Origin of the sequence: Psychrobacter sp. PSP (genome assembly GCF_024085615.1) — a bacterium.
GTDB lineage: Bacteria > Pseudomonadota > Gammaproteobacteria > Pseudomonadales > Moraxellaceae > Psychrobacter > Psychrobacter pacificensis.
Window position 1 is genome coordinate 1 of the sequence record NZ_JABLTF010000008.1, and the last position, 115,343, is coordinate 115,343.

At 42.8% G+C, this 115,343-nt stretch carries 104 protein-coding genes and 1 pseudogene (1 of these 105 running past the window's edge); 56 read left to right on the forward strand and 49 right to left on the reverse strand.

The genetic code is table 11. The features are described from left to right. Positions 1-318 precede the first annotated feature (318 nt). A complete protein-coding gene (locus HL061_RS02040; RefSeq protein WP_087813587.1) occupies positions 319-681 on the forward strand; it encodes a DUF3817 domain-containing protein in 363 nt (120 codons plus the stop codon). Between the two features lie 734 nt (positions 682-1,415). Here HL061_RS02040 and HL061_RS02045 read toward each other — a convergent pair. Continuing rightward, on the reverse strand, positions 1,416-2,003 hold the full coding sequence (locus HL061_RS02045; RefSeq protein WP_101204374.1) for a recombinase family protein: 588 nt from the start codon (positions 2,001-2,003) through the stop codon (positions 1,416-1,418). A 231-nt stretch (positions 2,004-2,234) separates the two neighbouring features. Between HL061_RS02045 and HL061_RS02050 the strand changes: the two genes are divergently transcribed. Then, a complete protein-coding gene (locus HL061_RS02050) occupies positions 2,235-2,699 on the forward strand; it encodes an NUDIX hydrolase (protein ID WP_007115209.1) in 465 nt (154 codons plus the stop codon). A gap of 253 nt (positions 2,700-2,952) precedes the next feature. On the opposite strand, the gene HL061_RS02055 is transcribed toward HL061_RS02050, so the two are convergent. Both HL061_RS02055 and HL061_RS13960 read right to left on the reverse strand, forming a co-directional pair. Continuing rightward, positions 2,953-3,282, reverse strand: a complete 330-nt coding sequence (locus tag HL061_RS02055; RefSeq protein ID WP_093071101.1) for a four-helix bundle copper-binding protein — start codon at positions 3,280-3,282, stop codon at positions 2,953-2,955. A gap of 112 nt (positions 3,283-3,394) precedes the next feature. Next, positions 3,395-3,526: a hypothetical protein gene (locus HL061_RS13960; RefSeq protein WP_264673014.1), complete on the reverse strand. Its 132-nt coding sequence runs from the start codon at positions 3,524-3,526 to the stop codon at positions 3,395-3,397. Between the two features lie 335 nt (positions 3,527-3,861). On the opposite strand from HL061_RS13960, the gene HL061_RS02060 reads away from it, so the two are divergent. From HL061_RS02060 to HL061_RS02080, 5 genes and pseudogenes are all read left to right on the forward strand, one after another. Then, complete coding sequence (locus tag HL061_RS02060; RefSeq protein ID WP_198013336.1) at positions 3,862-4,272, forward strand: cation efflux protein, CzcI-like; 411 nt, start codon at positions 3,862-3,864, stop codon at positions 4,270-4,272. A 48-nt stretch (positions 4,273-4,320) separates the two neighbouring features. Continuing rightward, positions 4,321-5,646: a TolC family protein gene (locus tag HL061_RS02065; protein ID WP_025644122.1), complete on the forward strand. Its 1,326-nt coding sequence runs from the start codon at positions 4,321-4,323 to the stop codon at positions 5,644-5,646. Position 5,647: 1 nt separating this feature from the next. Beyond that, positions 5,648-6,877 carry an efflux RND transporter periplasmic adaptor subunit gene (locus HL061_RS02070; RefSeq protein ID WP_252962455.1) on the forward strand — a complete coding sequence of 410 codons (1,230 nt, stop codon included), beginning with the start codon at positions 5,648-5,650 and terminating at the stop codon, positions 6,875-6,877. Further along, positions 6,867-10,007, forward strand: coding sequence for a CusA/CzcA family heavy metal efflux RND transporter (locus tag HL061_RS02075; RefSeq protein WP_212564575.1), 3,141 nt, complete (start codon positions 6,867-6,869; stop codon positions 10,005-10,007). The genes HL061_RS02070 and HL061_RS02075 overlap by 11 nt, the downstream gene beginning before the upstream one ends. An 86-nt stretch (positions 10,008-10,093) precedes the next feature. Then, positions 10,094-10,204: pseudogene (locus tag HL061_RS02080) on the forward strand (cation transporter); the annotation flags it as partial. A 211-nt stretch (positions 10,205-10,415) separates the two neighbouring features. On the opposite strand, the gene HL061_RS02085 reads toward HL061_RS02080, so the two are convergent. Then, positions 10,416-10,625 (reverse strand): plasmid partition protein ParG, encoded by a 210-nt coding sequence (locus HL061_RS02085; protein WP_025652656.1) that lies wholly within the window; start codon positions 10,623-10,625, stop codon positions 10,416-10,418. A gap of 3 nt (positions 10,626-10,628) precedes the next feature. After that, complete coding sequence (parA, locus tag HL061_RS02090) at positions 10,629-11,267, reverse strand: ParA family partition ATPase (protein WP_025652655.1); 639 nt, start codon at positions 11,265-11,267, stop codon at positions 10,629-10,631. Between the two features lie 348 nt (positions 11,268-11,615). Between parA and HL061_RS02095 the strand changes: the two genes are divergently transcribed. Both HL061_RS02095 and HL061_RS02100 read left to right on the forward strand, forming a co-directional pair. Beyond that, positions 11,616-11,840, forward strand: a complete 225-nt coding sequence (locus HL061_RS02095) for a helix-turn-helix transcriptional regulator (RefSeq protein WP_025652654.1) — start codon at positions 11,616-11,618, stop codon at positions 11,838-11,840. Between the two features lie 156 nt (positions 11,841-11,996). Continuing rightward, on the forward strand, positions 11,997-12,272 hold the full coding sequence (locus tag HL061_RS02100; RefSeq protein ID WP_025652653.1) for a hypothetical protein: 276 nt from the start codon (positions 11,997-11,999) through the stop codon (positions 12,270-12,272). Between the two features lie 188 nt (positions 12,273-12,460). On the opposite strand, the gene HL061_RS02105 is transcribed toward HL061_RS02100, so the two are convergent. Further along, the gene (locus HL061_RS02105) at positions 12,461-13,417 is read right to left on the reverse strand and encodes a hypothetical protein (RefSeq protein WP_025652652.1); all 957 of its coding nucleotides are present in this window, start codon (positions 13,415-13,417) and stop codon (positions 12,461-12,463) included. Positions 13,418-13,442: 25 nt separating this feature from the next. Continuing rightward, the gene (locus tag HL061_RS02110; protein ID WP_252962456.1) at positions 13,443-16,091 is read right to left on the reverse strand and encodes a MobA/MobL family protein; all 2,649 of its coding nucleotides are present in this window, start codon (positions 16,089-16,091) and stop codon (positions 13,443-13,445) included. A gap of 261 nt (positions 16,092-16,352) precedes the next feature. Between HL061_RS02110 and HL061_RS02115 the strand changes: the two genes are divergently transcribed. The 11 genes from HL061_RS02115 (at position 16,353) to HL061_RS02160 (ending at position 25,004) form a co-directional block, all read left to right on the forward strand. After that, positions 16,353-16,694, forward strand: a complete 342-nt coding sequence (locus HL061_RS02115; protein WP_093071114.1) for a hypothetical protein — start codon at positions 16,353-16,355, stop codon at positions 16,692-16,694. Positions 16,695-16,892: 198 nt separating this feature from the next. Next, complete coding sequence (locus tag HL061_RS02120) at positions 16,893-17,063, forward strand: hypothetical protein (protein WP_156410067.1); 171 nt, start codon at positions 16,893-16,895, stop codon at positions 17,061-17,063. A gap of 326 nt (positions 17,064-17,389) precedes the next feature. Beyond that, complete coding sequence (locus tag HL061_RS02125; RefSeq protein WP_025652649.1) at positions 17,390-18,346, forward strand: replication initiation protein; 957 nt, start codon at positions 17,390-17,392, stop codon at positions 18,344-18,346. A gap of 80 nt (positions 18,347-18,426) precedes the next feature. Further along, the gene (locus HL061_RS02130) at positions 18,427-18,660 is read left to right on the forward strand and encodes a type II toxin-antitoxin system RelB/DinJ family antitoxin (protein WP_025652648.1); all 234 of its coding nucleotides are present in this window, start codon (positions 18,427-18,429) and stop codon (positions 18,658-18,660) included. 93 nt (positions 18,661-18,753) lie between these two features. Continuing rightward, a complete protein-coding gene (locus tag HL061_RS02135) occupies positions 18,754-19,044 on the forward strand; it encodes a type II toxin-antitoxin system prevent-host-death family antitoxin (RefSeq protein WP_025652647.1) in 291 nt (96 codons plus the stop codon). Further along, entirely contained in the window at positions 19,041-19,295 is a 255-nt protein-coding gene (locus HL061_RS02140; RefSeq protein WP_025652646.1) for a Txe/YoeB family addiction module toxin, read from the forward strand. The genes HL061_RS02135 and HL061_RS02140 overlap by 4 nt, the downstream gene beginning before the upstream one ends. Before the next feature lie 536 nt (positions 19,296-19,831). Continuing rightward, the gene (locus tag HL061_RS02145; protein WP_181718483.1) at positions 19,832-21,082 is read left to right on the forward strand and encodes a replication initiation protein; all 1,251 of its coding nucleotides are present in this window, start codon (positions 19,832-19,834) and stop codon (positions 21,080-21,082) included. A gap of 274 nt (positions 21,083-21,356) precedes the next feature. Beyond that, complete coding sequence (locus HL061_RS13965; RefSeq protein ID WP_143007432.1) at positions 21,357-21,485, forward strand: BrnA antitoxin family protein; 129 nt, start codon at positions 21,357-21,359, stop codon at positions 21,483-21,485. 128 nt (positions 21,486-21,613) lie between these two features. Beyond that, positions 21,614-22,582: a DNA-binding protein gene (locus tag HL061_RS02150; RefSeq protein WP_058025952.1), complete on the forward strand. Its 969-nt coding sequence runs from the start codon at positions 21,614-21,616 to the stop codon at positions 22,580-22,582. 1,109 nt (positions 22,583-23,691) lie between these two features. Then, positions 23,692-23,832 (forward strand): hypothetical protein, encoded by a 141-nt coding sequence (locus HL061_RS02155; RefSeq protein ID WP_252962457.1) that lies wholly within the window; start codon positions 23,692-23,694, stop codon positions 23,830-23,832. A gap of 245 nt (positions 23,833-24,077) precedes the next feature. Beyond that, positions 24,078-25,004 carry a cation diffusion facilitator family transporter gene (locus HL061_RS02160; RefSeq protein ID WP_093071121.1) on the forward strand — a complete coding sequence of 309 codons (927 nt, stop codon included), beginning with the start codon at positions 24,078-24,080 and terminating at the stop codon, positions 25,002-25,004. Positions 25,005-25,190: 186 nt separating this feature from the next. On the opposite strand, the gene lnt is transcribed toward HL061_RS02160, so the two are convergent. After that, a complete protein-coding gene (gene lnt / locus HL061_RS02165; RefSeq protein WP_252962458.1) occupies positions 25,191-26,759 on the reverse strand; it encodes an apolipoprotein N-acyltransferase in 1,569 nt (522 codons plus the stop codon). 239 nt (positions 26,760-26,998) lie between these two features. Here lnt and HL061_RS02170 point away from each other — a divergent pair, with 239 nt between their 5' ends. Both HL061_RS02170 and HL061_RS02175 read left to right on the forward strand, forming a co-directional pair. Next, the gene (locus tag HL061_RS02170) at positions 26,999-27,643 is read left to right on the forward strand and encodes a DUF411 domain-containing protein (RefSeq protein WP_093071126.1); all 645 of its coding nucleotides are present in this window, start codon (positions 26,999-27,001) and stop codon (positions 27,641-27,643) included. Positions 27,644-28,439: 796 nt separating this feature from the next. Continuing rightward, positions 28,440-29,162, forward strand: coding sequence for a CHAP domain-containing protein (locus HL061_RS02175; RefSeq protein ID WP_068405068.1), 723 nt, complete (start codon positions 28,440-28,442; stop codon positions 29,160-29,162). 147 nt (positions 29,163-29,309) lie between these two features. Here the strand turns inward: HL061_RS02175 and cadR are convergent, their stop codons facing one another. Then, positions 29,310-29,720, reverse strand: a complete 411-nt coding sequence (gene cadR, locus HL061_RS02180; RefSeq protein WP_007394845.1) for a Cd(II)/Pb(II)-responsive transcriptional regulator — start codon at positions 29,718-29,720, stop codon at positions 29,310-29,312. A 142-nt stretch (positions 29,721-29,862) separates the two neighbouring features. On the opposite strand from cadR, the gene HL061_RS02185 reads away from it, so the two are divergent. The 6 genes from HL061_RS02185 to lspA all read left to right on the forward strand — a co-directional run bounded on the left by HL061_RS02185 (position 29,863) and on the right by lspA (position 37,604). After that, positions 29,863-32,079 carry a heavy metal translocating P-type ATPase gene (locus tag HL061_RS02185; RefSeq protein WP_058025811.1) on the forward strand — a complete coding sequence of 739 codons (2,217 nt, stop codon included), beginning with the start codon at positions 29,863-29,865 and terminating at the stop codon, positions 32,077-32,079. A gap of 121 nt (positions 32,080-32,200) precedes the next feature. Beyond that, positions 32,201-34,249 carry a heme lyase CcmF/NrfE family subunit gene (locus tag HL061_RS02190; protein ID WP_025643925.1) on the forward strand — a complete coding sequence of 683 codons (2,049 nt, stop codon included), beginning with the start codon at positions 32,201-32,203 and terminating at the stop codon, positions 34,247-34,249. 69 nt (positions 34,250-34,318) lie between these two features. Then, a complete protein-coding gene (locus HL061_RS02195) occupies positions 34,319-34,912 on the forward strand; it encodes a DsbE family thiol:disulfide interchange protein (RefSeq protein WP_025643927.1) in 594 nt (197 codons plus the stop codon). Then, complete coding sequence (locus tag HL061_RS02200; RefSeq protein ID WP_212564573.1) at positions 34,909-35,478, forward strand: cytochrome c-type biogenesis protein; 570 nt, start codon at positions 34,909-34,911, stop codon at positions 35,476-35,478. The genes HL061_RS02195 and HL061_RS02200 overlap by 4 nt, the downstream gene beginning before the upstream one ends. Further along, entirely contained in the window at positions 35,475-36,755 is a 1,281-nt protein-coding gene (ccmI, locus tag HL061_RS02205; RefSeq protein WP_025643930.1) for a c-type cytochrome biogenesis protein CcmI, read from the forward strand. The genes HL061_RS02200 and ccmI overlap by 4 nt, the downstream gene beginning before the upstream one ends. A 141-nt stretch (positions 36,756-36,896) precedes the next feature. Next, positions 36,897-37,604, forward strand: coding sequence for a signal peptidase II (lspA, locus tag HL061_RS02210; RefSeq protein ID WP_071001646.1), 708 nt, complete (start codon positions 36,897-36,899; stop codon positions 37,602-37,604). Positions 37,605-38,511: 907 nt separating this feature from the next. Here the strand turns inward: lspA and pdxA are convergent. Then, entirely contained in the window at positions 38,512-39,594 is a 1,083-nt protein-coding gene (gene pdxA / locus HL061_RS02215) for a 4-hydroxythreonine-4-phosphate dehydrogenase PdxA (protein ID WP_071001651.1), read from the reverse strand. Between the two features lie 298 nt (positions 39,595-39,892). Here pdxA and dnaB point away from each other — a divergent pair, with 298 nt between their 5' ends. The 3 genes from dnaB (at position 39,893) to argF (ending at position 43,707) form a co-directional block, all read left to right on the forward strand. After that, complete coding sequence (gene dnaB / locus HL061_RS02220) at positions 39,893-41,296, forward strand: replicative DNA helicase (protein ID WP_071001653.1); 1,404 nt, start codon at positions 39,893-39,895, stop codon at positions 41,294-41,296. A 164-nt stretch (positions 41,297-41,460) separates the two neighbouring features. Beyond that, positions 41,461-42,567, forward strand: coding sequence for an alanine racemase (alr, locus tag HL061_RS02225; protein WP_071001654.1), 1,107 nt, complete (start codon positions 41,461-41,463; stop codon positions 42,565-42,567). 216 nt (positions 42,568-42,783) lie between these two features. Next, positions 42,784-43,707: an ornithine carbamoyltransferase gene (gene argF, locus HL061_RS02230; protein WP_071001655.1), complete on the forward strand. Its 924-nt coding sequence runs from the start codon at positions 42,784-42,786 to the stop codon at positions 43,705-43,707. A 119-nt stretch (positions 43,708-43,826) separates the two neighbouring features. Here the strand turns inward: argF and rpiA are convergent, their stop codons facing one another. Then, the gene (gene rpiA, locus HL061_RS02235; protein ID WP_071001657.1) at positions 43,827-44,486 is read right to left on the reverse strand and encodes a ribose-5-phosphate isomerase RpiA; all 660 of its coding nucleotides are present in this window, start codon (positions 44,484-44,486) and stop codon (positions 43,827-43,829) included. Between the two features lie 288 nt (positions 44,487-44,774). On the opposite strand from rpiA, the gene ilvA reads away from it, so the two are divergent. The 7 genes from ilvA to HL061_RS02270 all read left to right on the forward strand — a co-directional run bounded on the left by ilvA (position 44,775) and on the right by HL061_RS02270 (position 51,119). Further along, positions 44,775-46,328: a threonine ammonia-lyase, biosynthetic gene (gene ilvA / locus HL061_RS02240; RefSeq protein ID WP_071001658.1), complete on the forward strand. Its 1,554-nt coding sequence runs from the start codon at positions 44,775-44,777 to the stop codon at positions 46,326-46,328. A 171-nt stretch (positions 46,329-46,499) separates the two neighbouring features. Further along, on the forward strand, positions 46,500-46,922 hold the full coding sequence (locus tag HL061_RS02245; protein ID WP_071001659.1) for a S4 domain-containing protein: 423 nt from the start codon (positions 46,500-46,502) through the stop codon (positions 46,920-46,922). Between the two features lie 206 nt (positions 46,923-47,128). Beyond that, positions 47,129-47,626 (forward strand): low molecular weight protein-tyrosine-phosphatase, encoded by a 498-nt coding sequence (locus HL061_RS02250; RefSeq protein WP_083328818.1) that lies wholly within the window; start codon positions 47,129-47,131, stop codon positions 47,624-47,626. Between the two features lie 237 nt (positions 47,627-47,863). Further along, on the forward strand, positions 47,864-48,973 hold the full coding sequence (gene murB / locus HL061_RS02255; RefSeq protein ID WP_071003614.1) for a UDP-N-acetylmuramate dehydrogenase: 1,110 nt from the start codon (positions 47,864-47,866) through the stop codon (positions 48,971-48,973). After that, positions 48,963-49,736, forward strand: a complete 774-nt coding sequence (locus tag HL061_RS02260; RefSeq protein WP_071001661.1) for a YdcF family protein — start codon at positions 48,963-48,965, stop codon at positions 49,734-49,736. Before murB ends, HL061_RS02260 begins: the two co-directional genes overlap by 11 nt. Positions 49,737-49,865: 129 nt before the next feature. Continuing rightward, positions 49,866-50,141 (forward strand): cbb3-type cytochrome oxidase assembly protein CcoS, encoded by a 276-nt coding sequence (gene ccoS, locus HL061_RS02265; protein ID WP_058024050.1) that lies wholly within the window; start codon positions 49,866-49,868, stop codon positions 50,139-50,141. Positions 50,142-50,240: 99 nt separating this feature from the next. Continuing rightward, entirely contained in the window at positions 50,241-51,119 is an 879-nt protein-coding gene (locus HL061_RS02270; protein ID WP_093070024.1) for a sulfite exporter TauE/SafE family protein, read from the forward strand. 113 nt (positions 51,120-51,232) lie between these two features. Here HL061_RS02270 and HL061_RS02275 read toward each other — a convergent pair whose 3' ends face one another. Together HL061_RS02275 and HL061_RS02280 are read right to left on the reverse strand one after the other, a co-directional pair. Then, on the reverse strand, positions 51,233-52,387 hold the full coding sequence (locus HL061_RS02275) for a DEAD/DEAH box helicase (RefSeq protein ID WP_093070021.1): 1,155 nt from the start codon (positions 52,385-52,387) through the stop codon (positions 51,233-51,235). Between the two features lie 278 nt (positions 52,388-52,665). Then, a complete protein-coding gene (locus HL061_RS02280; RefSeq protein WP_058024053.1) occupies positions 52,666-52,881 on the reverse strand; it encodes a cold-shock protein in 216 nt (71 codons plus the stop codon). A 417-nt stretch (positions 52,882-53,298) separates the two neighbouring features. On the opposite strand from HL061_RS02280, the gene aroQ reads away from it, so the two are divergent. Continuing rightward, positions 53,299-53,835, forward strand: coding sequence for a type II 3-dehydroquinate dehydratase (gene aroQ / locus HL061_RS02285; RefSeq protein ID WP_093070019.1), 537 nt, complete (start codon positions 53,299-53,301; stop codon positions 53,833-53,835). Positions 53,836-53,976: 141 nt separating this feature from the next. Beyond that, entirely contained in the window at positions 53,977-55,278 is a 1,302-nt protein-coding gene (locus HL061_RS02290; protein WP_093070016.1) for an AarF/ABC1/UbiB kinase family protein, read from the forward strand. A 36-nt stretch (positions 55,279-55,314) separates the two neighbouring features. Here HL061_RS02290 and HL061_RS02295 read toward each other — a convergent pair whose 3' ends face one another. Continuing rightward, positions 55,315-56,145: an ion transporter gene (locus tag HL061_RS02295; protein WP_093070013.1), complete on the reverse strand. Its 831-nt coding sequence runs from the start codon at positions 56,143-56,145 to the stop codon at positions 55,315-55,317. Between the two features lie 318 nt (positions 56,146-56,463). Here HL061_RS02295 and HL061_RS02300 point away from each other — a divergent pair, with 318 nt between their 5' ends. Continuing rightward, complete coding sequence (locus HL061_RS02300; RefSeq protein ID WP_093070005.1) at positions 56,464-57,213, forward strand: YebC/PmpR family DNA-binding transcriptional regulator; 750 nt, start codon at positions 56,464-56,466, stop codon at positions 57,211-57,213. A 114-nt stretch (positions 57,214-57,327) separates the two neighbouring features. Here HL061_RS02300 and HL061_RS02305 read toward each other — a convergent pair whose 3' ends face one another. Together HL061_RS02305 and ftsY are read right to left on the reverse strand one after the other, a co-directional pair. After that, a complete protein-coding gene (locus HL061_RS02305; protein WP_093069992.1) occupies positions 57,328-57,900 on the reverse strand; it encodes a methylated-DNA--[protein]-cysteine S-methyltransferase in 573 nt (190 codons plus the stop codon). 54 nt (positions 57,901-57,954) lie between these two features. Then, the gene (ftsY, locus tag HL061_RS02310; RefSeq protein WP_228724683.1) at positions 57,955-58,866 is read right to left on the reverse strand and encodes a signal recognition particle-docking protein FtsY; all 912 of its coding nucleotides are present in this window, start codon (positions 58,864-58,866) and stop codon (positions 57,955-57,957) included. A gap of 752 nt (positions 58,867-59,618) precedes the next feature. On the opposite strand from ftsY, the gene HL061_RS02315 reads away from it, so the two are divergent. The 3 genes from HL061_RS02315 to HL061_RS02325 all read left to right on the forward strand — a co-directional run bounded on the left by HL061_RS02315 (position 59,619) and on the right by HL061_RS02325 (position 62,978). Continuing rightward, entirely contained in the window at positions 59,619-59,771 is a 153-nt protein-coding gene (locus HL061_RS02315) for a hypothetical protein (protein WP_186474399.1), read from the forward strand. Between the two features lie 64 nt (positions 59,772-59,835). After that, entirely contained in the window at positions 59,836-61,335 is a 1,500-nt protein-coding gene (locus HL061_RS02320; protein ID WP_252962459.1) for a pitrilysin family protein, read from the forward strand. Between the two features lie 200 nt (positions 61,336-61,535). Beyond that, positions 61,536-62,978, forward strand: a complete 1,443-nt coding sequence (locus HL061_RS02325; RefSeq protein WP_252962460.1) for a pitrilysin family protein — start codon at positions 61,536-61,538, stop codon at positions 62,976-62,978. A gap of 132 nt (positions 62,979-63,110) precedes the next feature. On the opposite strand, the gene HL061_RS02330 is transcribed toward HL061_RS02325, so the two are convergent. Beyond that, positions 63,111-63,605: a hypothetical protein gene (locus tag HL061_RS02330; protein WP_252962461.1), complete on the reverse strand. Its 495-nt coding sequence runs from the start codon at positions 63,603-63,605 to the stop codon at positions 63,111-63,113. A gap of 353 nt (positions 63,606-63,958) precedes the next feature. Continuing rightward, the gene (locus tag HL061_RS02335) at positions 63,959-64,861 is read right to left on the reverse strand and encodes a D-Ala-D-Ala carboxypeptidase family metallohydrolase (RefSeq protein WP_252962462.1); all 903 of its coding nucleotides are present in this window, start codon (positions 64,859-64,861) and stop codon (positions 63,959-63,961) included. A gap of 348 nt (positions 64,862-65,209) precedes the next feature. Between HL061_RS02335 and rodA the strand changes: the two genes are divergently transcribed. Beyond that, positions 65,210-66,352: a rod shape-determining protein RodA gene (gene rodA, locus HL061_RS02340; RefSeq protein WP_252962463.1), complete on the forward strand. Its 1,143-nt coding sequence runs from the start codon at positions 65,210-65,212 to the stop codon at positions 66,350-66,352. A 909-nt stretch (positions 66,353-67,261) separates the two neighbouring features. Further along, the gene (locus HL061_RS02345) at positions 67,262-67,876 is read left to right on the forward strand and encodes a septal ring lytic transglycosylase RlpA family protein (RefSeq protein WP_071001681.1); all 615 of its coding nucleotides are present in this window, start codon (positions 67,262-67,264) and stop codon (positions 67,874-67,876) included. 79 nt (positions 67,877-67,955) lie between these two features. Here HL061_RS02345 and HL061_RS02350 read toward each other — a convergent pair whose 3' ends face one another. The 12 genes from HL061_RS02350 to HL061_RS02405 form a co-directional block, all read right to left on the reverse strand. Then, positions 67,956-68,138, reverse strand: a complete 183-nt coding sequence (locus HL061_RS02350) for a hypothetical protein (protein WP_252962464.1) — start codon at positions 68,136-68,138, stop codon at positions 67,956-67,958. A 79-nt stretch (positions 68,139-68,217) separates the two neighbouring features. After that, complete coding sequence (gene radA, locus HL061_RS02355; protein WP_240366385.1) at positions 68,218-69,654, reverse strand: DNA repair protein RadA; 1,437 nt, start codon at positions 69,652-69,654, stop codon at positions 68,218-68,220. 267 nt (positions 69,655-69,921) lie between these two features. After that, positions 69,922-70,701 carry an LPS export ABC transporter ATP-binding protein gene (lptB, locus tag HL061_RS02360; RefSeq protein WP_071001684.1) on the reverse strand — a complete coding sequence of 260 codons (780 nt, stop codon included), beginning with the start codon at positions 70,699-70,701 and terminating at the stop codon, positions 69,922-69,924. 66 nt (positions 70,702-70,767) lie between these two features. Then, entirely contained in the window at positions 70,768-71,250 is a 483-nt protein-coding gene (gene lptA / locus HL061_RS02365; RefSeq protein WP_223334273.1) for a lipopolysaccharide transport periplasmic protein LptA, read from the reverse strand. 153 nt (positions 71,251-71,403) lie between these two features. Next, positions 71,404-71,988, reverse strand: a complete 585-nt coding sequence (gene lptC / locus HL061_RS02370; RefSeq protein WP_058024069.1) for an LPS export ABC transporter periplasmic protein LptC — start codon at positions 71,986-71,988, stop codon at positions 71,404-71,406. After that, positions 71,985-72,551 (reverse strand): HAD hydrolase family protein, encoded by a 567-nt coding sequence (locus HL061_RS02375; protein WP_071001685.1) that lies wholly within the window; start codon positions 72,549-72,551, stop codon positions 71,985-71,987. Before HL061_RS02375 ends, lptC begins: the two co-directional genes overlap by 4 nt. Before the next feature lie 76 nt (positions 72,552-72,627). Further along, positions 72,628-73,620 (reverse strand): KpsF/GutQ family sugar-phosphate isomerase, encoded by a 993-nt coding sequence (locus HL061_RS02380; protein WP_071001686.1) that lies wholly within the window; start codon positions 73,618-73,620, stop codon positions 72,628-72,630. A gap of 220 nt (positions 73,621-73,840) precedes the next feature. Then, complete coding sequence (hfq, locus tag HL061_RS02385) at positions 73,841-74,371, reverse strand: RNA chaperone Hfq (protein WP_223334203.1); 531 nt, start codon at positions 74,369-74,371, stop codon at positions 73,841-73,843. Between the two features lie 404 nt (positions 74,372-74,775). Next, the gene (gene miaA / locus HL061_RS02390) at positions 74,776-75,924 is read right to left on the reverse strand and encodes a tRNA (adenosine(37)-N6)-dimethylallyltransferase MiaA (protein ID WP_252962465.1); all 1,149 of its coding nucleotides are present in this window, start codon (positions 75,922-75,924) and stop codon (positions 74,776-74,778) included. 52 nt (positions 75,925-75,976) lie between these two features. Next, on the reverse strand, positions 75,977-77,713 hold the full coding sequence (mutL, locus tag HL061_RS02395) for a DNA mismatch repair endonuclease MutL (protein ID WP_252962466.1): 1,737 nt from the start codon (positions 77,711-77,713) through the stop codon (positions 75,977-75,979). A 41-nt stretch (positions 77,714-77,754) separates the two neighbouring features. Then, a complete protein-coding gene (gene tsaE / locus HL061_RS02400) occupies positions 77,755-78,285 on the reverse strand; it encodes a tRNA (adenosine(37)-N6)-threonylcarbamoyltransferase complex ATPase subunit type 1 TsaE (RefSeq protein WP_252962467.1) in 531 nt (176 codons plus the stop codon). After that, positions 78,285-78,905 (reverse strand): 6-carboxytetrahydropterin synthase, encoded by a 621-nt coding sequence (locus HL061_RS02405; protein ID WP_240366381.1) that lies wholly within the window; start codon positions 78,903-78,905, stop codon positions 78,285-78,287. Before HL061_RS02405 ends, tsaE begins: the two co-directional genes overlap by 1 nt. Positions 78,906-79,246: 341 nt before the next feature. Between HL061_RS02405 and HL061_RS02410 the strand changes: the two genes are divergently transcribed. After that, a complete protein-coding gene (locus HL061_RS02410) occupies positions 79,247-79,393 on the forward strand; it encodes a hypothetical protein (protein ID WP_212564459.1) in 147 nt (48 codons plus the stop codon). A gap of 72 nt (positions 79,394-79,465) precedes the next feature. Here the strand turns inward: HL061_RS02410 and HL061_RS02415 are convergent, their stop codons facing one another. Continuing rightward, a complete protein-coding gene (locus HL061_RS02415; RefSeq protein WP_212564458.1) occupies positions 79,466-79,798 on the reverse strand; it encodes a YnfA family protein in 333 nt (110 codons plus the stop codon). 197 nt (positions 79,799-79,995) lie between these two features. After that, positions 79,996-80,517: a PhzF family phenazine biosynthesis isomerase gene (locus HL061_RS02420; protein ID WP_223334195.1), complete on the reverse strand. Its 522-nt coding sequence runs from the start codon at positions 80,515-80,517 to the stop codon at positions 79,996-79,998. A gap of 352 nt (positions 80,518-80,869) precedes the next feature. Between HL061_RS02420 and htpX the strand changes: the two genes are divergently transcribed. Beyond that, positions 80,870-81,784 carry a protease HtpX gene (htpX, locus tag HL061_RS02425; protein ID WP_212564457.1) on the forward strand — a complete coding sequence of 305 codons (915 nt, stop codon included), beginning with the start codon at positions 80,870-80,872 and terminating at the stop codon, positions 81,782-81,784. A 214-nt stretch (positions 81,785-81,998) separates the two neighbouring features. Here the strand turns inward: htpX and HL061_RS02430 are convergent, their stop codons facing one another. The 3 genes from HL061_RS02430 to HL061_RS02440 all read right to left on the reverse strand — a co-directional run bounded on the left by HL061_RS02430 (position 81,999) and on the right by HL061_RS02440 (position 85,957). Next, positions 81,999-82,940, reverse strand: a complete 942-nt coding sequence (locus tag HL061_RS02430) for an SEC-C metal-binding domain-containing protein (protein ID WP_252962468.1) — start codon at positions 82,938-82,940, stop codon at positions 81,999-82,001. 195 nt (positions 82,941-83,135) lie between these two features. Next, positions 83,136-84,410: a saccharopine dehydrogenase family protein gene (locus tag HL061_RS02435; RefSeq protein WP_252962469.1), complete on the reverse strand. Its 1,275-nt coding sequence runs from the start codon at positions 84,408-84,410 to the stop codon at positions 83,136-83,138. Between the two features lie 305 nt (positions 84,411-84,715). Next, the gene (locus HL061_RS02440) at positions 84,716-85,957 is read right to left on the reverse strand and encodes a carboxynorspermidine decarboxylase (protein WP_252962470.1); all 1,242 of its coding nucleotides are present in this window, start codon (positions 85,955-85,957) and stop codon (positions 84,716-84,718) included. Positions 85,958-86,056: 99 nt separating this feature from the next. Here HL061_RS02440 and HL061_RS02445 point away from each other — a divergent pair, with 99 nt between their 5' ends. Continuing rightward, positions 86,057-86,722, forward strand: coding sequence for a DUF924 family protein (locus HL061_RS02445; RefSeq protein WP_212564453.1), 666 nt, complete (start codon positions 86,057-86,059; stop codon positions 86,720-86,722). Positions 86,723-86,842: 120 nt separating this feature from the next. Here the strand turns inward: HL061_RS02445 and HL061_RS02450 are convergent, their stop codons facing one another. The 3 genes from HL061_RS02450 to lpxB form a co-directional block, all read right to left on the reverse strand. Next, a complete protein-coding gene (locus tag HL061_RS02450) occupies positions 86,843-88,024 on the reverse strand; it encodes a CAP domain-containing protein (RefSeq protein ID WP_252962471.1) in 1,182 nt (393 codons plus the stop codon). Between the two features lie 246 nt (positions 88,025-88,270). Then, complete coding sequence (locus tag HL061_RS02455; protein WP_240366375.1) at positions 88,271-89,143, reverse strand: ribonuclease HII; 873 nt, start codon at positions 89,141-89,143, stop codon at positions 88,271-88,273. Positions 89,144-89,165: 22 nt separating this feature from the next. Beyond that, a complete protein-coding gene (gene lpxB / locus HL061_RS02460; RefSeq protein ID WP_240366374.1) occupies positions 89,166-90,482 on the reverse strand; it encodes a lipid-A-disaccharide synthase in 1,317 nt (438 codons plus the stop codon). Positions 90,483-90,934: 452 nt separating this feature from the next. Between lpxB and HL061_RS02465 the strand changes: the two genes are divergently transcribed. After that, positions 90,935-92,017: a 3-deoxy-7-phosphoheptulonate synthase gene (locus tag HL061_RS02465; protein WP_058025756.1), complete on the forward strand. Its 1,083-nt coding sequence runs from the start codon at positions 90,935-90,937 to the stop codon at positions 92,015-92,017. 229 nt (positions 92,018-92,246) lie between these two features. Here HL061_RS02465 and pepN read toward each other — a convergent pair whose 3' ends face one another. Further along, positions 92,247-94,847: an aminopeptidase N gene (gene pepN / locus HL061_RS02470; protein WP_252962480.1), complete on the reverse strand. Its 2,601-nt coding sequence runs from the start codon at positions 94,845-94,847 to the stop codon at positions 92,247-92,249. 408 nt (positions 94,848-95,255) lie between these two features. Here pepN and HL061_RS02475 point away from each other — a divergent pair, with 408 nt between their 5' ends. From HL061_RS02475 to HL061_RS02485, 3 genes are all read left to right on the forward strand, one after another. Next, entirely contained in the window at positions 95,256-95,891 is a 636-nt protein-coding gene (locus HL061_RS02475; protein WP_093069943.1) for a DUF6231 family protein, read from the forward strand. A gap of 281 nt (positions 95,892-96,172) precedes the next feature. Further along, positions 96,173-96,691, forward strand: a complete 519-nt coding sequence (pal, locus tag HL061_RS02480; protein ID WP_093069940.1) for a peptidoglycan-associated lipoprotein Pal — start codon at positions 96,173-96,175, stop codon at positions 96,689-96,691. Positions 96,692-97,020: 329 nt separating this feature from the next. Further along, positions 97,021-97,824 (forward strand): 4'-phosphopantetheinyl transferase superfamily protein, encoded by an 804-nt coding sequence (locus HL061_RS02485; protein WP_252962472.1) that lies wholly within the window; start codon positions 97,021-97,023, stop codon positions 97,822-97,824. Between the two features lie 121 nt (positions 97,825-97,945). Here HL061_RS02485 and HL061_RS02490 read toward each other — a convergent pair whose 3' ends face one another. Continuing rightward, positions 97,946-98,833 carry a hypothetical protein gene (locus tag HL061_RS02490; protein ID WP_240366371.1) on the reverse strand — a complete coding sequence of 296 codons (888 nt, stop codon included), beginning with the start codon at positions 98,831-98,833 and terminating at the stop codon, positions 97,946-97,948. Positions 98,834-99,432: 599 nt separating this feature from the next. On the opposite strand from HL061_RS02490, the gene HL061_RS02495 reads away from it, so the two are divergent. Beyond that, positions 99,433-100,191: an IclR family transcriptional regulator gene (locus HL061_RS02495; RefSeq protein WP_093069935.1), complete on the forward strand. Its 759-nt coding sequence runs from the start codon at positions 99,433-99,435 to the stop codon at positions 100,189-100,191. A 161-nt stretch (positions 100,192-100,352) separates the two neighbouring features. Here the strand turns inward: HL061_RS02495 and mmsB are convergent, their stop codons facing one another. From mmsB to HL061_RS02535, 8 genes are all read right to left on the reverse strand, one after another. Beyond that, positions 100,353-101,294: a 3-hydroxyisobutyrate dehydrogenase gene (gene mmsB, locus HL061_RS02500; protein ID WP_071001711.1), complete on the reverse strand. Its 942-nt coding sequence runs from the start codon at positions 101,292-101,294 to the stop codon at positions 100,353-100,355. 71 nt (positions 101,295-101,365) lie between these two features. Beyond that, complete coding sequence (locus HL061_RS02505) at positions 101,366-102,625, reverse strand: enoyl-CoA hydratase/isomerase family protein (protein WP_240366370.1); 1,260 nt, start codon at positions 102,623-102,625, stop codon at positions 101,366-101,368. Between the two features lie 71 nt (positions 102,626-102,696). After that, positions 102,697-103,479, reverse strand: coding sequence for an enoyl-CoA hydratase (locus HL061_RS02510; protein ID WP_240366369.1), 783 nt, complete (start codon positions 103,477-103,479; stop codon positions 102,697-102,699). A gap of 32 nt (positions 103,480-103,511) precedes the next feature. Next, positions 103,512-104,672 (reverse strand): acyl-CoA dehydrogenase family protein, encoded by a 1,161-nt coding sequence (locus tag HL061_RS02515; protein WP_252962473.1) that lies wholly within the window; start codon positions 104,670-104,672, stop codon positions 103,512-103,514. Positions 104,673-104,858: 186 nt separating this feature from the next. Next, positions 104,859-106,343 (reverse strand): CoA-acylating methylmalonate-semialdehyde dehydrogenase, encoded by a 1,485-nt coding sequence (locus tag HL061_RS02520; protein ID WP_252962474.1) that lies wholly within the window; start codon positions 106,341-106,343, stop codon positions 104,859-104,861. 317 nt (positions 106,344-106,660) lie between these two features. Next, on the reverse strand, positions 106,661-108,682 hold the full coding sequence (locus HL061_RS02525) for a propionate--CoA ligase (protein ID WP_252962475.1): 2,022 nt from the start codon (positions 108,680-108,682) through the stop codon (positions 106,661-106,663). 314 nt (positions 108,683-108,996) lie between these two features. Further along, entirely contained in the window at positions 108,997-110,667 is a 1,671-nt protein-coding gene (locus HL061_RS02530; RefSeq protein ID WP_223334170.1) for a fatty acid--CoA ligase, read from the reverse strand. Between the two features lie 307 nt (positions 110,668-110,974). Next, positions 110,975-112,129: an MFS transporter gene (locus HL061_RS02535; RefSeq protein WP_257785224.1), complete on the reverse strand. Its 1,155-nt coding sequence runs from the start codon at positions 112,127-112,129 to the stop codon at positions 110,975-110,977. A 465-nt stretch (positions 112,130-112,594) separates the two neighbouring features. Here HL061_RS02535 and HL061_RS02540 point away from each other — a divergent pair, with 465 nt between their 5' ends. Then, positions 112,595-113,341 carry a hypothetical protein gene (locus tag HL061_RS02540; RefSeq protein WP_093069923.1) on the forward strand — a complete coding sequence of 249 codons (747 nt, stop codon included), beginning with the start codon at positions 112,595-112,597 and terminating at the stop codon, positions 113,339-113,341. Positions 113,342-113,429: 88 nt separating this feature from the next. Beyond that, positions 113,430-114,176 (forward strand): hypothetical protein, encoded by a 747-nt coding sequence (locus HL061_RS02545; protein ID WP_093069920.1) that lies wholly within the window; start codon positions 113,430-113,432, stop codon positions 114,174-114,176. A gap of 207 nt (positions 114,177-114,383) precedes the next feature. Here HL061_RS02545 and HL061_RS02550 read toward each other — a convergent pair whose 3' ends face one another. Then, positions 114,384-115,343 carry the 3' portion of a DASH family cryptochrome gene (locus HL061_RS02550; protein WP_093069918.1) on the reverse strand. The gene runs 414 nt beyond the window's last position, so only the last 960 of its 1,374 coding nucleotides appear in the window; its start codon lies beyond the right edge, outside the window — the gene reads right to left on this strand; the stop codon is at positions 114,384-114,386.

Below are 115,343 nucleotides of genomic sequence, written 5' to 3' on the forward strand. Positions count from 1 at the left end.
TATAGGTGTCTGTGTCGGTGTAGCGTTGATTATAATTGATATGATATTTTTGGAAAGTAAGCGTAATGAATAAACAAGTGAATATTGATCAGTACAAATAAAAAGAACTAGCGTCATAGTCACTCTATACGGAAAAATACTTTTTATACTTGAGTATGTTTATAAAATGTGAACTGGAAGGTAATGTATGACTGGTATAGGTACTCACTCATTTTAGGTCTTAAAACCCAATACTTAAAAGCTCTGCGTAGAGCCATTATTATAGAGACATTGAATAATCCATAAATTCTTTATTGATAATAACAAAAGGAAAATATAGTGTCACAGGCTCAGCCAACTATTGAAAAAATTCACAGCCTTAGAAAAAAACAAGAGACCGCGTTAAAAAGTCTTACCCTTATAGGCTACCTAGAAGGCACCTCTTTCTTATTATTGCTCTTCATCGCCATGCCACTAAAATATATGCTGGATATTCCAGAAGGTGTGAAATACATCGGTATGGCACACGGTATTTTGTTTATTACCTATATCATAATACTTATAGGCTCAGCTATCAAAATGAAAATGCCTCTTTGGGCAATACCTGCGGGCGTACTCGGCTCACTCTTACCTTTTGGCCCATTTATATTCGATCATTTACTAAAAAATAACTTACAGAAAAGTGTAAGTAAAGAAGCCTAGAACAAGCTCTGCTACAAATGATACAAATGATACAAACGTATATTATTACTCAAGATTATTTTTCCTAACTAAATTACAAGCCGCCATCACTCATCATGGCGACAAATGAATAATATTGAGCAGAAATTAATCACAATAAAACTTTGATTCAGACCCAGTATGAATAGTCTTACACTCTAGTTACTTTTCCAACTTATCTTACATACTATCGACAAACCCGTCTTGTTTAAAAGCTAAACAGGTTTTGTCATCCGCGATGGATTTCCTGTTATCGTAGGGTATGCCTCAAAGGTACTACCTAATTAGGTTCACTTATCAACTAATAGACCACTTAAAATAGACTGATATGATGGAACTACTTTTGACAGACTACTTTAGGTGATTGTGTTTACTAAACCATATCTGAAGGCTTTCACCGAAAAGTAAGACGATAAGCGTGCTGAAAAAGAGTCTATACAGCCCGCTTTAGATTATGGCCATTCTCACTAAATATGATCATAAATACTCAAATACTCAAAATACTCAAAATACTCAAAATACTCAAAATACTCAAAATACTCAAAATACTCAAAATACTCAAAATACTCAAAATACTCAAAATATTGTCAAAAATAGCTTGAACTCTTGTCAACTGAATCGTTTTTACATGTCTTTACTTAAAACATTTTAAATACTTAATTTCAATACTTAGTGTTGAATAAAAAAGCTATACCTAAGCTGCTACTGATGACTAACTACTTTTTTAATACGCGATAAACGGTAGCTACCCCAACACCAACTGCCTTAGCTACTTCCTCTTTTGTCATATTGTTTTGACTGTTTAATTCTATAATACGATTATGTTTCGTTGTATTAGGCTTTTTACCAGTGGGCTTATAGCCACTGTTAGCCAATCCCTGCTTGATACGCTCTCTACGCTTGTCGTTATCAAGCTTTGCCATTGTGGCTAATAAGTCGATTAACATATCGTTGATTACCCTGAGAATATCCCCGGTCATACCTTCACTGACCGTATGCGTGGTTGGTAGATCAGCTACCACCAATCGTAAGCCCTTGTCTTTAATGCGCTGCTTTAAGATTGCAAAATCATCTTGAGATAGCCTGCTTAATCTATCCACACTTTCAACCAGTAGAATATCTCCTTCTTCAGCGTCATTGAGTAACAGAGTGAGTGCGGGTCTATCGAGCTTCGTACCACTGAAATGCTCAATATATTCAGCATAGCTATCATCGTAGCTTTTGCTAAAGCTAATCAAGTCAGATAAGGCTCTCTTAGCGTCTTGATCCTTAGTGCTTGCTCTCACATAAATACGAACGCTCATAACACTACCTCTATTATTTAGACTCAATAAATAATGTTCATTGATAATATCAAGATATTACTATCATTTAATAATAGAAACAAGTCTAATGATAGCTAGGTTATCGTTTGGGGGTTTTACTGTTAAGGTATAGTCTAATGGTAGATTGTCAGGCGCTTTCACTGGTTCGGTTCCCTAGTGAGGACTTGAATATTAAGCTATCCTCTATGTCCTATTCTCAATTGAGTTTTTATGTCTAATATACTAAGTAATGAACCTATAATACAATACGAACCACAGAGCCTACGTCCAATAGTAGCTACTATTGGAGTACTTTTTAAAGATGGAAAGGTGCTTTTAGTACGCCGTGCTAACCCACCCGATGCAGGTCGATGGGGTTTTCCCGGTGGTAAAATTGAACGTGGGGAAACTGTTAAAGATGCTGCCGTTCGTGAACTTTATGAAGAGACAAGCATTGTATCAAAAGCCTTTAAGACATTTAACGCTGTAGACGCGTTTGACTTTGATAGTAGTGGTAAGCTGCGTCACCATTTTGTTCTTGTAGCCGTACTTTGTATTTGGGTTTCTGGTGATCCTCTAGCAGGTGATGACGCCCTAGAAGCTAGATTTTTCGATATTGAAGATTTGATCAATGCAGATTTAGCCCTTAGCTTAGATGTTAAAGAAATAGCATTACAAGCAGCTGAGTTACTCTAAAAAGTAAGAAAGTTCGATATTCTACACCCTCCCAGTAACAGCCGATGTAGCCTTACGTTTGCACGATGCTTTAGGTATTAGTGCTGATTTACTCATGCGCGTTCAATCAAAGTACTCTCTTTGGATCGAATCGCAAAAACAACGTCCACAAATTCAGCCATTTTTTGCGAGTTGTTAGTGGTTTGACCCACTAACAACTAACACGTTGGCTATTCATTGAGTAAATCCTAAACTCAACTAATTCTTTTATTTATCAGGCAACCATTTTTCGACATTCGACGGCACATTCACGGCAAGCATCAGCACATTGCTGGCAGTATTGATGCTCATGTTGGCTACATTCATCTGCACAGTATTCACAAACCTTGGCACAAAGCTCACAAATTTCTTTCATAAAAGGAGATTCTGTTTGCTGCATACGAGCACAGAGCTGACAAATATCTGCACAATCTAGACAACGCTGAATACATTCTCGCATCATCTCCAGATTTTCTTCTTTTAGACAGGCATTTGCACAACTGGCACAGGTAAGGTAACAGTTCATACATGCCTTTGCGCAATCTGAAAATTGGATATCGTTCATCATACTTCGCTAAAGTCAATTGATTTAGGAATAGGCTAATCAAAAAAAAAGATATACACTAGGACGATTATGTAAGGGAAAGTAAAATAGTCATAGATTTTGTTAAATGGTTTTAGGAGAGTGTAAATGCAGTGTCGATGAAGGACTGCATGAGCTGCTTTTGAAAGTCTTTGATGTCATCGAAGCTTTTCATGCTGCTGGCCATTTGCTCAGCCAGTTTCTTGATGTCAGATTGGTTAGTCATTGCTTATTCTCCTGTTAGTGGATTATAAGCAGTTACACAAAGTTTGGGAAACTCTCATGGAAATTGCCTTTTGAGTTTGAAGCAATGTACAATGATAAGATTAACCCGTTAGGTCAGGTGGCCTAACTTAAATAAAAAGTCTCCGACAAACCCGGTACGGTTCACTATCTATTGTTATTCTTACCTGAAATTGATGTGAGCTTATAGAGACAAGGTAAATTTGCAAAAGTGCCGGCTATTCAGTGTTCATTGAATGTTTAATTTAATTTATTAAGCTTGACCTTGGAGTGGCTCTAAGCCTTATACTTGGTACAAATTTTTCGGTTGTTATGATGATGCGTTCTACTACATGGATTACAGTCTTGGTTGGATTGTTCATGTTCCAAAGCTTTTGGAATGTGGCGGCGGCCTTTTGTGTCCATGAACAACAGCCTCAATCACAGCAGAGTTATCATTTTGGTCATCACCAAAATACCTTGTGTGCCAGCGATAGTCGTCAACACGATCATAATGGACAGTCAGAAAACATAAAAACATTCAGTAGCGATTTAGAAATCGGTGAAGATCATCAAGATCATCTACCATCGATGATGCATTTGATTGTACAAAATGAAAAAGTAGATGTGTTTCATCCAAGCTCTGAAGTTAAAGTGAATCCACAATTTCATTGGAAAAACAGCTATCAGGCTCCTGACCTGTTTCAACAAAGCCTACCTCCCGAATTTTCCCCGCTCATGGTGGGGTAGCCTAAAACATTCCCACCACTTTTATTATTTAAATAAGTGGGAAAAATCATGTCTTCACAATCAATTATACTCTTGCGTCATAGCTTGGTTGCTTGTATATGTGCAGCGGCTATGCAATATAGCTATGCTGAAAACGTTACCAGCTTTGAATCCGCTTTAGCAAAAGTACAAAGTTACCAGACTCAAGACAAGCCGTGGCAACAAGTTCAGCAAATATCTGAATTGAATATTCAGCAAAGTCGGTTATGGCAGAATCCAAGTATAAGTTTAGAACAGTCTGGCTTTGGCTCAGGTCAAGAACAGGAATTCAATGTTGGCGTTAGTCAACCTCTAGATCTATTTGGTCAGCGTAAGCTGAACCGGGTGATTGCCAATACCTCGAATCAACAAATCCAATTGCAACAGCAATTATGGAAGGCACAAAGCCAACTGATTGTTAAATTTGCATGGTCGCAATTTGCACTTGCTGAGGTTGAGCAGTCTGCTTATTCAGTACAGTTAAAAACAAGTAAAGTCAATCTGGACAGTGCCCAGAAACGCTATCAGGCAGGCAGTATTGCCCTGGTTGATTTTGAGCGTGCCCAAATTGAAGCGCTAGAAATCCAACGACTTTATGAGCAAGCGATGCTGAATAAACAAGCTGCCGGTCGTCAGCTGTCTAATTTGTGGGGGGGAGAAACATCTTCACATCTTCAATTGAATAAAACCGCTATCCCTTGGCCAGAGCAAAGTCTCCAAACTGTGCAACGGTATATTGCTGAAGGGTGGCTAGAAAAACTCTATGCCTTGAACATTCAGCAATCGGATCATCAAATTGAAAATTTAAGAATTCAGGCACGTCCCAATCCGACTTTAAATGTAGGCATGAAACGTAGCAAAACCCCTAATGAAAGCAACGATACGACTTTAGCAATCGGCGTGGCTATTCCACTGAATATTTTCAATCGCCAGCAATATGCGATCCCGATGGTCCAGCAACAGCAAATATTGCTGAACCAACAGCAGCAGCGTGAGCTGAAGCAACAAATACTCGATATTGCCAACAGCATGCATCAGCTCAAAGGTTTACGTAGCCAGTTCGATGCCACAACAGCACAAGTTACTTTGGCGACCAAAGTTCAGAGCCGTACTTTACTAGGGTTTCAGGCAGGGAAACTGTCCATTACCGACGTTCAGCAAGCAACCACCCAACTGCAGAATCTTCGATTGGGTCAATTACAAACTCTACGTCAAGCTTGGCAAACTGCCCTAGCAGCTGAGGCACTCAGTATTGGCACAAGTTATGAAGAAATTAGCCGTTCGGATGCCTATACACAACTGAATAAAAAGGCAGTCGAAGCATCGCAAAATTTAATCAATGGGGGAGCACGATAAAATGAACGCCAAGCAAAACGGAAAAATATCCCAGTCTCTCATGATTGTAGTTTTGATTCTGATTACGGTCTTGGTCAGTCTGGCTATTTGGTTAAGTTCAAAAAAAACTGAATCTGAGGGGCGTGGTTATGATGAGGGAAATGCCGAATATTCTGATGAAGATAGTTCTGAAGAAGGACATGCTGAAGAAGGCGAAATACAACTGACCAGCCAACAAATGGTTGAACAAGGTTTAAAAGTTGCTGTTGCATCCACAGGATTGGTTGAAAAGCTGACAACCCTGCCAGGTAAATTGGTGGTGAATACCGATCAACAAGCGCATATATCGCCTAATTTTAGTGGTTATGTCGAGCAGATCAATGTGGCTTTAGGACAGAGCGTGCAAAAAGGACAAACGCTGGCTGTACTAACCGTGCCTGAACTGATCGACCAACAGGCAAATCTGCGTATGGCACAGGTGAATCTGGATTTGGCCCGTAAAGATTACCAGCGCGAACAGCAACTCTGGTCACAGGGGGTTTCTGCCAAACAGGATTACCAGCGTGCCGAAAATGCCTACCGTCAAGCGCAGATTACTGTCCAGTCCTCACAAGCACGTTTAAATGCATTAGGTGCAAGTGGCAATAACAATGGGCGTTTTCTGATTAAAGCACCGATCTCTGGGGTGATCAGTCAAAAAGATATTGTGGTCGGTGAAAATGTGCAACTGGCTAATCAGCTCTTTGTCATTGAACAGCTGAAAGATTTATGGCTTGAGTTTAATTTGCCGAATCAATTCTCAGGTCAACTGCAAGCCGGGCAAAAAATTGACTTTAAAGTGAATGATTCAGATCAAAGCTATAAAGCTACTGTACAAAGCTTAACCTCTCAGGCAGATGTACAAACAGGGCGTCTGGTGGTGCGCGCAAAACTCGATGCGCAAGCTACTGAGTTGCGTTCTAATGTGTTAGTGAGAGTGTTGATTCCGGAAGCTACAGCAAAATCAGCCCTTCGGATTCAAAAGTCTGCGCTGCAAAGTATTGAAGGTGAAGACAGTATTTTCATCGTAGATTCAGAACAAAAAGGTCAAGTCCACTTAAAAGCACAGAAAGTGCAATTGGGGCAGGCTTCAAGTGATGGACAATGGCTTGAAGTGATTTCTGGGCTGACTGAAGGGCAGAAGTATATCGCTCAAGGCAGTTTCTTGTTGAAATCTGAATTAGAAAAAGACGAGGCAGGCCATGGACATTAATTCTGATCTACCAAAACCCGAAGGTTTATTCGAACGAATCATTCAGTTTTCCATACAAAATGCGATTTGGGTGTTGCTCTTTGTCTGTACCTGGATTGCGGTCGGGGTGTATAGCTATCAGAAACTCCCGATTGATGCTGTACCCGATATTACCAATACCCAAGTCCAGATTAATACTCAAGCCAAGGGTTTTACTGCGCTTGAAGTCGAACAGCTGATTACCTATCCCATTGAAAATGCCATGGCTGGCATTCCGGATCTGGAGCTTACCCGTTCCATATCCCGTTATGGACTCTCTCAAGTCACCATTATCTTTAAAGATGGGACTGATATTTATTGGGCCCGTCAGCAGATTAACCAACGGACACAGGAGGCGCAATCTGAGTTGCCTGCACAAATCGCACCGACGATGTCCCCCGTTTCTACGGGTCTCGGTGAGATTTATCAATGGGTACTGAAGGCAGATCCGAATGCGAAAAAGCCGGATGGAACTGCATACACGCCGATGGATTTGCGTGAGATTCAGGACTGGATTGTGCGTCCTCAACTGCAACGTGTTAAGGGAGTTGCAGAGGTCAACAGTATTGGTGGTTTTGAAAAAACCTATGTGGTCTCTCCCGATTTAAACCGGATGCAGCAACTGAATATCTCATTAGAACAACTGCAACAGGCTTTAGCGCAAAATAATGAGAACCGAGGTGCAGGTTATATTGAAGACAATGGTCAGCAACTGACGGTACGTGTACCGGGTGCATTCAATGGGCTTTCTGATATTGAGAACACCATGCTGGGTAGCCCAAATGGCAGCCCAATTCGGGTTGGTGATATTGCGCAAGTCTCTATTGGGCATGATTTAAGAACCGGTGGGGCAACCTATAACGGCAAAGAAACCGTTTTAGGGGTTGTCATGATGGCGATGGGTGGAAATAGCCAGACTGTTTCTAAAGCTGTGGATGCCAAGCTTCAAGATATTCAGAATAGTTTGCCTAAAGGGGTAGTGATTGAAACGGTGTACGACCGTACTATCTTGGTTGAGAAGGCGATTAAAACCGTTCAGAAAAACTTGGTAGAGGGAGCAATCCTGGTCATCATCATTCTGTTCCTGTTTTTAGGGAATATCCGTGCTGCCTTGATTACTGCCTGTGTCATTCCACTCTCTATGCTGTTTACCTTAACCGGGATGGCACAGCAAAATATCAGTGCCAATCTGATGAGTTTAGGTGCACTCGATTTCGGCATCATTGTCGATGGTGCTGTGGTGATTGTCGAAAACTGTATCCGGCGTTTAGCCCATACACAGCAACTGTTAAAACGACCTCTCACACAAAGTGAACGCTTTAAGGAAGTTTTTCTGGCTGCCCGCCAAGCACGTCGTCCTCTTATTTTTGGTCAGCTTATTATTTTGGTGGTGTATTTGCCGATTTTTGCTTTAAGTGGTGTGGAAGCAAAAATGTTCCATCCGATGGCATTGGCAGTGGTACTCGCCCTTGTTGCAGCCATTATTTTATCGATCACCTTTGTGCCTGCTGCTGTGGCATTGTGGGTCAAAGGCGATATTCAAGAAAAAGAAAGTCGTTGGATGTTATGGCTAAAAGCTAAATATCAGCAAACTCTTGATATTTCGTATCAATACAAAGCAGTTGTGCTGACTTTTGCACTGTGTTTATTAGTGATTACGGGATTTATCAGTACCAAACTCGGCAGTGAATTTGCACCACAGCTCAGTGAAGGAGACTTTGCGATACAACAGTTACGTTCACCAAGTACAGGCTTAGAAGAGTCTTTACGTATTCAGGAGAATACTGAAAAACTTCTTTTAAAGAGTTTCCCTGAAATTAAGGCAGTATTTGCCAGAACGGGTACAGCCGAGGTTGCAACAGATGTCATGCCACCCAATATTTCAGATGGCTATATCATGTTAAAGCCTCGTTCAGAATGGCCAAATCCTAAAGAAAGTTTAGATGAATTACGTGGCCGTATGGTGACGTATTTAGCCACGATTCCAGGCAATAATAGTGAATTTTCACAACCGATTGAACTCCGATTTAATGAATTGATCTCAGGTGTGCGTAGTGATGTTGGTGTGAAAATCTTCGGTGATGATATGAATGTCCTCAATACTGAGGCGACTAAAATCTCCAAAATCATTCAGCAAATATCGGGTAGCAGTGCCGTGAAAGTTGAGCAGACCTCAGGTTTGCCATTACTGAATGTCGAGGTAAATAAAACTTTGGCTGCACAATATGGTTTGAGTGTGCGTTCAATTCAAGACCTTGTGGCAACCAATATTGGTGGACAAAGCGTGGGAGAGATTTTAGAAGGCGATCGTCGTTTTGATTTTGTTATCCGTCTTGGAGAGCAAGACCGTAGTGTCGCATCTGTTTCCCAGTTACCTATTCAGCTTCCAAATGGTGGCAGTATTTTATTGTCGGATGTCGCGCAAGTCTCGACCATTGAAGGAATCAACCAAGTCAGTCGAGAAAATGGTAAACGCCGAGTTGTGGTTACAACGAATGTTGAAGGGCGTGATTTAGGGTCTTTTGTTTCTGATGTACAGACACAGCTCAAAGCATACACTTTGCCAAGTGGTTATTGGATAGAATATGGCGGTCAGTTTGAAAATTTGGCTTCAGCCAAAGCACGGATGCAAATCGTGATTCCACTGGCTTTAATCACTATCTTTATTTTACTGATGGCGGTCTTTCACAATGTCAAAGAAAGTCTATTGGTCTTTACCGGGATACCCTTTGCCTTGACCGGTGGTGTGCTGTTCCTTTGGCTAAGGGATATTCCATTATCGATGTCAGCTGGAATTGGCTTTATTGCCTTATCTGGTGTTGCAGTCCTCAATGGACTGGTAATGCTGACCTTTATTAAGGAATTAAGGGACAAATATCCAGTGCATAAAGCCGTGTGGCAAGGGGCTATTTTGCGCTTAAGACCAGTGTTGATGACAGCTTGTGTGGCTTCACTGGGTTTTGTACCAATGGCGCTGGCAACCGGAACAGGGGCTGAGGTTCAACGGCCACTGGCAACCGTAGTGATTGGCGGGATTATCTCTTCAACATTACTAACTTTGGTGCTGTTACCCGTGCTTTATCGTTGGATAAATGAAAAAAAAGTTTCTTAATCCAATAGATTAGTCGATTTACAGCAGAGATATTGGCTGTTATCCAATATCTCTGCTCATCATAAATAGAATAAGGAAAATATTTTATGTCAGAACATCATGATCATAGCCATGCGGTTGTTACTGAAGAAAATAGTAAGAAGTTAATGGTTGCCTTAGGTTTAACGACTACTTTTTTAATAGTAGAAGTTGTCGCTGCTTTTGAGACCATCCCGAATTCTGTGTAACTGCCGTTTAGATTAAATGCTTGCTGATACGGTCATCAAACATAATCATAAAACGATTCAGAGCAGACGTCCAGTTACGGATTGGCATCGACCACGAGCCCATCCTGGATTTTGTGTAACTTCTATTTGCTAATAGGGTATAAGAAGTTACACAAAGTTTAGGAAAGTCCCTTTTTTATACCTATCGCTCAACCAACTTTTCCTCAATCATTTCAGTCAACAACTCAGTCACCGTTTTTCGGCTTTCAAGCGCGTACCGCTTGAGCGCAATGTGTTTATCTTCATCTAAATTAAAATTCACGCGTACCGTCTTTTTGGGACTGTCCGTCACATCCGATAAAGCCAATTGATCCTTAACGTTCTTACTAGGACGACCTGCTGATAAACTCATGACTTACTCCTCACCAAAAAATATTTGAATCTCACTGACCAATGCGGTTATCTCTTGTATCGCATTGCTACTAGGCGATTCGGTATCAAATACTGTCTTACCAAGGGCAGCACTATTAGGATAAGCAACTCGCTGCATCACTCTGGTCTCTAATACCGGAATATTATAATCAAGCAGCGCGGTTGCAACCTCTTTACCAATATTGGTATTTTGAATGGCGCGTGAGACAACAAAGGCTGCCTTTAGTTGGCCATCCATCATCTCAATACGCTGCTGCACTAAATCAACCAAATCGCTGGTCGCCCAGATATCATAGGGGCTCGGCTGCACCGGAATCAATATAAAATCAGCCGCTTTTATAGCAGAAATAGCCAGACTAGTAGCTTGCGGCGATCCATCGATCACCACATAATCTTTATCAGAGACGTTTTTTAAATCTTTATCAAGTGTTGGTCTATCGAGCCCAATCACCGGTACCGGATTGTCTTCATCAACTGCTCTCCAGTCACGCGCACTGCCCTGCTGGTCACTATCCACCAACAAAACACTATGGCCTTTTAGCTGTAAGCCACGAGCCAAATGCGTTGCGATGGTAGTCTTACCGCTGCCACCCTTTTGATTTAATACCGCGATTACCTTCATAAATACAGATCCCTGTAGTATGTATTGAGTATATAAGTATATAAGTATATAAGTATATAAGTATATAAGTATATAAGTATATAAGTATATAAGTATAACTAAAAATGTACGTCACATTACTACTAATAGCAATACTTCATAGTAAAAATAGCATCACCTTTTCTAACTAGCGTATATCCATCATGATAGACGTCCTGTATCAAAGACAGCATAACGAACTGCCTACTACCAGGTAAATTACCGCTGTTGAATATCAATTTGAGCTACTAAAAGGAATACGTTAGCCACTCATATTCGTTATAATCTGCTCACCAATCAAAACCACCAATCGTTAATGAGGAAACCACTATGGTGAAGTGTCACTTATCGACCATCATGGGCGAAAGACGCCTTAAAATTGCCGATGTCGCAAGGGATACTGGCATCAATCGTGGCACCATTACTCGCATGTATCATGAAGAAGCCACCCGAGTTGATCTAGATGTCATCGAGTCTTTATGCACGTATCTTAGAATCAATGTTGGTGATTTATATGAAATCATAAATGAGGACAGCAGTGAGTCGCCTGAGTGAACACCTTCGCTCATAAGACATTATCACCTTTAAAAGTATAAAAAGACCTACAGAAGGTTATTTTCTCTTGCAATAGATTAAAATATAGGTATAATTTGACCTGTAGTAAGTCATTTTATCCATTATTTATACACAATAATCTGCAGGAGAATACTAATGAATAACAATCTATCGCGGCTCAACAGCTGCGCTTGGTTTAGTGAACAGACTAAAAATTTAGCCTCTAAGCTGTTATTCAGCTTACAAGTACAGCAAGGCGTACAACTGGCATCATTACTTGGTGTTGACGCTATTCTTTATAATGATGAAGCGATTTATGTCTGGGTGCAACGACAGCTGGATGATGGTCTTATCGTTGACGACTACACTTTAAGCATCCTTGAAACTGCTTTTATAGAGTTGGTCACAGCTTACACTGACCAAGCAGCCTAGTCACTTTAGCTTATATTTACAGACTTCTTGTTTAACAAGAAACAATAACCCTTAAAGCCAGATAAAGTGTCATTATCTGGCTTTTTAATATAGACAAAGATAACGACAATCAAACAAGCCTTTTTTCAGTCTTATATGTTTCAGAAGACGCACTTTTGGGCAATATAGCTCACTATTGCCATACGTCTTTACTCAGTCGGCTTTGCACGCGGCACCCCAGCTATTTTATAATAAACAAAGCCTCTCTCATCTCTCAAAACACTCTTACTGTCTGCTCTAACGCACCAGCTGATTGCATCAGGCTGCTCTTTATTAACATCACAAGCCAAAATAAACTGCGCACTTTGAGCATTATTAAAGGCCTGTTTCCAACCCGTTTCAAGCTCATCGATGCCGCGCTGTAGCTCTGCTTGCTGGTATTTCATCTCTGCAATCTCATCAAAGCTTGGCACATACCAAAATACCAGAGCCACCAAACTTATTATCACAGCCATCGTACCCGCTGCGACAGCGGCTGCAATCCTTTTAATACTCATAGTCTCAATGGACTTATGAATTTTGTCCAAGTCTTTACTAGCTCTACCCTCGACCTGCTCAATCCGCGTTTTGGTGGTGGTCTCAAAGGTCTCAATATCTTCAATAATCTGCTTATGACCAGCTTGGTACTGATTGGTAAATAGGGCTAGATTGTCAGCGCTTGCGCTAAGTTTATCAGCAACTCCTTGCATGGTACTGATTTGTACCTCTATGCTATCGTTTTTAGCAGTGACGACCGACTCTACAGCCGTATCAATCTGCTGTTTCATATCGGTGATGATGCCCGCTATTTTGTCATCATAACGACGCGGCATCTCATTGTCAGTGAAAGCCGTCACTGCTGCTTGAAGCTGCTTTAACACGAGTTCTTGATACTGGCTCAATGCCTGCGAAGTCGTGCTTGCGCTACTACCTAATTCTTCAATGGCAGAAGACACCTCATTCACCTTGCTATCAATACCGCTAAGCGAACGCTCAAGCCGCCTCGCTACCGCATCATCGGCTCGCTTAATCAGCTCACGCAAGGCCCCAATGACCGGAGTCAATGAAGTCACTAGGTTAACAAGTTGATCGTGTATGTCTTGCTCATTGCTATTGTCTTTATTCATGGGGTACTCATTATTATAATGCCGCCTAAAATGGGCGTGGTGAGGAGTAGCGGCGTCTTTGTGCTTGTTCATGCGCTTGGATGGCGTTCTTCGTTTTTTGCAGGTGATCTGTCACAGTTTGTGTGAGCGTTGCCCCATCTATGGTGATAGCAGGAACGTGCTCAAAGCGCTCATTGATCTGGGTTAATACCTCGACCTTATCTTGATTGTCAGGCAAGCGCTCAAGCTGTTGCCATAGCGTCGTTGCTGCCTTCTGCACCTGCGTTGCAATTTTTTTGGCATCGGTGTCTCGTAAACTTTTTTGTAGTGTCGTAAAGCTGTCAGTGTGTTTTAGAGTAGTGAATATAAATGCTTGTGCGGCAACCGCCTCAGCCGCGTTGATCACTTCGATCGGTGCATCAACGGCCTTAAAATCAAGGGCATCAACGCGGTCACGCACCCGTACCACTAAATTGTCAAATCGATCTCGATATGCTTTGGTCTCATTGATTCGCTGACGCTTAAGAGATGCCTGCTGCCGTCTCTGTTGTAAAGCTACTCGCCGCCTGGTTAAAGCCTCCTCTCGTGCGCGCTCAGCCTCTTCCTTAAGCTTTGCTTGCTCATGTGCTTTATTGAGCTGGTGGTGAAGCACCATCGTACGGTTGCGCCAGTCATCAAGCCGATCTGCGTTCAATTGAGTGGTCTTGGTACGGGTAATCTCATCGTATAGGTCATCATCTTGCACAATCACAGCTTCACTTTGATCCAGTAAGGCGATACGCTGCTCATAAAACGGCGACAGGCGCTGATAGGTTTTTTGACTGGTATTAATTTGCTGCTTTAACTGTTTGATGTCGTTATCATTGGCAGTCTTAAACGCTTTAACATCAGCGGTCAATGCCGTTAAACGAGTGTAAGCATCCGCGTCTACCTCTACTGCTTTTAACGTACTGAGCGCCTCACGCTCTTTTTGAAGATATTTAAAGCGCTCAACATCCAGATCTGCAAATGCGGCAAACTTATGATAAGTGTCCATGTTATTGGTGACGTCTATCTCTTGTAGATCCGCAAACGCTTGATCCCACTGTAAGGATAAGTCGGATTTTTCAATATCAATCTCATCAAGAGCTTTAAAGCCAGTCGCCAGTTTATTCAGCTTTGCGGCAAAGGGTTTTAGCGTGGCCTTCAACCCTTTGTAGTCCGCAATGACTTCATTATTAAGCGGGATCAGCTTTTTTAAAACCGTTTTATTGTTCAGCACCGTTTTATCAATCTGTGACAGCTGCTCTTCAAGACGGCTAACAGCGCGGCCTGTTTGTAGGGTATCATCTTGTCTAAACTCCTCAACCAACGCTAAAGCCGCCTTTAGTGCCTCACTTTGCTCTTTTGTGCTTATCTGCCTGGCAAGCTCAATCATTTTTTGGCGGGGGTCACTAAAATCCTGTCCCACCTCCTCGGTGAACCGCTGGGTACTCTTAATGTTTTTATCAATAGTAATAATCTGTTTAGACTGGTGCGCTAACTCTTCATGCAGCGCATCAATGGTTGAAAATAAGGCGCTGCGTACCATCTTTTTTTGACTCACAAAGTCGGCTGAGATTGCTAAAAGCTCATCAAGTGCGTGATCATTCGCCGCATCACTATGCGTCTGACTGTTACTTTTAGGGATAGCGGGTTCAAGTTCAACGGCAGGATCTACAAATCGGATATTACTGAGCTCAATTCGCGCAAAGGGTTTACGCTTTTTATAATGTATTGTGACGCCGTTAACCTCTTGTTCATTGCTTTCTAGGTCAATACGTCCCTTGTCGTCGTACTCAATTACTAAACCATTTTTTTCAATGTAAGCATTGATCTCATCAATCGTCTCGTTGTATTCGTGAATCACTGAACGATTGCCTTTGAGAATATCCTTATATAGTGATTTACCCAGTTTCATTTTTGGCAAACGATTGATGCCCAGCTCACGGTAGGATTTCTCACTAATGGTTTTATTCTTAGGCAGTAGCTCATTGGCCATATCCGCCCAAAGGGTGCGTTGATATTTAAGCTCATCGCCGCGTCCGTTTAACCCCTTAGATAACCGCTCCTCCGTTGACCACTGCAACCAATTCTTGCGTGCTGATAAAGCATAACCCTCAACATCCGCTACTATCTCACGGCTTGAGAGTAAAATATGGGCATGAAAGTTACGACTGGTCAGCTCAACCACTTCAACCTCCCCCACATGTTTCTCGTGACTGTGGGGCCGATGAATGGCCACATCGACAAGCACGTTATAGCGATCAGATAAGGTTTGAGCGTAGCGCTCGGCCAGAACTATACGCTGATCCGCGGTGATCCCATCAGGAAACATCACATCAATCTCAGTACCCAATTGCGCGTTTTTACGAGTCTCAATGCGTTCAATATCATTCCAGAAACCCTCACGTGTCACTGCTAGATCCCCAGCAATAGTTGGCGTTAACAACGCCGTATGCATCACATTTTTCTCAACAACTTGCGTGTATTTAGTACCATCACTGTCCACTAAATTTAAGATTTTGTCTTTAGCTTTACTGGTGTAATCGTGGACGACTCCTGACTGCTCATCAACCAGTTTTGAGCCAGAATTATAAGCCGACTTTGCCACCACGCTATGATTTTTCGCCTTACTAACGGCGCTAACCGACAGGTGAAACCCTTTATTATTCATAGCAAAAAATCCGGAATTGAAAAATGTTTTCTTGGGGGTTGTAGGGGGTTCGCCCCCTGCCGGACGACGGAGTTTATGTAAAAAAACAGTACCCCTTGTGGGTCTTTTTTACACAAACTCCTAAGTTCGCTCTTAACAGAGGGTTAAAATACTACTGCGCCCACGAAACGATGTGGTCTTGTGTATTTTACTACCTTGCATACCTATGTATGTACTGCTAGGATCAACTCTATCATAGTTGGCTAAAAAAAGGATGAGGTAATGTCAGTAATATCAGATGATTTATTCGCAAATAAGATTAAGCAATTACAGGCTCTTAAAAAAGAGATTGATCAGGACAGGCTTGAAGCACATAAAATATTGGGGGAGTGGTTGGCCAACGCATTAGACGATGATGATAATCATGAACTGCAAGCTATTTTTTTAGACGCACACGATAATGAAAAATATGCTCGTTTGAAAAAGCACCGTGAATTTTTGAAAGCAATTGCCAATAAAATACAAAGTAAAGCTGAGGTGGTACCAAGCAGCTTTACACCACCTAAAAACAGTCAGGACAGTGACCACGGTTCATTGCTTGATATTTATTCATCATCACATTAGCTACTCGAAATCGCCTAATTGAAGGTACAGCTGGATCGTCTACTAATTAGCGAAAGGTTAGGAGACGGTTATCGGCTGTTTTAAGCGTTTTAGAATAGCTTTAGCTACCATCGTATCGGACAGAGCGTAAAACGTATATAAGAGTGGTTTCTAGGCTTTTTAGCAACGGTTTGATAAGTGTTTACAGATGTGTCGATAATGGCTACTGAAAATGAAGACAAACTATCTACAAAAAATGAGACTGATATTGAGAATGTGAAAACAGGGTTGTCCAGAATGACAGATGAAGATATTCAAAATATCTTTGACCATGCTTTTGAAGATTTTCAAAGATCCAAGCTTGATCCGAACTATGTGAACGAGGATTAACATCAAGTAAATGGACAATTGCATTCTGAGCTACTGATAAGTTTTATAAGTGATTGGTCGATCAAATTATCATCTTAAATCCGTCGGTTTTTTGGTTTTTTTCCTATTATTTAATATAAAAACATATTTTTTACTTTTAAAGACTTTTAAAGACTTTTAGGACGCTCTCAGACCTTACCAATTAAGGGCTTCAAGATCTATAAAGCTACAATCAGCTAGGTTAATGCTACAATCAGCTAGGTTAATGCTACAATCAGCTAGGTTAAAAGCTACAATCAGCAGGTATTATGCTACAATTAGATAGATTTGAGCATTAAGGCGTAGATATGACTAACCAAGTTGGTTTATATGAGAAGAAATACCCTGCAAATTGGGTTGTTATGCAAAATCGTATTCTACAAGCGTTTTATGAAATGACACTTGATGAAAAACGGTTGCTGTTGCTTGCTAGTTCAGTAGTGCGTTTGATAGATGCCACTGAAAAAGACACTATAGAGATAACCGCGAAAGCATTTGCAGAGGCTTGCAACATTCAAGTGGATTCTGCTTATACTCAATTAAAAGATGCTAGTGAAACGATGATGAGGCGATTTTTTAGCTATAGAAATGAACGCGGTAGCCGTGTCAATGTACAGTGGGTCATCAGATCAATATATGAAGATGGCTATGTGTCTCTATGTTTTACAGATGAAGTGCTACTGATGTTGAAGGTTTTTGATGAAAATAATCCATTCACTAAATATAAAAAAGAAGATGTACTTAAACTGAAGGGTGAATATTCAATAGATATATACCATCTGGCCAAAAAACATGAGGCAATGAGCTCGTGGACAATGTCACTTGAAGAAATTAGAGAGGAGCTAGCTCTTTCTAAATCTTACGAACGTATTAACAACCTAAAAAGTCGAGTCATCAACCCAAGCGTTGAAGAAATAACAGAAAAGTCAGATATTAAAATCACCTATGAAAACGTTAAACGTGGTCGTACCGTCACAGGACTAAAATTTAATGTCAAAGCTAAGCCCACCAAGAAAAAAAGTCTGGAGGACTTAAATCAGAATAATGAGAATAGAGATATACCATCCTTAACCGTCAAACAGATCGACCGTTTTGCGCCTCTATTGGCTAACTATGCCCCATTTGGTAGCTATGCGCCTTCAGGAAAAAGTACCCAAGAAGTGATCAGCTGGTTACACACTCAATTAAGAGATGAAGCTTTTTTAAAGACCCACAAAAAGCACTTACTGGCGATAGGCTATACGTTCCCTAAGCAGAAATCATAATATGAAAAAAGCATGCTTAGTAGTTTTGGCATTACAAATGGTTTATATTGTACGTACATATATAAGCCATTTGTAATGCCATGACGACAACCAATTATAATATCAGGCTCGATCAAGAGCTCAAGGATAGCGCCTTTGCCGTGTTTGAAAGCTATGGATTAACGCCGTCTCAAGCAATCAAATTGTTCTTAACTCAAGTGGCGCAAACCAATACCGTGCCGTTATCCTTTGATTATCAAAAACCCTCTAATCTTAATACGCCGCCACAAACTTCTGCGGGTGATTACGGATTGAGCGGCCAGCGCCATAAATAAATCAGTGTAAAAATAACTGTACAGATATAAGTACAGCTATGGTATATAATATCAGTCATACAAATAAATATGACCAAACACGGAGTAATCGTTATGGATGTTGTGAACTACACTGATTTTAGAAAGGGCCTAGCCAAATATATCGATAAGGTAGATACCGACAAATCGCCGATCGTGATTACTAGACAAAACGCCAAACCTGCGGTACTCATGAGTTTAGAAGAGTTTAATTCATATGAGGAAACGCTTCATCTGCTAAAAAGCCCCACTAATGCCAAGCGCCTCAGACGCTCTATAGCCGATGCTAAGGCGGGTCGTTTAATCGAGCATGACATCAATACGGATGACGCATTATTGACTTGTGATGATGAGGTGGACGCTTGATCTTATCTTGGACACAGGATGCGTGGGAGGACTACGAATACTGGCAAAAAACCAGCAAAGAGAAGGTCAAGCAAATAAGTAAGCTGATTAAAGCCATCAAACGTGACCCATTTGAGGGTATTGGTAAACCTGAACCACTCAAACACGATCTGGCAGGCTATTGGTCGCGTCGCATTGATCAAGAGCATAGACTGGTTTATGAGGTTCAAGATGATGCCATTATCATCGTTCAGTGCCGATATCATTATTAAGTAAACAGTGTTAGTTCACAAAAGTGCTTGATCCTAAGAATCAGGCACTTTTTTATTTTCCATTCTGGCTATGTGTCCTAAAACGAACGAGAAAGCTCTGTAGAGACGTCTAAATATATTGGTTAGTATTTCGACCTAAACATTCGATAACAAACCTTATGTGGTCATACGACGCCATATAATTGCTAATGGTGACTATACCTCTGATCACGTTACCACAGAATAAAATAGTTGCTGTTTTATTCTTACCTAAAAATACACGTATATTATTTTGAATTTATATATACAGATTTAACAGATTTATACGTTTTTCGCCAATCCTCTGTAGCGCTTCATTTATAAGTATTACAGGGGATTTTTTTTATTTAAATGACGACGTTAACCTTGTTATAGGTAGACAAATACCTTGTTGTTTTAGTGTATAGGTAGACATTTAGCTTGTTTTAGGTAGACAAATACCTTGTATATGACGAAAAATTATAAAATTTTTCGTCATATATGTTATATTAGTTAAAACCAAACAAATAGGTTAGGATATGACACCTGAAGAAATGCAGGGTTTTCAAGACAAGCTTAGGCAAGACTTTGGCCATACAATCAGGGTACGCGTTGAAAAACCGCTGACACCAGAGGAGCGTGAGGCTTTAATCAATCATATTAGATACACAAGAAATGATTTCAACGCCTCTATTGAGATTATTGAGCCCATTCCTATTGACTTTGATTTTGAGGTATTGCCTTTTGAAGAAGAGATTCAAAAGCCTATACAATCCCCTCAAAATGCAAGCTCAGATGCCAGTAGTACAACATCCGATAAAAAAGACGATAGCAACTGGGTTTATGGACCGAATTGGATTGTGCTACAAAACAGATTATTAAACGCGATTACAGATTTGACGCATAACGAGAGACGACTGATCATGCTTTTATCGCCAAAGGTTCGAGCTGCCGTTGATAAAAATGCTAATCAGCGGACGTTTATGTTGACAGCTTCAGAGTTTGCCAAAGAATATGGGCTCGAAAAAGATGGTACATACCAGCTGCTAAGTGAGTTATCGGATAGTTTGCTACAAAAAGCGTTTTGGTTTTATGATTTCAAAGCAGATGAGGTCGTCAATAGAAAAGGTAGCAGTTGGGTTGCTGAGTGTGAGTATCTAAAGGGTCAAGGGCGAATAGCGGTGACGTTGACAGATACAGTGACTGAGATGTTAACTGTATTTGATAAGTCAAATACGTTCACGAAGTACGAGAGGCGCTATATCGTGGAGCTGGGCTCTTACGGTATTTTAATGTTCGAGCTTGTCAGTAGCTGTTTACACTTGCAGAGTGGTAAAAAAGCGTACTCAGTTGCGTATCTGCGCCAAAAATTCAACTGCACAGACAAGTATGGAAAAATCACAGACTTTAAAACTAAGGTCTTAGATAAAGCCATAGCAGAGGTTGAGAAGCACACACCGCTGAAGGTTAGCTATACAGAAAACAAAATCGGCCGAGAAATCAGTGAAATCGTGTTTTGTATTCGGGACACCAGCAGTACAAGCCTTGAAGATATTGTCAAAGTGTTTAGTCCAGCTGAGATTAAAAAATATGGTTGGAAACTTAAAGACAAGCATGAGGTAGTTAGTAATTTTCCTCAATCGATTAAAACGCCGGTTGAGACACAAAAAGAGATCGAGGCGCGTATGGCAAAACCTGAATACTACGCAGAGTATGTGCGCTACTTAAAAAAATTAACCGACTTTGATGAAAAGCTACATATAAAAAATATGCTCAAAAGAGCCAATTAACAGCGCTTTAACCTCACTTGTGACGCACACATCAAAGGGAGTCGATGATAGTGAACTCGTGCGGTCTCTTATGCAAGGCATATTATAGGATTTAGTAGGGAGTATTATGAGCAAGGTTAGCTATAAAATAGACGAATTACCGCCACTAACTGCTAAGTAGTAAGCAGATTCAGAGCATCTAGCCACGCTTAGCGATGACGACATTGATTTATCGGACATTCCAGAAGTCACCGACTGGTCAGGCGCGATCCGTGGCAGTATCAAATCTCAAGCGTTGTCTACGGAAACCAGTGTCATTAGCCCAAGTATCCTTGCCAAATTCAAGGACAGAGCTAAGCAAACAGGCGGTAACTATCAAGACATGATCAACGATGCCCTAGAAGAATACCTAACCGATCACTAGGCATTAAATAACAAGCACATGACCTCAAGACGACTTGGGGTTTTTTTACACCTTGCATTGTAGTATGTTGTATATTGTATTATACTATATACAACATACTACAATGCACTATCAAGGAATACAAAATCATGGCACTCACCACACAAGATATTCATGCAGCAGCTGACCGATTACAGGAGCAAGGGATAAAGCCGACACTGGCAGAGGTGCGTAAGGCGCTAGGCGGTGGCTCATTCACTACCATTAGTGATGCGATGCAGAGTTGGAAGCGAGAACAGCAGGAAGAGCAAGAGCTGCAACAAGTGGATTTACCTAGCGGTATCACTGAACGCTTGCACACGCTTGGCGCTGATATGTGGCAGACAGCTATTGATATGGCGAACGATAGGCTGTCTAAGGAGCGTGAAGCTCTAGAGGTGGTTAAGGTTAAGGCACAAGCAGAGACGGACGAAGCGCAAGAAGCAGTTAAAACCTTAGAGGGTGAACAAGCAGATCTACTACAGCAGCTGGACGAAGTGGCCACTACTGCGGAGACAGCAACTAAAGCGGCTCAGCAAGCCACAGCTGACCATGATGCTACCAAACAGACGCTATCAGATACTAAGCATCAATTAGAGCTTGAACGAACTAAAGCAGAAACAGCACAATCACAGCTTGTAGAGACACGTAGCGCATTAGATAAGCAATCTGTAGAGCTTACTAGTAGTCTTGGTGAGGTAGCCACGCTTAAAGCTACAGCTGATAGCGATAAAGCAGAGATTGCACGTTTAAAGGCGGAGCTTAAAGCCACTAAGTCAGAGCTAAAGACGGTCACAGCTGAACGCAATGAGATACAAACTGCTACCGCAGAGATCAAAGGAGAGCTAAAGGCGGTAACCTTTGAACGTGATAAGCTATCAGGACTTTATGAGCAGCTGACTCAAATACAGGCTAAACTTGAAGCTGAACATAGTATATTGAATAAGCAATATGGCGAGCTATCGAGCCGTCACCTATCAGAACAAGAACAAGTGACTGTGTTACAAAATAAACTCAAGAAAGCTCAAGATAATCTAATACTTATTCAAAACAAAGATAACGCCTTGGATGTTGATTAAATAAAAGTATTCAAGGTTCCAAGATAAAGAATAGTTATGAGCTAGGAAGAGACTTTACCTAAAGCGTAGATCTCGTTCTATTCACACTAAGCTTATGAATCAACTATGACAATATCGACTCACTGAATAAATGACTGTTGTATAAGAACTATTCTAAATTTTTCTCTGAAGTCTAATAGTATATAGCCTAGTGGGCTATATACTATTTAAATTAGCCTAAGTAAGTTCCGATGCTGATTTTGGAGCCTTGAGCAGATTTCAAGGAACACTCACCCTAAAGCATCTATGAGTATTTTCTAGCATACTCACAAACACTTTAGTGCATTCCTTGGATTTGATGTGATTAGTCATGCCGACTTCATCGCCCATCGCGTCATCAAGACCGTATCACTGTATCAAGCTACGGTTGTTAAGATTACGGCTGATAGCACCGCCTAGACACGCTCTTAACCGCTACTGTGCTGTCATACGCTAGCAAGGGCAATACACCCAATATACCGCTACGATATGCACAAATAACCACTCATTGCGTTGCTCAATATGTCTAGAACCCCCTGTCGAGAGCTTTACCCTTCTGTCAAACGCAGTCGTCGCCTTAGCCTGCCACCCATTTGACGGGTAACGGTTATAAAGAGAGCAGCACGAGGATGTAACGAGCGAACAAGCGGTTTTTAAAATGTATAGTGAATAAAGTTGATATGAAAGCAAATTTTGGATAAAATGCACCTACACGGGCATTTAATGCTGTTCAAATAACGCAGTTCAGGTGCTTATTTGTTCGTTACAGTGTGCGTCAACACGCTGTAACCGTTAGCTATATTTAAAACTAAATGCCTCTGGGAGTCAACTCCCAGAGGCATTTTTTTGTTTGTCATGTAGATTGGGTTTTTATTATCTACTTTTTCATTAGATTGCTTAGGCTTTTTTTGTCGTCATTTAGCGTAGGTATTTCAACCATTTTGAAGTTAGCACTTAGTACATCCTCACAAGACGTTAAGTTTCTGACAATACTGGGATAGTTTACTATGAAGACCGGCTTAGTCGTCAGATGCAAGGTTTTACACGCGCTGTTAAGAAGCGGTAAATCATCTTTCTGAGAGAATACGATAATGAAAAGACAAACTTACACTCCTGAGATTAAAGAACGCGCCGTTCGCATGCTGATTGAAGCATTAAACGATTACACCTTTATGTGGTCATGTCATAAAAAGCGCACTAATGAAACTATACTAACCAACATTCAAGACTAAGCTACACATACTAAAGAGCTTGAACATGAGAACAAGAAGCTTACGTAAGCCAGTTAGATTACAGTAAAATCCGCTTTTTTCGCCCAAGGAGAGATAGGACACACAATCAAGTTGTGGCTCAGTTTATTGATAAAAATAAGTGTGTCTACGGTATTAGAGCAATATTGACTGTGCAATATAGAAAATATGCAATAAACTTATTTTCTACCTTTAATAAAATGCAGCAACCTAAACAAGGGTAAATTATGAGTAATTCAGATAACCACAGTCATCAAGCTCCAGACCCTAAAAATATGAATAAAGCTTTTTATATTGGGATTGGTCTAAATTCTGCATTTACGCTCATCGAGTTTATAGTGGGCTATTCAACTAATTCATTAGCTTTAATCGCAGACGCTAGCCACAACTTAAGTGATGTTGCCAGTTTAATAATCTCGTTAATTGGAATGAAATTAGCACAGAAAGCATCTACTACGCTTTATACCTATGGCTACAAAAAAGCTTCTATAATGGCGTCTCTTATTAACGCCATATTGTTAGTTACAATCGTTATAGGTATTGCGTATGAGGCCTTGGGTCGATTTGATACGATACCGGAAGTTGCAGGAAAAGTTATTATTATTACAGCTCTAATAGGTGTATTTATAAATACTGTTTCTGCTTTTGCATTCTACAAAGGTCAAAAAGACGATATTAATATCAAAGGTGCTTTCTTGCATCTAATGGTAGATGCATTGGTCTCTTTAGGTGTCGTTATCTCGGGCATTATTATTTACTATACAAGTTGGAATATCGTTGATCCTCTAGTTAGCTTGATTATTTCAGTCGTTATACTGTTATCGACTTGGGGTCTACTAAAAGAGAGTATCAAGCTTGCTATCGACGGAGTACCTCAAAATGTTGATCTCAGTAAAATCACTGCTATCTTAGAGAGCTATAATTTTATTCAAAACTTTCATCATTTACATATCTGGGCTTTGAGTACCACTGAGAATGCTCTTACAGTTCATATTGTACCGAAGACCGATATAACGTTTGAAGAGACTATTACTATGAAAGAAAACATCAAGGAAGATTTGGCGCATCAGAATATACAACATGCAACTATTGAATTTGGTACTAAGGCAGATGACAATCAAAAATCGCGTGCATTAAATGAAAGTATCAACTAAAAGATGATAGACCGTATATAGCTATCTCTTTTTAAGTATGAGGCGCGTGCCTTATGTCAACATAATTTTTTCAATCAGTTCTTATGTGATCAATAGTTTAAAACTTTTATATTTACGTGCGTTAGGACGTTACCTAGAAAAAATAAAAAACTTACGCTGATTAAATTATTATGATTAAGTTTACTATTACCCTCGTCTTCTAAGTGTGGTTAGACCTTTGCCAAAATAGCTTATTAGTAATAACAGGGTTATTATTATCAAGATAGGATAATTTCCCATAAGCATAAAGGGCGTGTTACCAACCCGTGCCTGTATCTCACCACGTAGTACAGTACGCTCAAACTGCGGTGCGCGTTTTACAATACGACCTTTATGGTTAATGATAGCGGTAACACCAGTATTGGTCGCTCGAATAAACCAGCGCCCGTTCTCAAGCGCGCGCATTTGTACCATTTGCAAATGTTGCAATGGTCCTGCTGAAGTGCCAAACCAGGCATCGTTAGAGACGGTCAACAAAAAGTCAGTATCGATGGCATTTTTACGCGTGGTATCTGGATAAGCTACCTCATAACAGATAGCCGTCCCTATATTGTGTTCACGCACCTTTAGCGGTGACTGCTGATCACTACCACGACTATAGCTCTTAATATCCTGACTACCGGCCAAACTTGGGAAAATATCGAGCACGCCTTCAAATGGAATATACTCTCCAAAAGGCACTAGACGCTGCTTCTTGTATAGGCCTTCCGCTTCTACACCTCGAGCAATCACGCTATTGTAAAATGGGGGATACTTATCCGTACTGGCATTGAATGCCGCTTTATCCTTATAAGGGATACCAGTTATCCATGTCGTATTGGTCGCATTGGCCATTTCTATCATTTCACTAATAAAGCCCGCAGCCTCATCCTGAAACATAGGAATAGATGATTCAGGCCACACCACAACATCACGTCCCCACTCAGTGCGTGTTAACTTCGCATAAATCTTTAGCGTTTCTACTTGATACTTAGTCAGCCACTTTATATCTTGTGAAATATTACCTTGAATCAATGACACTGACAGATCAGGTGTGCCCTTAGGTTTTGTCCATTGCGGATTGACCAGCCATAATGATGTGCTAATGGCTAATAACAGTACAGAAACGATGGCATAACTACTGCGCCGAAGCAGTAGCTCTACTAAACTTGCAGCCAATAGTATGGCAACAAAAGAGACGGAAAAAACACCAGCAACGGGTGCTAAGGACGATAACCAATACTCTTCAGTAAATGCATAACCAACAAACAGCCACGGAAAGCCTGTGAATAACCAAGTTTTTAACCATTCTTGTAGCACCCAAAGAGCAGCAAATGAAAAGGGTTGTTTGCCTACCATACGGTTAAAGACTAGTGCTAACAATCCATGAAATAGTCCCATACCGAGACCCATCAATGCAATCATAATCAATGCGAGCCACGTTGGTGTATCGCTATAATCATGGATAGCAGTATAGAGCCAAAAGCCGCCGACGCACCATAGCCCCATACCGTAAGCTTCACCGATAATAAAAGCGCGACGACCACTCATACTTGTCACCAACAGCGCATATAAAATCGCTGGTGATACTATTGCTAGCGGCCAAAACCCATAAGGCGCTAGCGAAAATAAAAAAATAGCTCCTGCAAGCCATGCTGCTACTAGCGTAAGCGATAGCGGTAATTGATTTAAGTGAGTACTCAAACGCTTTTGTAGATTAATAGTAGACAGGCGCATCGCAAATTATCCAAAATTATGAGTTTTGAATTTTTAGTCAAAATCCAAAACTCGGATAGACCTGTTAATACTACAGGCAGCATTTCAAAATGAAAACTGCTTATGATACCAGTCCGCACTGCTCAATGGATAAATTTACGTACTCCGTTTGATGGGTTATTATGCTACATTACCAAACGATATGAAGTGTTACTTGACCTTCTATAGCTCACAATATCTACAGTACATGAGAGAGCACTATGACCCCCTTAAAAATAAAATCCAGTCTTATATTCAATCGTTATCTGTCTAAGGGGTTGCGTAGTACGTTAGTATTACTTGCCGCCTCATCACTATTTGCTTGTAGCCAACCGAGTAGTGGCGTATCTGATGCAAGCACAACATCGGCATCAACTGAAGATGTTTTGGCTGTTCCAAAGACAGCTGAACCAAACGTTATAAATACTCCTATGATGACATCAGTAAATAAACCAGACCTACTAAAAAACGTCTCAGCCACTGTCTATAAAGATGCCAATTGCGGCTGCTGTAAAGAATGGATAAGTCATGCAGAAGATAATGGTCTAAGTGCAACCGCGCAAGATGTTGCGGACTTAGCCGTATTTAAAGAGCGCTACAGCGTTCCAAATGAAATGCGTTCTTGCCATACTGTAGTCACTACTGATGGTTACGTCTTTGAAGGTCATGTACCCGCTAAATATATGGCGCAGTTTTTAGAAAATCCGCCAGTACAAGCTATGGGTCTTGCCGTACCTGGCATGCCTGTTGGTAGCCCAGGTATGGAGTATCAAAATAAATTCATGCCCTATCAGGTTATGCAGCTCAATAAAGACGGGACGACCCAAGTTTATGCTGATATTGAATCGGTAGAGCAGCAATTATAGTGTGTTAGCAGTTAAGAATACTTTGATTATAGTGTTAGCGTTAAAAGTAAATGAGGCAGGTATAAGACTGTTCTATTGCTTATAAAATGATTCTTCATCAAAAAAATCATTAGCTATTGCGACTTTAAAAGCAAAAATAACTTTGAATTTGTAACTTTTGATGACAATGTAAGCGGATTTATCGGTTATTAACCCTTAAAATAGATAAATAATTAAGGGTTAATACAAGAATATACAGGATGTATCGAAACAATTACGTAATATTACATAAGCCAGTAGGGAATTAACATCTATATTAATATTATAAATTATTATATTATCTTAATAATTAGTTAGACCCTATATAGGGTAATTACTTCATCCAATAGAAAAACGTCTGAGGGTTAAATCTAAATTATAGATTTAACCCTCAGACGTTTTTTTGCTTATAAAACAGTAGAAATTGTGGTCAATCTAGTCAGCTATATTCTGTACATGTTACACAAACTTACATTGTAAAATGTGGGATATTAGCAATTTTTTCGACATCAAAAAAGTATTTTTGGGGTTTTTAAGGGTGATGACAGGCTAAACAACCTATGCTAAAGTCGGCTTTGTGTTTTGGTCAGCAGCTTGATTTGTAACAGCTTCGTAAGACTTCAATGAGCTGTGATCGCCAATAATCATTTTTTATATGAATAATATGCAGCAGAAGTATCAGTCACTATGACATATATATACTTGAGTTATTGAGATTTAATTGACTGCGCTGTTGTTGATAACAGACGATTTTGAATTAACCGTAGGTATTAGATTTATGAAACAGGCTTTATTGATTTTGTCAGTACTGGGTATGGGCATAGCACAAACGAGTGGTGCTGCTATCACAATCTCTCAAACAAATAATACCATCACCAATACTTCTGTGGCATCAAACTACGGTTCATCAAAAAACATCTATAGCACCAAAAGTGGTGCTTATGTTTCTAATAATGATGAAATTAGTCAAGCAATTAGCAACCTAAGTGCGCAGGCCAAGCAAAAAGAGAATCAGCTTTCATCATTAAACAGCCGCTTATACGCTGAAAAACAACAGCAGCAAGTCAATAAGGTTCCTGACAGCAATTCAGCCCCCGCTATCGCTGCTGCTCGCGCCTCAAAAGTGGCTTTATCTGGCAGCTCTGGATATTGTGCCCGTTACGTACGTAAAGCACTACAATCAGCTGGTTATGAGTTCACTCCAAATCCTTCAGCCTATCAGTACGCTACTCGTGGCACACTTGAGAAAGCAGGTTTCAGCAAAATCAGCAATGATATGCCAACCCAAGTAGGTGATGTTATTGTCTATGATCGCTCATCAAAGCGTCCACATGGCCATATTCAAATTTTCGATGGTACAAATTGGATTTCTGACTTCCGTCAGAACAGTATCAGCCCATACAGTGGTGTCTATGCTTATACGACATGGCGCGATTCAAAATACGTGGATGACGCATCCGCATCAGATCGTAATATCTACCTTGCTATGAATGATAAATAAGACTTTCTAAGTCAGCACAACATAGTTGTTATTTCCTCCAACCCAGTAGTGATCTTAATATCATTGCTGGGTTTTTTTGTGCTTAACATCAGGGCGTATTTAACCTTTCATGATTTGATCCGTCAGAAATGAACACTACTGATATCATTACTCATGACAGGAGTTATCGACAAGCGCGTTTAAAATGCCACATGATGACGCTGGTGCACTACTTGCACATTTCTGGCGCAAAACGGTCAAGTGATGCTTTAAGTGCATCAGTTCTTCCATTCGTATTTCCACAGCATGAATGTGCTCATCTAGCAAGTTATTCACATCGCCGCAGTCCTTGTCAGGCGACTCCCAGTATTCAAGTAAGATTCGCACATCATCTAAAGCCATATCGAGCGTACGGCAATGTAGGATAAATTGTAGACGCTCAATGTGCTCTTCATTATATAAACGATAATTCCCTTCGCTACGAAAAGGCTCGGGTAATAAACGCTCTTTTTCATAATAGCGAATGGTTTCTACTGTGGCACCTGTGCGTTTAGCGAGCTCACCAATTTTGATTGTCATAACAACCTCTATGATTTAAATAATTAAAGTGGCTGTAAAGACTAGCGCTAGAGAAATTAAAATTACGAAACTGTAGATAAATAACCTTGACTCTAAAGCCACTATAGGGTTCATAATATCATTATTCAAAGGGTAAATTATTATGAAATATCATATTGAAGGTATGGACTGTGCCAGTTGCATCGGCAAGATTGAAACAGCTTTGAAACGTATGCCTGGGGTTTCTGATGTTCAGCTGAATTTCGCTACAGAAACGCTAGAGCTAAATTTAGCCCCTGGTGCGCCGACTCAGGCTAGTGATATCGAAAAAACAATCAAAAGCCTAGGGTTCGGTATATCTGCCAATACTGGTCAACAAACTGTATCGGCTATTGATATTGACAGCGACAATCAGATGGCTCCGCAGGATAAGCGGTGGTGGCAAACTCAAAAAGGCAAACAGGTTGTTGGTCTCGGTATTTTGATGGGCAGCGCTTATGCACTGTCACTACTGTTCCCCGCTTATGGGATATGGGTGTTTGCCATCGCTGTGATTGTAGGCGTTTTTCCATTTGCACGCAAAGCCTTAGCACTGGCTAAAACAGGTTCATTCTTTTCAATTGAAACGCTGATGTCCGTCGCCGTGCTTGGCGCACTTATCATTGGTGAAGCTGAAGAGGCCGCAGCGGTTGTCTTTTTGTTCTCAATCGGTGAACTGTTTGAGAGTATCGCTGCTGATCGCGCTCGCGCTGGCATCAGAGCCTTATCATCGCTGGTTCCGAAAAGTGCGATTTTACTTGATGCTCAAGGTGGGCAGCGTAACGTTCCAGCGACTTCACTACAAGTGAATGACCTTGTGCTGGTGCGTCCTGGAGATAGGGTATCTGCTGATGGTTCCATTGTTCAAGGTGCGTCCAGCCTTGATGATTCGCCCGTGACGGGAGAGTCTGTTCCTGTTGCCAAGACGATGGGTGACAATGTATTTGCAGGGTCAATTAACATCGATGGTGTGCTCCAAGTGCGCGTAGAAAAGACAGCCGCCGATAACACTATTTCGCGCATTATTGATTTGGTAGAGCAAGCGCAAGCTTCCAAAGCACCCACTGCCCGTTTTATTGAGAAATTCAGTCGTTACTATACACCGGCTGTGATGGCTATTGCCGCCCTAATTATCATCGTCCCACCGTTAACCATGGGCGGAGATTGGTCAACTTGGTTATATCGAGGTCTAGCCTTATTATTGATCGCTTGTCCTTGTGCTCTTGTGCTCTCAACACCAGCTGCTATCGCCTCTGGTCTAGCGGTCGGTGCGCGCCGCGGCTTGCTGATCAAGGGCGGTAGTGCTTTAGAAACCATCGGCCAAGTGAAGACAGTCGCTTTTGACAAGACAGGCACTTTAACTGAAGGCAAACCACGCGTGACCGATGTTGTTGACATTACACAAGAGTATTCAAGTGTTCAAGGTCAGGATTCTCAGGATCAGGGTTCTCAAGGTAAAGATAAGGTATTGGCGCTCTTTGCCAGTGTGGAGACAGGTTCTAGTCACCCGCTTGCTGAAGCTATTGTCAGTCATGCCAAAGCCGCCAAAGTTGTCATACCTGTGGCTTCTAAAGCTTCTGCTACTGCGGGTAAAGCGGTACACGCAACTATCGCTGGGCGCGCGCTAGCTATCGGTTCGCCTGTTTATGCCGCAGATGAGGCATCAATTTCAGCCGAGCAACAGGCACAAATCGAGGCGCTGCAAAATGAGGGCAAGACCGTCTCAGTTCTTTTCGATGAGCAAAGTCGAGAAGTGCTTGGATTGGTCGCACTAAGAGACGAGTTACGAGACGACGCTCATGAAGGTGTGGCTCAACTTAAAGCGATGGGTGTGCGCTCCGTCATGCTAACAGGCGACAACCGCTTAACCGCTCAAGCACTTGCCAGTAATTTAGACGTGGAATGGGAAGCTGAGCTGTTGCCTGAGGACAAACTGCGCTTGCTTAACGAGATGAAGAATAACAGCAAAATAGCGATGGTGGGTGATGGTATTAACGATGCGCCAGCACTAGCAACCGCTGATGTTGGCATCGCGATGGGTGGTGGTACCGATGTGGCCATTGAGACGGCCGATATCGCATTATTAAAAAGTCGTGTTACAGACATGGCCCATCTGATTGCACTTTCGCGTGCCACCATGCGCAACATTCATCAGAACGTCATTTTCGCTTTAGGTCTCAAAGGCGTCTTTCTGATCACGACCGTATTCGGCATTACTGGACTATGGATTGCGGTTCTAGCTGATGCTGGAGCAACAGTGCTCGTTACTCTCAATGCGTTACGTTTACTGCGCTTTAAAGGCGCGCCTCCACTGGTAACTCCGCCTAAAGTAGTTAAATAAAACCCTTCGAAATCAATTAAAAACTAGAGATAGCAGCAGATTTCGGGGGTGGGTTCTAATAATAAAAATTCCACCGCCACAGTAAACTGCAACCGCATTAGAGTAAATAAGGTTAGACCGTATGTTGATTACAGAATTGGGCTATTTTGCCTTGCTTACCGCTTTTGTACTGGCGTTATTGCAGGTAATTCTGCCAACTATTGGTGTTATTCGTAACCAAGTTGCTTGGCAACGACTAGCCCCTAGCCTAGCTTGGGCACAGTTTGCCGCCATGATAACGTCATTTGGCGCTTTGATAGCAGGTTTTTATTATAATGATTTTAGCCTCAGTTACGTCGCGCAGCATTCTAATACGCTGTTGCCTTGGTACTATAAGTTATCGGCGACATGGGGCGGACACGAGGGCTCTTTGCTGCTATGGATGACCATCATGGCCACATGGTGTGCACTGGTATCATACTTTAGTCGCGGCTTGCCGTTATCAATGCGTGCGCGGGTATTAGTTATTTTGGCCGGTGTACAGTTAATGATGCTAACGATGCTGATATTTACCTCGTCACCGTTTGAGCGTACCTTACCCAATCTAGCGGTCGATGGCGCTGATTTAAATCCTGTCCTACAAGATTTCGGTCTGATTATTCATCCGCCCATGTTATATATGGGCTATGTGGGTATGGTAGTACCTTTTGCATTTTGTATGGCGGCATTGTGGGAAGGGCGTTTAGATGCTGCTTGGACACGCTGGTCACGTCCATGGGCGCTCGCGGCTTGGGGATTTTTGACCATTGGTATTGCACTGGGCTCGTGGTGGGCCTACTACGAGCTTGGCTGGGGCGGTTGGTGGTTTTGGGATCCGGTAGAGAACGCCTCGTTTATGCCTTGGCTTGTCGGCTTAGCATTGCTGCATTCATTAGCAGTCACTGAAAAGCGCGGGGTGTTTAAAGCATGGACCATCATGCTGGCTATTTTCGCCTTTGCCTTAAGCTTGCTTGGCACGTTCCTGGTACGCTCTGGAGTCCTTACCTCAGTGCATTCGTTTGCCGCTGATCCGACGCGTGGTTTGGTCATCTTAGCTATTCTTGGCATTATCATCGGTAGTGGTCTATTAATGTTTGCCGTTCGCGGTTGGCGTTTAACCGTTGAAAGTCAATATCAGCTGATTTCACGTGAGTCCTTTTTAGTGATCAATAACGCCATCATTTTGATTGCAACCTTAGTGGTGCTGCTCGGCACCCTCTATCCTATTATCGCTGATGCCTTTAGTCTCGGTCAGGTATCTGTAGGGCCTCCATACTTCAATGCGCTGTTTGTGCCTTTGACATGGCTGTTGTTAATCGCTATGGGTATGGGCTCTAATATTCGCTGGAAACAAGATAAGCGTCCGTTACTAGGGGTGGGTATCGCCATTGCCGCTAGTAGTATCGTATTGGCTGCTATTATCGCCTACTTTACCAGTCCATCTGCTATGTTCAATATTGGCGTGACTTTAGCGGTGAGCTTTTGGGTACTGCTATGGATGATCGTTGACTTTAGAGACAAAACCAAGAACGCCCCTAATTTCTTTAAAGGTCTGCGTCAGCTGCGTCTTAGCTATTGGGGTCAACAGACTGCTCATATTGGCGTATTGGTTGCTGTCATTGGCATAGCCTTTACTAGTAGCCTGAGTATTGAGCGTGACGTAGCAATGGGTATTGGCGATACAGTCAATGTTCAAGGTTACGATTTTGAAGTAACTGAATTTTTTGAAATAAAGGGTAGTAACTTTGATGCAACGCAAGCGCAAGTGGTGGTATCCAAAGACGGTCGTGAAGTGGCGAAACTGACTCCAGAAAAGCGTACTTATATTATCAGCACGATGCCAACAACTGAAGCTGCTATTGACCCCAGTCTTATGCGCGATGTTTATGTCGCACTGGGCGAACCTATTGCCGATGGTAGTAACCAATGGGCATTAAGGATTTATGTAAAACCATTAATTCGCTGGATTTGGTTAGGGGCAATTATCATGGCTCTAGGTGGATTAATTAGTATGCTTGATAAACGATACCGCATCAAAAAAATTAAAGCTCCGTTGCTAGTTACTGGTAGTTTGGCTACTTATGGAGTCAATGAGGTAGCTATTGAGCAGGCAATCTCAGTATCGACGATGTCGACACTAAAGGAGAAATAAATGACTATGTCGAATAATACTCCTGAGCAAAAAGATAGCCAAAACAGTAAGCAGCGTAACCCAAAGACAATGAAAAAAAAGCAGACGAAGCTATGGTTCTTAATTCCGCTTATCCTCTTTTTTGGTTTGGTAGTTATATTGTACATGCGCTTAGGTAAACCAACAGACATTGTGACCAATACCGCTCTTGAGCGTCCGGTTCCTACCTTTGAGCTGCCGTTATTAGCAGATACTACCCGTACTATCACCAATGATAATTTGCCGGATAAGCCGTTTTTACTTAATGTTTGGGGCTCATGGTGCCCAACTTGCGTTATTGAGCATCCGTTTTTAATGCAACTAGAAGAGCGCGGCGTTGATATCGTTGGTGTGAATTATAAGGATGAGATTGGTAATGCGCTCAGTTACTTAAACCGAGGCGGTGATCCATTTTCTATGTCTATTCAGGATTCATTGGGTCAGTTTGCTCTAGACTTAGGCATAACTGGTGCGCCCGAAACCTTTGTTGTGGATGGAGATGGCATCATTCGTCAGCATATTGTTGGTGAGATTAATGAAGCCAATTGGCAACAGCGTGTTAAGCCGTGCCTGACAGTACTTAATAAGGCTAATAAGAACAACGATAGTCCTGATCTCATTCAGGTTGAGGAGATGTGCAAATGAACGCTACTCGAATAAGAGCTCCTCAACTAAAACCCAATATAGTTTTAAAACTAGCAAGCTTAATACTAGCGTGTCTGCTTAACATGACGGCAAACGCAGCTATTGACGTATACGATTTTGACTCACCACAGCAAGAAGCTCAGTATCGTGGATTAATAGAAGAGTTTCGCTGCCCAAAATGCCAAAATCAAAACCTTGCAGCCTCTGATGCACCGATTGCACAGGATCTAAAGCAAAAAGTCTATGATTTAATTAAAGATAGACGTAGTGATGCTGAAATACGCGTCTATATGCAAGAGCGCTACGGTGACTTTATTAGCTACAAGCCGCCTATGCGACCATCAACATGGATCCTATGGTTTTTTCCACCACTATTATTGCTCGTCTTAATTATTGGTTGGTTTTGGCAAAGTAAGCGTCGCCAAGTTGTTGCCCGTGGTCAAAGCGGCGTCACAGTGAACAGTACTGCTGCCTTGACCTCTACGGAAAAGGCTGAGCTTGATCGTCTATTATCGCAAGCTGAGAGTGTCGACCACGACATTACTAGCCTAGAGGACAAAAAATGACTCTATTTTCTACTTTTGGCTTATTTGTAACTCTAAGCTTGCTGATTGCTCTTATATTTGCGCTGATTGCTATTATGCCATGGCTACGAGCACCGCGTTTGCAGTCCAAACCAATAGACAATCAACTGCTAGATATTAATGTTGCAGTATTTCGCGAACGTTTAGCTGAGCTACAAACAGATAAAGACAGCGGTACTATTAATAATAGCCATTATCAAAATCAAAAGCTGGAACTGGAGCGTCAGCTATTAGATGTGCAGCGTCAGATAACACCTATGGTCACCCCTGATGTCAAAAGCCGTTTAATTGTCGCAGCTTGGATCCCAATATTGGCTGCAATGGCGTATTTACTAATAGGCAATCGTACGCCCGTGTTTGATTTGTGGACAGCTGAGGACAAAGTAGGACAAGTGGCTGACGACCTATTGACAGCTAAAATTGACAAGCCGCCATCATGGGCGTTTGAAGATGGTCGTCAGTTGATTAGCGCCATGCAAACCAATGTTCATCGTAATGCTGATGATCCTAATCGCTGGATGCGCCTATCCGAGCTTTTCTTATCTATGGAGGCAACTGATTCTGCGCTGGAAGCCTTATCTCGTGCCTATCGTTTAGCTCCTGAAAATGAAGAAATCGCCACCACTTATGCTCAGACTAGCTTTTTCGTTAATGAAGGTCAGTTAGACGCCAATATTCGCCGTGTATTACAAGCTATATTAGCTAAGAATCCGCAGCATGAACGGGCTCAAATGCTCATGGCAATGGGTGAGACTCGTAGTAGTAACTTTGCCCAAGCGCAAGGTTGGATTAAACGCTTACAAGGCAGCATTGTGGCCAAACCAGGTGATCATACTAAAGCTTTAGCAAGCTTAGATGAGTTAAGCAACTACGTTAGCACGCAAGAAAAGCAAGCGCTAGAAGGTATTGACGTGACAGTGAAAATTAACGCTAATTTATTACCGTTAGTGAAAGCTGATGATGTGTTGTTTGTTGCGATACGTGACGTTAAAGGAGGTCCACCGTTTGCCGCCAAACGTTTACCCATTAGTATTATCAAGCAAGGTGAGGCTAGTATCCGCTTAAGCAATCTTGATGCGATGATGCCAGATCGCACGTTAAATTCAGCTCGTAGTGACAAAACTCAGTTAGCAGTCGTTGCTCGTATTAGTCATAGCGGTAATGCCATAGCAGAGTCAGGCGACTTATCGGGTAATCCTATAGTGATTAGCGCTGAACAGACTCAGGTTAATGTTGAAATCAATCAACAGATTCCCTAATAAAAAATTATTACCGTAAGTTTCATAACACCAGAGCGGTAAGTGGAGCCGTTTATAAAAGTGGCGCGATTAATAGTCGTATACCAAAAACATATACGTTTAACATTGTTCATTGTATAAACACAGATAAAGAAAACAACTATGACTGAATCTACCGACAGATTAGATAGTACTAAATTGAATAGCGTTGAATCGGCTAGTACTAATATTGCTGACAATAAAGTACCTATAGCTGTGAGTAGTACTCATCAATCGATTGACTCTAAAACCATGAATCATACGCCTAAAGCTATGTACGTGACTTCAGGCAACTCAATAACACCTAAAGATAAGTTGGACAAAATGCCAAAAATGGTTGCCAATGGCAGTCGCGCTTTTATCTGGTATTTGTTGGCGATAATGGTATTAATACTTGATCAATGGACTAAGTGGTTGGCCCAAACCACATTAGCGTTCAATGACCCCGTACCGGTCATTGAACCATTTCTCAACTGGACACTCGCTTATAACTATGGGGCAGCATTTAGCTTTTTAGCCAACGCTGGCGGTTGGCAGAAATGGTTTTTCTCAGGCTTAGCTTTTGTAATGGCTATCTTTTTAACGGTTTATTTAATCAAAGCGCCACGTGCAGCCAAGCTATTATCTATGGGGTTGGCCTTAATGCTTGGTGGTGCGATTGGCAACTTAATCGATCGTTTAAGAATTGGTAAAGTGGTTGACTTTATCCATGTGCATTATGCTGATGTCTGGAATTATCCTCTTTTCAATGTTGCAGATATAGGTGTCTGTGTCGGTGTAGCGTTGATTATAATTGATATGATATTTTTGGAAAGTAAGCGTAATGAATAAACAAGTGAATATTGATCAGTACAAATAAAAAGAACTAGCGTCATAGTCACTCTATACGGAAAAATACTTTTTATACTTGAGTATGTTTATAAAATGTGAACTGGAAGGTAATGTATGACTGGTATAGGTACTCACTCATTTTAGGTCTTAAAACTCAATACTTAAAAGCTCTGCGTAGAGCCATTATTATAGAGAAATTGAATAATCCATAAATTCTTTATTGATAATAACAAAAGGAAAATACAGTGTCACAGACTCAGCCAACTATTGAAAAAATTCACAGCCTTAGAAAAAAAACAAGAGACAGCGTTAAAAAGTCTTACCCTTATATAGTCGATACACTCTAAAAATGTCATAGCACTACTGGGATGAATTTTGCGCAGCCTCCTATCGTGCGCTCAAAGAAATTTGAAGCGGACTATAATAATTACCATCGTTTGTCAGGCGAGGGTAAGCGGGATACAGACACATTCAGAAATGAAATGAAGAATTTTATTACTATGTATCCTGAAGATTTTGAGAAAAAACCGCTAGAAAATTATTTGAAATAACAGCTATTAATGGCACTCCATTAACATTTCTGTAAGTACATTACCGTTAAATGATTACCCTGCGCAGCAAGATAGCTCTTTAACGTCATATTAAACCACAACAATGTATGGTTTATCCTTTTTCATTATCAAAGTCCAAATTAGTGTTATTACATGCAGTTCTACATGAGTATGCTCCAAGGGAACCAGCTATTTAACCCTTTGAACCTATTAACAGACCACTTAAAACAGACCGGTATAATGGAACCACTTATATTAAGTCGTCTTTGATTATTTATAAATAGGTATTATTCACACTAAAATAATCAAGTACGACGTGAACAATACCTATACGGCGATGAGCCATAACAAATATATCAATTAGTAAGCGACTTATCCGCCATTTCATTAGCCATCTTCAATGCTTGGTATAAACTCGTCGCACTTGCGCCGCCGCGTCCCGCCAAGTCTAGCGCCGTACCATGATCGACAGAGGTGCGAATATAAGGCAGTCCTAAGGTGAGATTTACCGTATCACCAAAGCCGTGTGATTTGAGTACGGGCAACCCTTGATCGTGATACATGGCGATGACTGCATCGCAGTTTGCTAAGTGTCTGGGGGTAAACAGCGTATCGGCTGGCATCGCCTCTGAAATATTGACGCCTGCATCGGTGAACTCTCGTAAGACTGGATTGATAATCTCAATCTCCTCCATACCCAAATGCCCGCCCTCGCCTGCATGTGGATTGAGACCGCACACCAAAATACGAGGCTGCGTGAGGCCAAACTTTTCTCTCATGTCATTGACAACGATTTGTACTGTTTGACGTACATTATCCGCGGTGATGGCAGCAGGTATGTCTTTTAATGGCAAATGGGTAGTGACAAGCGCGACTTTCATCGCTTGATTGGCAAGCATCATCACCACTTTCTCACAGCCACTTTGCTGCATAAAAAACTCGGTGTGACCGCTAAACATAGTGCCATCCAATAGCTTGATACCAGCATCTATCAGCGCTGATTTTTGTAAAGGACCTGTGACGATAGCGGCAACTGTTCCATTTACTGCTAACTGATGAGCAATGTCTAATTGCTGAGCCACCATCGCTGAGTTGGCAATATTGATTTGTCCGCCAGTAACTGGTCCTGCACAAGGGACGTTAAGCAAAATAAAAGCACTATCAGCATCTATATCCTGCTGTGCTATCTGCTCGGCCGCGTCCATATCAAAGTCACCAGCCTCGTTGTCAATGGTTTGCCAAATAGGCACTTCTGTCAACACGCCAGCTGAAACCAACTCCTCTGCACGGACTTGCATCGTGCTCGCATCAGCGGTTACCCAAATGGGACGGTCAAAATCTTGCAGCTTGCCCTCTGCCGCCAGATTCAATACGACATCCATTCCAATGCCCGCAGGTTCACCTGTCGTGATTAATAATGGTCGTTTTTGTTCTGTCATAGCAATAGCCTTATTTTATTTAAATTTTTGATTTTATTATATTTATCGTCAATATTTTCAGTTGTTACGTTTAGACAATGGATGCGGTCTCTTATTTTATGCATAACAATCACTGTAGATTTAGTTGCTTACCCAGCCTAAAAAATCACATTATGTGTTAAACTTTCGCTTCTGATTGTAGCATTTGCAGGCAAATCTAAAACCACGTTTTGGTACATCTACCGTAGAGATGTACCATATCTGTTTTGCGCTACCATCGACATCTTTTTTTATACCCATTTTGACTCATTAGGCACTCATGGCAGAAAACGACAAAACCGACGACTTACTCAATCAGACACCGCCGCACAATATCGATATTGAAAAGGCATTGCTCGCGTCTTTGATGAGTATCGAAGAGGCGTACGACAAGATTGCCGATATCGTCACCAAAGATGACTTTTATGCGGGGCGACATCAATATATTTTTGATGCGATTGCTCACCTTGCAGCCGTTAATGAGCCTTATGATACGGTCATGGTACACGACTGGTTAGAGGCGCAAAAGTTACTCAAAGGTGCAGGTGGGGACAGCTACTTAGCTGATATTTTGAGCCAAAGTCCGGCGACCTTGTTTAACCTGACCGCTTACGCTCAGCGCGTACGTGAGCTCTCAACGCTGCGTCAGCTCATTACCACGGGTAATGATATGCTAGCGCTGGCCTACAATCCGAAAGACCAAAGCGTTAGTGATATCTTGGACAATGTCGAAGGTAAGATATTTAGTATCAATGAGCAGCATAACAAACGCGCGGAACAGCGTGGCCCTGTCGGTATTACTTCGGTCTTAACCAATGTTATCGATCAGATTCAAGAGTTAAAATCCAACCCCGATGGCATGATTGGTTTACAAACGCCATTTGTCGAGCTCAATAATAAAACGCAAGGGCTACAATCAGGCGACTTGATTATTGTCGCCGCTCGTCCTTCTATGGGTAAAACCACTTTTGCGATGAACTTGGCAGAAGGGATTTTATTTAATGAAGATTTGCCTGTTGTGGTGTTTTCGATGGAGATGCCGGCAGAGTCTATCGTCATGCGTTTGCTGTCTTCATGGGGCGCGATTAACCAGACGCATCTACGTTCTGGGCAAATGAATGAAGATGAATGGGCAAAGATGATGAATGCCATTCAACATCTGCAATCAAAGCATTTGTATATTGATGACAGTACCGCCCTACCGCCATCCGAGATGCGCTCTCGCTGCCGCCGTATCGCCAAAAACCATGATGGTCGTTTGGGTGCTATCGTGGTCGATTATCTTCAGCTCATGAAAGTGCCGAGCCTAGATGGTAACCGTGTGGGGGAAATCTCTGAGATTTCTCGTAGTCTAAAGGCGCTCGCACGTGAGCTTGAATGTCCCGTGATTGCCTTGTCGCAGCTTAACCGTAGTCTAGAAAACCGTCCAAATAAACGCCCAATTATGTCGGATCTACGTGAGTCTGGTGCAATTGAGCAGGATGCCGATTTGATTATGTTCATCTATCGTGATGAGGTTTATAATGAAAACTCAGACCACAAAGGTGTGGCGGAAATTATTATCGGCAAGCAGCGTAACGGCCCTATTGGTACCGTACGCTTGGGTTTTGAAGGTCAATTCACCCGCTTCATTAATCTAACGCCAGAATACTATCAAGGCGTCAGTTTTGAGAATGATGAGTAATCAGCGTTATAACATTTAAGTCTTAGTAAAATGTAAGCCCATACCGATTTTGGCTTACTCACAAGTTAGTAAGTAGCTTTAACCACATAGCCAGTATAGTATCAACTCCATTGATGCTGTACTGGCTTTATCACTTCATAATTCTACTCATAAAGAAGGCGATTATGCGCACCATTACCATAAAACCAAAAGCCATTACTCATAATCTCAATCAAGTAAAACAACGCGCACCGCAAGCAAAAGTCTTAGCGATGGTCAAATCCAATGCGTATGGGCATGGCGTGGCGGCGGTATTACCAGCCCTGCAGCAAGCAGATGGTATTGGGGTTGCGACTTTAACCGAAGCATTAGAAGCCAGACAATTAGGTTGGGAGAAAACCATTGGTCTAGTAGAAGGGGCATTTAGCGCTGATGAGTGGCAACAAGCCATTGATCATGATATTAGCTGCGTGATTCACCACGGACCACAGTTAGAATGGGCACTACAAAACTTCCCGCCAGCTGGTAGTGCAACTAATGTGGTTTGGCTAAAATATAATACAGGTATGAACCGTTTGGGTTTCAATGCTGAGGGTGTGCTATCAGCAGCCAAGCGTTTGCATGAAGCAGGTTATCAGCTGATCCTAGCCACCCATTTTGCCAATGCTGATGATCATGACCATCCATTAAATGCCATGCAGATTGAGCGCTTCTCAAGCGTACTTGCGACTTTGAAAGATACCATTAGCCTAGATATCAAAGGCTCATTATGCAACTCTGCTGGCATCGTCAACTTCCCAGAGTACCATTATGATTGGGTACGCCCAGGCATCATCTTATACGGTAGCTCGCCTGTCGTCGATAAAAGCGCACAAGAGTTAGACTTGCAGCCCGCGATGGAATTTAGTGCTCAAATTATGGCATTACAAACGGTCAGTGCCAATGATGCGATCGGCTATGGTAGCCGCTGGCGTGCGCAGCAAGACACCAGAACCGCTCTCGTGAGTGTGGGTTACGGAGACGGCTACCCGCGTGTAATAAGTGACGACGCTTATGTCACCGTCATCGATACTAACGACAATCAAAGCTACCGTTGTCCTGTGATTGGGCGTGTGGCAATGGATATGATCGTCATTGATGTCAGCAAAACGCCTGAAAGCCTTGCTTTGGATAGCAAAGTCATGCTCTGGGGCGATGCGCCGCGTGTCGATGAAGTGGCAGGTCATGCTGGAACGATTAGCTATGAGCTGTTATGTCGCCTCAGCATACGTCCAAACCGTACACAGGCATAATCATTAACGGCACAGGCATTAGCATACGAGTACTATGGCTTGCTAATGCGATTTCGGTCTATTTAGCAAGCCATTCGATCTTGATAAAATTGCACGTTTACATTGAAAGTAAATACGCTATACTAAAAGTTTGTTGTCAACCCAGTATACGCACTGACGCGATGATATTGAAGACTGATGACGTTTCACTGACTGCGATCGACTGCTAGGATTACTATGAGTTTGCGCCATTTTTTAACCTTATCTGATTTAACCAAACAAGAACTAGAAAACTTAATCAAACGCGCAAGCGAATTGCGTAAGATGCAACACGCAGGCGAGATATATCAGCCTTTCGTTGGTCGTACGCTTGGCATGATATTTGAAAAATCTTCAACGCGTACCCGTATCTCATTTGAGACCGGCATGGGTCAATTTGGTGGTAATGCTATATTTTTATCACCCAACGATACGCAGCTCGGTCGCGGTGAGCCATTAGAAGACTCAGCACGCGTGATCTCCAGCATGGTTGATATCATTATGATTCGTACCTTTGGGCACGAAAAAGTCGAGACCTTTGCTGAATACTCAAGCGTCCCTATTATCAATGCGTTGACCGATGAATACCATCCTTGTCAATTGCTTGCTGATATGCAGACTTATTATGAGCATCGCGGTAGCATCGAAAATAAGATCGTCACGTGGGTCGGTGACGGCAACAATATGTGCTCGTCATTTATGCAAGCCGCCAATCAGTTTGGTTTTGAATTACGCGTGGCAGCGCCTTATGGGTTCGAGCCTGATCCGAAACTTATGGAACGCTTCTCACATTGCGTGAGCTTGGTCGAAAACGTACAAGACGCAGCCAAAGATTCTAATTTGATTGTCACCGATGTATGGGCAAGTATGGGTCAAGAGTCCGAGCAAAATACGCGCGCACGTCGTTTTGCCCCTTATCAAGTGACGCCGTCTCTACTAGACAAAGCCGACCCTGAAGTGGTGTTTATGCACTGTCTGCCCGCCCATCGTGGTGAGGAGATCTCTCATGATATGCTAAATGATCCGCGCTCTGTTGTGTGGGATGAAGCCGAAAATCGTCTACATGCGCAAAAAGCCTTGATGGAGTTTTTGCTAAAAGACAAAATCAAACTACCTGCCTAACTTACCGTGTAAAAAACAGTAAGATAAGTTATTAGTCCGTTCATAAATAAAAAAGCCGTTCAGATTTGGACGGCTTTTTATCTGTAAAAATGGCTTGAGACTGTATTCTTGAGACTGTATTAGCGCGTAAGCGTTGTTACGCCATCTGCACTGGCTTTTAATAGCACATCCGCTTGGTTTGCCGCAAAGATACCATTACAGACCACACCCACGATATTATTCAGCTCTTTTTCAAGCGCGATTGGATTACTCACATCCAAGTCATAAGTATCTAGAATAACGTTGCCGTAATCAGTGACAAAGTCTTCACGATAGACAGGCTCACCGCCCAATTTTGCTAATTGACGCGCGACATAAGAGCGCGCTTGCGGCAGGACTTCAATCGGCACTGGAAACGCGCGACCTAAGATCTCAACGCTTTTGCTCTCATCAACCATACACACAAACTTTTTGGAAGCAGCCGCGACGATCTTTTCGCGAGTCAATGCACCGCCGCCGCCTTTGATAAGTTGCAAGTGCTCATTGACCTCATCAGCACCATCGATATAAACATCAAGCGTACCAGCAAAGTTTAGATCAACAATTTCGATACCAAGCGCACGCAGTTTGTCTTCAGTCACCTGTGAGCTGGCAACCGCACCAGCAAGCTTCAATTGTGGCAACAACTCAATCAAACAGTTGACCGTACTACCCGTCCCCACCCCAAGTATCATATCATCTTCGATATAGCTTAGGGCAGCGCGGGCGGCGGCTTGCTTTTGTGCTTGCTGATCACTCATCATAAATCCTTGGAAAATAAACGTATGGTCTTAAAAAAAGTAAAAGGCTAAAACAAATAAAATGCGTGGCTATTATAACCGATGATATTGATCGATGTTAGCGCAATCACAATTCTAATTCGGTAGTCATATAATACTTATCTCACAACGTTCTTCACCACACGCTTTCACTTTATATTCATTCAGGCATAAAATCCCAAGAAAACTGCAATTGAGTCTTGCAAGATACTCAAAATCAGCATAGGCTAATCTATTTCATTTTTATATTCATTCTGTTTAGGGATTACTATGCTGTCACACTGGGTACGAGCCATACTACAAGCCACCGTCTATGACGTTGCGATTCAAACACCACTTGAAACGGCGCCCAAGCTGACCCAACGTTTTGCCAATGACATTCGTTTTAAACGTGAAGACTTACAACCTGTCAAATCTTTTAAGTTACGAGGTGCCTACAACCGTATCAGTCAGCTAAGCGATGAGCAAAAAGCGCGCGGCGTTATCTGCGCCTCAGCAGGCAACCATGCTCAAGGCGTGGCTTACTCTGCGCGCAAACTGTCACTAAACAACATCATCGTTATGCCAACGACTACGCCTGATATTAAGGTAGAAGCCGTCAGAGCGCTTGGTGGCAATGTCGATCTGCATGGCGATAGTTTTGATCAAGCAAACCGCTATGCAATAGATCGTGCTGAGCGCGAGGGCCTGACCTTTATACCGCCTTATGATGATGAATTGGTGATTGCTGGGCAAGGAACCATCGCGCTTGAGTTGACCCAACAGTGGCGTAACATGGATTATGTGTTTGTTGCCGTTGGTGGTGGCGGTCTCATCTCAGGTGTCGCCGCATTTTTGGGAGAAGTGGCACCGCATGTCAAAGTGATCGCGGTAGAAGCGGAACAATCAGCTTGCCTAAAAGCCGCACTTGAAACGGGTGAACGTGTCAAACTTGAGCAAGTCGGACTGTTCGTCGATGGCGTGGCAGTCGCGCAAATTGGTGAACTGCCTTTTGACGTCGTGCGTACTCAGAAAAGTGACAATTCAGGCCCTATCGTGGAGCCTAACGTCGTCACCTGTAGCAACGATGAAGTCTGCGCAGCAGTCAAAGATGTGTTTGAGGAGAGCCGCAGTATCGTAGAGCCTGCAGGTGCGTTGGCAGTTGCTGGTATGAAAAAATATATCACAGCGAACAATATTCAAGGCAAAAACTGCGCGGCCATCATTTGCGGCGCTAATATGAATTTTGACCGTCTGCGTTATATTGCTGAGCGCACTGAGATTGGCGAGAAAAAAGAAGCTATCTTTGGGGTTACTATACCAGAACAAACTGGCGCTTTCTTGAACTTCTGCCGCAGTCTGCACGGTCGTAATATTACTGAGTTTAACTACCGTGCCGATAGCAAAAAGTCACCAGACTCAATGGAGCCTGCCTCAATCTTTGTCGGTATTGCATTAAAAGAAGGTGAAAAAGAGCGTCAAACTATTAGTACTCAATTGGCAAATGATGGCTATACCGCTCACGATCTGACTGACGATGATATCGCCAAGTCACATATCCGTCATTTGATTGGTGGTCACGCTAAGGTCGAAAACGAGCAGTTACTACAAGTGATATTCCCAGAGCGTCCGGGCGCCCTGCTGACTTTCTTAGAAAAATTGGGCGATGACTTTAATATCACTTTATTCCATTACCGCAACCATGGTGCCGCTGAAGGCCGTGTACTGGTTGGTCTACAAGCCTCAGAAAGCAACTCTCGTCAGCTACAAGACGCCTTACTAGACATCGGCTATGACTGCACGACGGTCAATGACAATATTGGCTATCAGTTATTTTTGAAATAATGACTTAACGGGATATATTTAGACCTTATTATAAAAGCGACTTGTCATATGATGGGTCGCTTTTTACTTTCTATAATCTGCTACAGACGGCGACGAACACAAAACCTTATTTGTAAATACCAAATATGCCCTCATATTATTTGATATAAAAACAAATACAGAGTGAGCTTTATGAAAAAAAATACTGATGATAACACCCAAGGTTTGGTCAAAATTCGTCTCGATAAATGGTTATGGGCCGCTCGGTTTTACCGCACACGCACCCTTGCCAAGCAAGCCATTGAAAGCGGACGTGTGCATTATGGTGGCAGCCGCGTCAAGACCAGTAAAGAGATTTCAGTCGGCGATGAGCTAACCATTCGTCAAGGCTCAGCGACCGCCATGACTGAAAAGACTGTCATTGTTGAGGCGCTATCTGCACAGCGGGGCAATGCGACCGCCGCTGAGGTGCTATACTCAGAGACCAAAGAGAGCGAAACGCGGCGTGCTTATTATGCTGAACAGCGCAAACTGGCCAACCTTGCTCGTCCTGATAATAAGCCCAACAAAAAAGAGCGCCGTGACTTACAGCGCTTCAAAAGCAATCAAGATTGATACAGCATTACCCTCGCATCACCCAGTTACCTATAGCATTGTCATAAACCCAGTATTAAGTGACGCTATTGTCTAGTCTCTGTCCTTGCCATTCAAGCGATTAAGCGTTACGCTAGTCGTTGGTTCAATCGATTGCATGCTAATAAAAGCCGCATTAACAGTGCTGGTTTCTTATAGCATGTTTTTTTGTTATAGAAGGTCATATTATGCTGATGAAAGCCTGTACTCCCTCGTCTGTATTATTGGTTTGTTTAGGAAACATCTGCCGCTCCCCTACCGCTGAGGAAGTTTTCCGTCAGCAAGCGGCGATTGCTGGACTCTCAATAAAGATAGACTCAGCAGGTACCAGTGATTCACATGTCGGCGACAAACCTGACCCACGTTCGCAGCGCCATGCGAAATCACATGGCTACAAAATTAATAAATTGGTTGCACGCCAAGTCAGCGCCGATGACTTCCGTGATTTTGATTTGATCTTAGCCATGGATTCACAGAATTTGGCTGACCTACAAGCCATTAAAGACGACATGGCAGAGTCAGAAGAGGACTTGGCAAAGCTGGCCCTATTTAGTGAAGAAGACCCTACCTATTGCGGCAGTGATGTGCCAGATCCATATAAAGGCGATAACGATGATTTCGAAGAGGTGATCGAGCGCATCGAATCAAGCGCCCAAGCTTGGATCGAAAGCTGGAAGGCTTGCTAGCTATAAATTCTATATTTCTGCTACTCTTGCATCCGGTATCCTCTATAATATGGTTAATCCTCTATAAAAGAGCTGCAGCGTTAACCGTGCTTGAAGTAACACAGTTACGTCTGTACTCAACTGCCTTGTATCTCTTTTAAATTGAATCAACTATAGCTACCTTATTATTTATTATCCTTTTGCCCCATAGGCTATGTTATGACCCAAGCTGCACGCCTTGATCTCGACGCTCAGACCATGACTATAAATGACTCATCAGCGACTCTGTTAGTCAGTAATTCAGTCGATTTGGCACATAGCAATACGATGGCACTGTCGTGTGTCGCTGACTCTGTAGTGACGTTGACCAATGAGGCACAGCTTGATGACTTTATGGCAACCTATGCAGAGGATGTAGAGCATCAGCTGTCATTATTTGTCTTATCTGGCGGTAGCAATGTTTTATTACCAGCAGCGTTAAATGCAGTGGTATTGCAACCCAAAATGCGCGGTATTCATTTGACTGCACAAACCGACGATTATGTTGATATCGAAGTAATGGCGGGCGAAAACTGGCATGATCTAGTCGTACATACAGTCAATCAAGGCTGGTATGGGTTAGAAAACCTTGCGCTCATACCTGGCCTAACTGGTGCAGCGCCAGTACAAAATATTGGTGCGTACGGTGTGCAATTAGAAGACTGCTTACAATATGTACGCGCCTATCATTTACCGACACAAACTTGGCACCATTTATCAGCGGCCGACTGTCAATTTGACTATCGTGATAGTATCTTTAAACGCACGCCAAATACATGGCTGATCAGCCGCGTGGCTTTTAGACTGCATACAGATCCCACCCATATTTTAGCCAGCTATGGAGATGTACAGACTGTGGCGCAGCGCTATGCGGAACAACAAGAGCGCGAGCAAGCCAATCCTCATGACGTTATGCAAGCCATTATAGATATTAGACAACAAAAGCTACCAGACCCAAAACAGCTACCTAACTGTGGCAGTTTTTTTCAAAATCCTATTATTGGTCAAGATCAATTTACGGCGCTGCAAACAACTTATCCAGCTATCGTTGGTTATCCGATGCCTGACGCGATGGTAAAAGTTGCCGCAGGTTGGCTCATCGAGCAAGCAGGATTAAAAGGGGGCGGCATCGCACCTATCATGACTCATAAACATCAGGCGCTGGTACTGACCAATCATACTCCTTATCAAGCAACTCAAGAAGATGTGGAAACAGCACAGCGCTATATCGCCAACATCGTCTATGAGAAATTTGCAATTCAGCTATCACGTGAGCCAGTTTGGGTGAATGCTGATGGCTCAATTGGATATCCTGAGCATGTGGTCTAAACAATCATGGTCTAAACGCTTATGGCGAAACTATTTGCGTTCAGCCGAACGAATGGTGAAGCTATTCCGTATCATCAATATTACCTTTGTATTAGGCTCGACGTCTGTTATTTTAGTCCTAATCAGTTTGTTCACACCGCTATTTTCACAAGCCGTTGTCTATATATTTGCGCTTCTTCCTTTACCAAAAATGCCTTCTGCTGCTATGAGCTCTCCGCCGACTGCTTACGTGGTATTAGGCGGTGGTCTAACTAATGATAATAACAATCAAATCATCCTCAATCGCTATAGCCTGAATCGTGTCCGTACCGCGGCTGGGGCCTATCACGATCTTCCCTTACCTATTGTACTAAGCGGCGCTGAAGCCCCTTGGCTAGGTCAATGGCTCATTGAGCATGGTATCGATGGGCTGATAAGCGAAAATGCCAGTATGAATACGTGCGAAAACGCCCGTTTTACAGCCAAGCGTATTCCGCTTCATCACGTTTACCTTATTACTGATAGTTATCATATGGCACGTGCGCGCAGACAGTTTGCCTTGAATGGTATTAATAGCACACCGCTTAGCGCACCATTGCCAGTGAGACGCGACTGGATGAAACCTGCGCAAAACCTAAGTCATTCACGGCGGGCTGTTTATGAAATCGCCGCCTATCTACGGGATGTGATACGTCCGCAAATGAACTGTCGTCACGCCGATGATGTGACTTCACAGCAGCTCCTAACACCGCGAGGCAGTGCCAAAAAAGCATCTGATGAATAGGTTTTTATACTAAACGCGCAGCTAATATCGTCATATGATGCTACGCCTCATTCTAATCGCTACAGATCATCCACTGCATTTGCGATGGGTGTATAATAATAAAAGACACTGCTATTGAAGAGAGTTACCATGCTCAGTATATTTTTATTAATCCCATTAAGTCTCATGCTATTTGTGGTTGCCATCTGGGCGGTGCGTTATGCGGTAAAATCAAACCAGTTCGAAGATTTGGACAATGCATCACAGCGTATCATATTGGATGATCGTCAAGAGCGCAGGCAAACCATGCAGGCTCATGAGCGCGCGGTGCAGTCTCAGCCTTCTGCTGATACCGAGCCGTCAGATGATAACGTTGATAAAGATGCGCTCGTTCGTACTGATGTAGAGAAAAACACAAAAATCTAACCTTTATTCTTCTCTCTTTTCATCGTGTAATGATGAGCTTTCGTTAGATAATAATCGTGTCTATAGATACGGCCTTTATGACTTTTAGGAGATGCATCCATGACCATGGCTTTACTTGCTGCGGCATTACTGATGGGGTTTTTTGGCTCGCCGCATTGTTTGGGTATGTGTGGCGGTCTTGTGACGGCATTTGGTCTGTCTATGAAAGATGTCAGTCCTACTAAACGCCGCGCGCTGGTGGCCACCTATCATCTTGGCCGTCTGAGCAGTTATGCACTGTTAGGTCTGCTGGCAGGATTTATCGGTACGACGGTGTTAGAGCCACTCATGAAAGGCAATAGCTTGCCACGTATTTTACTGGGCGCAGTGTTGGTCTTTGTGGGTGTGACCATGCTTGGCGCACCTTTTTTGAATAAGCTCGAGCGTTTTGGTATGCGCTTTTGGCAATACCTCAGCCCGCTACGCCAAAAGGTCTTTCCCCTAAACACCTTTCCACGTGCATTGACAGCTGGTTTGCTTTGGGGCTTTTTGCCTTGCGGTTTGGTATATGGCGCCCTACTCATCGCGGTGGTGGCTCACAACCCATTAAGCGGTGCAGCGTTGATGTTTGTTTTTGGTCTTGGCACGGTGCCGATGTTAGTTGCAACGCACGAGACAGTCGGCTGGTTACGTGACAAGATTGGTCGTTTTCGCTTAAGGCAGTTAAATGGTGCGGTGATGGTACTCTCAGGTTTGGCAGTTGCTGTCGTTCCTATGGTCATGGCAAACATGCATGGCGGGCATGGTGGTGGACACGCACAGATGGATCATAGTAGCCACTCTGCTATGATGTCTGAGACAGATGCTCATAATATAGATCAGATGAATCACGATATGACGCCAGCTATGGATCATGATATGCAAGACATGGATAATCATATGGATCATAGCATGCATGATATGGGTGATGACGCCACCTCCATGCATCATGGTCAATAATTTCTAACACATAACTCGAGTACTGCGCGGACTTTACCAAGCGTACAAAAACCCCTTAATATCAAAAATGATATTAAGGGGTTTATTGGTTAAGTGTTACCTATTTATAGCAATTATTCCTGCCACTGCTCAAGCGTAAACTTGGTTTCTAAATGCTTCTCTAATGCTGGTATATTAAATGCGTCATCTTCACTGACAAAGCTAATGCTAATGCCTGTTTGCCCAGCGCGGCCCGTACGACCAATACGGTGGACATAATCATCTGGTTGATCGGGCAAGGTATAGTTAACGACATGACTGATATCATCAACATGGATACCGCGCCCTGCAACATCTGTCGCCACCAAGATAGACGTGTGACCATCCTTGAAGCGCTGCAAGTATTTCTCACGTTTTTGCTGAATTACATCACCTGAGAGCATGACAATCTTATGCGCTTGACGCAGTTTATGATAGAGACGCTTGACTTGATCTTTGCGATTGGCGAATACAATGACCTTTTCAACGGCCTCCTCACTAATAATACGCTGAAGGGCTTCGAGTTTTTGATCTTCTGTCAGTAAGTAAAAGTGCTGATCAACCAATTCGCTGGTCTTGTGTTCTGGCTCGATTTCCACAAACTGCGGCTCATGCAACCAGCGATACGCCAAATTCATCACATCTTGGTTAAAAGTAGCAGAAAACAGTAAGCTTTGACGGTCTGTATTGGCGGGCATACGCCCCACAAGGCGCTTGATATCAGGGATAAAACCCATGTCCAGCATACGGTCTGCTTCATCAAGCACCAGCACCTCTACTCGATCTAAATACACCATGCCTTTATTGGCAAGATCAATTAGACGGCCAGGCGTCGCCACCAAAATATCAACGTATTGGCGCTCAAGCTCATGCTGCTGGGTTTCGTAATTGGTCCCACCCATAATACAGACACTGTGTAATGAGGTGTATTTGGTCAGTGCAATGCAGTCCTCAAATATCTGTTGAGCCAGCTCGCGAGTTGGCGCCATAATCACGGCACGCGGCTCACCTAGATAACGCGTTTCATCATGCGTAAAAGGACGTTTGAGTAACGCTTCCATGATTGTCAATAAAAACGTTGCTGTTTTACCCGTTCCCGTTTGCGCCTGTCCGATGGCATCTTGACTTGCTAGTGTATGCGGTAGTATTTTCGCCTGAATCGGCGTGAGTTCCGTGAATCCCAAATCACTCACTGCCCGCAGGGTCGCGGTTGAAAGTGGCAAATCAGTAAACGTTGTAAAATTACTCAAAAAAATATCCTTTTAAATTAGTTGCTTGTATTTTATCAATCACAAATCAGCTCACAATAAAATTTTATACTGACATAAGCGTGACCAATAGTAGTCGCAACATTATATCTATAGATGGCCGCTAGACATACGGGTACAAAAAAAGCCAAGCCCAATACCTGACCTACCAAATATGCTGTTGTTCACTCAACATGGGTAAGACAATACGGGCTTGACTCAGTAGTATATCAGTAGTTCATACAGACATTATAACTAAACTGCTTTAATGTCTGGATAGATTACTCTTCTAACTTTCTGACTTCTTCAGCTTGTAGGCCTTTTTCACCTTCTACTACGCTGAACTCAACTTTTTCGCCATCTTTTAAAGAACGATAGCCATCACCCTGAATCGCGCGGAAATGGACAAAAATATCTTCTCCGCTGTCACGTTGAATGAAACCAAAGCCTTTTGAGTCATTAAACCACTTAACGATACCTTGCTCACGAGCTGACATAATATTACTTCCTAAAAAAGTTCGCTTAGCCCCAAATTCCTTTGCAACATTGCATATAAACGGGATCTAAGATGATGAAATCAAAAACTTAAGAGTACTAATCTAGTCACAGTCATCTTTAAAACGCTTATATAAAAGAAAGCCAATCTTGCAAACTATCTCTCATATCAATGACAGTAACAAACTTGCAATACTTATTGCATAAAAAATATCATAGCACGGGTTTTTAGCAACATAAAGACTTTTAACACGCTTTTTAAGGCATGGGTGAGTTTTTCCTGTAATTTTTTTATAACCCAGCCTACAAGCTGCTATTATAAAGGGATACGCTGGATCAGCGTGTGCAACCTATTTGTCATGCATACCTTATTCATTATAATAAATCATTCACATATTTAAACAGCGATAGAGATTACTATGACGTCCTCTTCTCCATCTACAGCAGCAGAAAATCCTGCTGACCAACACATCGATCAGACCCTCAATCACAAACTGCTATTGGTGAATGGCGTCAACCTGAACTTATTGGGTAAGCGTGAGCCTGAAATTTATGGCCATATGACGCTGGTAGATATCGAAAAACGCTTGGTCGAACGAGCCGCTCAGCACAGCATTGAATTAATTTGTGTACAGTCAAACCATGAAGGCGATCTAGTAGATAAGATTCAATATTATGGTTTATTAGCAGAAAAATCTGCCCAAGCTGATGCCGTTATTATCAATCCTGCTGCCTTTACCCATACCTCAGTTGCCCTACGCGATGCGTTACTAGCGACACAGAAGCCTTTTATAGAGGTCCATTTATCCAATGTCCATGCACGTGAGCCTTTCAGGCATCATTCCTATTTGAGCGATGTCGCAGTCGGTGTCATCTGTGGTTTGGGTCATATGGGTTATGAGATGGCACTAGACTACTGGCTAAGCAATATTTATTCAGTCAATACAAGCACTTAAGGTGTTTTCTAATTTTATAGATTACTAGCTTTGTTAATAAAGTAAAACTTCTTATTTTTCACACATTAGTTAAACAGTAATTGTTTGATGAAAATAATAGAATTATGACTGAGCAAAACAATCCACTATATGGTGATATGAATGGCAAAAACGTCCGGAAAGCGCTTTATGAAACTCGCTGGCATGACAGCAAGCATCGCCGGCAAAGCCGCTAAAAACTCGTTTAAGCATCTCTCGAGTGACGAAGAAAAGCGCCTACAAGCTCGCTCAGACTTGATGCAAGACGTGGGTATCCAGATTGCCGAGACGTTGGGTGAGATGAAAGGTGCGGTGATGAAAGTCGGACAAATTGCCTCACAGTACAAAGACGTGTTCCCGCCTGAGGTCGCAACTGCCCTAGAAAAACTCCAAAAAGATGCACCGCCCATGCCTTATGCGCAAATACGTGCACAAGTTGAGCGTGAGCTTAAAGCACCGATGGCAGAGCTGTTCAGTGAGTTTGACGAGACGCCATTTGCCGCAGCATCTATTGGGCAAGTCCATAAAGCTGTGCTACCTTCTGGACAAAGGGTCGTGGTCAAAGTCCAGTATCCTGATGTCGATGAAAACTGTGATAGCGACCTCAAACAGGTGCGCATGGCGCTAAAAATTGCAGGTGTGCTCAATATGAGTAAGCAGTTGCAAGAGCAGTTATTTAATGAGATTCGACAGAGTCTACACGACGAGTTGGACTATACCAAAGAGGCGCACAATCTGCGTGTATTTGGTGCCTTTCATGCTGATGATGAAGGTCTCATTATCCCAAAAGTCATTAGCAGCCACTCTTCTAGACGGATTTTGACACTGACTGAGGAGATAGGAGAGACATTGACCGTCGCTGCAACATGGGACAATGCCATTAAGCAAAAAATAGCAAAGCGCTTGTTTCATTTTACCGCAGGACAACTATTTAGTCTGTACCGTATGCATTGTGATCCGCATCCAGGCAACTTTGCTTTTCGGCAGGATGGTAGTGTTGTGGCGTATGACTTCGGCGGTATCCGTAGTTACAGTGATAGCGAGGTCCAACTATTCCGTCGTTTTGCCAAGCATGCTATCAAAGGCGATGTGACCGCGCTTGAGCAAGACCTTGTCGCCTTAGATATTCGCCGTGATGATGATAAAAACATCCCTGGCGAGTTTTATGAAAAATGGCTATCTATTGGTCTAAAACCACTATCTATCCGCCCATACCAAGAAGGGCCATTTGATTTTGGTAGCAGTCAAATACACCATGAGGTGATTGCCCAAATGCGCACTTCATTAAAATACTTCGGTCAGTTTCAGCCCTCTGCCACCACCATGATGTTAGACCGTACCGTATCTGGACAGTACTGGAATCTGGTCAATCTTGGCGTTGAGACTGACCTCTCGCCGCTCGTTGATGAGTACATTGACGTATAATAAGCGATCAATTGGCAATAACAGTCAAACCTGTCATTAAATGTGGAGCGCGTGCCCGCAGCGATCGCAAAAGTCTGCGCCCACTGCATGACCGAATTTACCACAGTTCGGACAAGTGACAGGATTAAGCTGCGGACGCATATTACGAGCCAGCTCAGAGGTAAAAATACCTGTCGGTACAGCGATAATCGAATAACCTGTGATCATAACCATGGTTGCAATTGCTTGGCCTAACGGCGTCTTGGGCGACATATCACCATAGCCAACTGTCGTCATCGTGACGACCGCCCAATAGATAGACAATGGAATACTAGTAAACCCGTTCTCAGGCCCCTCTACTACGTAAATGATTGAACCAAAGATGGTTACCAATAGCACAAGCGACAAGAAGAAAACGGTAATTTTCTGCTGACTGGTTTTGAGTGCAGAAGCCAAAAAACCTGCTTGTTGCATATAGGCTTTAAGTTTTAGGACACGGAATACACGTAAGATACGTAGCACTCGTATGACAAGTAGATACTGCACACCTACAAATAGTAAGCTGAGATAGCTTGGCAAAACAGACAACAAATCCACTATGCCAAAAAAACTAAACGCATAGCGCAAGCGATTGGGTGCTGAAAACAACCTTAGTGCATACTCAATGGTAAATAGAATCGTAAAAAACCACTCTGCATAAAAAAACAACGTGCCATATTGCAAGCGCATGTACAACACACTATCAAGCATGACGACAGCCACACTGGTCAAAATCGCAATCAATAATACAATATCAAAGAGCTTACCCAAACGGGTATCTGTACCTTCAATAATAATATGCGTACGGTTACGCAAGTGTGTTAGGGCTTCAGCAGTTGGTCGCTTCATAGAATCAGTAACTTTATAAAATCAATGGCTTGATAGCGTTCCATGACTTAAAATGTGATGGATAAGGGCAAGTTGGTCAAAATAGTTAAAACTGGTTTATAATATTGCTCACTTATCACAGTGAATACAATCTATAATTTGCCACAGTGTAGCAAAAAAGCACTCTCAACAACATACAAATCGTTAACGTGCAAGTAGCGCTATTACCTGATATAGACAAAATAATGATAGTATAAAACAAGGTGATCAGACATCGAAGGCTGTAATTCATCGCCTTCTTGCACATAAAAAATAATACGTAAACCTTAAGGATGTTATATGGCAGGCCATTCAAAATGGGCAAATATTAAACACCGTAAAGCCCGTCAGGATGCAGTAAAAGGTAAAATATTTACCAAAATTATTCGTGAAATCGTCTCAGCTGCCAAACAAGGCGACCCCGACCCTGACAAAAACCCGCGCTTACGTGCTGTTATCGAAAAAGCGCTATCAGTCAATATGACTCGCGACACGATCAACCGTGCTGTCGACCGTGGTACAGGCGGCGGTGATAATGAAAAAATGGAAGAAGTCAGTTACGAAGGCTACGGTGTCGGCGGTGTAGCGGTACTGGTCGAAACCATGACTGATAACCTCAATCGTACGGTCAGTGAAGTCCGTCACGCCTTTACCAAATGTGATGGCAATCTTGGTACTTCAGGTTCAGTGGCTTATCTGTTTACCAAACGCGGCGAGATCACTTTTAATGATGTAAGCCTAGAAGATGAAGTCATGATGGTGGCACTAGATGCGGGCGCCGTTGATATCGAAAACGATGGTGAAAGCTTGCTTGTCATCACTGAGTGGGAAACTTTCGGTCAAGTTCAAGACGCGCTTAACGCTGCTGGTCTTGTCTCTGACAATGCTGAAGTCACCATGTCACCATCTACCACGGCTGAAATCGACAATGTGGAAGATGCTGAAAAAATCCTAAAGATGATCGATATGTTAGAAGATGCGGATGATGTGCAAGAAGTTTATACTAACGTGAACTTCTCTGCTGACGTCATGGCGCAGCTTGAGGGATAGCCAGCTTAATAACTAAATACTGGCAAGAACACCCCCAGAAAAAGCACCAATCAATTGTCGGTTTGGTGCTTTTTTCTGCTCACTCATTCAATAGTTGAAGCGTTATATTTATCTTTACGTTCTACACCTAACCCCTTCAAGCGCCAGCAGATATTCCTTCTTATCTAATCCACCTGTATAACCGCCAAGCTTACCGTCGCTTGCAATCACTCGGTGACAAGGCACAATGATACTAAAAGGATTTTTGCCATTAGCCTGTGCAACCGCGCGGAACCCCTTCGGGCTATTAACACGCTGCGCGAGGGTGGCATAGCTGATGGTTTCGCCATAGCCAATCTCTTGTAGTGCCCGCCATACGCTTTGTTGAAACTCAGTACCCATAGAAAAATCTAAGGGCAAGTCCAATGTCTTGCGTTTACCAGCAGCATAATCTTTGAGTTGGAAAATCGTTTCTATCAGTAAAGCTTGAGTAGGCTCTTTCATGCTTAGGCTATTGCTGTCTATAAAGGTAAAGTCTTCATCTGTCAGGCCATAATATTTTTTAAGCTTGGGGACAGATTTTGAGCTGTGCCAAGTATTACCGGGCAGCAGCCAGTTGGCTTCAACGAGCACAGGCTGGTCATGCTCATCGAGACGGGCAATGAGCGTTAATCGATACGATCCAAAAGATGCTTCGGTCACTATCATGGCTTTGATTTCCAAATTATTTTAAAGATTGTTTAGCCGTTACAAATAGCGGTTCTACTCTTTGTCATCTGTCTCAAACAAAGCGGCGACAAACTGTTTCGGACTAAAGGCGCGCAAGTCATCAATCGACTCACCCACACCAATATAGCGGATAGGCACGTCTGTCGTTTCGGCAATGTTAAACACCACGCCACCTTTTGCCGTACCATCTAGCTTCGTAATGGTGATACCTGTCAATGGTACAATCTTGTTAAATAGCTCAACTTGGTTAATGGCATTTTGACCCGTGCCAGCATCGAGTACGATCATACCTTCATGCGGAGCGCTTGGATCAGCTTTACGCATCACGCGCACCACTTTCTCTAACTCTGCCATCAAATGTGTCTTGTTTTGTAGACGGCCAGCGGTATCTGCTATGAGTACGTCGATATTTTTTGCTTTGGCAGATTGCATCGCATCAAAAATGACAGAAGCACTATCAGAGCCATGACCTTGTGCCACCACTGGGATATGATTACGCTCGCCCCAAATCTGTAGCTGCTCGGTGGCAGCCGCGCGAAAAGTATCCCCTGCCGCTAGCATGACTGATTTACCCTCACCTTGTAAGCGCTTGGCGAGCTTACCGATGGTTGTGGTTTTGCCAACACCATTGACACCCACAACTAAGATAACAAATGGTTTTTTGCTGGTATCGATCACCAGCGGCTCAACCTTAGGCGTTAGGATATCAACCAGCTCACTTTGCAAGGCTTTATAGAGTGAGTGAGCATAAATCAAGTCACCACGGGCAGTCTGCTCGGTCAGGTTCTTGATGATACGGTTGGTTGCATTAACGCCGATATCAGCAACCAATAACTGATCTTCGACCTCTTCTAACAGCTCGTCATCGATCTCTTTACCACCGATAAGTATGCTGACCATCCCTTCGGCCAAATTTTTACGTGACTTACTCAGCCCCGTCTTCATACGGTTAAACCAGCTGCCTTTTTTCTTATTTTCTGGTGGCTCTGCAGCAGGCTCTTGTGGCGTGGCTGCTTGGGTATTGCTGCTAGCGACTGGACTTACCCTTGGTGTATCCCCAAGTTGCTCTTGTAATGGCATGGCAGGAATGGTTGTCGCAGTGCTAGGTTTGCTCGTAGTGCCTGTCTCTTTAGCACTTGAAAAGCTCTCAGAGGCACCTTTAGGGACGTTATGCTCTTCTGTCATAACAATTGGCGTGGCCAAAGCAATATTTTCTGCTGCCTGATTGTTTGAGACATCTGGATTTGCCGTATTATCCCTTTGTAGCGCAGCACGCTCTGTTTCATCAATGATTGGCACCGATTGCACCGGTAGACTGGGTAAGGTAATATCATCGTCATCTAAATCATCGAGACCATCATCAAGATTGATGACCACACGGTTGCTATTGTTTGGGTTATTCATAAGTTTGCCCTAAAAGTTATCGCTATTAATTATTTGTTTATTGTAAATGGATTTTTAGATTGTCATAAGCTTGCCAGCTATATGACCATGGACTTTAGCCTATTTTAGCATAATTCAAGTCGCGCTTAGCCCTTACCATAGTAGACTGTCGTCAAAAATTATCTGCTCAAAAAATCACATAATGATTTGAGAGAGTTTTGCTTAAGGTTTGGACACAAAATTCTGACTTGTTCCTTGCAAGACTTCGCCTACTCTACCAAGACTCATCTAAAAATTCTTATTAGGAAACGCTTATGTCATCACTCTCTAAACACTATAAAAGCATTGCCAATATCAGTGTGGCGATTTTGCTAACGACAACTGTATTATCTGTGGCAGGTTGCAATACGACGCAAGATATTAGACCGACCGCTAGTGTCATGGTTGGCACACAGACATCACTGTGATGCATTGTATTGCTATGATTACGTCCATCACTTCAGTCATTATTTTATATAAGTAGACCATACCATGCCATTGTCTTCAACGCTCACTACTACGCCATTACGTATCGCCTGTGCTCTAACGGTGGCAACATTATTTTCTGCCTGTCAAACCACCGCATTACCTTCTAGCACGACTACCACTACAAAAAATACGGTCACGACAGATGGGTCATCTCAAAGCGCATTTAGTAAAAATAAAACAACTGATGAGGCAAAGCCCTCTGCTTTGACAATGGATATGTCAGGTCGACATGAATACCAGTTAGAAAATGGCCTAAAAGTGGTCATAAAAGAAGACCACCGTGCACCCGTCGCCATGACCCAGATTTGGTATCGGGTGGGCTCGGCAGATGAGCCGCTGGATAAAGGCGGCATCTCTCACTTACTTGAGCATATGATGTTTAAAGGCACTCCTGATGTTTCAAGTGATGATTACGAGCGGTTGATTGCCAAGTTTGGCGGGGTTAACAATGCTTTTACCAGCTATGATTATACGGGCTACTACGAGCTATTTCCTGCCAATCGTATGCCGTTGGCGTTAGAGCTTGAAGCAGATCGAATGAAAAACCTCACCTTCAATGACAAAGAGTTTACCAAAGAGCACCAAGTCGTCATGGAAGAGCGACGTCAGCGTACTGATGACAATCCCCTTGCCAAAGCTTACGAATTATTTCGTTTGCTAGCATTGCCTAACAGTCCAAAGGGTGAATCTGTCATTGGGCCCATGAGTGAGCTAGAATCCATCAAACTCTCGGATCTAAAAGACTGGTACAAGACATGGTATGCACCCAATAATGCTACTTTAGTCATCGTCGGCGATGTGCAACCACAAGAAGTACTCACTCAAGTCAAACGCTATTTTGGTGAGCTGGCGCCAAGCAACGTACCTAAGCGTAACGCTGTCACTCAAAAAGGCTTTCGTGGTTATCAAAAAGTAGACTCTGAGCAAGCGGTGCAAGTGCCCGTCCTACTTATGGGTTACAACGTACCTAGCCTAGTGACAGCAGGCGCAAACAATGAAAAACAGGCTTACGCCCTCTCGCTTGCTCAAGACGTACTCGATGGCGGTCTATCTGCACGCTTGGAGAGTCGATTGATACGTGAGCAAGGTCTACTGACCACGGTTGGTACTTCTTACGATTTGTTAGATCGCGGCGATGGGCTATTTATGATTCAAGCGACACCACGTGAAGGTGTCAGTTTAGAGCAAGCGCAACAAGCCATAATATCAGAGATAGAAAAACTCAAAACCGATCCCATTGCTGCCGATGAAATCAGTCGCGCCAAGACCAATGCCGTCACTGGCCTAGTATATGCACAAGATAGCATGGAAGGACAAGCACGTATGATCGGCTCACTACAGTCTATCGGGCTAGATGACAGATTACTTGCTAAGTTACCAACCAAACTAGATGGTATCAGTGTCGCTGACATTCAGGCTGCCAGTAAGAAGTATTTGGTTAAGGACAACTTAACGGTGATGCATATTGTGCCCCCGAAAGAGAACACTACCAAAGCACAATAAATACTGCCTGTTATCAGAACGTTTCATAAAAGCGACGATATAACCGTATTCTTAATAAGAAGAACATCATGTTTCAGAATAAATATAACTCTCAAGCAACACACAAATCTTTGAGTAATGCTTTGCCCTCTACATCATCTAATCTCCCATTAAAAAAGCTATCATACCTTAGTACCAGCATAGTTTTTGCGTTGAGTATATTGGCTAATACTGCCCAAGCCGACACTACAGGCGCTGAAGATTACCGAGCCCCTACTGCTGTTGATGCAAGTGCGCCGATTGCAGCTTTATCTAAACTTACCAGTATCGATGATGCCAAATCTTTAAAAGTCACAGTGCCAACGATTCAAGAGTTTAAGACCAAAGCTGGCGTTCCTGTCATGTTCGTTCAGACCACAGCCTTACCGATCGTCGATGTGGACTTACGTTTCAATGCTGGTAGTGCCCGTGATGGCAGCATCAGTAAAGACGGTTTTGGCATCGCCAACATGACCGCAACGATGCTTGAGCAGGGCTCCAAAAGCTTAGATGAAGATGCGTTCACGCGTGCTGTTGAAACACTAGGCATCAATCTGGGCAGTAGTGCCTATAAGGATATGTTCATTGTTTCGCTACGCAGCTTATCAGACGATAAACACCTGTTACCAGCTGTTGATTTGATGACGCAAATGGTGAGTGAGCCTACGTTTAATGACGAGGTATTAGCACGTAACAAGTCACGATTACTCGTTGGCTTACAGCAGCAAAAACAAGACCCTGGCAGTCTTGCCAGTATTGCCTTTGATAAGGCTTTATACGGCAGTCATCCTTACGCTCATCCCTCAGTCGGTACGCTAGAGAGCGTGCCAACTATCCAGAAGCAACAGCTGATAGACTTTAAAAATCGGTATTTAGTGGCGGCAAATGCCTCTATCGCTATGACAGGCAATCTGACCTTGGTACAGGCGAAAAAACTGGCTGAAGATATCACGACTAAACTATCTGCTGGTCAAGCTGCCGCTGATTTACCTGAGCCTAAACCTCTCACTAAATCACAGCACATTCATATTCCCTTCCCAAGTACCCAAACTACCGTATTGATGGGACAATTAGGCAGTAAACGTGCAACCAATCCAACAGCCCAGCAGCAGCAAACCAATTTTGCGGTTGGTAACGAGGTAATGGCAGGTGGTGACTTTAATGCCCGTTTGATGACTGAGATTAGACAAAATCTCGGGTACACCTACGGTATTTCAGGATCAATGAATCCGATGCTAGCACGCGGGCCTTATCAGATTGGCTTTTCGACACGTAATGACAAAGCACGTGCGGCAATCGATGCAAGCTTAGCGGTTATCGATGACACGTTAGAAAAAGGAGTCACTCAGGACGAGATACGCCTGACCAAAGACAATCTCAAAAATAGCTTCCCGATGGGTTTTGCAAGTAACGCAGGGATCAATGGGTTGTTAGGAATGATGAATTTCTATCAATTGCCAAACACTTACTTGGCCGATTATGTCAACCGTATTGATCAAGTCACGCTGTCAGGGGTCAACAAAACGCTGCGCGATACCTTAAATCCGGATAACTTTTTAATCGTGACAGTTGGGCAAGACGATCCTTGGAAGGGGATAGAAGCTACGACAAAAACGACCAAATAACAAGAGGGAAATAAGCTAGGTTAAATTCACTCAGTTAGATAACAAATAGCGTGAGTGATGAGCGATTCAGTATGCCCGACTCATCACTCATGTGCTTATTATCTTGTGACTGACTTGTGCTATCAAAAAAGACTACGAATACTCTTTATCAGAGTTATCAGAAATGGTCATTACGATGTCGTAATTGAGGTTTTGAGGCTTATAGGTGGCACCATTATAGCTCAGTCGAATGATATGCTTGTCGTAAGACATGACCTTATAACCACCATTAGCAAAGTTATGTAGCGCGGGAACTATAAGTAAGGCTTCGATTTGGCGATTGTTGGTGGCGACTGAAATATGCTGACCCTCTCGAGGATATAGGAAATAGTCACAATAATCGTTTACCATTACTTCTGCAACGCGCTCAATAACCTGACTACCCTGTTCTTCTATCAACTTTGGGCATACATCAGCGCGCTCTGAGGCCAAACGAGCATAAGAGTTTCTAATACTGTCTTCAATGTTTTCAGAATTTTGTGCGATGCTATCACGTGTTAGCGCAGTTTTATCTGTCACCAGCGAGCTGTTTTCAGGATAGGGTTCTGGACTGCAGGCACTCACCAATAATATGGAAAATGATGCCATTCCTATTAACGTGGTGTAAATATATTTTGAGCGAAAAAAACGTTGTTTCCTTTCATTCGATTTACTGCATCTTGCAACTGCTGAATGCTGCTTTGTCATAAATCCCGCTTATAATAACCATAATCTTCTTCCTTGAAGAGTGATAAGGATATAAAGATAGTAAATGAAAATATTCATATTAGAACATAAATATTAAATTCCAAACATTTTTTTGGTGAACTTGCGCGTCTAGCCAGCTCATCCTACTAATCATTTAGCTGTAAAATTTATAAGCGATATTATACTGTTTCTCGTTTTTTTATTGTCACTAATTTGAGTGTGCGCTTGCTTATGACGCGTTAACCCTTAGCTATCTAATAGCGACAATAAGAGCTACTACTGGTATGGTTAAAACCCCATTTACGATAACCATCGGTATCTAGATGAATCGCACCTGTGGCATATAAACCCAAGCCAAAGTTGTAAGACTGTCCTTGATATTGCCAAAACTGGCACAGGCCATCCTGCATCGTACTAAGCCGCCATAGGTTGTCTTCGTACTCTGGCACCCAAATATCCATGGCACTTGCATTCATATGCTTGCTACTGCCAGCACCGCCAGCACAGTCGTTCAGCCCAGGGCTACGATACACCGAGCGTATCTCAGTACTTAGAGGCAAAATGCCTTGATTTTTTAGCTCACTATAGAGGTGTAGTGTTGGCACGATATTGGCCCACAACTCTCGCGGTGGCAGCTGATAAGGCTCATAACCGCATTTGTCCCAGCTGCGCGCGGTGGTAAGTAGCTGAGACAGTGGTGGTACATTTTGTGCACCCACACGTGCGTTCAAATAGCGCTGATATTCGGCTACTTGCCTGGCACGGTAACTATTGCTGTTGAGCCATGCATTAAAGTCCATGCTCGTAAGATCGTTATTAGCACTATTATAGGTGTTATTCGTTGTGCTGTAGCTGTTATTACGGTAAGTTGTATTATAAGTCGGTCTTCGTTGATTCACATTGACGCGTTTGTTTTCCTCGATAGACAGACTGGCATCAATTTCAAAATCACGCTGCTTTTGTGCAATCAAGCTTTGCATACTATCGCCATTTGATGCATTTGCGCCACTTAACATAGTGACACCAGGGCGCTGACTAGAGACATTGTTAGAAGGCGATATATAAGCATTGCTAGTGTCGCCACTGCCTTGACGCACTTCGATACGGCGTTCACTATTATCACTGATGATAGCGGCATGAACACTGATGCTACTCATACAAACAACCAGTGCAAGAATAGGCTTCTGGATTTGTCCATAGTTATGGTTTTTTGATTTTATCATTGCAGGAATCTACCGCTAAAAACGTTTTATCGATACTATCAAATTTTCAGCAAGCAGGCTAAACTATCGCCTCTAATCTGAGGCAGGATATTCGTAATTAACACTTATCCTTATCACTTTTATAATTACGTGACTTTATTGCCTAGATGTTAAGTATCTGCTTGTTTTTTTGTCCGTGAGCTTCTATTAGAATAGAGACCGTCAAATACTCATCACATATTTTATATAAGACAGCTTAGATAACCTCTCCCTTTTACTCCAACTGCTAGCCAAACTTTGCCTATGTCTTCTAACCCGCAATACCGTTTTTCACGTCAGAGCCATCACTTAGGCCAAGGTCATGCACCGACGATCTGGCAACGTATTCACATCGATCCGTGGTTGACCTTGCTTTTGTTAACGGTTTGCTGCATTGGCCTGACGATTTTATATAGTGCTGCCAGTCAAGACATCGGCATGGTCATACGTCAAATGGTAAGTTACGGTGTGGCATTCACCGTAATGTTTGCGATGGCACAAATACCGCCAAGCCTTTACCGTACCTTTACGCCTGTGTTTTATGTATTGGGTCTTATATTATTGGTATTGGTTGATATCATTGGTGAAGTGCGTATGGGTGCTCAGCGCTGGATCAACTTACCTGGGTTTGGTAGTGTGCAGCCGTCTGAGTTTATGAAGCTTGGTATGCCGATGATGTGTGCTTGGTTTTTGTCCAAGCGTGATCTTCCGCCATCACCGTCCAGTATTGCCATCACTCTGGCATTGATTATCGTTCCTGTATTGCTGATTGCAAAAGAGCCTGATCTTGGCACTTCGCTTTTAGTCGCTGCTAGTGGCATTTTTGTGCTGTTCTTGGCGGGTCTGTCTTGGCGTCTGATTTCTGCTGCTGTGATTTTAGCGATACCTTTTATTGCGTTTGCTTGGAACTTTTTGTTGCATGATTATCAGCGTACGCGCGTCCTAACCTTACTCAATCCTGAAGCCGATGTACAAGGTGCTGGGTGGAATATTATCCAATCAAAGACCGCCATTGGGTCAGGCGGGCTCACTGGCAAAGGGTATTTAGAAGGCACACAGTCGCATCTGCATTTTTTACCAGAAGGTCATACTGACTTTATTATTGCAGCTTTTTCTGAAGAATTTGGTTTACTAGGTGTCATGCTGCTGATGTTTATTTACTTTTGCCTTTTGTCGCGTGCCTTGTATATCGCTTTCACCCATCCTGACATTTATAGCAGGCTGCTTGCGGGCGCTATTGCCATGTCTTTCTTCGTTTATATATTCGTCAATGTCGGTATGGTTGGCGGTATTTTACCTGTTGTTGGCGTACCCCTTCCTTTCATCAGCTATGGTGGTACCGCTATCGTGACTTTGATGGCAGGTTTTGGCTTATTGATGTCGATTCACACTCACAAATCTGGTTAAAAACACTGATAAACAATACCTTATATATAAAACATTAGTAAATTATCATTGAAATATGACAAACACACATCATTTATATCTCTCAAAAACACTGAGCATAAAATAAAGCACTCTCGCATGACTAATGACAACAAAGTTTAGATTAAATCAAAGTATCAGCGATTTTGCTACTATTAATATTTTGTTACTTTTAATAGATACTACATAATCCCCATTCATGACCAGCCTATCAAAATGCTGTCATGAGACATAAAGTATTGTTATTTAATTACTTGTATCATACTGTCATTAGCAGTGATTTTTTTAACCAAAATGAATTGCAAATCAAGGCTGAAATATTTTATTTCTTGTTTTTTACAAAAAATTGCGTTAACCTCGTTTTACTGTACTTTGATACATAACCCGTACATAGCCACTAACAAAATTTGCATTTAATTATACTTTGGTTGTAGATTGGTCGTATAGTTAGCATCTTGTAGATTTCAGACTTTCAAATACACTACTTAATTAACGGTTTAATAACAAAGCATCACGCAAAAACTTTTAAACCCTTCATTACTTTAGCAATATCAGAAAGTTTGTATATCGGAAGTTTTATAGATACGACATATAGTGACATTGGTACTTACTCTCTAAGTTAAAAATAAGTACTCAATGAATATCGCTGACTATCATTTAAGCATGTTCTAAGTAACTACGGTCATTACTACCGCTACTTATGATCATAAAATGAAAAATTACCATATATTGAAACCTGTAAGAGTCTCGCCCTAAATATTAATCGCTATCAAAACAATAGATTAATATAAAGATTCTAGAGTTTGATTCACTGTTAGATTGGTCTAACGCTGTCATACTCAATCTAAAAATTTAGAGTTAGGTTTTGGTGTATAAGTTATAGAGGTATTTATGAATAAGCGTTTATCTGGTTTACTTACAATGTCGGCAGTTTTATTCGCTGGCTCTGCAGTTGCTACAAATGTAAATGCTGTAGAAGCAAAAACCTCCCTTGCGATGATTTCACAAGATAACGCCTCCCATATCGATCGTGTACTTGGTGAGCTTAGCCGTCAGCATGATGGTGCATCAAGTTTGGTCAAATCAGCACGTCAGCCTACTTCATTAGCACTTAGTAGTTCACTATTAGCGAGTGATACCACTCAAGTCACTAATGATGAAGATGTGTTAGAGCGTCTAACCGCAGTAGCCTCTAATTCTGTTAGTAAATTTAAGCAAACTGGTCTTGCCTCTTGGTACGGTCGTAAGTTTCATGGTCGTAAAACTGCTAGTGGTGAAACTTTTGATATGAATGGTTTGACGGCAGCACATCGCTCATTACCACTCAACTGCTATGTTAAAGTCACTAATAAAACTAACGGTAAAAGCGTTGTAGTAAAAGTGAACGATCGTGGTCCATTCCATGGCAACCGCGTATTAGATTTATCGTATGGTGCAGCTAAGCGCCTAGGTATCACTAATAAAGGTGTCGGTAATGTCGCTATTGAGCGTGTTTCAGGACCTTAGTTTTAAAACTTATAGCATATAAAAAAGCCCTTAACTTATCATGAGTTAAGGGCTTTTTTGATCAAATCTTTTTATATAGTCAGTTCAAAATAAAATTGTTATGGTTAGGACAAACATCATAAAACAACTTGGATAAGTCGTTTTCCAACCAGCCTTGGCGTAGAAACTTTACTTGTGCCCATTTCTTTTCAATAGGGTTCAAGGTCATACCCTCGTCTAAGCTTTTTAGTACTTGCATACGAAAATCTAGTGAGTAAGTCATGGTCTTTATAATAACAATTGAATTTGATAATTAGTTTATAACACTTTTAGGTGGAATTGACTATACTTTTCAAGATTGGTTATAACTCAAACGCACTTTCGATGGCATCGTCAAGACGTTCAACAGCAATCACATTGATACCCTTAAACTGAGGAGCTCCTTTAGCAGGTGCATTGGCCTTTGGAATAATCGCATGTTTAAAACCATGCTTCATTGCTTCTTTCAAGCGTTCTTGACCATTCGGTACTGGACGGATTTCACCAGATAAACCGACCTCACCAAACACTGCTAATGACGATGGTAATGGCTTTTCTTTGATGCTTGAGGCACATGCCAACAACACTGCCAAATCAGATCCAGTCTCTATGACTTTGACGCCACCAACAACGTTGACATAGACGTCTTGTCCACTGGTATGAATACCACCGTGACGATGCATCACTGCTAGTAGCATGGACAAACGCTGGAAGTCCAAACCCAACGCCATGCGTCTAGGCTGTCCTTGGGAGTCATCCACCAACGCTTGCACTTCAACCAGTAATGGCCTAGTCCCTTCACGGCTAACCATAACAACAGATCCAGCAACGGGCTTATCATAACGGCTCAAAAATATCGCTGATGGGTTGGCAACTTCTTTGAGTCCCATGTCAGTCATGCCAAAAATACCCAGCTCATTAACCGCACCAAAACGGTTTTTGACTGCACGAATCATCCGAAAACGTGAGTCAGACTGACCTTCAAAATACAATACCGTATCGACCATATGCTCAAGTACACGTGGGCCTGCTAAAGTGCCTTCTTTCGTCACATGTCCCACTAAAAATAGCGCTGTACCTGTTTGCTTTGCATAGCGCGTTAAGATCGCGGCAGACTCTCTGATTTGACTGACGCCGCCTGGTGCAGAATTGATGGCGTCAGTATAAATAGTCTGGATAGAGTCAATAATAGCGATGGCTGGCTGCTCTTGGGTCAAGGCCGCACAAATGGTTTCTACATTGGTTTCTGCGAGTACGCGAAGTCTATCAGCAGGTAAATCTAAGCGTTTGGCACGCATAGCTACTTGTGCAAGTGACTCTTCGCCAGTCACATAAAGCGCGCTACCTGCCAAAGAATCGGCACGTGCCATATTAGTCGCTGTCTGCAACAATATGGTTGACTTACCAATACCCGGGTCACCACCGATTAGTACGACAGAACCAGCTACCAATCCGCCACCCAGCACACGATCAAACTCGCTAATGCCTGTTGGCAAGCGTGTGTCTAGCGTCACACTGACTGCGTTAAGTGGCATAACTGCGCTGTGAGTGCCAGAGTAGTTACCAACTGGTGCAGCAGTACTACGAGAAGTGGATCGGCCGGCATTAGGCTTGGCGGTATTTTTATTGTGATGCGGCATACTGACATTTGGCGCTTCTACCAAGCTATTCCATTCGCCGCAATCTGTACACTGCCCTGCCCATTTGCCAAAATGCGCGCCGCAATTCTGACAGACATAACTGCTTTTATTTTTTGCCATAAATGATGAGCCTTATCCAGATGATTAGTCGAGAATAATGAATAAAATATCGTACGCTCTTTGATGAGTAGGAATGTAAGAGTGTTTGTCGCGATCAGCCAGTTGTGAGTATCGAAAGCTGTATCTGATAGAAGGGAGAGCGTTAAGCGTAGGTTATTCTAAATATAATGAAAATGTTGACTGCTGGCTTTATCAGTTAGTTGCAATGCTAAAATCAGCAGTTCGTGTAGATAAGAATATGAGTAAAAAATGATTTAGCACAGCGGGCTATACTTGAAAGTCTTTACCTAAGTAAACAGATTTGACCAGATCATTTTCTAAGACTTCCGATGAAGTACCTTCGGCAATGATAGCCCCTTCTGAAACAATATAAGCCTTTTCACAGATGGCTAACGTATCACGAACATTGTGATCAGTGATTAAGACACCAATACCACGATTTTTCAGTGTCAAAACAACATCCTTGATATCGCCAACAGAAATGGGGTCTACACCGGCAAATGGCTCATCCAATAAGATAAATTTAGGATCCGCCGCTAGCGCACGAGCAATTTCACAGCGACGACGCTCGCCGCCTGACACACTCATTCCAAGTGAGGTACGTACATGTTCTAAATGAAATTCGCCAATCAGCTTTTCAAGCTCTTGCTGCTGCTCAGCTTTACTTAATTCTGTACGAGTCTGCAAAATCGCCAATATATTGTCTTCGATAGATAATTTACGGAAAATCGACGCTTCTTGCGGCAAATAACCAATACCAGCACGAGCACGCTCGTGCATAGCGTATTTAGACAGATCCATTTTTCCTAGAGTGACACGGCCCTTATCCATATTGACCAGTCCCACCACCATGTAAAAACTGGTCGTTTTACCAGCACCATTCGGGCCTAGCAGTCCAACAACTTGGCCTTGCTCAACAGAAAACGAGACATCTTTGACTACCCAGCGCTTGCCGTAACGTTTACCCAAATTTTGCATAGTCAAGCGAGCGACAGGCGCCGTATTGCTATTTGATACTGAAGAATCTATATTTTTATTGTCACTCATAGCTTACTCTTGCTTTCACGATATTCGTATACTACCAAAAACCTATTCATGCTTTGGTTGGCTAGGTTAGCGAACGCCACTTTGGTTGGTATTATTATTTGGTGGAAATACCAACTCTACTCGCTGATTACCACCAGCGGTCGCTTCTACATCACCTGCTTTTAGACTATAACGAATAACATTACCGGCAAAACTTGCCCCATTCTGAACCAGCTTGGCATTTCCTGTTAGAGTGATAATGCCAGATACCGCGTTATAATCAATCTTATTTGCCTGACCTTTTGCCAAGCCTTTTTCTTGCGTCACAACCTGCTGCATAGTTGCTGGACGACCCGTCGCTACCGCTGAATTAATGCTGCGCTGCTGCGAGAGATTGACTGTGATATTGTCCGCAGTCATTTTAAAAGTGCCTTGAGTAATAATGACATTACCTGAGTAACTAGTGACGCCAGTACGCTCACTATAAGTGGCCTTGTCCGCTAGCAGTTTGATTTGCTGATTGGCATCTGATGGCAGTGCATGGCCATACAATGGTAGGGCTAACAACATAAACGTTGGAACAACACGTAGCTTATGTGAGCAGATTGATGCGCATAAAGTAGGCAAAAATTTAGATTTCATATAATAACTCGTTTCATAATTGTTGATAGGATTTGCAAACTTCATGATGGCTGCTGTTTTAATGTAGTAGAAAACGCTAGTTTAAAATAATGCTTTGTCTTGACGATCAGCGGGCGTAAAAGCGACAGCAACTTGCCCAAACTCATATTCACCCGTTTCCAGATTGGCAGTCATGCTGGATGCTTCAAAACGATTCATCCCTTGTTCAATTTTGACGGGCTCATCGCTATACACTTGACCAGACTTTGTATTGCCTTTTAGGGTACTACCAGTCACTTTGATTGGCTCAATATCAGACGCCTCTTTATTACCTTCGCTAACCAGTGTAAAGCCACCTGATAAGCTCAACTCCCCTGTTTGCTGACTGATGGCTGCACTACCTGCTTGAATACGGTAGCGCTGCTCTGTTGACGGCTCCCAATTCATCGTGATGCCTGACATCTCATCCTGATTGGTCTCAGGATTATGCGTTAAAGACTCAGCAGTAAGTTCATACTCAGTTTCACCTTGCTCATTTGTCTGAACTGCTTTGATATCAGTGGCTTCATAATCGACATCTGTCGTCTCGATATTGACTGGTGGCGACACATCCCCTTGTTGCTGGAAAAACCAGCCCGCAATACCAGCAATAATCAACGCTAATATAATGAGAACACGTGTATTCACGACAGTTCATCCTGAGCTTGAGTTTCATCAAGCGTATAATGTGCAATAAAGTCTTGATAATGTCCGTACCCCTTTAAGATGAGATCACATACTTCACGTACTGCGCCGGTACCACCTGCTCGAGTGGTGACCATATCACTGCGTTTTATGACTTCCGCGTGTGCATTGGGTACGGTTGCTGCAAACCCTACCGTTTGCATCGCTTTAATATCTGGCAAGTCATCACCCATATAAGCGCAGTCGGCAGCAGTAATATTGAGCGCAGGGTCAAGAGACGATAATAACTCTTTTAGTGCAATGAGCTTATCATCCCGTCCTTGTACCACATGATTGACACCCATTTCTGTTGCACGTTTATCAACCATAGCGCTGCTACGCCCAGTAATAATAGCAGTTAAAATGCCATAACGCGCTAGAGACTTAACACCGACGCCATCCTGTACTGAAAACGCTTTGGTTTCGATACCATTTGCGTCGTAGATAATTTGACCATTAGATAAAATCCCATCGACATCCATGATCAATAGCTTTACTTGTCCGGCTTTTTTTATTAAATCTTGCATTATTTGTCTCTTTTTGACGAATATTTTTCTAACTATTTTATATGAAAAACCAATCGTTCTATCAACTATTAATGAATTACTTTACACCAGCTTGTAATAGATCATGAACCGTGATGACTGCTTCTAAACGATCTTCATCATCAATAATTAGTAATTGACTGATACCATTTTCATTCATGACACTCAAGGCATCCGATGCGCGCATTGTTTTACTGATATGGCGTGGGTTACTGACCATTACCTCATTCATCGGCGTTTGTAGATCAATACCTTTTTCAAGACCACGGCGTAAGTCACCATCTGTAAATACGCCAACGACTTTATCACTATCATCCGTCACCACGGTCATCCCTAAGCGTCCAGCAGACATCGTAAATAGTGCTTGCTGTAGCGGTGCTTGTTGGTGAATCAAGGGTAAGTCTTCTGACTTGGTATGCATTAAATCTTCGACACGCGTCAATAGTTGACGACCTAATGCGCCCGCTGGATGCGATAATGCAAAGTCCTCAGAAGTGAAGTTACGAGCATGTACCAAGGCGACCGCTAGAGCATCCCCTAACGCTAAGGTAGCCGTTGTACTCGATGTAGGGGCAAGATTGAGCGGACAAGCCTCTTGTGAGTGGCCAAGGGTCAAAACAATATCAGCCGCTCGTGGCAGCATACCGCGTTTATCTCGGCTGATACTAATTAGAGGGATGTGTAAGCGTTTGACCACTGGCAGTAGCATCTTAATCTCATCGGATTCACCAGAGTTCGAGATAGCAAGCAGTACATCACCTTTGACCAGCATGCCCAAATCGCCATGACCTGCCTCACCAGGATGCATAAAAAAAGCAGGCGTACCCGTCGAGGCAAAAGTCGCTGCTATTTTACGTCCAATCAATCCTGATTTACCCATGCCCGTTACTACCACTCGACCCTGACAAGCCAAAATAACGTCACATGCTTGTGCAAACCTGTCATCTATCTGCTCTGTCAACAATGCTAATGCAGATATCTCAGTATTAATCGCGTCAATAGCCGTTGTGATAAATTGCTCATGGGTCAAATCAGTTGTAGTATCGCTCATGGATCTGCTCTATTTTTATAATGAATCAACCTAGTATTTTACTATACTCTGTTTCATATTAATAATGGCCTACCATTTATATAATGGAGACAGCCATTATTTTTTACAGTAACTATCTGCTTATTTATATAAAAAAAACCCACTATGTTAGCAGGTCTTAATCGTATAAATCATGTCTTTTAATGTATAGTTGGATAATACACTCAATGCGTGCAGCTAATTAACTATTGGTATCATTCGATCCGTTGTCCGGCTTTTCTTCAAAGCCCGTACCGTCTGTCGATGCATCAAAACCACGATCCTGTCCAAAGCCGCCGCGCTCAAAACCGCGTTCCTGACCTTGTCCAAAGCTACCACGCTCAAAGCCACGTTCTTGACCTTGACTAAACCCTCCGCGATTAAATCCACTACGACTAGAGGCAAAACCACGCTCTTCAAAACCACCCGCAGCAGGATTGCTGCCACGCTCAAAGCCACCACCTTGATAGCCAGTTTGCGCTAAGCCTTGAGGTTGAGCGCCAGTACCTGTAGTGGTTGTACTACTACGCGGGTTACGAGCTGGCACTACGGTTGAGATGGCATGTTTATATACCATCTGACTGACTGTATTTTTGAGGAGTACAACATATTGATCGAACGATTCAATTTGGCCCTGCAGCTTGATACCGTTAACCAAAAAAATAGAGACAGGAATGCGATCTTTGCGCAGCGAATTCAAGAATGGATCTTGTAAAGTTTGTCCTTTTGACATGAAATCTCTCCTAAATATTATATAGTTATGTTTTGAGTGCCAATTATTCTAAGTGTCAATTTAATTATAGTGGCTAAAAGGTAGATACAATAATATGTTTTCTTTATAAAACGTATCTAAATAAATATTCATTGTTCTTAAGTTATTCCACTTTATCGCGAATACGTTATTATTGTAAATAATTAAGTAACTACTTGTTTCATCAAGCGTTTTTTCTGTAAAAGTTAATAGCTATCTACTACCAAGACAACTGTATTTGACGGCTACTATATCTGTAGTAATCTCAAATTATAACAGCTATCCATGCTAATTTTTGAAACTAATTGTGATTCTTTATTTATATATCAATAACGTGCTTTGAAAACGTAAAGTAAGACGCACGTTAATAAGATAAAAGCATGTTTTCAAAAAAGATAATCTCTTGCTTGTGCCATTGTTGTAAAGTTTTTTAGCACCATCCCTTTGGGGACCGCATCATCAAACTCAGATACAGCATCAGGCAATTGAGCAACTTTTCTAAGCCATGTATATTGGCGTTTTGCTAGCTGCCTTGTGGCATATAATGACTTATTTTGCATTTCCTGACAAGCAAGCGCTTCGGTCTCAGCATAGGATACATCTGGCTGAGCATTTGTGTAAACGCCCTCTCCTTGTATCTTATTTATGGCCATTAGGCTTTTAGAGTCTGCGAAGGCTTCATAAAATTGCGCTTTGTCCAAATGGGTTTTATCCAATACTGGATGCTGCGTACGAACGAGATATTCCAATACTTGGCGATAACCCACACAGCGCATCGACGGCATATTAGGGGTCAGCGGGTACTTCTCAAGTAAGCCAACAACCTCTGCCACTAACCCTTCTTGCCACATGATATCAAGGCGCTGTTCGATACGCGCATGTAACCACGGGCGGTCTGGTATCACTGACAATGCATGCCACTGCTGTTCTGGATGATGGGCCAAAGCTTGTTTTGGCTCACGCTGCCAGTCGCTTATGGGCCTATCTGTCTGCAAATAAACCTCAATTGCCCGAGTAATGCGCTGAGTATCCGTCGCATTCAAACGCTGATGGCTAACTGAGTCAACATTGCCAAGATAATCATATAAAGCACTGATACCTTCCTCTTGACGCCATTGTTCTACGCGTGCACGTACGCTGTCATCGCTATCAGGTACGGGAGACAGGCCATCGAGTAGCGCCATGTAATACATCATGGTGCCACCTACTAACAGCGGTATCTTTTTGCGCTCATGACACTCATCAATAAGACGTGCTACATCATCAACAAACTCAGCAACACTATAGCTTTGCATGGGATCAATAATATCAACCAAATGATGCGGATAACGCGTTAATTCATCTGCTGTTGGTTTTGCCGTACCAATATTCATATCGCGATATATCAGTGCTGAATCCACAGAAATCAGTTCAAAACGGCCTGTATCGTATAATTCATATGCTAATGCTGTTTTTCCGCTGGCAGTGGGTGCCATCAGACACACGACACTATTATCCGACAGATTAGTAGAGACGCTATCAGACGAATATTGCATAGAATTGCCTTTCTCAATATGTAGTTGGCTAAAATAGTAGTCAGCTTGATATTTATTCGGATGTAGAAGATAACATTAGTGTGACTAAACGATGACTGTCTAAGATTTTGATCGCATTTCTTGTCAGTATATCAGCGAGATCTGCGACAAAAACTGCTGAGTCTTGTGCAGTCATTTGCGAGCTTACTGTTGTAAGCTGATGATTGATCTCCATAGCACTGTTTGACATTTTATCTTTTTTAAATACCTTATTGCTAAATATAGATGATTCAAACAACTGGCTTACCTTTGACTGCCAGTCTTTAGTACTTATTAATAGACATTGCCCTTGATGATAAAATAAGAGCCAAGGTAGGTTTTTATCAGTTGCGGTTGAATCGATAACAAGAGCCTCTGCATCATTAATAATATCCAAGCAGATTGGTAAGGATGAAACTGTAGGCGCTTCGGATGAACGATACGAAGTATGGCGACTTTGCTGTAACGGCTCATCGACATAAGATGGTGCTGGTTCTTGAGCTAGTGATTTATCTGGAAATGATTTGCTTGAGGCAGATTGATATGACTGCCTAGGAGCTTGCACTTGTCTGCTCTGTCTTGTGTGATCTATAGGCATATCATTGGGCAAATGTGTGTCAGACAAAGTATCTACAGAGACGTCTTTTTTTGACACTTCTGGATTATCGGGGCTAGCAACCTTTGGCGTAGCATTGACTATTTTTAGCTGTGAACGAATCGTATGGCTTAAGTGAGCCATGATATTGTTTAGCGGACTGATTTTGATACGCTGCTTTGATGGATGTACATTGACATTGAGCCATTGGGTTGGCAACTCAAAATAAAGCGCATACCCCATACCTGCTAGCTGAGCACTCTGAGCCAGTTGACGCATTTGATTGCTAATCAATGCTTCTTTTACCAGCCTGCCATTCACATAAATTAGCTTTGGCAATGCTATCTGCTCATCAGTCATCGGCCATAACCAGCCACTGATTGCTGCCTGATTAACCGTGCTATCGCCGTACGCTACAGACGACTGCACAAGACTCGATAGATCTATCGATACTGCTAGCGCATTGTCCGTTAATGGCATACCAGTCGCTTGTTCTAAACGCGGCAACGGTAGACGGTTAGCATCATTATCGTTAACGTTTGTAGCATTTGCAGACAATGATAACCGCTTTTTATTGTCATGAAAAAGTGTCAGTGCGACATCAGCTCGCGCCAGTGCGACTTCACGGACGATGGTCTCGATGTGGCCAAATTCAGTGGCAATAGATTTTAAATTACCCCGGCGGGCAGGCACATTGAAATATAAGTCTTTGACTATGATTGTTGTGCCGCGATTATGAACGACTGGTATGAGCTTCGGTGTATCATCTAATACTCCAGCCACCTGCAATTGACGACCAATACCACTATCATCATGACTGCTAGTTAAGCTCAAACGAGACACAGCAGCCATCGCCGCTAACGCTTCACCACGAAAACCCAACGTCGTAATGCCGTGCAAGTTCGCAACATCGGCGACTTTGCTAGTCGCATGACGAGTAATCGCCATCACCATATCATCAGGATGAATACCCACACCGTTATCCACCACTTCAATCATGCCCATACCACCTTGAGTAATACGTATCTCAATATCGGTGGCACCTGCATCAATGGCATTTTCGAGCAGCTCTTTGACGACCGCTGCTGGACGTGTCACGACCTCACCTGCTGCTAGTTGATTAATCAGCAGCGGCGATAGTTTTTTGATACGGGTGTTGTGGTGGTTATCTGGCATTGATAGATGTCATATTTTAAAAGAATGGCAAGTGGTGTGATTTAGATATTAAGTTTTGATAAATCCAGACCTTGCGCTTGGCCTGCTTTTGATACTCTTAAGTGCACTTGGCGTGCTTCATTACCTTTATCATCGTTTTCAACTTGCGTAATATCGATAAACAAAGTTGGCATCGGTAGATAACCATCAGCACGGCTCGCCCATTCAATGATAACGAGCGCTTCAGGCTCATCTAAATACTCATCAAAGCCAATAAAAGACAGCTCTTCTGGATCTTGGAGACGATATAAATCTGCATGATAAACTGGCTTAGTCGTGCCATTGCTTTGCTCAATGCTATAAGGCTCAACCAAGGTATACGTTGGGCTTTTTACCGCACCAGTATGACCGAGAGCATGCAACCAGTAACGCGTTAAAGTGGTTTTACCTGCGCCCAAATCCCCTGCCAGCCACACACTACCCGTCAGCGGCAATGCTGCCAGTTGCTTAGCCAATAACTGAGTGTCTTGCTCAGAGTTCAGTATCAAAGTTTGCACGCTGTCACTGTTTTCTATTGATTGATCATTATGCATCAGTCTGAACCTGCCTGTGCTTGCTCTGGCTGTACCTGCATAGTCACCGTTGGGTTGGTGAAGCTTTCACCGCGAATCAGCTTGGCATACAGATCAGAGTCCGTCCACTCAGCACGAACTTGTTCACTAAATTCGAAATCCTCTAAAACCAGCTTACCCATTTGCTCGTTTGCCACATCATCAGCAAAACACTGCGCATAACCTGTTGCCGTTTCATGAGCAATCACTGAATACACACTGACATCCGCCTCACCATTTTGCATTTGCGTCTGGCGCAGTATTTCTTGCGCCCAAAAGAAAATCACCCGTGAAAACTGCTCTGCTGACGGAGATACTGGTAGGCTGATCCAACGTGCGCTAAATTTCTTGCACGCTGCGACATATTCAGGATCGTCTTTGTTCCAAAAACAAATGGCATGATCAAAGCTGTCGATAATGTCTTTGATCGAAGATTTTAGTAGCCCAAAGTCATAAACCATTTGCCCGTGATCTAAACGTGTGGCTTCTAAAATCAGCTCAATCTGATAGCTGTGACCATGGATGGAGTGTTTGCAGCGCTCAGAGCTACAGTTGCGAACGATGTGAGCGTTTTCAAATTTGAATAGTTTACGTATACGCATAATAAGGTGACCAAAACAGTGAGCACAGTGGTGCTAAATGTCAATAAATAAGAGTTTGCCGCGTTTATGAATCGGTTTATGGCTAATTATAGCAAATCGCCATGTATCCGTAAGTAAGCACTTATGAATACCATGATTAATTGAACGAATCGATTAGCGCATAACTTGGCTAAAGCAATGATTTCGCTAAAGGAAAGAAACAAGAGAACTGAATCGTAGGCGAATTGTGCGAGTGCTATCTATTACCAACGCTTAAACTTATACTCAATTGGGTAAGCGGCTATGTATGTTAGTCGTCACCATACTTACCTTAAGTCAGCCCAATTGGCTTAGCAGGTTGTATGCGTTATCTACAAAGGAATTACCATGAGCAAAGTCAAGACAGTAAGAAGAATGTCAAAAAGAATCCGCTTCTGACCGCCAAAGAAAAGAAAGCGGCCAAACAAGCGAAGAAAGACGACAACGGTAGTATTTTAGGTAAACATTAATATTTTTCGTATCAATATGCCAATCTGACCTAGTGGTTTGATTGGTATTTTTTTAGTTGGCCACTCGTTTTTTTAGGCACTGCGCGGCGCAAACATAATAATCGCCATTCCTAATAGTGCAACTACTGAGCCCACTATGTCCCACACGGTTGGTCGTATCCCATTGACCGTCCATAACCATAAAATCGCCATACAAATATATACGCCACCATAGGCCGCATAGACCCTACCTGCAGCAGTCGGATGTAATGACAGCAGCCAGACAAACGCGATCAAACTCAGCGCGCCAGGTATTAATAGCCAGATAGATTTACCTTCTCGTAACCATAGATAAGGCAAATAACACCCTGCAATCTCAGCCAATGCGGTCAGCGCAAACAGGCTAACGGTCTTTAATTCTGTCAAACTTACCTACTCCTCAACGGTGATAAATCCAGTCAAATATGATACAGCATTGCCAGAAATAAGCACTCTATCGTCTGCCACGGTACAGTCAAGCACACCGCCGCGACTATTTGCTGGCCAAAAGTATCTAGAGATAAAATCATAATCATGATACTTCTCTGAGGTTGCCTGACAAGTTACCACTACATCATAAGGCGCTATAGCTGCTTCAACTTTTCATTATCACGCACGACATTCAGCACATCGGATTCAGCATCATAGATGACGAAATACGCTTGAGTATTACGATAGACTTCAGCAGGCACAATGGATAGACCTGCTAATAAACTATCAGGAATCTCATCGATTCTTTCAGGCATTCTATTGGGAAAATCCATTTGCATTTTGCCAGAATCCGTTTTTGCGACTGTCAAAATACCAACCGCTTTGGCTGAAAAGTTAATCGACTGTACGTTTGAATTTTTATTAAACAATACATAGGCAGCGGCTAAAGTCGCATGACCACAGAAGTCAATTTCGGTCAATGGTGAGAACCAACGAATATGATAAACACCTATGCCATCAGCAACAATAAAAGCGGTCTCAGACAAGTTATTTTCAGACGCAATAGACTGCATCAAAGCATCATCTAACCATGTATCTGTCACAATAACCGCTGCGGAATTGCCTTTAAACAAAGTGTCAGTGAAGGCGTCTATAATATTTATTTCTAGTTGCATGAGATGTTCGCATTTTTATAATTTTTTAAAGATTAATCTTGGTCATCATTATCTTCCGAGAAATCAAAATAAGAAATAGTTGACCAAAACTTAATACTTAGATCAATAGGCAATAGTTTCGGTGATGTTGTACTGTAGCTAACCAGTCTTGGCAACGAGCTAATATATACCTAGTTCGCTAATTGTCTCAAAAAATCTCACTATAGCTAGGACAACATAATTATTTTAGCATTTTGACAATATTGAAATAGTATGACACACAAAACCCCAGTAAAATCTATCATGGCAAACAAACCTCTTAGATAACCGCCTATCTAGGCCATACCAACACTTTAAATAGGAAATTAGCGTCATGATGCGTATTGGATTGTTTTTATTGACCAACTTGGCCGTGATCGTGGTCTTTAGCATTGTGTTTGGGATACTATCCAGATTTTTTGGGATTGGCGGTGTATATACGGCAGGTGGGCTAGATTATGTCAGCCTTGCAGTTATGTGCGGTATCTACGGTATGGTCGGCTCAATGATTTCGCTATTTCTGTCAAAATGGATGGCCAAAAAATCCACGGGTACGGTGGTAATAGAATCTGCACGCAACCCAACTGAGCAATGGCTGGTCGATACAGTGGCAAAACAAGCGCAAGCGGTAAACATCGGTATGCCTGAGGTTGGTATTTTTAATAACTCGCAGCCAAATGCTTTTGCGACTGGCTGGAATAAGAATAAAGCGCTGGTAGCGGTATCCTCTGGTCTACTACAGAATATGAATCAAGATGAAGTCGAAGCGGTATTGGCGCATGAGATTGGTCATGTAGCCAACGGTGATATGGTAACCCTTGCCCTCATTCAAGGCGTGGTCAATGCGTTTGTGATGTTCTTTGCGCGCATTGTCGGTAGCTTCGTGGACCGTACTGTGTTTAAAAACACCAGTGATCGCCCAGGTATCGGTTACTTTATCACCAGTATTGTGATGGATATTTTGCTTGGGTTTTTGGCGTCTGCCATCGTGATGTGGTTTTCACGCTTACGTGAATTCCGTGCGGATCAAATGGGGGCCAAACTTGCCAGCCGCGAAAAAATGATCAGTGCGCTTGATGCTCTGCGTCCTTCTGCACAGCGACCAGATCAAATGCCTGAGAGTATGAAAGCATTTGCAATCTCGTCTGGACAAACGCAAGGCTTTAGTATTGCCAACTTATTCCGCTCACACCCCACACTTGATGACCGTATTGCGGCGCTACGAGAATATAATCCTAGTGAAGGGTGATGGATTGTTTGGTTCATTATTGATTGCTAGAAGCACAACCTTTAAATTGGGCTAGTGATCTGTAGGTTATACCTTGATTTTGGTCAATATAGCAAAATTTATAGTTTAAAAATATAGACTCACTATACGAACCAATGCAACTAGGCTTGATCAAACATTGCTCATCATTTTTATCCTAAGATCAAATGCAATATAAATATCCTGAAACTCTGGACTATATAATTCCACAACACCTTTTATATTTTTTACCACTACCACATGGACACTGTTGGTTACGACCTATCTTTTCTTTTTTTATAGTTTTTTTCACTTCATTAAAAGGTACAGGGTAACGATTAATTGCAGATTGATAACTAATTTCCATATTACTTATTTCCACACAACCACCGCCAACACCTACTGAAAGCGAGTGTTCCAATATATCCAACCCCACCTTGCAACCTGATATACTCATAGATGAAGAGCTCAAAACTTGACCACTTCGAGTCACTACTTTTAAGTCTTCATTTTCTCGACAGCTAATCTTTACTCCATGATGCATCATTTCAAGTCTTTCGATAATTAGGGTGTGAGGAGCCTCTGACCTCAATACTAGAGAAATATTTCCTGAGTTTTTTCGAATCGTAATTTTTGCTCCAATAACTTCAACGTCCCAATTTAATGTAGAAGTAACCCATTCATTATTTACAATCTTCAGTATTTCTTTACCATCAAAATTTGTAAGATAGGCGTTAATTCTAAAGGGTGATCCTGTGCACTCAGGTCTTTTCACAGAGAAAATACTTTCACCATCAATATTAATTAAAGAATCTACATTTTTACATATCAAGGTGCCTAATTTTATAGTAGGTTCTACAAGACCAAGATCAAAAGGACCAAAAGAAAATCCTTTCTGATTACAAATAGGATTTAAAGATCGCATTTTGATAGTGTCTTTAGATAGAATTTTTCTAGTGACTCGATCATGGCAGCCTCCACACAACAAAACAATATGTTCAGGATTGTGTTCCTTTGCTTCAGCAAAAGTAGGATCAAGATGTTCATATTGATATACGGCGTTACCACAGTTAACACAACCAAACCCACAGCGCTGCCTAACTTCTCTTTTCACTAAAGAGGATATAGTATCTTTTAAACCATATTTATTGACTCTCAATTTTACTGTCCTTAATATTTTTTTAAAGTGAAAGCTAATGAGTATAAAAAGTAGAGCATTTGTAGAAAATAAAATGGTAGCTACCAGTGATAGTAGCAAGAACGCCATGTCACCGCTAGCCCCCTTTATTCATATAACTAGACATAAAAAAAGCCTATCTATAAAAGATAGGCTTTTCTAAATAACATTTGCTAATTAAATATCAAACTCAAGCGCTCTATCACCTTCGCTATCTTTGATACGCGTTGGCAGACCAATCTTATTCAATAGATTAATAAATGGCTTGGCATCTAGCTCTTCGACGTTGACCATCTTGCCTGCGTCCCATTCGCCAGTCGCGACTAGTATTGCCGCAGCAACAGGTGGCACGCCTGCAGTATACGAGATACCTTGGCTACCCACTTCGTTGTAAGCGTCTTTATGATCTGAGACATTGTAGATAAACACTTCCGTCTCAACGCCATTGATTTTACCTTTAACTTTATCACCAATGCAAGTCTTGCCTGTATATTCTGGTGCAAGCGAGCTTGGATCTGGTAGTACCGCCTTCACGACTTTTAGCGGCACCACTTCTTGGCCTTCAGCCGTCATCACTGGCTGCTCAGACAGTAGGCCTAAGCTCTGTAGCACGGTGAATACATTGATATAATGCTCACCAAAGCCCATCCAAAAGCGAATATTCGGTACATCTAGATTGGCTGATAGCGAATGAATCTCGTCATGTCCGCTTAAATAGCTGTTCTGCACACCCACAACTGGCAAATCATCCGTACGTTTGACTTCAAACATTTTATTAGAGTGCCACTTGCTGTCTTGCCAAGAGTAAACTGTCCCTGTGAACTCACGGAAGTTAATTTCTGGGTCAAAGTTAGTCGCAAAGTATTTGCCATGACTGCCCGCATTGATATCAATGATGTCAATATCAGTCACAGATCCTGCATCCATCATGTCATAACCCAAGCGTGCATACGCATTGACCACACCGGGATCAAAGCCTGCACCTAAAATAGCAGTGACATTATTGTCTGCACAGCGCTGTTTGCGTTGCCACTCGTAGTTGTTGTACCACGGCGGTGTCTCACAAATCTTGCGTGGATCTTCATGAATAGCCGTATCTATATATGCCGTGCCTGTTTCAATACAAGCTTCTAGTACGGTCATATTGATAAATGCCGAGCCAACATTAATAAGTATCTGTATTTTTGTGTCTTGTATCAGCTGCACAAGTGCTTGGCTGTCCATGGCATCGACCTGATGCGTATGCAAGACTGCAGCCTGCTTAAAGCTGTCTTTTTCTTTTACGCTCTGCGCGATGGCATCGCATTTGTCTTTGGTACGTGAGGCGATATGGATCTCGCCGAGCACATCATTGTGCATCGCACATTTATGCGCGACCACTTGAGCGACGCCGCCTGCTCCGATGATAAGTACGTCTTTTTTGTTAGATTTGGCTGGTTGGTTTGTGTTCAATGAACAATCCTCCTTTGTGTCCCTGTCGATACCATTGATTGTGGCTATGCAAAACAGAAACGAGTGAATGATATGCGTGAATTAAAAAGGAAGACCGAGGAAAACCCACGCACCCGTCGGGCAGATAATACTCCATTATTTGCCCGACGCGATTATAACAATTTTTATTCCCTTATCGGTAAAAAATATGTATAAAAAGTAGAGATATTAAAATGCATACTAATACAGGTTAAGCCTTTGTTTTTTAAACATTAAAATACAAAACCCGACAATAACATAGTCTTAAAAACTAACGCTACTAAGGCTTAAGATAGGCTGGCTTTATATTCCTCATAGTCAAACTCACGCTGGATATCGGTACTGCCGTCCAAACGACGAATCACAATCGCTGGCATATTAACCCCATTGAACCAGTTTTTCTTGACCATCGTATAACCGGCCGCATTACCAAAGGCAATCTTATCGCCTATCTGAAGATTACTCGGTAATGCATACTCACCAAAGATATCCCCTGCCAAGCAAGAACGACCATAAATAATGGTATGGTCTGCTGACTCAGCATTGGCTTCAGACGGCGCAGCTTCTGCTGGATTGCCAGTAGGTGCAATATTGCCAGCAGTATTATTGATCGCGGCAATCGGTGCGGACTCACGATAGATAAGCAAGTCGAGCATATGTGCTTCAATCGAAGCGTCGACGACGGCGAGATTTTTTTGATTGTGCATGGTGTCTAACACTGTCGTGACCAACGTGCCCGCGCCATGGATACTTGCTTCGCCTGGTTCTAAATAAACTTGCACGCCATAGGTCTCACTAAATACTTTTAATCTGTCGGCCAGCTTTTCTAATGGATAATCAGGCGCGATAAAATGAATGCCGCCGCCTAAGCTTACCCATTCAAGTTGCTGCAAAATATCGCCAAATCTAGATTCGATATCTGCCAAACTTTCACTAAAGGCTTCAAAACTGTCATTTTCGCAGTTGTTATGAATCATAACGCCTGTAATATCGCTTAGTACCGCTGCGATTTTATCTTTATCGTGCTCACCAAGGCGGCTAAATGGACGTGCAGGATCAGCAATCAAAAATGATGAGTTGCTGGTTTTTGGATTTAATCGTAAGCCTACTGGAACACCTTGCGCTGCCGCTTGATTTTTAAAAGCAGTTAGCTGTGAGATTGAGTTAAATATAATCTTATCAGCATAACTGAGTACTTCAGGAATTTCATCTGCACTATAGGCGACGCTATAAGCGTGGGTTTCTTTTTTATCGCTGCTACTGGCATCAGCGTTATTACCAAAGGTCTCATAGCCCAATCTCACTTCGTTAAGTGAAGACGAAGTCGTGCCATGCAGATAAGGCTGCATCACATCAAAAACACCCCATGTGGCAAAGCATTTTAGTGCCAATAATGCTTTTGCACCAGACAGCTCACATAGCCTAGCGATGATTTTCATATTGGCAACGATCGCCGCTTCATCAAGCACGTAGTATGGCGTTGGTGGCAATGTCGCGTTGATAGAATTCTCTAGATTTTTTGCATTCATAATAGGTTACCTAATAGACACTCTGCTGTTGGTATCTTGACAGACAGATATAAATATTTGCGCTATAGTAGACTAAATCCATCATAATTAGAATATCTTATGGCACTCTCAACCGATTATTCCACCTCTGCCAGTCGATCCCATGCCTCTCAATTAGACCCAAAACATATAGACTTGACGCACCTCCACCCGGATGCGCGTGCAGTATTGGATTTTTGGTTTGATAAAGATAATGAAGCGTGTTGGTTTGAACAAAACGATCGTTTTGATAAGCAGATAAAGGACAAGTTTGGTGACATTTGGCAGGCAGCAAAGCAAGGTGAATGCGTTAAATGGCGCCTCGCAGAATCTTCTCTAGATGGCAATAGTTCAATAACAGCGCTAGCAGGACGATTGGCAGAAATTATTGTCTTAGATCAGTTTTCACGCAATCTGTGTCGCGAACAAGCCTGTGCTTTTGCCCAAGACGGTATGGCATTAGTTTTAGCACAAGAAGCCACTCAGCAGCCCTATTTTGACACTTTACCGATGCAATGGCGTAAGTTTATGATTATCCCATTTATGCACTCTGAATCTGCCTTAATTCATGAGCGCTATTTGCCATTATTTAGACAGTTGGATGATGCCACTACGCTAGATTTTGAATATCGTCATAAAGAAATTATTGATCAATTTGGGCGTTACCCACATCGTAATGAGGCACTAGGGCGCAAATCAACTGAGGATGAAAAAGCCTTTTTGCAACAGCCAAACTCTTCATTTTAAAGTAGGTTTTATCCAGTCTGCTTACTTTGTCACATTCTTATAGTGTCTTTATATAAAACAAGGACTGAACCAGTTATCTGGTTCAGTCCTTTTGTTTGTACAATTGATTAAACGGTTTAACTAATAATTTACCTTACCCGTCGTAAAAGTGAATGACTTACTTTCTAAGTTTTTATCATCAACCAAGATATCAAAGCTTACTTGATATTTGGTATTGCCATACAGACCACATTGCTGGCTTTGATTTACCGCGCGATTAACTTCGCAGCTCTTTAGTGCATCTGTTAATGGCAAAATGAATGCCTCATTCGCTGGTAATGCGTAGTTGGTGTTCACATACGGATCGTTATCAAAGTCGATCAATTGAATCGGTACATTAGTATTTCGCTGAGTATCTCGGAACTTGATGTTGCTGACTTTGATTTTGTTCGCTGATGGCATACTCACATAAACAGGCTGTCCGATAGGATCGGTACGTAAATCGCGACCTGTGCCTTTAACAGGGTTTGGCGACTCACTATACAGAGCAGTTACTGTATCAGTCACACCTTGACAGGGATAAGTAAAAACACCTGACACGGTTGTATCTTTGGTCGCTTTTGTCGCTGAGGCATGGCTAACCAAGACATAACCTTGGTTAAGAGCTGGATTTTTGGCATCCGGTTTATATAAAACCATGCCTGAGCCAACAACGCTTGAGGTGGGTAGCATCAATGAACGCAAATGATAGGGTGCTGCCAACAACGACTTGGCCATTGATGTTGCCACCACATCCGTTTTCAGAAAGCTTCCTGCTGAATTGAAGTAGACAGATTGAGCAATATTTTCTGTGACACCATATTGTGCGTTGCTGTATTTTGCATTTAATAAGCGATCTGAGAAATCTAATCCACCGAAGAATGGGTTATTGCTACCTGTCAAACTAGCAATATTGCTGATTTTATTTTCGACATGGGCATTAAAACTGGTCGGCGTGCTATTAGCAAAGACGTATTTGATATAGTTTGCGTGCTTAATCGCAATATCATCAAGCGCCGTATCAACAGATAAACCACCTAAGCCACAACTGGTTCTTGCCAAACTAAATTGATTATTAGCACTTAAGGCTGCTTGCGGATTATTCTCAGTTGGTGCATTGCTTTCATTAATAGGATTACTATCTTGCTCATCTTGTGTTTCGCTCTGTAGATTATTGGATGTAGAACCATTATCAGAGTCACCACCACCACCACCGCAGGCCGTTAAAAATACCGCTAAGAAAAGCACTACAGCAAGGTTCTTTTGAGAGGGATGAGCCATCATTTCTTATCCTATAAAATAGTAATATATATAATTCATAGTGAGAATAAAACTCAAAATAAAAGCTTAGTCATTGATTTAACAGCACTTTATGCCAAGAGCAATATATTGTATTACATTTTATAAATTTTCGCTCGTTATTTTTCCGAAAATTTGCCTGTTTGTTAACATAGGTATATATCTTCTTTCTGCTGGTACATTAAATCTTTATTATTAGACGATTTCTAGACGAGATATTGTCCTTTAAAATTAGCTCTCTAATGCCTTTCTCACTGGCGCAAAACTGCGCCTATGTGCTGATAAGACACCATGTCTCTCAATGGCTTCCATATGTGCGCGAGTTGGATAGCCTTTATGTTTGGCAATACCGTATTCTGGATACTGCATGTCAAGGGCATACATGGTCTCATCACGGCTCACCTTTGCCAATATACTAGCCGCTGCGATACTGGTATGACGTGCATCACCCTTCACCCATGCTTGGCAATCAACAGAAGATGGCGATATGCCCAATTCGTGAAATGTAGCATGGCTCAAATCAGGACAGCGATTACCATCAAACAACGCCTCTACCTGTAATTTATCAAGTGATATGCCAAGACTTTTAGTTTTAGAAAGATATTTAAAAACTGCTTCTAGCAAAGCTTCGATGCATAACCGCATACCGAGCATGGTAGCCTGCAAAATATTGACTTGATCGATGACAGCTGCTGGTATATCAGCGATGATATAACTGACTGCATGCTGTTGTACCAATGGATAAAGGATATCGCGCTTTTTTTCGCTCAGCTTTTTGGAGTCTGTCAGTATCGACAATGGTGTGTCTTTGAGTGGTTGTTCTTCAATCAATCCTGACCAAGACGCAGGCAATATCGCGGCGGCCACATTGACACTACCTAGTAACGGTCCACGTCCTGCTTCATCAACGCCAATTTTTAATATTGACTGTTCTAAGCGTTGCGCTTCATCGCGCTCATATTGAGCAAACAGCTTAAAGGTATTCAACTGTCCATATAAGCGTATAGGCGCCGCCAATTGAATATACTGCCCTTTGACATCAATATGATCAATACTGACGTCAATTATTTGGGCTAGGTTTTTTGTGCTAGGTTGAATTTGCATAATATTAGAAAGTCTTTCTAGGTTAGGTAAGATTGGAGGCATTACTATCGCTCATAAAATATTGTTCAATCACGCTATTTGCTGGCTCATGATTGCTTTGCTGCTGCAACGTGTGCTTTGTCGCGAGCAGATCTTTTAATTGCTCAGCATAAGCACGCGGTTGTAATAGACGCATTACCGTACGGCAAATATTATCCCCACTTGCCTGCTCTTGAATAAGCTCAGGCACAATCGGCGCATTAGCCAAAATGTTAGGTAGTGCCACATAAGGCACTTTTACCAGACGTTTGGCAATCTGATAAGTGATCTGATTCAATTGATAAACCACCACCATCGGACGCTCAAGCAGCATTGCCTCCAATGTTGCTGTCCCAGAAGCTAGCATCACGATATCTGACGCTGCCATCGCATGCTGACTAAACTCTCGCTGAGTATCATCATAAACGACGACAATAGCCGCCCGCAGCTGCTCTGAGCATTGATCAATGACTTCTTGCACAATATATTGGTGATTTTGATCAACCGTTGGAATGATAAAACACAGCTTTGGGTCTAATAATATGAGCTTTTGAATGCCGTCAAGCATCAATGGCAAGATAGCGGTAATCTCGCCACGCCGAGAGCCAGGCATCACGCAGATAAGCTGGCTGACATCATCAAACCGTTCAATAAAAAACTGCTGTAAACCATCATTGTGCCAGACCAGCTCGCTACGGCGCTGATTGATTGGCGTGTCTATCAATGCTTGATCAATGGTTCGTAGCAACGGATGCCCCACACAGATCGCCGGATGATTATGACGCTCATAAACCGGTAGCTCAAATGGGAATAGGCACAATACCAAATGGGTTGCCGCTTTAATATTATGGATACGCGACTCACGCCATGCCCAAATAGAAGGACTGACATATTGCACACAGAACACGCCTTGTGGCTTGAGTTTTTTAGCGACCCGTAGGTTAAAATCAGGTGCATCGATACCAATAAACCAATCGATATTGGCTGTCTTAAACGCACTCAATAGCTCGCGGCGTGCTTTGAGCAAATCTGGTAGCTGCGCCATGACTTCAACCAGACCCATCACTGCCAAACGCTCTAATGGAAAAATGCTTTGCAATCCTTGCGCTTGCATCTTAGTGCCGCCCACGCCTACCCAAACGATGTCATCACGCAGATTATTCATCTGTTGCATAAAATCTGCGCCTAAACTGTCACCTGACACTTCACCTGCGACAATGGCTATCACTAGCGGTGTGGCAGTCGTTTTAGGTTTATTAAAATCCGTCTCTGTTTGGCTGATGGAATCAGTATGTGGATGAGACGTAGCAGAATCTGTCATGACAAGCTCTCAATATTGAAGATATACAAATAAAATAAATCGTTGTTGTAAAATATAACACAGTCAATCAATGATAGAGGTTGATGACATACACATTTTATCTGTGTCTATTTTTTGGCATTCATGTTTTAGTGTGCAATCGTTTTAGTGCGCAATCATAAAGCCACCGCGGTCGCTATCATACGTGACGATGATACAAATAGCTAAATTCACGCATAAAATCTGAGCGTTAAGCACCCAGTATTTAATTCATCCTTATTAATAGACAGAAAAACGAAATACCAAACGTGCATTTGCGAATTCAAATATAACCTTAATCATGCGCAAGTATAACTAAGTTTTAGTTTCCTCATTCCAGTTATCAGTCAATTAACTACCGGACTACCCTTGTCAACCAACACTTTTGTCCGCATAATGAATATTCCTATAAATCAGCTAGACGATATATAACCATGACAACATCAGTTACCCATAATGCAGACATTGACGACGTGAATATTGAAAAATTTATTCCTTTGATTACTCCCGCTGAGCTAAAAGCTGAGCTGCCTCTATCAGACGATGCATACAAAACCGTACTAAACGGTCGCCAAACGATCCAAAATATCTTGGACGGTAAAGACAAGCGTCTGTTTGTGGTCATTGGACCCTGCTCTATCCACGATATTAAAGCGGCCCATGAGTATGCCGATCGCTTAGCCGTATTGGCAAAAGAGATCGAAGACAGCGTATTTGTGGTCATGCGTGTTTATTTTGAAAAACCTCGTACCACGGTCGGTTGGAAGGGTATGATTAATGACCCTGACATGAATGACAGCTTTGATATCGAAAAAGGCTTGCGTACTGCTCGCAAGTTATTGCTTGATCTCAATGAAAAAGGCTTGCCTTGTGCGACTGAAGCCCTTGATCCAAATACGCCGCAGTACATGCAGGATTTAATTAGCTGGTCAGCGATTGGCGCACGTACTACCGAGAGCCAAACACACCGTGAAATGAGCTCAGGCTTATCTTGCCCAGTTGGCTTCAAAAACGGTACTGACGGCGGTATGACGGTTGCTGTCAATGCGATGCAGGCGGTTAAAGAAGGTCATAGCTTCCTAGGTCTATCCTCAGATGGTAAGGTCTCTATCATCAAATCGAAAGGCAACCCTTACGCACACGTGGTACTCCGCGGTGGTAATGGCAAGCCTAATTATGATGAAACGGCAGTTGCTCAAGTTGAGAACGAACTGGCAAAAGGCAAAACCAATGGCAAAATCATGATTGACTCAAGCCATGCCAACTCAGGTAAAGATCCTTACTTACAGCCGATGGTTATCCAAAACGTCGCTGAGCAAATTCAAAATGGTAATAAATCAATCATCGGCATGATGATTGAGAGTCACCTAAAAGGCGGCAATCAAAAACTAACCGCTGATTTAAGTCAGCTTGAGTACGGTAAATCTATCACTGATGGCTGTCTAGACTGGGATAGCACTGTCACCGCATTGCGCGGCTTGCGTGATATGGTAAAAGATGTGCTACCAAACCGCTAATAGCCATTAACGATAGTATATCGTCAAGCAAAAACTAGAAAGCCCTTTTCGTACTGATACGAAAGGGGCTTTTTATTGGGAGAATTTTAAGAAAAACATTTTCTTGAGCAGCTTAATTCTTAATGACAATTAATGCTATACGCACAATTAAATAAAGCCAACTCTAGTTTGAGGTTGGCTTTATTTTAAAGTTAATACTACAGCTAAATTATTTCCTAGCTATTATCAATCAGCTATTTGCAGCACCTAATACACTCTCTAAGCTTTCAAGCACATGCTTAGATGCAACGTTCTTGCGCAAGTCTGTTAGCTGCTCATGCGCCATTTGACGACGTGGTTCAGCCAACGTATTCCAACGTGCCAGCACTTGTAGCAGTCGCGACGCCAATACAGGGTTGGCATCATCGAGTTTTTTGATCACGTCTGTATACATCTTCAGACCCTCTGCTGTCCATAGTACTGTTGGTTGCGAGCTAAAGGCACCGATAACTGAACGGACACGATTAGGGGTATTCCAATCAAAATCGGTATGCGCAATTAACGACTTGATAACATCAGGTGTCACATCATCAGCGGCGGCTTGCACACTGAACCACAAATCAATCACCAGATCGTTTGCTTGGAAACGCTTATAGAAATCGGTCAAATAATCATTGGCTTTTGGCAGCTGATGATTGACCATTGCTTTTAATGCACCAAAACGCTCTGTCATACAGCTAGCATGATCATATTGCTGTTGTGCCCAGTCGGCTGCACCTTCGACGTTAGCAGTCAGTGCCATATCAAGCACCACATTACGCAGCGCACGAATGCCTCGAGCTTGAGCACTGTCTTCATAAGACTGCATTGGCAGATCATTGTACAACGTAGCCCATTGATCTTTTAATTTATCTGCTACTTGCTGATATAGCCCATCGCGCTGCTCTTTCACTAGTACCGGATCGTAGTCTTGAGGAATAGCAGAAGCCAGCTCTTGCGCTGATGGAATATCAAGTAATCGTGCAGCCAGCATCGCATCATCAGCTGCTAAAACGGGCAACGTCTGTGCCAAGGCTTCTAAATACACATCAGGACTGCTCTTCGCACCTTGGCTTTGCAGTAAAATACGGTTGACTAGCATTTGGGTGACTTGCCAGCGGTTAAACCCATTGGTTTCATGCTTGAGCAAAAATGCTAAGTCTGCATCTTGGTAATCATAGTTGAGCTGTACTGGCGCACTAAAATCACGCAGTAAAGACACAACAGGCTCACTTGCAATATTTTCAAACACAAACGTTTGCGTCGCCTCGTCAAGCAATAACATACGCTCAGCGACGATAGCGCCTGAATCTTTATCAAACAGTGCGGTTGCTACAGGTATCGGCAACGGTTTTGGTGCATCAAAGCCTTTCACATGACGTGTTTGCTGGTTCAAGGTAATCGTTAATGTCTGCGCTGCACTATCATAAGTTTGAGAGCCCGATACCACTGGCGTACCTGGCTGACGATACCAGTCGATAAAGTCCTCGATTTTGTCATCAGTGATGCTAAGGGCTGATAAAAAGTCTTCTACCGTGACCGCTTGTCCATCGTAACGACGGAAATACTCGTCTGTTCCTTTGCGAAAATCATCCGGCCCTAATGTGTTCGCAATCATTCGTACGATTTCAGCGCCTTTCTCATAGACGGTCGTCGTATAAAAGTTATTAATCTCAACAAAGCTCTCTGGACGTACAGGATGTGCTAATGGGCCTGCATCCTCTGCAAACTGATGTGCACGCAAGGTCGCCACATCATCAATACGCTGTACCGCACTTGACTGCTGATCCGCTGAAAATGATTGGTCACGGTAGACGGTAAAACCTTCTTTTAAGCACAATTGGAACCAATCACGGCAAGTAATACGGTTGCCCGTCCAGTTGTGAAAATATTCGTGAGCAATAATGGCTTTTACGCTAAAACTGCGCGCATCAGTAGTGGTCTCAGGGCTAGATAACACACAAGCGGTGTTAAAGATATTAAGACCCTTATTCTCCATTGCGCCCATATTGAACTGACTGACTGCCACAATCATATAGCGATCTAAATCATAGGCTCGGCCGTAATTGACCTCATCCCACTTCATGGCGTCTTTTAAGGCTTGCATACCAACATCGCATTTATCGATATCGGCAGATTTTGCGTAAACCTCAAGTAATACGTCCCGACCTTCGCTGGTCGTATAAGAGTCTGTCAATACATCCAAATCAGCAATAACACAGGCAAATAAATAGCTGGGCTTGTTGGTTGGATCCTGCCAAATCGCATAATGACGCTCTGGCGCATCAGCAACCTCGCCTGCTTCAACTAAATTACCGTTAGCCAATAACGTCGGATAGCGCTTATCGGCTTCCAGTCGAGTGGTAAATATCGCGAGTACATCAGGGCGATCAGGATAAAAAGTAATCTTACGGAAACCCTCTGGTTCGCACTGAGTCACAAACATCGTGTCGTCACCACTACCTGCCATGTATAGACCTTCAAGCGCGGTGTTAGTTTGCGGGCAGATACGTACCTGAATGTCTAAGGTAACCTCATCAGGTGCTTCATAAATCGTTAGCTTGCCATCTTCTTGCTGGTAGTGCTCAGATGTTAACGCTTTATCATTCATGATAATAGACAGCAGCTCTAACGATTCGCCAAATAAGACAATATCCCCTATGGTTTGGCGTACCATCTTAAGCGTACTATTTACCTGAGCATAATCTTCAAACAGCTTAATGTCCAAATGGACCGTTTCCACATCAAAACTTGGTTTTTGGTAATCCTTTAGATTAATTTTACTTGGTGCATGTGGGGGTACATCTGGCATTTCAGGGTTGATGATCTGAGCATCGGTTTCAGCAGTAGACATGGTAATTTCCTATTATTATTGATGATATGTTATGAGTGTTATTGTTTTGCTATTCGCATTATAGCTTTCGTCTTGATAGCAACGTTTATGGCGCTCAAAGTCACAATGAAAGTCACAACGGGCGCATGTTATATATGGTTTCCTGCTTATAGGTAGATTGACCTAAATCCTTATATTTCAAGTATGGGCATCGAGATAACTGAGTTTATCCTTCATATACATTTCCTCGTATACATTCATGTGTGTTGGTTAGCCTCTATATGAATGATTAAATCAACAATTGGCTCACGTTATCAATTGGATAATGCCGATGAAAATGATTTAATAGGCGCACTAATAACTCACCTTTCATAAACGGCTTATTATATGACAACACACACTGCCAAATACTCAAAGATCACGTTACCTCTACTGATAGAGTATGTTGATGCTCTCATGCCTTCGCTTGATAACTCACTTGATAAACAAGCACAAACGATGACTAGACAGACTGATGACACTACTCAGCTGTTATGGGTAGCACACGACAAAACAGAATTATCAACTCTGCAAACACAGCTCAAGAAAACTACACATATTAAAGATACGAATGTTAAAGATGATAATAACGTATCAGCTGAAGCATGGCACGTCTCCACTTTATCAGAGCTTGCTAAACAGCCTGTGCTTGAACGATACGAGCTTGCTTGCTTTTGGCTACCCACCCTCTCACAAGAGCTGTTACATCAATACATCCCTGCCCTCATGCGTTATCGTGATCTTTATGCAGCACACTTGCTGGTTGCACTTGATAGTTCCATTGATTTGAAACCTTATGGATTTACGCCATTTGATATCTTAAGCGAGCCATCTTTAGATATTAGTGATATTGAATCCATCACGTCTTCCACTGTATCAGCGGCGCTTTGGCAGTTCAATTTATATGATTATAAACAGCTACCGAATTGGCTCAATGCTGATTACTGGGCCAATCCTGAAAACTGGGGCAAATACCGCTGGTGATATAGTGAATTCAGTATAAAAGCGATACAGTGGGACTGGGATAAATTTTTCGCAGCCTCTGTCTGCGTAGGCACAGCACGCAAGGAAAATTTAGACCAGTTCCACCTTGATATATAATGTATCTGTTTTATTTAGGATTGACTATACGTTACATATCTATCGTTATTTACAGTAAAACTACTTACATAAATTAACAGTTAGTATATGATGTCTAAAGATTGCCTGAGTTTTATCGTAAGCAGTTTAAAAAATAAATTTAATTAAAATTTTAGGAGCTCGTCATGTCAATCAGTTTTTCTAAGATCGCTGTTTTAGCTGTACTATCAAGCGCCGTTGCACTCACTACAGGTTGTGCGACTAAACGTGCTACCTCAGAGGTTGTGGTCGCGCCGCTAGGTATTCCAGGTGGTCAAGTTGGCTATAATGGTGCCGTCATCGTTGATAACTCAGCCGCTGTCATTACTGGTGCTGAAAACTTACAAGCGGTTGTCTACTTTGCTTTTGATAGCAGCGAAATCACTGCGCAAGCGGCGAGTGTCCTTAACCAACACGTGAGCCTATTAAACTCAAACCCAGCAGCTGGTGTCGTTATCGCAGGTCATACTGATGAGCGCGGTAGCCGTGAATACAATATGGCACTCGGTGAGCGACGTGCCCAAGCAGCACGTAATTATCTTGCTGCTCAGGGTGTCGCCGCCAACAACATCCGTGTCATTAGCTATGGTGAAGAACGTCCTGCAGCGGCTGGCAACACCGAAGATGCTTATGCACAAAACCGCCGTGCTGAGCTGTCTTACTAAGCGTCATTAAAAATCATTTGCTTTAAAAAAGCCCAGTAATGTTATATTACTGGGCTTTTTATATTCTATTGAGCTACAGTAGAACCTCAATAAAATTGATACAGCATAGGAAACGCGCTCGATTAAACGCTACTTTTCTTGCTTGCTGTGACTGCGTCTCCAGAGGCTGCGAAAAATAGCGTTTAATCTTGCTATACCATTTTTATAATGGTTTCACTATAAGTAAGATATAAATATTTCAAACTCAAATGTAAGATACCTAATTTTAAGTATATTATTTACATTTCTAAAAAAACTTTGTTTTCAATTAAAAATACTAATGACCACTCATGATAATACCAGTACTAAATATCACTAACGTCCAACTTACTCAACTCGACCATGAAACTTGGTGCGTGACTGCTCAAGTAAGTGATTTATCCAGTCCTGTAGGAATGAGCAACTTGTGGAACGACTCATACTGGTTATCAGTATATCCATCTTCACATATAGTCTTTACTGAGCTTCGTCATTTCAAATGGCATTATCATGCAGTACAAAAACCAATATCAAAACGTAGTATTGCTCATAGGCAACGTCAACAGCAGCGCCAAGGTGTAAGACAGTTACTACAAGCGCTACTTAACAAGCTAGAAATCAGCGATACCTTAGATGAGTCGAGCTTTCCCTATCGCCTTAGCAAAAGCAAGTATTACGTCTGTTTTAGCCATACAGCCGCTCATAACAAAGACAAATTCAATAAAAAATCTCATCAAAATATCCCTGCTATTTCATACAGCAAAATAGCAGCGGTCATCAGTCGTCGTCGCCCTGCTGGCATCGATATCGAGCGCAATGATGTTGCTTGGCATATCGTCAAGCGTTTTTACTCAGATAATGAAGTTACTATCTTACAGACATTACCAAAAAATCAGCGTGATTATATTGCAAAGTTACTATGGCAAATCAAAGAAAGCTTTATCAAGATCCATCAGTACACTTTGGCACAAGGTTTAGGTATAGATTACTCTGATGTCATTCCTGCCTTGACTGATGATATGAATAAAGACTTTATTACTATCAGTCATACTAACGATCAATCCAATCACCAAATTGCAGTATTGCAAGCAGATCAAACAGTCGTCGTTTTTTGATCATATCTGGCAATGCTCTCGTATTTATTATCTTCGCTTTCTTCTAGACATAAAAAAACGACCCTAGAAAGGGTCGTTTTTTTTATTCTCTTCTAATAACAGTCGTTAAACTGCGATTAGCTTAGAAGCGGTAAGTTGCACCAACTTTAACAATTGGCATCCACTCTAACCAGCTTTTATCTTCTAGATCTTTTTCAGCTTGACGCGCTGCATCTTGCGCCGCTACTACATTTCCGCCTTCACCAGTGTAACGAACGTTTGCATCTACTTTGCCCATATAAGCTGCACCTAGTTCACCAAATAAACCAAAGTTATTAGTGATATTAGGACGGAAGCCTACAGTTAAGTAAGGGGCTAACTTGTTACGGTGCTCAATACTACCTTCTAGGTTACCAACGTTATCACCGCCAAAATCTTCAGCTAAAGATTGGTCAAGAGTTGCATTACCAGCATAGAACTTGTTGCCATCAATACTGTAGTAACCTTCACCTTCAGCATTTGCACGAACATCAATATCGTTATCAGGAACGATGATACCAGCGCCCATTGTGAACCAGTTACCAGTAGGACGTAACTGTACACCTAAGTACGGGTTGCTAAAATCTGTATCTACGTCATAGTTGATGTCATTTGCATCGAAGTCACCGCCGAATAGGTCGGCAACATCGCCACCTGCCCAACCAGCTTGTAGTTCAGTTTTCTCGTTAAGTGACCAACCGATGTTAGCGCCATAACCTAAAGTACCAACTTCAGCACTAACAGATGCTGGGTTAACAGCTGTTTGGAAGAAAGTTTTAGTACCACCAACTACAGCACCAGTAGTGTTGCGTACGATACCAGCATCAGAGTTATATGCATAAGCAGGTTCTGCTTGGTAGGCAACAGCCACTGGTTCAGCTTTGTATACTACCGCATCGTTATTATCAACAACGATAACCGGATCAGCGGCTAATGCAGCAGTTGATGCTAGAACAGCAGCAGAGATAGCTGTAAGTTTAATAAGTTTCATAATTATTCTCCTAAAGTGTAAAGTAACTCGCCCGTAAAAAATGATAATTTTGCTCTTTTTTAAACCACCATTTTGTTGAGTTGAAGAGATTAAAACAATTTTGACTCAAAAAGTCACCCCCATGGATGCGCTTTTTATTTGCCGTTATGTAAAGATTGCATAGTTACTGTAATAATTGCTACACCAACCTGCAAAACTTTGAATTCCTGTTACACAACTCTCTCAAAGCAATTAATCAGGGTAGACATGAATACTGATCCGCTTAATGTTCATGTGAGGGTATTACAAAATGTTTCATCATAATGTCTGAGTAAGCCACTCAACTCAACAGCAGTTATATAGCTTATTACTACAGAATGTTGCAATGTGTGAGTTGAGGTATCTACTGTTTCGCTTAGAAAAAATTGTAAATATGGAAGCTAACAGTACAAATGTTCTTATATAGTGTCACCAAGCCTTGTCTCAGCTTGATATTGTGCTAAATTAGACATAGAAATAGATCTATTGTGGGAATGCAGATTTATTACTATTTATCTTCGTTATGAAAACATTATAGTCTCGTCAGCCTCACCCCCTTTTACTACTACTGAGCCTTTTATATGCCTAAAGTATCCTCGATCACCCGTGTGTTAGAGATCATAGAAGCCGTGTCATATGCTTCTAAACCTCTCTCTCCACTTGAGCTATCGCAAGAGTTGGATATTCCTAAACCGACCATACACCGTTTAATTCAGAATTTGGTCGACGATGGTTTTTTGACCGTTGATATCGGTGGCGGTATTGTTCCTGGTAAACGGGTTCGCAATCTGAGCGTTGAGCTTTGGCAGCAGCGCTTATTATTTAATGAGCGCCAGATGATTTTGCAAAAACTGGTTGATGAGCTTAAAGAAACTTGCGGTATCGGTGTTCCTTATCATATGAATATGATTTATACCAACCGCGCACAAACGACCTTACCATTGCAGATATACCTCCCAGTAGGTGCAAAGTCGCCCATGTGGTGTACGGCAACTGGTAAATTGTATTTGAGCCAACTGTCTACCACCAGTCGTAATAAAATATTGCAGGGTTTACCATTAGACAAATTCACCAAAAACACCATCACCGATATTGATGCTTTGAATGCCGAGCTCGACCGTATCGCTACCACTGGCATTGGTATTGATAACGAGGAGTTTATCTCTGAAATGGTGGGGGTGGCGGTGCCTATATTAGATAAAAAGTCGCGCTATCTGGCCTCATTGTACCTGCATGCACCAACGATACGCGTATCGCTCGACGAATTACTGACTCATGTACCTCGACTACAGCAAGCAGCGCAAGATATTCAAGCTCTCGTGTATGACTTACAAAGCTAATAGAGTCATTGCTCATTCATTACTATGATCAAATAAAAAAAGGTTCATGCTATAAATGTAGCATGAACCTTTTTTCATCTAACAAGCCCTCTTTAATCAGTCCTCACTATTCACGATAGTAAGAGTGATTGAGTATATGAGTCGTTATTTCTAAGGTAATTCTAAAACAATACCGAGGCATCATGACGGCCCATAATACTAGAGAAGTCTTTATCACCGTTCTCAAGCGTATGCGTGGCATATAACTCTGTTGCCTTGGCACCCATTGGCGTGTCTACATGAGTATCCTTTGCCGTTTGCATAGCAAGATTGAGATCTTTTTGCATCAGCTTACTCATAAAGCCACCTTGGTAGCCATTGCTAGAGGGAACGTTTTCCATAACTTGCGGATAAGGGTTATAGACCTCTAACGTCCAGTTACGGCCTGAGCTTTGTAGCATAATATCTGATAATACTTTGGGATCTAGACCGTTCTTCACCCCTAAATTAATCGCCTCTGCCGTGCCTGCCATTAGGATACCTAACAGCATGTTGTTGCAAATCTTCGCAACTTGTCCTGCACCATGTTCGCCTGCATGAAAAATATTTTTCCCCATTACAGCGAGTATCGGCTCAGCTTTGGCAAAAGCGTCGTCATCACCACCAATAATAAAGGTCAAGCTACCAGCAATCGCCCCGCCTGTCCCGCCAGACACGGGGGCATCCAAAAAGTCGATGCCAAGATGGCTTGCAGCGTCTGCCACTGTCCTAGCATCAGCAGCCGCTATTGTACTACTATCAATCACAAGCGTGCCTTTTGGTAATTCTGCCAGCAGACCATTAGCGCCACTATCGCCCAGATACACAGAGTGCACATGCTGACCCGCCGGCAGCATACTAATGACAACTTGAGCATTGCTCGCCGCATCTTTAGGACTCTGTGCCACGCGAGCACCTGCTTTTTCTAGGCGCTGGGTTGCTGCATCAGACAAATCAAAGACAGAAAGTGTATATCCTGCCTTTAATAAGTTTTCTGCCATAGGCGCACCCATATTACCAAGCCCAATAAAGGCAATATTTGGTTTAGAGTTATTATCCATCATCACTGTATCTTTTGTACCCATCTCATCACTCCTTGATGATTTATGATGTAGCCATTGCTACATACTATTTGACAATATTTGTTAGTAGATAATTAGCGCACATACTGACTGCCCAAAGCTTCCTCACCCAGCCAATCTTCTAGAGGGTGCTCACCTTTTGGATAAGGATTGGCAAAGTGCTTATCGATATACGCTTGGCCTTCTACACTTACGCAGTCTGCCAACGAGCGCGACCACTGCGGATCTTTATCTTTATCAATCAATAACGCACGCACACCTTCTTTAAAATCAGGATTGGCTGCACAATGTACCGCCACGTTGGTTTCTAAATATAAAACTTGTTCTATCGATAAATCAGCGACTTTGTGATACAGCGCGTAGGTTAACGCTGCTGTCACTGGGCAACCATGACGATAGGTTGCAACTGCTCGCTGAGTCCAACTGTCTTCTGAAAAATCTTTATTTAACTGTACTAGCGCTTCATCACTTTGTAGCAATGCATCGATATCTGCCAAACTGCCACTGTTCATCAATTTTTGGATAGGCTGCCAGTAGGTCGCGAGCTTACTATCAGACAACTCGGCTACTGGCAGCTCAGCAAGTGCACGGCTGACGATACTATGCGCACTATTATGATGGAACTTGTTTGAACTACTGGCACTATCGAGCGTTTGCCAGTCGCTCTGCTTAAGACGTTGTATGACAGCATCATAATCATGACTTGCAACAGCATACTCTGCTAGGTTGGCCAACAGCGCGTCATTGCCATTGCACATCGCGCCAGTCAAGCCTAAGAACAAACCTGTTTTGGCAGGCATCCGCTGCAAAAACCAACTGCCTGAGGCATCAGGGAACAGTCCAATGGTAATCTCAGGCATAGCAAAACGCGTGCGCTCAGTGACCAGACGATGACTGCATCCTGCCATTAGCCCCATACCGCCGCCCATGATGATGCCATCACCCCAAAGTATTAATGGTTTTGAGTAAAAGTGCATTTGACGATAGAGGCGATACTCGTGGCTGAAAAACTCAGTGGCATAAGGGTTTGGTATCGGCGCACTAGTAGACATACTGTCATAAAGCTTACGAATATCACCGCCTGCACAGAACGCTTTATCCCCAGCGCCTTTTAACACAATCGCCACTACTTGGTCATCCGCTTGCCACTCCTCTAACTGCGCTGCTAGCAGTTGACACATATCAACACTGAGCGCATTAAGCGATTTTGGTGTATTGAGTGTCATTACCCCAATTAGGTGCCCGCAATCTGTTGGTTCAGTATTGAACAATACAGATGCCTCTTGCTCGGTATTGTTCAAAGAGTTTTGGGTATCGTCGGTAGCTGCTGTCATAAAAGTGACCTACAAAGTTAAAAAGTTAAATAATGTCATGAGTGTTATGACCCAAGCATTTTAAGCAATGCTTATTTGTTTTGCCAATTGGGTTGACGCTTTTCTAAAAAGGCTTGCACCCCTTCACGCTGATCCATTGTGTCAAATAGCTTAACGAAAGCTTCACGCTCATGGATCAAATTTTGCGCAGGTGGCGTGTCTCTAGCCGCTTGAATCAGCGCTTTGGAATAACTGACGGCGACGGGTGATTGCTTAGCGACTTTATTTGCCAAATCTTGAGCGGCTTGTAGTCCCTCACCTTTTGTAGTGACCTCTTCAACCAGACCGATACGCAGTGCGGTATCTGCATCAACGCGCTCACCGCACAGTATCATGCGCTTGGCCCAACCTTCACCCACTAGCCAAGGTAGGTTTTGCGTACCGCCTGCACAGGGCAGTAATCCCACACCTGTCTCTGGCAGTGCCATCTGGGCGTGCGCTTCTGCAATACGAATATCACACGCGAGCGCACACTCCAGTCCACCGCCCATCGCATAGCCGTTGATGACGGCGATACTGACACCGCGATAGGCAGACAGGGCTTCGAACGCCTCACCAAATGCAATCGCCATACTGATAGCGCGTCCTTTGTCCCCATCCAAAAAGTTATTCAAATCTGCACCAGCCGAGAAGAACTTTTCTCCATCTCCATGCACGATTAATGCGTAAACATCGTCCTTGGCATTAAGATCTGTGATGAGCTGCTTAAGCGCATGCAAACTGTCCATCGTCCACGTATGCGCCGGTGGATTGCTCAACGTCAATGTTGCGGTATGACCATCAATTGATAGCTGTAGATTGGTATAATCTGTCATAAAACATCCTTGTTTCAGTAGATCGAGATAAATTAGCGAAGTTGGCTTAGCCCTTCATCTTGCAAGACTTGACGTGAAATAATCACGCGCATGATCTCATTGGTGCCTTCTAAAATTTGATGCACACGTAAGTCTCGTACATGGCGCTCAAGCGGATACTCGTTTAAATACCCATAGCCACCGTGCAATTGCAGAGCTTCATTGGCAACATCGAAACAAAGGTCGGTGGAGAGACGCTTTGCCATTGCGCAGTAGGTAGACGCTTGCCCATCATTGTTATCGACTTTACTTGCTGCAAGATACAGCATTTGCCGTGCAGCGATGGTCTGAGTCAACATATCAGCAAGTTTAAACTGTACCGACTGTAAGCTAGCAATTGGACTGCCAAACTGGCTGCGCTCTTGTACGTAACTGGTTGCCGTCTCTAATGCAGCCTGCGCCGTACCCACGGCGCAAATACCGATATTGATACGACCACCGTCTAGACCTTTCATCGCGATACGAAAACCTTGACCTTCTTCACCTATTAGGTTTTCTGCTGGGACTTTGACATCTTTAAAGCTAATCGTTCGTGTCGGCTGTGCTTTCCAGCCCATCTTATGCTCGTTTTTGCCATATTCGATACCAGCACTATTGGCATCTACAACAAACGCTGATACACCTTTTGGCCCAGCACCACCAGTACGCGCCATCACCACCAATACATCGGTCGAGCCTGCACCAGAGATAAAGGTTTTTTCGCCGTTCAGTACGTAATGGTCGCCTTGTTTATCCGCTTTGGTACGGAGTGAGGCCGCATCAGAGCCTGCATTTGGCTCTGTTAAGCAATAGCTGCCAAGCCACTCACCGCTGACCATATTGGGCAAGTATTTTTTGCATAAGGGTTCGCTACCATATTCGCCGATCATCCAGGCGGCCATATTATGAATGCTCATATAAGCCGCCACGGACGTATCACCCCATGCCAGCTCTTCGAATACCATTGCTGAGTCGAGCCTTGGCAGGCCCAAGCCATCATATTCTGGATTGGTGTATAGTCCCAAAAAACCAAGCTCACCCGATTTTTTGATGATGTCCACTGGGAAATGCGAGGTGCGATCCCATTCAGCAGCATTCGGTTTAAGCTCTTTTTGCGCAAACTGACGGGCTGTTTGACGAAAAGCAACTTGGTCATCGGTCAATGAAAAATCCATAGGGTCATCCTTGTTCTTATAGATTAAATAGAGGGCTTAAATCTCAGATAAACGTCAATAAAAACGCTGGTCAGAGATTTTATAGGACATTAGCGCTATATGATAACGGCATAACGATAATAAAATTGCGTTCAATAGTACCGCAAGTCGTATTAACGTTATACCGAAAATACAGTAATCCGACGATCAAATCGAAATCGTCGTGTTAACACCGCGGCTCGCTTCATCATCGAACCAACGTGCCGTCACTGTCTTCGTCTGAGTATAGAACTGTACGGCTTGCTTGCCATAAGGACCTAGGTCGCCAAGTTTACTGCCACGTGAACCTGAGAATGAGAACATTGGAAGTGGCACAGGAATTGGCAAATTAATACCGATTTGACCGACTTGGATATCTTGTTGGAATTTGTGGGCTGCTGCTCCTGACTGGGTAAATATCGCGGTACCATTGCCATGTGGATTGGCATTGAGCAGTGCAATCGCTTCGTCCAAGCTATCAGCGCGCATAATACACAGCACAGGGCCAAAGATCTCTTCTTTATAGATTTGCATGTCGCTTGTGACATTATCAAAGATAGTCGGCCCAACAAAGTTACCGTTCTCAAACCCTTCAACAGTAATTCCGCGCCCGTCAAGTATCAAGCTTGCGCCCTCTTCTACCCCTGTACCGATGAGATGCTCGACACGGGCTTTTGCAGCAGGAGAAATCAATGGTCCTAAATCTTTATCATTTTTACCTGCTGAGACAACTAAACTTTCTGCTTTGGCTTTAATCTCGTCAATCCATTCACCAGCTGCGCCCACTAGCACGACCACTGACAATGCCATACAGCGTTGACCAGCGGCACCGAACGCCGCGCCCGCTAGCTGATTGAGCGTTTGCTCTTTATTGGCATCAGGCAAGATAACACCGTGGTTTTTTGCACCCATCATGCATTGGGCGCGCTTACCTGATTGGCTGGCACGCTCATAGACATGTTTACCAACGTTGGTAGAACCCACAAAAGAAACCGCTTTGATATCTGGATGATCACAGATAGCATCAACGGTAGCTTTGCCACCGTGCACTACGTTCAGCACACCTTCTGGTACTCCCGCTTCAATCGCTAGCTCAACTAAGCGCATAGTCACCATCGGATCTTGTTCAGACGGTTTTAGGATGAATGTATTACCTGTAGCAATCGCCATTGGGAACATCCATAGCGGAATCATCGCGGGGAAGTTAAACGGCGTAATGCCAGCACAAACACCGAGTGGTTGCCAAATACTATAAGTATCAACGCCTGATGCGACGTTTTCTACAAAGTCGCCGATTTGCAAATTGGCGATACCAGCGGCATGCTCTACCACTTCTAGGCCGCGGAACACATCACCGCGCGCATCAGCAATCGTTTTGCCTTGCTCTGCGGTCAAGATTTCTGCCAACTCATCCATATGCTCGCGAATAAGTGCTTGATAGGTCAAAAAGATACGCGCACGTGTGGTGATTGGCGTTTTGCGCCAGGTTTCAAACGCTGTCTGTGCGGCGGCAACCGCTTGATTAATCTCATCATTGGTGGTTTGAGGGACTTTTGCGATGACTTCTTGAGTTGCTGGATCGGTGATATCAATCCATTCGTCGGTATTTGATTGTACGAACTGACCATTGATGAGCTGCTGAACGTGGTGCATAAGATATCCTTATCTTTTTTGCGAGACTACCGTGTGACGGTATCTGAGTATTCATTAAAAGTTAAGCGCTATAAATAGTTATTTGCAAAATATTTATAGAAAATAAAATTTTAAAATGATTTATTTTGTATCGTTATTGACTATAACAATAAATCAATTTTACGGTCAAGCGCTTTATCAAAATTTTCGCTAAGTTTGTTTTGTTAAAGGCGATTTATCCAAATAGTAGAAACAAAAAGCCCATGATTGCTCATGAGCTTCTAATAAGATCAACCTAGTTTTTAGGCGGAACCAACATATTTGCTAGCCTATACCAACTAATAATCCTTCATCGATTGCTTAATCGCATCAATAGCGGCTGGATTATCAAGCGTCGACATGTCGCCGGTAGGCCTGTCCTCTGCTAACGCCCGAATAGATCGGCGTAGGATTTTGCCAGAGCGCGTCTTTGGCAATGCCTGCGGGAAATAAATGGCCGCCGGCCTTGCAATACCGCCTAAGGATTTGACCACAGCACCTATGACTTGCTGCTCAATGCGGAAGCGGTTTTCGGTGGTTTCGACTTGCGATTGATCTTTTAGGACACAGAACGCAATTGGTAGCTCGCCTTTTAGCTCATCTTGGATGCCTACCACAGCGCATTCTGCCATCTTTGGATGGGTACTGATTGCTTCTTCTATCTCTTGCGTGCCTATTCGATGGCCTGCGACGTTTATCACGTCATCGGTACGCCCCAAGATGTAAAAGTAACCGTCTTCATCTGTCACTGCATAGTCTGAGGTAGAATACTGCTGGCCATCAAACAGACCAAAGTAGCTGCTGACAAAGCGCTCATCGTTACGCCATACCGTGGTGAGACAGCCAGGTGGTAGTGGCGCTTTAATCGCAAGCAACCCTTTTTCACCCGCCCTGCAAGGTTCACCTGTTTCCTCATTGAGGACTTTCGCTTCATAGCCATACATAGGATAGCCGGGCGATCCTTGTTTGTGCGGTTTATGATTGAATTTTGGTGTATGGCTCAAGATCGGCCAGCCAGACTCTGTCTGCCAATAGTGATCTAGAATCGGTACGCCTAAATGCTGAGATAACCAATTAGCCGTTGACTCATCAAGCGGCTCACCTGCCAAAAAGAACGACTTGACACTAGACACATCGTAGCGCGTCATCCAGCTTTCATCTTGCTTTTTGAGCATACGTACGCCTGTAGGCGCCGTAAATAGAATATTAACTTTATTAGCTTCAACGATACGCCACCAGATACCTGGGTTCGGTAAGTGTGGTAAGCCTTCGTACATAACACTGGTCATACCCGCTAGCAGTGGCGCATAAATCGTATACGAATGCCCAACCGCCCACCCAATATCTGATATCGCCCAGAATGTCTCGCCTGCCTTACCATCATAGACATAATCCATCGATGTCGTCAGCGCGACTGCATAACCACCAGTATCACGTTGCACCCCTTTTGGTGTGCCAGTCGTACCAGAGGTATAAAGCAGATAGGACGGTGTGTTGGATTCAAGCCAAACTGGTGCCACAACTGCATGGGCCTCGCAGCTGTGACGTCGCTCAGTCGCATAATCGACGTCAACACCTCTCGGCTCAAACGGTAAAATACCACGATTGACAACTAATACATGCTCAGGCTTGGTTGCTGCTTGTTCAACGCCTTGATTGACGAGATTTTTATAGTTAATAACCTTACCATCACGCAGACTTGCATCCACTGTAATGACCATTTTTGCCTCAGCATCATCCATGCGGATCGCCAAGTTATGCGCGGCAAATCCGCCAAATACGACTGAGTGTATAGCACCAATGCGAGCACAAGCCAGCATGGCATATGCTGCTTCTAGAATCATTGGCATATAGATAATGACACGGTCGCCTTTGCCAATACCATGACGCTGTAGCACGTCTGCGAAGTAATTCACTTCTTTGTATAAATCATTATAAGTCAGGCGGCGCTTGGCATAATCTGTATAAAACTCAACGTTATTGCCCAGATCTTTAAACGAATCAACGACCGCTGGAAAGGTTTCTATTAACTCTTGATTGATCTCTGATGACACCCACACAAAGGCATCTTGCTCTGCACGGTCTGGCAGGTGACGATCGACACAGTTATAGCAAAGATTGGTTTCACCGCCAACAAACCATTTCGCAAAAGGCAGATTGCTGTCATCGAGAATCTGCTCAGGCTCTTTATGCCAGTAGATACGCTTTGCTTGCTCAGCCCAAAAATTCTCTCGAGCCATAATGGAATCATGATAAATATCCGCGAACGTGGGCACGTCTGCCGCTAGAGTAGAGACTGGGTGTTGGGCGTGGTCGCTCATAGTAGCTGTCCTTAGCATAAACGAGAAATGGGATAAGAATTTTTTATAATCGGCGCATTGGTAAGTTGTTATTGCACTTGTATCGCGTGATATGATCTTTGTACGCGATTGGCTTTATCAACGCTACACTGTTGTGACTGCGGTAAAAAATGTCCTGATAAATACTGGTCATCCTTGCCAGAATTAAAAAACCGATACGGTATGTATCGGTTTAAAATGTAGCAGAGCCCATCACAAAGGTCAACTGTTAAGCGTGCAACACGCATTACATTTTGATGAGCACAAGCGTTTTGACATTCAATCGATAGATAATATTATACTTGAGTTTGATTGGCATACATCTCACGCATGACTTTTTTGTCATGCTTGCCAACAGAGGTTTTTGGCAGTTCATCAACGAATTTAAATTGACTTGGCACGCCATATTTAGGAATGATACCGCGCTCTACCGCTTTTTCTGCAATGGCTTTAATATCGTCAGCACTGGTTTCTTGAGCATTTGGTTTTAGTACCACCAAAGCCAACGGACGCTCGCCCCATTGCTTATCCCGAACGCCAATCACTGAGACATCCGCTACGGATGGATGCAGTGATAAAATCGTCTCAATCTCAAGCGATGAGATCCACTCGCCCCCTGATTTGATCACATCTTTTAGGCGATCAGTGATTTTAATATAACCATCAGGACGTATGTAAGCGATGTCTTGAGTGTGCATATAGCCACTCTCCCACAGCTCCTTACCAGCGTCGTCATTTTTGAAATAGCTTTGGGTCAACCAAGGTGCCCGTAGCACCAGCTCACCCGTATTCTCTTGACCCTTACCTACTGGTTTGTTGCCCTCACCCCATACTTGTGCATCGACCATAAGCACTGGCTTACCTGTCATACAGCGACGGGCGATGTCTTCATCTTCCGTCATTTCAGGCTCATTGAGACTAAATTCAGTCAGACTGATAAGCGGTGCTGTCTCTGACATACCGTAGCCGGTGTAAACTTCGATGCCTTGAGCCATTGCTGTTTTTGCTAGCCCTTCGGTCAATCTTGAACCACCAATGATCATTTTTAGCCCATTAAAGCTGGCATCGCGATCTTGCGCCTCTTTGAGCACCATCTGCAAAATCGTTGGCACACAATGTGTGATACTCACCTTTTCATTGAGGATCAAATCCAGCAAGCTATCAGGTGCATAACGTCCTGGATAGACTTGCTTTAGACCCACCATCGTTGCTGTAAATGGGAAACCCCATGCGTGTACGTGGAACATCGGCGTCATCGGCATATAGACATCGCCGTAGCTGACACCTTGCTTGTTCGGCAACATACCTAAGGTTGCCGCTTCCGCTAGACTGTGCAGTACCAACTGACGGTGACTAAAGAAAACGCCTTTGGGATTCCCTGTCGTACCTGAGGTATAAAAGGTCGTCGCGATGGTATTTTCATCAAAGTCTGGAAAGTCAAAACGACTATCAGCAGCTTCTAGCAATGCTTCATACTCGCCTGTCACGCGGCTTTGATTACTGCCAAAAACCCCTTCAGCGGTCACACCATTGTCGTCTAGCCAAATAATGTGCTCGATACTAGAATTTTCAAATTGATAGTCTTTGACCAATGGCGCAAACTCAGAGTTTAGCATCAGCACTTTAGGCTTGGCATGGTTGATGGTGTAGAGGACTTTTTCTGGTGATAGACGGATATTGACAGTTTGTAGAATGTACTCTGACATCGGTACCGCAAAATAAGACTCAAGATAGCGATTGCTGTCCCAGTCCATAACGGCAACGATGTCGCCTGCATCAAGGTTCAGGTCAGCAAGTACGTTTGCCAAGCGATTGATACGCTCAAACAAGTCCTTGTAAGTGAGTCGCTTTTTGTCCGCATAGACAATCTCTTGGTCTTGTGACACTGTTTTTGCACGGTTTAAGAGTTGCTTAACCAGTAGTGGATAATCATAGGCAGAGGGGGCACCATGGTACATATTTGACATAGACCTAACTTCCTTGTTTGTCGCGCTTATAAGTTATAGATAGTAATAAATAAGTAGCAATAAGACATACTAATACAGAATGAACCGCTATAACCACACTATTTTTATAATATAGAGTCATTATTACTGTTGATAGCGTCCTGCTGAATACCAATCGGTTTTGGCGCAGTAAAAGCAACAAGCTTCACTGACCGCAATAAGATTGAATACCTCTTTGATAGTAAGAAAAAACCATCACCATGTAAAGCGACCTTACATTACGTATCATAAGACGGGTAACCAAACATAGATAATACCTGATATACCGTTAAGTGGCGCGTCTTGTCGTTTTAATCATCCCAAAACTGGCTATCAATAACGCCAGTACCTGCACAAACAATAACAACCATACGGTAAGAGACCACTGCCCTCGCGCATAGGCTATACCACCCAGCCACGCTCCAAGTGTACCGCCTGTGTAATAGCCCATGTAATATAAGCCTGATGCCAATGATCGACCTTTTTTGACATTAACAGCAATATAGCTGATGGTCGCTGACTGCGTAATAAACACACCAGATGACATAACAGCAAGTCCTATGATTACCCCCCATAGTGGGGTCACCAAGGTCAACAGAACTCCAATCATGGAGATAATAATGGCTACCCGAACCGTACGTGCTGAGCCAAACCGGCGCAGCAAGGTCGTTGATAGTGGCGTAATAATCACACCAAGCAAATACACGGCAAAAATATTGGCGAGCGCACCTGTACCAAGCTCATAAGGCTTATCCGCCAAATGTAAGTTGATAAAAGTGAAGCAGCCTACAAGGGAGAACAGCACACAAGCGCCAAGCAGACAAGCGGTCACCACATAACGATTGGTGACATGCTCACCTAACGTCTGTATCGCTGAGCGAAAATTAGGATTGGCCTCAAAGTGACGAGACGATGGTAGCATATTGCCAACCCATATCGCTCCCAGCAGCGTCATCGCTGTCATCACATAGTAACCGTCACGCCAGCCAATCAGCTCATGCAAATGCCCCATCAAAAACCGGCCCATAAAGCCGCCAAGCACGCTTCCTGACACATAAAAGGACATCAGATCAGTCATTGCTCGGCCCTCAAACTCCTCACCGATATAAGCAATAGTCACCACCGTAATACCGGGTACAGACAGTCCTTGCATAAAACGCCAAATACCGACCCATTCAATACTCGAGCTTTGGGCAATCAGCGCTGTTGGTATGGCCAAAAATAACAAAGCACCGACGATAAAGGATTTGCGCCCGACGGCATCTGAGAGCATACCCAAAAATGGTGACATGATGGCAATGGCCAATACAGTAGCGCCAACGATCATGCCCGCTTGCACTTCCGTCGCAGAAAAGTCCACCATCATGACTGGCAGCACGGCTTGGATAGAGTACACCTGTAAAAAAGCAAACATACCAATCAGGCCAATCGTGAGCTTTAATATCCACGACGTAGAGTGACTGGATGAGGCTACTGTCTTTGGTGCAAAATTTTGATTTTTATCTTTAGAATTATTCACAAGGGCGCTTACTATAATTGATTATGCTATGACAAGGAGGCGTCATTGGCTTGGATAATGAAAGAATATAATGTGAAACTATGAAGGAGGTGCACAGCCATACAGGATATCTATTTATCATAATGACCAGAAAAGCATGTTAGCACACCAACCGATATACTCAGGTTTAAATGTGTTATTGGCGCTTGGTTAGACTCTCCATTTAGAATAAAGAATTGGATCTATACCCTCAATGATGACATTTACCTAACAACTTTTTATTTTTACACATCTACATTGCTTATATCTTTTCTATTACAGACTTTACGCGCTCAAAAATCAATAATCATAGGGTGCTACCTATCAATAAGCAAAATAATTGAACAACTAAATGATTAAGGAGTCATGTCAATGAATGATGAGATTTACGATTTAGGTGCAGGATTTTGGAGTATTCGAGGGTCATTTATAAAAAACGGCATTATGGATATCGGCGTCCAATGTGCGCTTATAAAGCTATCATCAGGCCGATTTATTTTTTTGGACAGCTATACTTTAAAAGACGAGGTTCGTCAGCAAGTGATGGCATTGACCAATGATGGTCAAGATGTCGAAGCCGTCTTAAATGTTCATCCATTTCATACGATACATTGTGCGCAAATGGCCAAAGACTTTCCGCAAGCCACGTTTTACGGTAGTAGTCGACACCCAAAACAAGTACCAGAAGTCAATTGGGCAGAGGATTTGGTCGAAAGTGATGCGGTCGCTGAGCGTTATCCTGAGCTGAAGTTCTCCCTACCTCAGGGCATCTACTACATCGCCCCTGATGAGTCAGTCCATGCAAGCTCATTATTGGTCTATCATCCTGCTAGCCAAAGTATATATGTCGATGATACGTTTGAGATACCACCTTCTAAGCTGTTTGATGCCGTACAGCCAAACCTAGGTTTACACCCCACCACCAAACAAGCACTAAAAGATGAGCCCGACGCTGGCAAAGCCTATTGTGATTGGGCGATAGATCTTGCACACGAATGGCGCAGCGTACATCATTTTTGCGGTGCACATTCAGGATTAGTCGTATTTGAAGAAGGCCAATTTGAAGCAGCGTTATTATCTGCTATTAATAACGCGCGTAGCGAGCTTGAGGCAAAATAACGACTCTAAAAAAAATGTAAAACATAAAAATTTCGACAAGAAAAACAATCACTTGTTGATTCAATATATTACATAAGGAAAACGATAAATGTCAGATGAAATTCATGATTTAGGGGCAGGATTTTGGAACATACGCGGGTCATTCCGTATCGGCGGTGTGATAAACATTGGTACCCAGTGCTCACTGGTCAAGCTATCCTCAGGACGCTTTGTCTTTTTGGACAGCTACGCCTTAACAGGTGACGTTCGAGACGAAGTCATGGCGCTCACCAATAATGGTCAAGATGTCGAAGCGGTGCTAAACGTTCATCCATTCCATACTGTATATTGTGCGCAAATGGCAAAAGACTTCCCTCAAGCCACGTTTTACGGCAGTAGTCGCCATCATAAAAAGATACCAGAAGTGCGCTGGGCTGACGATTTGGTAGAGAGTGATGCAGTCGCTGAGCGCTACCCTGAGCTTAAATTTTCAATGTCAGAGGGCATTTACTATATATCGCCTAATGAGATGATTCATGCAGGCTCCTTGTTGGCCTATCATCCTGCCAGCCAAAGCTTGCATGTCGATGATACGTTTATGAGTCCGCCCATCAAGCTACTAGAAGCGGTATTGCCTGAGCTGATATTGCACCCTACCACCAAAAAAGCACTCAAAGACGAGCCAAATGCAGGCGCACAATATTGCGACTGGGCAACCAACCTAGCACATGAGTGGCGCGACGTTCGCAATTTTTGTGCCGCACACTCTTATCTTGTTAGGTTCAAAGACGGTGAGTTTGAGAAGGCACTGATAAAAGCCATTGATAAAGCTCGACCCAAACTTATCAAAGCCTAATCTCTTCTTATATTGATATCGCGTAATGATAAAAAAGGGGCTAAGAGATAGCCCCTTTTTACCGCATGCTTATTAAGTCGCATGAGAGTAGTCTGGCGGTCGCTATCTGTATACTCTAGTATCGCTATGTTTAATGCAAAAGAGCATGATGTGTCATTGAAGCGCTGCCACGACTAAAGAGACAACCAAGATAGTGGTCGCTTATGATTAGCTGTCTTGTTTTAATACCCCTTGCCACTGATGGATAAACTTACCGTTTGGATCATATTGCTGGGTTTGTTTATCAAGATTGAACTGCCGACATCCTCTTGGATCCGCCCCCACGCCCGCCAGATATTGCCAATTCCCCCAGTTACTGGCGACATCATAATCGATAAGATGCTGCTCAAAATAAGTGGCACCATAACGCCAATCAAGACCTAGCTCATGGATAAAGCAACTGGCGACTAACTGTCGTCCACGGTTTGACATATATCCTGTTGCCTTCAGTTGATGCATACAGGCGTTGACAATAGGATATGCTGTATCACCATTTCTCCATTGTTCTAATTTTTTCTGGTCCAGTTGGGTTGATGGCGTGTGCTGACCAATACCTTTAAACCAGAATAATTTTTGCTGATGGGTGACAGCGTACCAATAAAAATATTCACGCCGAAGCAGCTCAAACCATATCCAATAAGTGGAGTCATTTGCGATTACATCACGCTCATAACGGCGCAGTCGATTCAATATGGTGTTGACAGACAACGAACCATTCGCCAGCCAAGCAGAAAATTTTGTGGAATGCGTCCATTCATCAAGCGCGTTTCGTGTGATTTTATAAGTACTTGGCGCGTCGGAATTAAAATAACTCTTTAAATGATTTAGCCCGTTCGACTCACCACCTTTGAAATTAGAAGATTGCTGTTTTTGTTGGGAGATTGCCTGCGCATTATCTTCGCCTGCTTTAAAGAAGTACTCGTACTCGCACCTATCCACCAGACTCTCAGGTATTGGGGCCAATCGCTCTGGCGTCGCGCAAATAGCGATGTCTTGTGCTGCATGCAATAAATCATAATCTGCTTCAATTTTTTTGCGGAACTGCGTAAAGCTTTTGGGCAAATCATCTAGCGGTAACTCATCAAACAAAGTAGCCGTTGTCTCAATATGCCAACGTATCTGCGGATG

Bases quoted from the DNA above. Each gene is read 5' to 3' on its own strand.
- htpX (WP_212564457.1), top strand. From the start codon at position 80,870: ATGATGCGTATTGGATTGTTTTTATTGACCAACTTGGCCGTGATCGTG.
- HL061_RS02110 (WP_252962456.1), bottom strand. From the start codon at position 16,091: ATGAATAATAAAGGGTTTCACCTGTCGGTTAGCGCCGTTAGTAAGGCG.
- HL061_RS02375 (WP_071001685.1), bottom strand. From the start codon at position 72,551: ATGCAAGATTTAATAAAAAAAGCCGGACAAGTAAAGCTATTGATCATG.
- murB (WP_071003614.1), top strand. From the start codon at position 47,864: ATGACTATAAATGACTCATCAGCGACTCTGTTAGTCAGTAATTCAGTC.
- HL061_RS02380 (WP_071001686.1), bottom strand. From the start codon at position 73,620: ATGAGCGATACTACAACTGATTTGACCCATGAGCAATTTATCACAACG.
- HL061_RS02145 (WP_181718483.1), top strand. From the start codon at position 19,832: ATGACACCTGAAGAAATGCAGGGTTTTCAAGACAAGCTTAGGCAAGAC.
- HL061_RS02300 (WP_093070005.1), top strand. From the start codon at position 56,464: ATGGCAGGCCATTCAAAATGGGCAAATATTAAACACCGTAAAGCCCGT.
- HL061_RS02245 (WP_071001659.1), top strand. From the start codon at position 46,500: ATGAAAAAAAATACTGATGATAACACCCAAGGTTTGGTCAAAATTCGT.
- HL061_RS02270 (WP_093070024.1), top strand. From the start codon at position 50,241: ATGACCATGGCTTTACTTGCTGCGGCATTACTGATGGGGTTTTTTGGC.
- HL061_RS02250 (WP_083328818.1), top strand. From the start codon at position 47,129: ATGCTGATGAAAGCCTGTACTCCCTCGTCTGTATTATTGGTTTGTTTA.
- HL061_RS02525 (WP_252962475.1), bottom strand. From the start codon at position 108,682: ATGAGCGACCACGCCCAACACCCAGTCTCTACTCTAGCGGCAGACGTG.
- HL061_RS02160 (WP_093071121.1), top strand. From the start codon at position 24,078: ATGAGTAATTCAGATAACCACAGTCATCAAGCTCCAGACCCTAAAAAT.
- HL061_RS02520 (WP_252962474.1), bottom strand. From the start codon at position 106,343: ATGCACCACGTTCAGCAGCTCATCAATGGTCAGTTCGTACAATCAAAT.
- HL061_RS02260 (WP_071001661.1), top strand. From the start codon at position 48,963: ATGTGGTCTAAACAATCATGGTCTAAACGCTTATGGCGAAACTATTTG.
- HL061_RS02185 (WP_058025811.1), top strand. From the start codon at position 29,863: ATGAAATATCATATTGAAGGTATGGACTGTGCCAGTTGCATCGGCAAG.
- radA (WP_240366385.1), bottom strand. From the start codon at position 69,654: ATGGCAAAAAATAAAAGCAGTTATGTCTGTCAGAATTGCGGCGCGCAT.
- HL061_RS02515 (WP_252962473.1), bottom strand. From the start codon at position 104,672: ATGGATTTTTCATTGACCGATGACCAAGTTGCTTTTCGTCAAACAGCC.
- lptA (WP_223334273.1), bottom strand. From the start codon at position 71,250: ATGTTGTTAGCCCTACCATTGTATGGCCATGCACTGCCATCAGATGCC.
- aroQ (WP_093070019.1), top strand. From the start codon at position 53,299: ATGACGTCCTCTTCTCCATCTACAGCAGCAGAAAATCCTGCTGACCAA.
- rodA (WP_252962463.1), top strand. From the start codon at position 65,210: ATGTCTTCTAACCCGCAATACCGTTTTTCACGTCAGAGCCATCACTTA.
- HL061_RS02100 (WP_025652653.1), top strand. From the start codon at position 11,997: ATGAATAACAATCTATCGCGGCTCAACAGCTGCGCTTGGTTTAGTGAA.
- HL061_RS02320 (WP_252962459.1), top strand. From the start codon at position 59,836: ATGCCATTGTCTTCAACGCTCACTACTACGCCATTACGTATCGCCTGT.
- lspA (WP_071001646.1), top strand. From the start codon at position 36,897: ATGACTGAATCTACCGACAGATTAGATAGTACTAAATTGAATAGCGTT.
- HL061_RS02200 (WP_212564573.1), top strand. From the start codon at position 34,909: ATGAACGCTACTCGAATAAGAGCTCCTCAACTAAAACCCAATATAGTT.
- HL061_RS02485 (WP_252962472.1), top strand. From the start codon at position 97,021: ATGATAATACCAGTACTAAATATCACTAACGTCCAACTTACTCAACTC.
- pepN (WP_252962480.1), bottom strand. From the start codon at position 94,847: ATGCCAGATGTACCCCCACATGCACCAAGTAAAATTAATCTAAAGGAT.
- cadR (WP_007394845.1), bottom strand. From the start codon at position 29,720: ATGACAATCAAAATTGGTGAGCTCGCTAAACGCACAGGTGCCACAGTA.
- HL061_RS02085 (WP_025652656.1), bottom strand. From the start codon at position 10,625: ATGAGTTTATCAGCAGGTCGTCCTAGTAAGAACGTTAAGGATCAATTG.
- HL061_RS02045 (WP_101204374.1), bottom strand. From the start codon at position 2,003: ATGAGCGTTCGTATTTATGTGAGAGCAAGCACTAAGGATCAAGACGCT.
- HL061_RS02105 (WP_025652652.1), bottom strand. From the start codon at position 13,417: ATGAATAAAGACAATAGCAATGAGCAAGACATACACGATCAACTTGTT.
- rpiA (WP_071001657.1), bottom strand. From the start codon at position 44,486: ATGAGTGATCAGCAAGCACAAAAGCAAGCCGCCGCCCGCGCTGCCCTA.
- HL061_RS02345 (WP_071001681.1), top strand. From the start codon at position 67,262: ATGAATAAGCGTTTATCTGGTTTACTTACAATGTCGGCAGTTTTATTC.
- HL061_RS02280 (WP_058024053.1), bottom strand. From the start codon at position 52,881: ATGTCAGCTCGTGAGCAAGGTATCGTTAAGTGGTTTAATGACTCAAAA.
- HL061_RS02195 (WP_025643927.1), top strand. From the start codon at position 34,319: ATGAAAAAAAAGCAGACGAAGCTATGGTTCTTAATTCCGCTTATCCTC.
- HL061_RS02095 (WP_025652654.1), top strand. From the start codon at position 11,616: ATGGTGAAGTGTCACTTATCGACCATCATGGGCGAAAGACGCCTTAAA.
- HL061_RS13960 (WP_264673014.1), bottom strand. From the start codon at position 3,526: ATGACTAACCAATCTGACATCAAGAAACTGGCTGAGCAAATGGCCAGC.
- HL061_RS02405 (WP_240366381.1), bottom strand. From the start codon at position 78,905: ATGCGTATACGTAAACTATTCAAATTTGAAAACGCTCACATCGTTCGC.
- HL061_RS02120 (WP_156410067.1), top strand. From the start codon at position 16,893: ATGGCTACTGAAAATGAAGACAAACTATCTACAAAAAATGAGACTGAT.
- dnaB (WP_071001653.1), top strand. From the start codon at position 39,893: ATGGCAGAAAACGACAAAACCGACGACTTACTCAATCAGACACCGCCG.
- HL061_RS02335 (WP_252962462.1), bottom strand. From the start codon at position 64,861: ATGAGTAGCATCAGTGTTCATGCCGCTATCATCAGTGATAATAGTGAA.
- lpxB (WP_240366374.1), bottom strand. From the start codon at position 90,482: ATGACAGATTCTGCTACGTCTCATCCACATACTGATTCCATCAGCCAA.
- HL061_RS02170 (WP_093071126.1), top strand. From the start codon at position 26,999: ATGACCCCCTTAAAAATAAAATCCAGTCTTATATTCAATCGTTATCTG.
- HL061_RS02175 (WP_068405068.1), top strand. From the start codon at position 28,440: ATGAAACAGGCTTTATTGATTTTGTCAGTACTGGGTATGGGCATAGCA.
- HL061_RS02130 (WP_025652648.1), top strand. From the start codon at position 18,427: ATGACGACAACCAATTATAATATCAGGCTCGATCAAGAGCTCAAGGAT.
- HL061_RS02155 (WP_252962457.1), top strand. From the start codon at position 23,692: ATGAAAAGACAAACTTACACTCCTGAGATTAAAGAACGCGCCGTTCGC.
- HL061_RS02505 (WP_240366370.1), bottom strand. From the start codon at position 102,625: ATGACAGCAGCTACCGACGATACCCAAAACTCTTTGAACAATACCGAG.
- HL061_RS02290 (WP_093070016.1), top strand. From the start codon at position 53,977: ATGGCAAAAACGTCCGGAAAGCGCTTTATGAAACTCGCTGGCATGACA.
- HL061_RS02115 (WP_093071114.1), top strand. From the start codon at position 16,353: ATGTCAGTAATATCAGATGATTTATTCGCAAATAAGATTAAGCAATTA.
- HL061_RS02315 (WP_186474399.1), top strand. From the start codon at position 59,619: ATGTCATCACTCTCTAAACACTATAAAAGCATTGCCAATATCAGTGTG.
- HL061_RS02070 (WP_252962455.1), top strand. From the start codon at position 5,648: ATGAACGCCAAGCAAAACGGAAAAATATCCCAGTCTCTCATGATTGTA.
- hfq (WP_223334203.1), bottom strand. From the start codon at position 74,371: ATGTCAAAAGGACAAACTTTACAAGATCCATTCTTGAATTCGCTGCGC.
- argF (WP_071001655.1), top strand. From the start codon at position 42,784: ATGAGTTTGCGCCATTTTTTAACCTTATCTGATTTAACCAAACAAGAA.
- parA (WP_025652655.1), bottom strand. From the start codon at position 11,267: ATGAAGGTAATCGCGGTATTAAATCAAAAGGGTGGCAGCGGTAAGACT.
- ftsY (WP_228724683.1), bottom strand. From the start codon at position 58,866: ATGAAGACGGGGCTGAGTAAGTCACGTAAAAATTTGGCCGAAGGGATG.
- HL061_RS02495 (WP_093069935.1), top strand. From the start codon at position 99,433: ATGCCTAAAGTATCCTCGATCACCCGTGTGTTAGAGATCATAGAAGCC.
- HL061_RS02305 (WP_093069992.1), bottom strand. From the start codon at position 57,900: ATGATAGTGACCGAAGCATCTTTTGGATCGTATCGATTAACGCTCATT.
- HL061_RS02135 (WP_025652647.1), top strand. From the start codon at position 18,754: ATGGATGTTGTGAACTACACTGATTTTAGAAAGGGCCTAGCCAAATAT.
- HL061_RS02350 (WP_252962464.1), bottom strand. From the start codon at position 68,138: ATGACTTACTCACTAGATTTTCGTATGCAAGTACTAAAAAGCTTAGAC.
- HL061_RS02150 (WP_058025952.1), top strand. From the start codon at position 21,614: ATGGCACTCACCACACAAGATATTCATGCAGCAGCTGACCGATTACAG.
- HL061_RS02450 (WP_252962471.1), bottom strand. From the start codon at position 88,024: ATGATGGCTCATCCCTCTCAAAAGAACCTTGCTGTAGTGCTTTTCTTA.
- HL061_RS02295 (WP_093070013.1), bottom strand. From the start codon at position 56,145: ATGAAGCGACCAACTGCTGAAGCCCTAACACACTTGCGTAACCGTACG.
- ilvA (WP_071001658.1), top strand. From the start codon at position 44,775: ATGCTGTCACACTGGGTACGAGCCATACTACAAGCCACCGTCTATGAC.
- HL061_RS02125 (WP_025652649.1), top strand. From the start codon at position 17,390: ATGACTAACCAAGTTGGTTTATATGAGAAGAAATACCCTGCAAATTGG.
- HL061_RS02475 (WP_093069943.1), top strand. From the start codon at position 95,256: ATGACAACACACACTGCCAAATACTCAAAGATCACGTTACCTCTACTG.
- HL061_RS02075 (WP_212564575.1), top strand. From the start codon at position 6,867: ATGGACATTAATTCTGATCTACCAAAACCCGAAGGTTTATTCGAACGA.
- miaA (WP_252962465.1), bottom strand. From the start codon at position 75,924: ATGCAATATTCGTCTGATAGCGTCTCTACTAATCTGTCGGATAATAGT.
- HL061_RS02420 (WP_223334195.1), bottom strand. From the start codon at position 80,517: ATGCAACTAGAAATAAATATTATAGACGCCTTCACTGACACTTTGTTT.
- HL061_RS02440 (WP_252962470.1), bottom strand. From the start codon at position 85,957: ATGAATGCAAAAAATCTAGAGAATTCTATCAACGCGACATTGCCACCA.
- HL061_RS02540 (WP_093069923.1), top strand. From the start codon at position 112,595: ATGAATGATGAGATTTACGATTTAGGTGCAGGATTTTGGAGTATTCGA.
- HL061_RS02330 (WP_252962461.1), bottom strand. From the start codon at position 63,605: ATGGCATCATTTTCCATATTATTGGTGAGTGCCTGCAGTCCAGAACCC.
- HL061_RS02445 (WP_212564453.1), top strand. From the start codon at position 86,057: ATGGCACTCTCAACCGATTATTCCACCTCTGCCAGTCGATCCCATGCC.
- mmsB (WP_071001711.1), bottom strand. From the start codon at position 101,294: ATGGGTACAAAAGATACAGTGATGATGGATAATAACTCTAAACCAAAT.
- HL061_RS02510 (WP_240366369.1), bottom strand. From the start codon at position 103,479: ATGACAGATTATACCAATCTACAGCTATCAATTGATGGTCATACCGCA.
- mutL (WP_252962466.1), bottom strand. From the start codon at position 77,713: ATGCCAGATAACCACCACAACACCCGTATCAAAAAACTATCGCCGCTG.
- pal (WP_093069940.1), top strand. From the start codon at position 96,173: ATGTCAATCAGTTTTTCTAAGATCGCTGTTTTAGCTGTACTATCAAGC.
- ccoS (WP_058024050.1), top strand. From the start codon at position 49,866: ATGCTCAGTATATTTTTATTAATCCCATTAAGTCTCATGCTATTTGTG.
- lnt (WP_252962458.1), bottom strand. From the start codon at position 26,759: ATGCGCCTGTCTACTATTAATCTACAAAAGCGTTTGAGTACTCACTTA.
- lptB (WP_071001684.1), bottom strand. From the start codon at position 70,701: ATGAGTGACAATAAAAATATAGATTCTTCAGTATCAAATAGCAATACG.
- HL061_RS02545 (WP_093069920.1), top strand. From the start codon at position 113,430: ATGTCAGATGAAATTCATGATTTAGGGGCAGGATTTTGGAACATACGC.
- HL061_RS02410 (WP_212564459.1), top strand. From the start codon at position 79,247: ATGCGTTATCTACAAAGGAATTACCATGAGCAAAGTCAAGACAGTAAG.
- alr (WP_071001654.1), top strand. From the start codon at position 41,461: ATGCGCACCATTACCATAAAACCAAAAGCCATTACTCATAATCTCAAT.
- ccmI (WP_025643930.1), top strand. From the start codon at position 35,475: ATGACTCTATTTTCTACTTTTGGCTTATTTGTAACTCTAAGCTTGCTG.
- HL061_RS02050 (WP_007115209.1), top strand. From the start codon at position 2,235: ATGTCTAATATACTAAGTAATGAACCTATAATACAATACGAACCACAG.
- HL061_RS02190 (WP_025643925.1), top strand. From the start codon at position 32,201: ATGTTGATTACAGAATTGGGCTATTTTGCCTTGCTTACCGCTTTTGTA.
- HL061_RS02465 (WP_058025756.1), top strand. From the start codon at position 90,935: ATGACAACATCAGTTACCCATAATGCAGACATTGACGACGTGAATATT.
- HL061_RS02455 (WP_240366375.1), bottom strand. From the start codon at position 89,143: ATGCAAATTCAACCTAGCACAAAAAACCTAGCCCAAATAATTGACGTC.
- HL061_RS02055 (WP_093071101.1), bottom strand. From the start codon at position 3,282: ATGAACGATATCCAATTTTCAGATTGCGCAAAGGCATGTATGAACTGT.
- tsaE (WP_252962467.1), bottom strand. From the start codon at position 78,285: ATGCATAATGATCAATCAATAGAAAACAGTGACAGCGTGCAAACTTTG.
- HL061_RS02060 (WP_198013336.1), top strand. From the start codon at position 3,862: ATGCGTTCTACTACATGGATTACAGTCTTGGTTGGATTGTTCATGTTC.
- pdxA (WP_071001651.1), bottom strand. From the start codon at position 39,594: ATGACAGAACAAAAACGACCATTATTAATCACGACAGGTGAACCTGCG.
- HL061_RS02530 (WP_223334170.1), bottom strand. From the start codon at position 110,667: ATGTCAAATATGTACCATGGTGCCCCCTCTGCCTATGATTATCCACTA.
- HL061_RS02490 (WP_240366371.1), bottom strand. From the start codon at position 98,833: ATGAAACTTATTAAACTTACAGCTATCTCTGCTGCTGTTCTAGCATCA.
- HL061_RS02065 (WP_025644122.1), top strand. From the start codon at position 4,321: ATGTCTTCACAATCAATTATACTCTTGCGTCATAGCTTGGTTGCTTGT.